Source organism: Acinetobacter sp. LUNF3 (assembly GCF_022699605.1).
GTDB classification, from domain to species: domain Bacteria; phylum Pseudomonadota; class Gammaproteobacteria; order Pseudomonadales; family Moraxellaceae; genus Acinetobacter; species Acinetobacter johnsonii.
In genome coordinates, this window is record NZ_CP093968.1 from 1 (window position 1) to 115,343 (window position 115,343).

Annotated in this window: 101 protein-coding genes, 2 tRNA genes, 3 rRNA genes and 2 pseudogenes (1 of these 108 running past the window's edge); 56 read left to right on the forward strand and 52 right to left on the reverse strand. The window is 41.0% G+C overall.

Annotation, left to right across the window (positions count from 1 at the left end):
- The 5 genes from dnaA (at window position 1) to MN200_RS00025 (ending at window position 6,799) form a co-directional block, all read left to right on the forward strand.
- A complete protein-coding gene (gene dnaA, locus MN200_RS00005) occupies window positions 1–1,380 on the forward strand; it encodes a chromosomal replication initiator protein DnaA (RefSeq protein ID WP_004697428.1) in 1,380 nt (459 codons plus the stop codon).
- A gap of 110 nt (window positions 1,381–1,490) precedes the next feature.
- Complete coding sequence (gene dnaN / locus MN200_RS00010; protein ID WP_242759853.1) at window positions 1,491–2,639, forward strand: DNA polymerase III subunit beta; 1,149 nt, start codon at window positions 1,491–1,493, stop codon at window positions 2,637–2,639.
- Window positions 2,640–2,654: 15 nt separating this feature from the next.
- Entirely contained in the window at window positions 2,655–3,737 is a 1,083-nt protein-coding gene (gene recF, locus MN200_RS00015) for a DNA replication/repair protein RecF (RefSeq protein WP_058870654.1), read from the forward strand.
- A gap of 52 nt (window positions 3,738–3,789) precedes the next feature.
- Window positions 3,790–6,261 carry a DNA topoisomerase (ATP-hydrolyzing) subunit B gene (gene gyrB, locus MN200_RS00020; protein ID WP_058870655.1) on the forward strand — a complete coding sequence of 824 codons (2,472 nt, stop codon included), beginning with the start codon at window positions 3,790–3,792 and terminating at the stop codon, window positions 6,259–6,261.
- Window positions 6,262–6,430: 169 nt separating this feature from the next.
- On the forward strand, window positions 6,431–6,799 hold the full coding sequence (locus MN200_RS00025; protein ID WP_005401770.1) for a hypothetical protein: 369 nt from the start codon (window positions 6,431–6,433) through the stop codon (window positions 6,797–6,799).
- Between the two features lie 666 nt (window positions 6,800–7,465).
- Here the strand turns inward: MN200_RS00025 and MN200_RS00030 are convergent.
- Complete coding sequence (locus tag MN200_RS00030) at window positions 7,466–9,406, reverse strand: ATP-binding cassette domain-containing protein (protein ID WP_058870656.1); 1,941 nt, start codon at window positions 9,404–9,406, stop codon at window positions 7,466–7,468.
- A gap of 288 nt (window positions 9,407–9,694) precedes the next feature.
- Between MN200_RS00030 and MN200_RS00035 the strand changes: the two are divergent.
- The 4 genes and pseudogenes from MN200_RS00035 to erpA all read left to right on the forward strand — a co-directional run bounded on the left by MN200_RS00035 (window position 9,695) and on the right by erpA (window position 13,600).
- Window positions 9,695–10,648: pseudogene (locus MN200_RS00035) on the forward strand (putative solute-binding protein).
- 254 nt (window positions 10,649–10,902) lie between these two features.
- Window positions 10,903–11,913, forward strand: coding sequence for a putative solute-binding protein (locus MN200_RS00040; RefSeq protein ID WP_058870657.1), 1,011 nt, complete (start codon window positions 10,903–10,905; stop codon window positions 11,911–11,913).
- A 219-nt stretch (window positions 11,914–12,132) separates the two neighbouring features.
- A complete protein-coding gene (locus MN200_RS00045; RefSeq protein WP_058870658.1) occupies window positions 12,133–13,146 on the forward strand; it encodes a putative solute-binding protein in 1,014 nt (337 codons plus the stop codon).
- Window positions 13,147–13,264: 118 nt separating this feature from the next.
- Window positions 13,265–13,600, forward strand: a complete 336-nt coding sequence (gene erpA / locus MN200_RS00050; RefSeq protein ID WP_004697409.1) for an iron-sulfur cluster insertion protein ErpA — start codon at window positions 13,265–13,267, stop codon at window positions 13,598–13,600.
- A 61-nt stretch (window positions 13,601–13,661) separates the two neighbouring features.
- On the opposite strand, the gene MN200_RS00055 is transcribed toward erpA, so the two are convergent.
- The 5 genes from MN200_RS00055 to grpE form a co-directional block, all read right to left on the reverse strand.
- Window positions 13,662–14,036 (reverse strand): hypothetical protein, encoded by a 375-nt coding sequence (locus MN200_RS00055; RefSeq protein WP_005401765.1) that lies wholly within the window; start codon window positions 14,034–14,036, stop codon window positions 13,662–13,664.
- Window positions 14,037–14,150: 114 nt separating this feature from the next.
- Window positions 14,151–15,062, reverse strand: a complete 912-nt coding sequence (locus tag MN200_RS00060) for a matrixin family metalloprotease (protein WP_058870659.1) — start codon at window positions 15,060–15,062, stop codon at window positions 14,151–14,153.
- Between the two features lie 83 nt (window positions 15,063–15,145).
- The gene (locus MN200_RS00065; RefSeq protein WP_058870660.1) at window positions 15,146–15,970 is read right to left on the reverse strand and encodes an OXA-211 family carbapenem-hydrolyzing class D beta-lactamase OXA-651; all 825 of its coding nucleotides are present in this window, start codon (window positions 15,968–15,970) and stop codon (window positions 15,146–15,148) included.
- Between the two features lie 113 nt (window positions 15,971–16,083).
- A complete protein-coding gene (gene dnaK / locus MN200_RS00070; protein ID WP_058870661.1) occupies window positions 16,084–18,024 on the reverse strand; it encodes a molecular chaperone DnaK in 1,941 nt (646 codons plus the stop codon).
- 119 nt (window positions 18,025–18,143) lie between these two features.
- Complete coding sequence (gene grpE / locus MN200_RS00075; RefSeq protein ID WP_058870662.1) at window positions 18,144–18,692, reverse strand: nucleotide exchange factor GrpE; 549 nt, start codon at window positions 18,690–18,692, stop codon at window positions 18,144–18,146.
- A gap of 924 nt (window positions 18,693–19,616) precedes the next feature.
- Here grpE and MN200_RS00080 point away from each other — a divergent pair.
- Window positions 19,617–19,844: a hypothetical protein gene (locus tag MN200_RS00080; protein ID WP_058870663.1), complete on the forward strand. Its 228-nt coding sequence runs from the start codon at window positions 19,617–19,619 to the stop codon at window positions 19,842–19,844.
- A 135-nt stretch (window positions 19,845–19,979) separates the two neighbouring features.
- Here the strand turns inward: MN200_RS00080 and MN200_RS00085 are convergent, their stop codons facing one another.
- A complete protein-coding gene (locus MN200_RS00085) occupies window positions 19,980–20,528 on the reverse strand; it encodes a hypothetical protein (protein WP_058870664.1) in 549 nt (182 codons plus the stop codon).
- Between the two features lie 199 nt (window positions 20,529–20,727).
- On the opposite strand from MN200_RS00085, the gene MN200_RS00090 reads away from it, so the two are divergent.
- Window positions 20,728–21,801, forward strand: coding sequence for an alpha/beta hydrolase (locus MN200_RS00090; RefSeq protein WP_242759855.1), 1,074 nt, complete (start codon window positions 20,728–20,730; stop codon window positions 21,799–21,801).
- A 47-nt stretch (window positions 21,802–21,848) separates the two neighbouring features.
- On the opposite strand, the gene MN200_RS00095 is transcribed toward MN200_RS00090, so the two are convergent.
- Window positions 21,849–22,517, reverse strand: a complete 669-nt coding sequence (locus tag MN200_RS00095; protein ID WP_058870666.1) for an acetoacetate decarboxylase family protein — start codon at window positions 22,515–22,517, stop codon at window positions 21,849–21,851.
- A gap of 96 nt (window positions 22,518–22,613) precedes the next feature.
- On the opposite strand from MN200_RS00095, the gene MN200_RS00100 reads away from it, so the two are divergent.
- The 7 genes from MN200_RS00100 to MN200_RS00130 all read left to right on the forward strand — a co-directional run bounded on the left by MN200_RS00100 (window position 22,614) and on the right by MN200_RS00130 (window position 30,814).
- Window positions 22,614–23,183, forward strand: coding sequence for a peptidylprolyl isomerase (locus tag MN200_RS00100; protein WP_058870667.1), 570 nt, complete (start codon window positions 22,614–22,616; stop codon window positions 23,181–23,183).
- Between the two features lie 427 nt (window positions 23,184–23,610).
- Window positions 23,611–25,148 (forward strand): 16S ribosomal RNA (locus tag MN200_RS00105).
- Window positions 25,149–25,209: 61 nt separating this feature from the next.
- Window positions 25,210–25,286: transfer RNA gene (locus MN200_RS00110), tRNA-Ile, on the forward strand.
- A gap of 68 nt (window positions 25,287–25,354) precedes the next feature.
- Window positions 25,355–25,430 (forward strand) — tRNA-Ala (locus tag MN200_RS00115).
- Window positions 25,431–25,877: 447 nt separating this feature from the next.
- A 23S ribosomal RNA gene (locus MN200_RS00120) occupies window positions 25,878–28,772 on the forward strand.
- A gap of 175 nt (window positions 28,773–28,947) precedes the next feature.
- Window positions 28,948–29,062 (forward strand): 5S ribosomal RNA (rrf, locus tag MN200_RS00125).
- Together the 16S, 23S and 5S rRNA genes with 2 tRNA genes alongside form the textbook arrangement of a ribosomal RNA operon.
- A gap of 594 nt (window positions 29,063–29,656) precedes the next feature.
- Window positions 29,657–30,814: a PQQ-dependent sugar dehydrogenase gene (locus MN200_RS00130; RefSeq protein WP_114392620.1), complete on the forward strand. Its 1,158-nt coding sequence runs from the start codon at window positions 29,657–29,659 to the stop codon at window positions 30,812–30,814.
- Window positions 30,815–30,848: 34 nt separating this feature from the next.
- Here MN200_RS00130 and MN200_RS16680 read toward each other — a convergent pair whose 3' ends face one another.
- From MN200_RS16680 to ribF, 9 genes and pseudogenes are all read right to left on the reverse strand, one after another.
- On the reverse strand, window positions 30,849–31,094 hold the full coding sequence (locus MN200_RS16680; protein WP_322887805.1) for a hypothetical protein: 246 nt from the start codon (window positions 31,092–31,094) through the stop codon (window positions 30,849–30,851).
- A 278-nt stretch (window positions 31,095–31,372) separates the two neighbouring features.
- On the reverse strand, window positions 31,373–31,882 hold the full coding sequence (locus tag MN200_RS00140) for a hypothetical protein (protein WP_227509180.1): 510 nt from the start codon (window positions 31,880–31,882) through the stop codon (window positions 31,373–31,375).
- Between the two features lie 176 nt (window positions 31,883–32,058).
- Window positions 32,059–32,532, reverse strand: a pseudogene (locus MN200_RS00145) (IS630 family transposase); the annotation flags it as partial.
- A gap of 17 nt (window positions 32,533–32,549) precedes the next feature.
- A complete protein-coding gene (locus tag MN200_RS00150; protein WP_039890557.1) occupies window positions 32,550–32,897 on the reverse strand; it encodes an IS630 transposase-related protein in 348 nt (115 codons plus the stop codon).
- A gap of 514 nt (window positions 32,898–33,411) precedes the next feature.
- Complete coding sequence (locus tag MN200_RS00155) at window positions 33,412–33,954, reverse strand: NAD(P)H-dependent oxidoreductase (RefSeq protein ID WP_058868583.1); 543 nt, start codon at window positions 33,952–33,954, stop codon at window positions 33,412–33,414.
- Window positions 33,955–34,109: 155 nt separating this feature from the next.
- Window positions 34,110–34,592: a peptidylprolyl isomerase gene (locus MN200_RS00160; protein WP_058868584.1), complete on the reverse strand. Its 483-nt coding sequence runs from the start codon at window positions 34,590–34,592 to the stop codon at window positions 34,110–34,112.
- Window positions 34,585–35,124 (reverse strand): signal peptidase II, encoded by a 540-nt coding sequence (gene lspA, locus MN200_RS00165; protein WP_005401585.1) that lies wholly within the window; start codon window positions 35,122–35,124, stop codon window positions 34,585–34,587. The genes MN200_RS00160 and lspA overlap by 8 nt, the downstream gene beginning before the upstream one ends.
- The gene (ileS, locus tag MN200_RS00170) at window positions 35,117–37,960 is read right to left on the reverse strand and encodes an isoleucine--tRNA ligase (protein ID WP_242759859.1); all 2,844 of its coding nucleotides are present in this window, start codon (window positions 37,958–37,960) and stop codon (window positions 35,117–35,119) included. Before ileS ends, lspA begins: the two co-directional genes overlap by 8 nt.
- Before the next feature lie 64 nt (window positions 37,961–38,024).
- Window positions 38,025–39,026: a bifunctional riboflavin kinase/FAD synthetase gene (gene ribF / locus MN200_RS00175; RefSeq protein WP_183176262.1), complete on the reverse strand. Its 1,002-nt coding sequence runs from the start codon at window positions 39,024–39,026 to the stop codon at window positions 38,025–38,027.
- Between the two features lie 206 nt (window positions 39,027–39,232).
- On the opposite strand from ribF, the gene MN200_RS00180 reads away from it, so the two are divergent.
- A complete protein-coding gene (locus MN200_RS00180) occupies window positions 39,233–40,369 on the forward strand; it encodes a TDT family transporter (RefSeq protein WP_242759861.1) in 1,137 nt (378 codons plus the stop codon).
- A gap of 132 nt (window positions 40,370–40,501) precedes the next feature.
- The gene (locus MN200_RS00185; RefSeq protein ID WP_005401589.1) at window positions 40,502–41,062 is read left to right on the forward strand and encodes a 5'-nucleosidase; all 561 of its coding nucleotides are present in this window, start codon (window positions 40,502–40,504) and stop codon (window positions 41,060–41,062) included.
- Between the two features lie 60 nt (window positions 41,063–41,122).
- Here the strand turns inward: MN200_RS00185 and MN200_RS00190 are convergent, their stop codons facing one another.
- The 14 genes from MN200_RS00190 to ubiG all read right to left on the reverse strand — a co-directional run bounded on the left by MN200_RS00190 (window position 41,123) and on the right by ubiG (window position 53,084).
- The gene (locus MN200_RS00190) at window positions 41,123–41,761 is read right to left on the reverse strand and encodes a TetR/AcrR family transcriptional regulator (RefSeq protein WP_242759863.1); all 639 of its coding nucleotides are present in this window, start codon (window positions 41,759–41,761) and stop codon (window positions 41,123–41,125) included.
- A gap of 360 nt (window positions 41,762–42,121) precedes the next feature.
- The gene (locus MN200_RS00195) at window positions 42,122–42,922 is read right to left on the reverse strand and encodes an ABC transporter ATP-binding protein (RefSeq protein WP_004684173.1); all 801 of its coding nucleotides are present in this window, start codon (window positions 42,920–42,922) and stop codon (window positions 42,122–42,124) included.
- Between the two features lie 10 nt (window positions 42,923–42,932).
- Window positions 42,933–43,748: an aliphatic sulfonate ABC transporter permease SsuC gene (gene ssuC, locus MN200_RS00200; RefSeq protein ID WP_058868591.1), complete on the reverse strand. Its 816-nt coding sequence runs from the start codon at window positions 43,746–43,748 to the stop codon at window positions 42,933–42,935.
- Window positions 43,748–44,923, reverse strand: coding sequence for an FMNH2-dependent alkanesulfonate monooxygenase (gene ssuD / locus MN200_RS00205; RefSeq protein WP_058868592.1), 1,176 nt, complete (start codon window positions 44,921–44,923; stop codon window positions 43,748–43,750). Before ssuD ends, ssuC begins: the two co-directional genes overlap by 1 nt.
- Before the next feature lie 26 nt (window positions 44,924–44,949).
- Complete coding sequence (locus MN200_RS00210) at window positions 44,950–45,945, reverse strand: aliphatic sulfonate ABC transporter substrate-binding protein (protein WP_058868593.1); 996 nt, start codon at window positions 45,943–45,945, stop codon at window positions 44,950–44,952.
- 16 nt (window positions 45,946–45,961) lie between these two features.
- Window positions 45,962–46,921 carry a sulfonate ABC transporter substrate-binding protein gene (locus tag MN200_RS00215; protein WP_058868594.1) on the reverse strand — a complete coding sequence of 320 codons (960 nt, stop codon included), beginning with the start codon at window positions 46,919–46,921 and terminating at the stop codon, window positions 45,962–45,964.
- 331 nt (window positions 46,922–47,252) lie between these two features.
- Window positions 47,253–48,605 carry an amino-acid N-acetyltransferase gene (gene argA / locus MN200_RS00220; RefSeq protein WP_058868595.1) on the reverse strand — a complete coding sequence of 451 codons (1,353 nt, stop codon included), beginning with the start codon at window positions 48,603–48,605 and terminating at the stop codon, window positions 47,253–47,255.
- A 124-nt stretch (window positions 48,606–48,729) separates the two neighbouring features.
- A complete protein-coding gene (locus MN200_RS00225) occupies window positions 48,730–49,086 on the reverse strand; it encodes an RcnB family protein (protein WP_004684182.1) in 357 nt (118 codons plus the stop codon).
- A 299-nt stretch (window positions 49,087–49,385) separates the two neighbouring features.
- Window positions 49,386–49,769 carry an RcnB family protein gene (locus MN200_RS00230; protein ID WP_058868596.1) on the reverse strand — a complete coding sequence of 128 codons (384 nt, stop codon included), beginning with the start codon at window positions 49,767–49,769 and terminating at the stop codon, window positions 49,386–49,388.
- Between the two features lie 246 nt (window positions 49,770–50,015).
- Window positions 50,016–50,171: a hypothetical protein gene (locus tag MN200_RS00235; RefSeq protein WP_165801770.1), complete on the reverse strand. Its 156-nt coding sequence runs from the start codon at window positions 50,169–50,171 to the stop codon at window positions 50,016–50,018.
- Window positions 50,172–50,321: 150 nt separating this feature from the next.
- Window positions 50,322–50,741, reverse strand: coding sequence for a hypothetical protein (locus tag MN200_RS00240; RefSeq protein WP_058868692.1), 420 nt, complete (start codon window positions 50,739–50,741; stop codon window positions 50,322–50,324).
- Window positions 50,742–50,892: 151 nt separating this feature from the next.
- Complete coding sequence (locus MN200_RS00245; RefSeq protein WP_005401600.1) at window positions 50,893–51,639, reverse strand: YciK family oxidoreductase; 747 nt, start codon at window positions 51,637–51,639, stop codon at window positions 50,893–50,895.
- A gap of 36 nt (window positions 51,640–51,675) precedes the next feature.
- Window positions 51,676–52,371 carry an HAD-IA family hydrolase gene (locus MN200_RS00250; RefSeq protein ID WP_058868597.1) on the reverse strand — a complete coding sequence of 232 codons (696 nt, stop codon included), beginning with the start codon at window positions 52,369–52,371 and terminating at the stop codon, window positions 51,676–51,678.
- Window positions 52,368–53,084, reverse strand: coding sequence for a bifunctional 2-polyprenyl-6-hydroxyphenol methylase/3-demethylubiquinol 3-O-methyltransferase UbiG (gene ubiG / locus MN200_RS00255; RefSeq protein ID WP_058868598.1), 717 nt, complete (start codon window positions 53,082–53,084; stop codon window positions 52,368–52,370). Before ubiG ends, MN200_RS00250 begins: the two co-directional genes overlap by 4 nt.
- 180 nt (window positions 53,085–53,264) lie before the next feature.
- Here ubiG and MN200_RS00260 point away from each other — a divergent pair, with 180 nt between their 5' ends.
- Window positions 53,265–53,882, forward strand: a complete 618-nt coding sequence (locus MN200_RS00260; RefSeq protein WP_058868599.1) for a thiol:disulfide interchange protein DsbA/DsbL — start codon at window positions 53,265–53,267, stop codon at window positions 53,880–53,882.
- Between the two features lie 72 nt (window positions 53,883–53,954).
- Here the strand turns inward: MN200_RS00260 and MN200_RS00265 are convergent, their stop codons facing one another.
- Window positions 53,955–55,589, reverse strand: a complete 1,635-nt coding sequence (locus MN200_RS00265) for an O-antigen ligase family protein (RefSeq protein WP_242759865.1) — start codon at window positions 55,587–55,589, stop codon at window positions 53,955–53,957.
- A gap of 109 nt (window positions 55,590–55,698) precedes the next feature.
- Entirely contained in the window at window positions 55,699–56,376 is a 678-nt protein-coding gene (locus MN200_RS00270) for a TetR family transcriptional regulator (protein WP_058868601.1), read from the reverse strand.
- A gap of 161 nt (window positions 56,377–56,537) precedes the next feature.
- Here MN200_RS00270 and rph point away from each other — a divergent pair, with 161 nt between their 5' ends.
- A complete protein-coding gene (gene rph / locus MN200_RS00275) occupies window positions 56,538–57,254 on the forward strand; it encodes a ribonuclease PH (protein WP_004684198.1) in 717 nt (238 codons plus the stop codon).
- Window positions 57,255–57,327: 73 nt separating this feature from the next.
- Here the strand turns inward: rph and nadC are convergent, their stop codons facing one another.
- Complete coding sequence (gene nadC / locus MN200_RS00280) at window positions 57,328–58,173, reverse strand: carboxylating nicotinate-nucleotide diphosphorylase (RefSeq protein ID WP_114392618.1); 846 nt, start codon at window positions 58,171–58,173, stop codon at window positions 57,328–57,330.
- A 184-nt stretch (window positions 58,174–58,357) separates the two neighbouring features.
- On the opposite strand from nadC, the gene ampD reads away from it, so the two are divergent.
- Both ampD and murJ read left to right on the forward strand, forming a co-directional pair.
- On the forward strand, window positions 58,358–58,930 hold the full coding sequence (ampD, locus tag MN200_RS00285) for a 1,6-anhydro-N-acetylmuramyl-L-alanine amidase AmpD (protein WP_058868603.1): 573 nt from the start codon (window positions 58,358–58,360) through the stop codon (window positions 58,928–58,930).
- 77 nt (window positions 58,931–59,007) lie between these two features.
- Entirely contained in the window at window positions 59,008–60,564 is a 1,557-nt protein-coding gene (murJ, locus tag MN200_RS00290) for a murein biosynthesis integral membrane protein MurJ (RefSeq protein WP_171253414.1), read from the forward strand.
- 151 nt (window positions 60,565–60,715) lie between these two features.
- Here the strand turns inward: murJ and MN200_RS00295 are convergent, their stop codons facing one another.
- The 5 genes from MN200_RS00295 to MN200_RS00315 form a co-directional block, all read right to left on the reverse strand.
- The gene (locus MN200_RS00295) at window positions 60,716–61,408 is read right to left on the reverse strand and encodes an FKBP-type peptidyl-prolyl cis-trans isomerase (protein WP_058868605.1); all 693 of its coding nucleotides are present in this window, start codon (window positions 61,406–61,408) and stop codon (window positions 60,716–60,718) included.
- Between the two features lie 54 nt (window positions 61,409–61,462).
- Window positions 61,463–62,167, reverse strand: coding sequence for an FKBP-type peptidyl-prolyl cis-trans isomerase (locus MN200_RS00300; RefSeq protein WP_058868606.1), 705 nt, complete (start codon window positions 62,165–62,167; stop codon window positions 61,463–61,465).
- A gap of 213 nt (window positions 62,168–62,380) precedes the next feature.
- Complete coding sequence (locus MN200_RS00305) at window positions 62,381–64,576, reverse strand: polysaccharide biosynthesis tyrosine autokinase (RefSeq protein ID WP_058868607.1); 2,196 nt, start codon at window positions 64,574–64,576, stop codon at window positions 62,381–62,383.
- A gap of 31 nt (window positions 64,577–64,607) precedes the next feature.
- A complete protein-coding gene (locus tag MN200_RS00310; RefSeq protein ID WP_017396973.1) occupies window positions 64,608–65,036 on the reverse strand; it encodes a low molecular weight protein-tyrosine-phosphatase in 429 nt (142 codons plus the stop codon).
- 2 nt (window positions 65,037–65,038) lie between these two features.
- Entirely contained in the window at window positions 65,039–66,109 is a 1,071-nt protein-coding gene (locus MN200_RS00315; RefSeq protein WP_045015057.1) for a polysaccharide biosynthesis/export family protein, read from the reverse strand.
- 385 nt (window positions 66,110–66,494) lie between these two features.
- Here MN200_RS00315 and tviB point away from each other — a divergent pair, with 385 nt between their 5' ends.
- The 20 genes from tviB (at window position 66,495) to MN200_RS00415 (ending at window position 86,488) form a co-directional block, all read left to right on the forward strand.
- On the forward strand, window positions 66,495–67,772 hold the full coding sequence (gene tviB, locus MN200_RS00320; protein WP_058868608.1) for a Vi polysaccharide biosynthesis UDP-N-acetylglucosamine C-6 dehydrogenase TviB: 1,278 nt from the start codon (window positions 66,495–66,497) through the stop codon (window positions 67,770–67,772).
- A gap of 14 nt (window positions 67,773–67,786) precedes the next feature.
- Window positions 67,787–68,812 (forward strand): NAD-dependent epimerase/dehydratase family protein, encoded by a 1,026-nt coding sequence (locus tag MN200_RS00325; RefSeq protein ID WP_058868609.1) that lies wholly within the window; start codon window positions 67,787–67,789, stop codon window positions 68,810–68,812.
- 10 nt (window positions 68,813–68,822) lie between these two features.
- Window positions 68,823–69,995: an oligosaccharide flippase family protein gene (locus MN200_RS00330; protein WP_242759868.1), complete on the forward strand. Its 1,173-nt coding sequence runs from the start codon at window positions 68,823–68,825 to the stop codon at window positions 69,993–69,995.
- Window positions 69,995–70,588, forward strand: a complete 594-nt coding sequence (locus MN200_RS00335) for an acyltransferase (RefSeq protein ID WP_242759870.1) — start codon at window positions 69,995–69,997, stop codon at window positions 70,586–70,588. Before MN200_RS00330 ends, MN200_RS00335 begins: the two co-directional genes overlap by 1 nt.
- Window positions 70,589–70,682: 94 nt before the next feature.
- Window positions 70,683–71,231, forward strand: a complete 549-nt coding sequence (locus MN200_RS00340) for an acyltransferase (RefSeq protein ID WP_058868693.1) — start codon at window positions 70,683–70,685, stop codon at window positions 71,229–71,231.
- 31 nt (window positions 71,232–71,262) lie between these two features.
- Window positions 71,263–72,381: a glycosyltransferase gene (locus MN200_RS00345; RefSeq protein WP_058868612.1), complete on the forward strand. Its 1,119-nt coding sequence runs from the start codon at window positions 71,263–71,265 to the stop codon at window positions 72,379–72,381.
- Window positions 72,378–73,472, forward strand: coding sequence for a glycosyltransferase (locus MN200_RS00350; RefSeq protein ID WP_242759873.1), 1,095 nt, complete (start codon window positions 72,378–72,380; stop codon window positions 73,470–73,472). The genes MN200_RS00345 and MN200_RS00350 overlap by 4 nt, the downstream gene beginning before the upstream one ends.
- Complete coding sequence (locus MN200_RS00355; RefSeq protein ID WP_242759875.1) at window positions 73,469–74,608, forward strand: glycosyltransferase family 4 protein; 1,140 nt, start codon at window positions 73,469–73,471, stop codon at window positions 74,606–74,608. The genes MN200_RS00350 and MN200_RS00355 overlap by 4 nt, the downstream gene beginning before the upstream one ends.
- A 32-nt stretch (window positions 74,609–74,640) precedes the next feature.
- Entirely contained in the window at window positions 74,641–75,180 is a 540-nt protein-coding gene (locus tag MN200_RS00360) for a DapH/DapD/GlmU-related protein (RefSeq protein WP_242759877.1), read from the forward strand.
- 154 nt (window positions 75,181–75,334) lie between these two features.
- Window positions 75,335–75,943 (forward strand): sugar transferase, encoded by a 609-nt coding sequence (locus MN200_RS00365; RefSeq protein ID WP_242759880.1) that lies wholly within the window; start codon window positions 75,335–75,337, stop codon window positions 75,941–75,943.
- Complete coding sequence (locus MN200_RS00370) at window positions 75,936–76,592, forward strand: acetyltransferase (protein ID WP_242759883.1); 657 nt, start codon at window positions 75,936–75,938, stop codon at window positions 76,590–76,592. The genes MN200_RS00365 and MN200_RS00370 overlap by 8 nt, the downstream gene beginning before the upstream one ends.
- An 18-nt stretch (window positions 76,593–76,610) precedes the next feature.
- Complete coding sequence (locus MN200_RS00375; RefSeq protein WP_242759884.1) at window positions 76,611–77,786, forward strand: DegT/DnrJ/EryC1/StrS aminotransferase family protein; 1,176 nt, start codon at window positions 76,611–76,613, stop codon at window positions 77,784–77,786.
- A gap of 57 nt (window positions 77,787–77,843) precedes the next feature.
- Entirely contained in the window at window positions 77,844–79,709 is a 1,866-nt protein-coding gene (locus MN200_RS00380) for a nucleoside-diphosphate sugar epimerase/dehydratase (RefSeq protein ID WP_242759885.1), read from the forward strand.
- Between the two features lie 182 nt (window positions 79,710–79,891).
- On the forward strand, window positions 79,892–80,974 hold the full coding sequence (gene rfbB, locus MN200_RS00385; protein ID WP_151836891.1) for a dTDP-glucose 4,6-dehydratase: 1,083 nt from the start codon (window positions 79,892–79,894) through the stop codon (window positions 80,972–80,974).
- A 13-nt stretch (window positions 80,975–80,987) separates the two neighbouring features.
- On the forward strand, window positions 80,988–81,896 hold the full coding sequence (rfbD, locus tag MN200_RS00390; protein WP_242759886.1) for a dTDP-4-dehydrorhamnose reductase: 909 nt from the start codon (window positions 80,988–80,990) through the stop codon (window positions 81,894–81,896).
- The gene (gene rfbA / locus MN200_RS00395) at window positions 81,893–82,780 is read left to right on the forward strand and encodes a glucose-1-phosphate thymidylyltransferase RfbA (protein WP_108675671.1); all 888 of its coding nucleotides are present in this window, start codon (window positions 81,893–81,895) and stop codon (window positions 82,778–82,780) included. The genes rfbD and rfbA overlap by 4 nt, the downstream gene beginning before the upstream one ends.
- Before the next feature lie 67 nt (window positions 82,781–82,847).
- Complete coding sequence (gene rfbC / locus MN200_RS00400) at window positions 82,848–83,414, forward strand: dTDP-4-dehydrorhamnose 3,5-epimerase (RefSeq protein WP_242759887.1); 567 nt, start codon at window positions 82,848–82,850, stop codon at window positions 83,412–83,414.
- A 3-nt stretch (window positions 83,415–83,417) separates the two neighbouring features.
- A complete protein-coding gene (locus MN200_RS00405) occupies window positions 83,418–84,710 on the forward strand; it encodes an oligosaccharide flippase family protein (RefSeq protein WP_242759889.1) in 1,293 nt (430 codons plus the stop codon).
- Window positions 84,707–85,543 carry a glycosyltransferase family 2 protein gene (locus MN200_RS00410; protein WP_242759891.1) on the forward strand — a complete coding sequence of 279 codons (837 nt, stop codon included), beginning with the start codon at window positions 84,707–84,709 and terminating at the stop codon, window positions 85,541–85,543. The genes MN200_RS00405 and MN200_RS00410 overlap by 4 nt, the downstream gene beginning before the upstream one ends.
- Window positions 85,544–85,561: 18 nt before the next feature.
- Window positions 85,562–86,488 carry a glycosyltransferase family 2 protein gene (locus MN200_RS00415; protein ID WP_242759893.1) on the forward strand — a complete coding sequence of 309 codons (927 nt, stop codon included), beginning with the start codon at window positions 85,562–85,564 and terminating at the stop codon, window positions 86,486–86,488.
- Between the two features lie 51 nt (window positions 86,489–86,539).
- Here the strand turns inward: MN200_RS00415 and MN200_RS00420 are convergent, their stop codons facing one another.
- The 3 genes from MN200_RS00420 to MN200_RS00430 all read right to left on the reverse strand — a co-directional run bounded on the left by MN200_RS00420 (window position 86,540) and on the right by MN200_RS00430 (window position 90,593).
- Window positions 86,540–87,517, reverse strand: coding sequence for an acyltransferase (locus MN200_RS00420; protein ID WP_242759895.1), 978 nt, complete (start codon window positions 87,515–87,517; stop codon window positions 86,540–86,542).
- Window positions 87,518–88,430: 913 nt separating this feature from the next.
- Window positions 88,431–89,585, reverse strand: a complete 1,155-nt coding sequence (locus tag MN200_RS00425) for a hypothetical protein (RefSeq protein WP_242759897.1) — start codon at window positions 89,583–89,585, stop codon at window positions 88,431–88,433.
- A 12-nt stretch (window positions 89,586–89,597) separates the two neighbouring features.
- Window positions 89,598–90,593: a glycosyltransferase family 1 protein gene (locus MN200_RS00430; RefSeq protein ID WP_242759898.1), complete on the reverse strand. Its 996-nt coding sequence runs from the start codon at window positions 90,591–90,593 to the stop codon at window positions 89,598–89,600.
- Window positions 90,594–90,723: 130 nt separating this feature from the next.
- Here MN200_RS00430 and MN200_RS00435 point away from each other — a divergent pair, with 130 nt between their 5' ends.
- Window positions 90,724–91,875 carry a glycosyltransferase family 4 protein gene (locus MN200_RS00435; protein WP_004684251.1) on the forward strand — a complete coding sequence of 384 codons (1,152 nt, stop codon included), beginning with the start codon at window positions 90,724–90,726 and terminating at the stop codon, window positions 91,873–91,875.
- 33 nt (window positions 91,876–91,908) lie between these two features.
- Here MN200_RS00435 and MN200_RS00440 read toward each other — a convergent pair whose 3' ends face one another.
- The gene (locus MN200_RS00440) at window positions 91,909–93,336 is read right to left on the reverse strand and encodes a mannose-1-phosphate guanylyltransferase/mannose-6-phosphate isomerase (protein ID WP_004684252.1); all 1,428 of its coding nucleotides are present in this window, start codon (window positions 93,334–93,336) and stop codon (window positions 91,909–91,911) included.
- Window positions 93,337–93,638: 302 nt separating this feature from the next.
- Between MN200_RS00440 and MN200_RS00445 the strand changes: the two genes are divergently transcribed.
- From MN200_RS00445 to MN200_RS00470, 6 genes are all read left to right on the forward strand, one after another.
- Complete coding sequence (locus tag MN200_RS00445) at window positions 93,639–94,976, forward strand: undecaprenyl-phosphate glucose phosphotransferase (RefSeq protein ID WP_278189336.1); 1,338 nt, start codon at window positions 93,639–93,641, stop codon at window positions 94,974–94,976.
- Between the two features lie 128 nt (window positions 94,977–95,104).
- Window positions 95,105–95,980, forward strand: coding sequence for a UTP--glucose-1-phosphate uridylyltransferase GalU (gene galU / locus MN200_RS00450; RefSeq protein ID WP_242759902.1), 876 nt, complete (start codon window positions 95,105–95,107; stop codon window positions 95,978–95,980).
- Window positions 95,981–95,998: 18 nt separating this feature from the next.
- Window positions 95,999–97,252 carry a UDP-glucose/GDP-mannose dehydrogenase family protein gene (locus MN200_RS00455; protein WP_179997123.1) on the forward strand — a complete coding sequence of 418 codons (1,254 nt, stop codon included), beginning with the start codon at window positions 95,999–96,001 and terminating at the stop codon, window positions 97,250–97,252.
- Window positions 97,252–98,913, forward strand: a complete 1,662-nt coding sequence (gene pgi / locus MN200_RS00460) for a glucose-6-phosphate isomerase (protein ID WP_242759904.1) — start codon at window positions 97,252–97,254, stop codon at window positions 98,911–98,913. Before MN200_RS00455 ends, pgi begins: the two co-directional genes overlap by 1 nt.
- A gap of 1 nt (window position 98,914) precedes the next feature.
- Window positions 98,915–99,937 (forward strand): UDP-glucose 4-epimerase GalE, encoded by a 1,023-nt coding sequence (gene galE / locus MN200_RS00465; RefSeq protein ID WP_242759906.1) that lies wholly within the window; start codon window positions 98,915–98,917, stop codon window positions 99,935–99,937.
- A gap of 112 nt (window positions 99,938–100,049) precedes the next feature.
- Window positions 100,050–101,513: a capsule assembly Wzi family protein gene (locus MN200_RS00470; protein ID WP_242760501.1), complete on the forward strand. Its 1,464-nt coding sequence runs from the start codon at window positions 100,050–100,052 to the stop codon at window positions 101,511–101,513.
- 104 nt (window positions 101,514–101,617) lie between these two features.
- Here MN200_RS00470 and MN200_RS00475 read toward each other — a convergent pair whose 3' ends face one another.
- From MN200_RS00475 to ribBA, 8 genes are read right to left on the reverse strand one after another with little or no spacing between them, the layout of a single operon-like run.
- On the reverse strand, window positions 101,618–102,985 hold the full coding sequence (locus MN200_RS00475; RefSeq protein WP_242759908.1) for a phosphomannomutase CpsG: 1,368 nt from the start codon (window positions 102,983–102,985) through the stop codon (window positions 101,618–101,620).
- Window positions 102,986–103,038: 53 nt separating this feature from the next.
- Window positions 103,039–104,877, reverse strand: coding sequence for a glutamine--fructose-6-phosphate transaminase (isomerizing) (glmS, locus tag MN200_RS00480; protein ID WP_242759910.1), 1,839 nt, complete (start codon window positions 104,875–104,877; stop codon window positions 103,039–103,041).
- 12 nt (window positions 104,878–104,889) lie between these two features.
- The gene (glmU, locus tag MN200_RS00485) at window positions 104,890–106,254 is read right to left on the reverse strand and encodes a bifunctional UDP-N-acetylglucosamine diphosphorylase/glucosamine-1-phosphate N-acetyltransferase GlmU (protein ID WP_242759912.1); all 1,365 of its coding nucleotides are present in this window, start codon (window positions 106,252–106,254) and stop codon (window positions 104,890–104,892) included.
- A gap of 20 nt (window positions 106,255–106,274) precedes the next feature.
- The gene (locus tag MN200_RS00490) at window positions 106,275–106,796 is read right to left on the reverse strand and encodes a phosphatidylglycerophosphatase A (protein WP_058868639.1); all 522 of its coding nucleotides are present in this window, start codon (window positions 106,794–106,796) and stop codon (window positions 106,275–106,277) included.
- Complete coding sequence (gene thiL / locus MN200_RS00495) at window positions 106,774–107,691, reverse strand: thiamine-phosphate kinase (protein ID WP_242759914.1); 918 nt, start codon at window positions 107,689–107,691, stop codon at window positions 106,774–106,776. The genes MN200_RS00490 and thiL overlap by 23 nt, the downstream gene beginning before the upstream one ends.
- A gap of 12 nt (window positions 107,692–107,703) precedes the next feature.
- Window positions 107,704–108,159: a transcription antitermination factor NusB gene (gene nusB / locus MN200_RS00500; RefSeq protein ID WP_004983920.1), complete on the reverse strand. Its 456-nt coding sequence runs from the start codon at window positions 108,157–108,159 to the stop codon at window positions 107,704–107,706.
- 4 nt (window positions 108,160–108,163) lie between these two features.
- On the reverse strand, window positions 108,164–108,634 hold the full coding sequence (ribE, locus tag MN200_RS00505; protein ID WP_004684294.1) for a 6,7-dimethyl-8-ribityllumazine synthase: 471 nt from the start codon (window positions 108,632–108,634) through the stop codon (window positions 108,164–108,166).
- An 18-nt stretch (window positions 108,635–108,652) separates the two neighbouring features.
- The gene (ribBA, locus tag MN200_RS00510; protein ID WP_058868641.1) at window positions 108,653–109,768 is read right to left on the reverse strand and encodes a bifunctional 3,4-dihydroxy-2-butanone-4-phosphate synthase/GTP cyclohydrolase II; all 1,116 of its coding nucleotides are present in this window, start codon (window positions 109,766–109,768) and stop codon (window positions 108,653–108,655) included.
- Between the two features lie 518 nt (window positions 109,769–110,286).
- On the opposite strand from ribBA, the gene MN200_RS00515 reads away from it, so the two are divergent.
- Window positions 110,287–111,681, forward strand: a complete 1,395-nt coding sequence (locus MN200_RS00515; protein ID WP_058868642.1) for a methylenetetrahydrofolate reductase C-terminal domain-containing protein — start codon at window positions 110,287–110,289, stop codon at window positions 111,679–111,681.
- Between the two features lie 2 nt (window positions 111,682–111,683).
- On the opposite strand, the gene MN200_RS00520 is transcribed toward MN200_RS00515, so the two are convergent.
- The gene (locus tag MN200_RS00520; RefSeq protein ID WP_058868643.1) at window positions 111,684–112,349 is read right to left on the reverse strand and encodes an epoxyqueuosine reductase QueH; all 666 of its coding nucleotides are present in this window, start codon (window positions 112,347–112,349) and stop codon (window positions 111,684–111,686) included.
- Window positions 112,350–112,725: 376 nt separating this feature from the next.
- On the opposite strand from MN200_RS00520, the gene MN200_RS16645 reads away from it, so the two are divergent.
- From MN200_RS16645 to MN200_RS00535, 4 genes are all read left to right on the forward strand, one after another.
- On the forward strand, window positions 112,726–112,848 hold the full coding sequence (locus MN200_RS16645; protein WP_004684300.1) for a hypothetical protein: 123 nt from the start codon (window positions 112,726–112,728) through the stop codon (window positions 112,846–112,848).
- Between the two features lie 695 nt (window positions 112,849–113,543).
- Window positions 113,544–114,461, forward strand: coding sequence for a LysR family transcriptional regulator (locus tag MN200_RS00525; RefSeq protein ID WP_004684302.1), 918 nt, complete (start codon window positions 113,544–113,546; stop codon window positions 114,459–114,461).
- 144 nt (window positions 114,462–114,605) lie between these two features.
- Window positions 114,606–115,226, forward strand: a complete 621-nt coding sequence (locus MN200_RS00530; RefSeq protein WP_058868696.1) for a beta-ketoacyl synthase chain length factor — start codon at window positions 114,606–114,608, stop codon at window positions 115,224–115,226.
- A protein-coding gene (locus tag MN200_RS00535) for a lysophospholipid acyltransferase family protein (RefSeq protein WP_058868644.1) crosses the window boundary here: on the forward strand, window positions 115,220–115,343 show its 5' portion. 689 nt of this gene lie beyond the right edge of the window; only the first 124 of its 813 coding nucleotides appear in the window; its start codon is at window positions 115,220–115,222; its stop codon lies beyond the right edge, outside the window. The genes MN200_RS00530 and MN200_RS00535 overlap by 7 nt, the downstream gene beginning before the upstream one ends.

Genomic DNA, 115,343 nt, shown 5'->3' on the forward strand with positions numbered 1-115,343 from the left:
ATGCTTTGGACGGACTGCTTAACTCGCTTGCGACAAGAGCTCTCTGGGAATGTCTTTACAATGTGGATACGCCCTTTAGTTGCAGAAGAGTTAAATGACACACTACGTCTTTATGCTCCCAATCCCTATTGGACACGTTACATTCAAGAACATCACCTAGAATTGATTACAATTTTAGTGGAGCAGCTCTCTGAAGGGCGTGTACGTAAAGTTGAAATTTTAGTCGATTCACGCCCGGGTGCAATTTTATCTGCGAGTGAGCAACCTGCAACGACGACTGCAGCTTTAGAGTCTGCTCCAGCACCTGTTGTGCGTCCGAAAAAAGAAAAAGAAGAAGGGAATTCTAAAAACAGCCGTAAACGCCAGTTAAATCCTTTATTTTCCTTCTCACTTTTTGTGGAAGGTCGTTCAAACCAAATGGCTGCTGAAACGTGTCGTAAGGTTTTAACCCAGTTAGGTGCTTCTCAGCACAATCCCTTATTTTTATATGGCCCGACTGGTTTAGGTAAAACACACTTAATGCAAGCAGTGGGCAATGCCTTGTTGCAAGCCAAACCGAATGCACGTGTCATGTATATGACGGCAGAAAGCTTTGTTCAAGATTTTGTTAGTTCTTTACAACAAGGCAAAGTGGAAGAATTTAAAAAAAATTGCCGATCTTTAGATCTATTGTTGGTCGATGATATTCATTTGTTGGCGGGTAAAGAGGCGAGTTTAGTAGAGTTTTTCTATACTTTTAACGCACTTTTGGATGAATCTAAGCAAATTATTCTGACTTCAGATCGCTATCCAAAAGAATTAACGGAATTAGATCCACGTTTGGTTTCACGTTTTTCGTGGGGCTTGTCGGTTGGGGTTGAGCCACCTGATATTGAAACCCGTATTGAAATTTTGCTGAAAAAAGCAGAAAGCAATGATGTGGAATTACCGAGAAACTGTGCGTTATTTATTGCGCAACAAGTGGTTGCAAACGTACGTGAATTGGAAGGTGCACTGAATAAAGTGGTGGCCATTTCACGTTTTAAGGGTACAGCTATTGATTTGGATGTTGTGCGTGAGTCATTAAAAGACGTCTTGGCCATTCGTGCACGAACCATCAGTACTGAAAATATTCAACGTGTGGTGAGTGAGTACTTTAGAATCCCACTCAAAGAGTTGGTTGGGCCTAAACGTACCCGTATTTATGCTCGTCCGCGCCAATTGGCAATGGGTTTGGCACGTGAGCTAACGGGAGATAGTTTCCCTGAAATTGGTATGGCTTTTGGCGGCCGAGATCACAGTACCGTCATGCATGCTTGTGAAAAAGTTTTAAGTCTGCGCGATGAAGATCCGATCTTCAATGAGGACTATAAAAACTTGCAACGCTTGCTGCAAAGTTAAGCAAAATTGCTCAAATTCTATTCTTGCAATGCGGCATGTTCTGCCGCATAGTACACTGCTAAAAACACATTTATTTATTATTTTATCTTCAGTTTTTCGAGGAATGTATCGTGCGTTTAAAAATCGCGAAAGAAAGCTTACTTAATGTTCTATCACATGTCGTAGGAGCGGTTGAACGTCGCCATACTTTAAACATTCTTTCAAATGTTAAAGTGCAAGTGAGCCAAGCATCGTTGACGATCACAGGTTCAGACTTAGAAGTTGAATTGGTTGCAAGTACCACGCTTGCGGAAGGGGCATGTTTACAAGCGGGTGAAACGACCGTTCCTGCACGTAAGCTGATGGATATTTGCAAATCTTTACCGACTGCAGCACTGATAGACTTACAAATTACTGAAGATCAACGTTGTATTTTAAAGTCTGGTAATAGCCGTTTTGTGTTGGGGACTTTACCGGCTGAAGATTACCCGTTATTGACCACAGAGAACACGCAAGGCACGCAAGTTGCAGTGACACAGCGCGAATTAAAGCGCCTATTTGAAAAAACTGCATTTGCTATGGCGGTGCAGGATGTGCGTTTTTATCTCACGGGAACCTTACTTGAAATTGATAATAATCAACTGCGTACAGTGACCACAGACGGCCACCGTTTAGCTCTGTGTGAAACTGTTGCTAGCTCAAATGCGACTCAATTGATTCAAGCGATTGTTCCACGTAAAGCAGTGGGCGAATTACAACGTTTATTGAGCATTGAAGATGAACAATTGGCGTTGTTAATCGGTCGTGAACTATTGAATGTGACCATTTCTATTGCCAGTCGTGACAAAGAACAAGGGAATACCACGGTTCGTTTCACCACAAAACTGATTGACGGTAAGTTCCCTGATTATCGCCGTGTGATTCCACGTGGTGGGGATAAAAATGTGTTAATTGCACATGATGTCTTTAAGCAATCTTTACAACGTGTTTCGATTTTAAGTAATGAAAAACTACGTGGTGTGTTCTTAAACTTTGCCGCAGACACTTTGCAGCTGCGTGCCAATAATCCAGAGCAAGACGAAGCCGTAGAAGATTTGGCGATTCAATACAATAATGCGCCAATGGAAATGTCTTTTAATGCCCAATATATCTTGGAAGTCTTAGGTGCATTGGATGGTGATGATGTGTCAATGACGATGACTGAAGCAAATCAATCGGTTCTATTGCAAGACCCAGCCCACCAAGATCAGACCTATGTGGTCATGCCAATGCGTGTTTAAGCCCTAGGTTCAGGCATGCAAATCACGCGTTTAAACATCGAACGTGTTCGAAATCTCAGAACGGTTGCTCTCCATGGATTGCAACCGTTTAATGTTTTTTATGGACAAAATGGTTCAGGTAAAACCTCTATTTTAGAAGCCATTCATCTGCTGGCGACTGGGCGTTCCTTTCGGACCCATATTCCGAAACACTATATTCAAACCGACACCCAAGACGCGATTGTCTTTGCCCAATCCAGTTCTGAAAAAATAGGGATGCAAAAGCTGTTGTCTGGTGAACAGCTCATCAAGGTCAATGGCGACAACATTGCCACTCAAGGTCAATTGGCTAAAATTCTTCCTTTGCAACTGATTGATCCGCAAAGTACCGATATTATTGATCATGGTGCCAAGCCTAGACGGCAACTATTAGATTGGCTGATGTTCCACGTGGAACCTGAGTTTTATCATGCATGGCAATATTATTCACGGGCATTAAAACAGCGTAATAGTTTACTTAAAACACGACGGAATCTAAGTCTGGCAGATTTGGAGCCGTGGAACAAAATGCTCAGTGATTATGGGGAAATGTTGCATTCGCAGCGCGTCAGCATTGTAGAGCAGTGGAAGGGCTTTTTTGAGCAAGATTTAAAACACCTGCTACCAGATATCGAGGTTCAGTTAGAATATAGCCCTGGCTTTCATACCGAGTTAGGGTTACTGAATGACCTGCAAAGTCACCATCAAAAAGACCTTGAACGGCGCTATACCGAGTATGGTCCACACAAGGCAGATTTACGTTTAAAAACAAGCCTTGGCGATGCCGATGTAGTGCTGTCACGAGGACAAAAAAAGCTGTTAATCATAGCCTTAAAACTGTCACAGATTGCAATGCTACATGCTTGTAATAAGGAAACTGTGGTATTATTAGATGATCTGACAGCAGAATTAGATTTAACAGCACAACAACGTTTAATTGAGCGATTGAGCCAACTGGGTAGTCAAGTTTTTATTACCACTTTAGAGTATGAATCAGTCAAAAATCACTTACATGATTTATCTATTTCTTATCAATTATTCTGTGTTGAAAACGGTCAAGTTCAAGTTGTCGCACAATGATTTTAGATTTTACCCATCACGGGATAGACCTATTTTTCGCTAGGGAGAAACCATGAGTTCAGAAGATCAACAAGCTGCTTCTCAAACGGAACAAACCACAGAAAAAGCTTATGATTCCTCTAGTATCAAAGTATTACGTGGATTGGACGCAGTACGTAAACGTCCGGGTATGTATATTGGTGATACGGATGATGGTTCAGGCTTACACCATATGGTGTTTGAGGTGGTGGATAATGCGATCGATGAGGCGCTTGCAGGTCACTGTGATGAAATTTTGGTGACGATTCACGAAGATGAATCTGTAAGTGTATCGGACAATGGGCGCGGTATTCCGACCGATATTCACCCTGAAGAAGGGGTTTCTGCCGCAGAAGTGATTTTGACCATTCTGCACGCGGGTGGTAAGTTTGATGACAATAGCTACAAGGTTTCAGGTGGTCTACATGGTGTAGGCGTATCAGTTGTGAATGCCTTGTCACGTAAGTTGGAATTGACCATTCATCGTGCAGGTCATATTCATCAACAAGAATATAAACACGGTGATCCTGTTTACCCACTGACTGTTGTGGGAGATACGGATACGACAGGAACAACTGTCCGTTTTTGGCCAAGTGCTGAAACTTTTAGCCAAACCATTTTCAATGTTGATATTTTGGCGCGTCGTTTACGTGAATTGTCTTTCTTAAACGCGGGCGTGCGCATTGTTTTGCGTGACGAGCGTATTCATGCAGAACATGTGTTTGACTACGAAGGCGGTCTGTCTGAGTTTGTGAAATATATTAACCAAGGCAAAACCCATCTGAACCACATTTTCCATTTCACCGTACAGGCTGAAAATGGCATTGGTGTTGAAGTGGCGTTGCAGTGGAATGATACCTATCAAGAAAATGTACGTTGCTTTACCAACAACATTCCACAAAAAGATGGTGGAACGCATTTAGCGGGTTTCCGTGCGGCATTAACGCGTGGTCTAAACAGCTACATGGAAAACGAAAACTTACTCAAAAAAGAGAAAGTAGCCGTTTCTGGTGATGATGCCCGTGAAGGTTTAACCGCGATTGTTTCAGTGAAAGTGCCTGATCCAAAATTCTCTTCACAAACCAAAGAAAAGTTGGTTTCAAGTGAGGTGAAACCTGCGGTTGAACAGGCAATGAATAAATCATTCTCTGAATATTTGCTTGAAAACCCGCAAGCTGCAAAATCAATTGCAGGCAAAATCATTGATGCGGCACGTGCCCGCGATGCGGCACGTAAAGCGCGTGAAATGACGCGTCGTAAAAGTGCGTTAGATATTGCAGGCTTACCAGGTAAGCTGGCGGATTGCCAAGAAAAAGATCCAGCATTGTCTGAATTGTATCTGGTCGAGGGTGATTCTGCGGGCGGTTCAGCTAAACAAGGCCGTAACCGTAAGATGCAAGCGATTTTACCGTTGAAAGGTAAAATCCTAAACGTGGAACGTGCGCGTTTTGACAAGATGATTTCATCTCAAGAAGTCGGCACCCTGATCACGGCATTGGGTTGTGGTATTGGTCGTGAAGAGTACAATCCGGACAAATTACGTTATCACAAAATCATCATCATGACCGATGCTGACGTGGATGGTTCGCACATTCGTACCCTATTGTTGACCTTCTTCTTCCGTCAAATGCCTGAACTGGTGGAACGTGGTTATATCTATATCGCTCAGCCACCACTGTATAAGCTGAAAAAAGGCAAGCAAGAGCAGTATCTTAAAGATAATGATGCGCTTGAAACCTATTTAATTTCAAACGCGATTGATGAGCTTGAATTGCATATCAGTGACGCTGCACCAGCAATCCGTGGTGAAGCTTTAGCGAATGTGATTGCAGACTATCAAACATCTCAGAAGAGCCTACAGCGTTTAACTGTACGTTATCCTGCCAGTGTCTTAGATGCGTTGATTTCGGTTGAAGGCTTTAAGCTTGATCAAAACCATGACCGAGCTTATGTTGAGCAGTGGGCTGAACAAGTGCGCAGTGCTGTGGCAGAGATTCAACCGAGCTTGCGTCCTGAGTTAAGCTTAGAAACGTTTGAAAAAGAACTGGCAGAGGGTCAAAAGATCGAGACTTACTTACCTCGTATCACCATCTATGTACACAATCTGCCGCACAGCTACTTATTAGATGCAGGCTTATTGGGTTCTGGTGAATATGCCCGTTTGTTGAAAAACTCCAAGAGTTGGTTCACGTTGTTGGAAGATGGCGCATACCTACAAAAAGGTGATCGCAAGATTGCAGTTACTAACTTCCATCAGGTATGGCAGCATATTTTATCTGATTCCCGTCGTGGCATGATGATTCAACGCTATAAAGGCTTGGGTGAGATGAATGCGGACCAGCTTTGGGAAACGACTATGGATCCTGAAAACCGCAACATGTTGCAAGTTACCATTCAGGATGCGATTGAAGCCGATCGTATGTTCTCTTGTTTGATGGGTGACGATGTGGAACCACGTCGTGCATTCATTGAAGAAAATGCATTGAATGCGGATATTGATGCCTAAGCGCTTTACAAAATAAGCCAAAAAAGCACCCTACGGGGTGCTTTTTTTTACAGCATTTCTTATGATTTTGAATAAAATATAAGCAATGCACACTGTTATTAAACTGACTTATAGCGATGTCATGATGTGAGTATCAAGTCTTTTGCACAGTGCAAAATGTGAGGTCATTATGATGGATAATCAACTAGAACAAGTACGCGACATTTGGGTGAATGCATTTTTTACGGGCAATTATGAAGTTTTAGCTCAATATGAAGATGAGCATTTTAAGGTGGTCTATGAGCAAGCTGATCGTGTGGAGAGTAACTATACGCGCTATGAAAAGATCGCACATGCTGTGAAAAATGGGGTTTGGAAACCTCAAAAACCCGATGTCGAATTTGAAGAATTTGAGTTTAACCGTGACCAAACACGCTGTCAGGTCTTGATCGGTTTGGTTGAAAATCGCCAACAAATCCAAGAAACATGGGTCTTCGATCAGGGATGGAAAATACAAGAATTACGGTTTTTAAAGGCGCAAAGAGCCGTATTAAATTAAGGAAAAAGAGCGCAAAAAAGAGGATGGATTTGCCTAAAACAACTGAATAAATAAACAACATTAGCCTGTGGATAAATAAAAATAGCACTTTATATCAGTTGCTAAAATACGTATAATTTTATCCACAGTTGCTTTAAGTATGGTTTTTAAATTTAAAACCATACGTTATTTTTTAAATTTAAAACCATACGTTATTTTTTAAATTTAAATCGGATCTTTTAAATTTATTCCCTCTTTTTAAATTCAAAACTTATTGTGTTGAAAGGTGCATGTCTGAACATGATGGATATTCGCTGTCTGTTGTGAAGGTTGTATTTGGCTTTAAGCTGTGAAATGCATGGAAATAGGACTGTATATAATTGAATATTCAATTAATTAAGCTAAATTAAACAATCAAATTTTTTGCTTTTTAAGAATATCTAAACAATAAAAATCAATCAATTTATCGCTTTATTTATTAAGAAATAATTTTAATTTCAATCACTTATGATTTCTTAAAATGCTCAGACTATTTGGGTGCATTTCCTATTGAGTTATATGCATAGACCGAAAAGGCACGTTTTTCGAGATCGATTGGTGTTGCAGCAAAGTAAATCAATCAAAATGGTTAAGACATAAAAATGCCCGCCATGCATAAACAGAGCGGGCAGGGTGTATGAGGAAAGATTATTCGTTTTCGAATGAGCTTTCGAGCTCCTCAAGCTCCATCATCAGCTCTAGCATTTGTTCTTCAGCTTCACTGACTTGGTTTTTAAGTTCGGTTTGCTCATTCATCAGTTTCATGAGTTCATCTTTGCGTGCAGCGTCATATAGGCCAGCATCACCGAGTAAACTTTCAATGTCGAGTAAACGTGGCTGGTGTTTTGCCAGCAGGCTTTCACATTTTTCGATATTTTTACGAATCGGGCGCGTTTGTTCACGGCGCTGTGCAGCTAATTTACGCTGCGCTTCTTTATCAACTTTAGAAACGATGGTTTTTTGAGTGCTGACTTTAGACACGATCGGCGCTACGATTCCACCTTGTTTAATCATTTCTAGGCGCGCTTGGCGTAACCAGTTGGCATAATCGTGTAGATCACCTTCAAATTCGGTCGATTTTCCAGCATGGACTAAAATGAGGTCATCACACACGCTGGCAATCAGTTGGCGTTCATGCGAAACCAAGACCACAGCACCTTCATAGTCTTGTAAAGCCATGGTCAGGGCATGGCGCATATCTAAGTCTAAATGGTTGGTCGGTTCATCTAGAATCAAGACATTGGGACGTAACCACACGATTAAAGCCAGTGCCAAACGTGCACGTTCGCCACCAGAGAAACTCTCGCAAGGGGTATCCATCCGTTCGCCACTAAAGCCGAAACTGCCTAAAAAGGCACGTAAGGTCGCTTCACTGATTTTTTTATCCGCAATGCGTGCCAATTGCAGCATTGGGCTGGCCGACTCATCCAGTGAATCCATTTGATGCTGCGCAAAATAGCCAATATTTAGCAGTTCTGAGGCTTTACGTTGTCCTGCCAATAAAGGTAAATCACCGACCAAAGATTTGATTAAAGTCGATTTACCTGCACCATTCATCCCCAATAAGCCAATCCGGCTCGTCGGGGTGATTTGTATGTTGATATTGGTGGCAATCAGTTTTTCACCATAACCAATATCAGCCTGTTCTAGAGTCAGCAGTGGTGAACTCATTTTAGTGGGTTCACGGAAGCTAAAGGTAAAAGGGGTATCGACATGTGCAGGCGCAAGCAGCTGCATCCGTTCCAATTGTTTAATTCGGCTTTGTGCCTGACGTGCTTTAGTGGCTTGGGCTTTAAAACGGTCAATATATTTTTGAATATGTGCCCGTGTTTCGAGCTGCTTTTCATAGGCTTGTTGTTGTTGTGCTAAGCGTTCTGCACGAGTGGTTTCAAAGGTAGAATAGTTACCGCTATAGAGGGTGAGTTCTTGATTTTCGATATGCAAAATACGGTTGGTAATCGCATCTAAGAAATCGCGGTCATGCGAAATTAAAATTAGGGTGCCCGTATAGGCATTTAACCAATCTTCTAACCATAAAATAGCATCGAGATCTAAGTGGTTGGTTGGTTCATCCAGTAATAATAGATCCGAACGGCTCATCAAAGTACGCGCTAAGTTTAAACGCATTCGCCATCCACCAGAGAAACTCGAAACTAAGAGTTGGTTTTGATGTTCCATAAAACCCAGACCCGCCATAAGCTGAGCGGCTTTAGCGGGTGCGGAATAACCGTTAATTTCGTCGAATCGGCCATGTAAATCAGCCAGTTCAGTGTCAGTTAACTGTTCAGGATGGTTGAGCTGTTGTTGAATGTTCCAATATTCTTCATCACCGGTCAGGACGAAATCAATTGCAGCCATATCTAAGGCTTTTACTTCCTGTGCCATGTGCGCCACCGTCCATACGGCAGGGCGGCTTAGGGTGCCATCATCAGGACCGATTGAGCCTAAGAGCGCAGCAAACAGGGTTGATTTTCCAGCACCGTTGACACCGGTGAGACCAACTTTCCAACCCGGATGGATTTGCATGGAGGCTTTTTGAAATAACACTCGTCCACCACGGCGCAATGAAACTTGATCAAGCTGAATCATGGAACTATCAAATATCAGAAAAAGGTGCGCCTATTCTAATGGATGCGTCAGCAAAAGACTAAACATTCAAAATTTATCTGAACTGAAATCTCTAAGCGTTTCTTTATAAGGGGAGGATGAAACCATTTGACCTTTGGTCGGAAAGCCAAAAGTTGACCTTTTTTGACCTATATTGAGGAATAGCACACAGATATATTTCCCCAGTAAAACAAAAAATATGAAGGGATAATAATGAAAAGAAAAGGATTTTTTATTTTATCGACGCTAGCACTGTGCGCTTTCTAAAGTATGGTGCAAGCGAAGCGGCAGGTGTGTGTCTTCGACGTACTGGGTAAAGCAGGGGAGTTTAATAAATTTTTAGAAGAATGGGCTTTGGTCAGTAAAAAATGGGGCGCACAGGTACAGTTGATTTCGTTTCAGGACGAAGACTTGGCCGATAAAGCCTTTCAAAATGATAAATGCGATGCGGTGTATATGACCTCGATGCGCGCGCGTACGTATAACAAGTTCGCTGGTTCGATTGATGCCTTAGGCGGAGTGCCAAGCAATAAAATTGCACAAAAGGCCGTGGAATATGTACTCGATCCTCGTAATACCAAGCGCATGACCACCACATTACAAGGTGAAAACTATGAAGTTGCAGGCATTGGCTTAATTGGTTCAGCTTATATTTTTGTCAAAGACCGAAATTTGAATACTATTGAGAAAGCACAAGGTAAAAAATTTGCCATCCTGCATTAGGACCGGGCCCAACGGGTGATGGTAGAGCGAGTGGGCGCTGTACCTGTGATGTCGGATATTTCCAATTTTATAAAAAAGTTTAATACAGGCGAAGTCGATGTGGTTGCTGCACCTGCATATGCCTATAAACCCTTAGAAATTGAAAAAGGTCTAGGCTCTAAAGGGGCTATGCTTAACTTTCCCGTAGTCAATGTCACTGCAGATTTAATTGTCAGACCCGAGCGTTTTCCTGCTCAATTTGGCGTGCAATCGCGACAATGGTTTTTACAAAAAATCCCGCAATCCTTTGCCATGGTGCATCGACTAGAAGCGGCCATTCAAAGCAAAATCAAAATGCAACTGAGTAAAGAAGATAAAGAAAAATATCAGCGTATGCTACGCGAAGGGCGCATTGATTTAACCAAACAAGGAGTCTATGACTCAGGCATGATGCGCGTGTTGAAAAAAGCCCGTTGTACGGTTGAACGCACCAATTTTGAATGTTCATTAGGCGGTGAATAAGGCGAAAATCTGTATTTCTTTGTAATATTAAGCATCATTCATGTAAAACGGATGATGCAGGCTTTTTATTTTAATAGGATGAATTTCAAATACTTTTACTAATCCTGTGAAAATAAAAATGAGAGAAAAGAAAAAAATTTGCCCAATTGACAGTGATTTTTGAGTAAATGCTCTATTTTTTTAATTTTAACTTGCTTAATATTTTGCATGTGTATGGACACCTGTCAAACAACAAAACGAACAAGGACACAAGAATGAAAAAATTAACCCTCGCACTCGCTGCTTTTTCTGCTTTTGGTATGGCGTCAACAGCACAAGCGGCTAAAGTGGACATCTGTGTATTTGACTTGCTTGGCAAATCCGGTGAGTCGTATCAAATGGCGCAAGAATGGGCTTTGGCGGCAAAAGGCTGGGGGGCTGAAATTAATTTGATCCCTCGTCAAGATGAAGCAGTTGCCGACAATGACTTTAAAGCAGGCAAGTGTGATGGCGTGTTTATGACCGCTATGCGTGCGCGCCAGTACAATAAATTTGTCGGTTCTATTGATGCATTGGGTGGTGCTCCAAGCAATGCCATTGCACAACGTGCGATTACTTTTGCATTGGATCAGCGTAATGCTGCCAAAATGGTGACCAATCTTAGCGGTAAAAAATATGAAGTGGCAGGGATTGCACCTTTAGGTTCAGCTTTTATTTTTGTACGAGATAAAAGTATTAATTCCATTGAAAAAGCGGCAGGTAAAAAGTTTGCAGTCTTGGGCTATGACGATGCCCAAAAAATCATGGTACAACGCGTCGGTGCGCAAGCGGTGATTTCCGATGTGTCTAACTTTGTGGCGAAGTTTAATAATGGTCAAGTTGATATGGTCGGCGCACCGGCTTATGCTTATAAACCTTTAGAAATTTATAAAGGTTTAGGCACGAACGGCGCTATGTTTAACTTTCCTGTACTACAAGTGACAGCTGACTTTGTGATTCGCCCAGATCAATTTCCAGCAGGCTTTGGACAAAAATCGCGAGATTGGTTTGTGAAAAACCTACCGAAAAGCATCGCGATGATTGGTCGTTTAGAAGCAGGCATTCCTGCAAAATACAAAATGAATCTTACAGCAGAAGACAAAACCAAATATCAAAAAATGCTGCGCGATGGCCGGATGGATATGACCAAACGAGGCATCTATGATCCAGCAATGATGTCGGTCTTGAAAAAAGCCCGTTGCTCGGTGGATAAAGCCAACTTTGAATGCTCACTGGGCGGTGAGTAATTTGCCGAGTGTAATCAAAGAAAGCTCAGTTTAAATTGAGCTTTCTTTTTTGCTTTTAATCGACCGATTTAAATGGCCTTGAAGCGGCCAATTTGTATAGCGCGTAGGAAATGAGTGGTTTTGAACCGAATGAAGTGTCATTCGGGGCATTAAAAAATAACAAAGAGCACAAGTGAATGGCTCATCACAATAAACAACAATAAGTCAAAAGGAAGATGTATGAAACAGTGGATGAAAAGCCTCAGTGTCGGGACATTAGTCATTTCTGCAACAGCGATGGCGCAAGCCAAACAAGTGGTTTGTGTATTCGACTTGGTCGGTAAAAATGGTGATGTGTATAGCCTGATGAAAGATTATCAGTTGGCGGCTAAAAACTGGGGTGCGGATATTGAACTGCGGGTCGGACAAAACGAAGCGGTGATTGCTGAGGATTTTAAAGCAGGAAAATGCGATGCCATTAGTGTTACAGGCATGCGCGGGCGTCAATTTAATTCGTTTACAGGCTCACTCGACGCAATTGGTGCGATTCCCGATCTCAATTTAGCGGTTAAAGTGATGCAAGGCTTGGCCAGCCCAACTTTTGCTAAACATATGGTCAATGGTAAGTACGAGGTCGCAGGTGTGATTCCTGTGGGGGATGCCTTTTTATTGGTGAATGACCGTAGCATTAATACCGTGGCGAAAGCCGCAGGCAAGAAAATTGCGGTTTTAGACTATGACCAAGCGCAAAAAGTCATGGTTCAACAAATTGGTGCACAAGCTGTGAGTGCTGATGTCACGAACTTTGGTGCAAAGTTCAATAACGGTCAAGTCGATATTATTGGTGCACCTGCAGCGGTTTTTAAGCCCTTAGAGTTACATAAAGGCTTGGGGACGAAAGGGGCGATTGTAAATTATCCGATTTTACAGGTCACAGGCAATATCATTATTCGTCCAGATAAATTTCCTGCAGGTTATGGACAAAAATCACGAGAATGGGTCAAAGGCCAGCTGCCGCGTGCATTCGGTATCTTAGGTAAAATGAAAGCTGAAATTCCGCAAAAATATTGGATGCAGGTGCCTGCTGCAGATCAACCCGGTTATCAAAAGATGATGCGGGAAGCACGAATTGATCTCACCAACCGCGGTATTTACGATAAGCGAATGATGAAACTGTTATGGCAATTCCGTTGTAAGCAAGCGGCGAAAAACTTTGAATGTGGACTACAGGATGAAAATTACAAACAATCTTGAGAAAATTAGTCTGATTTGACTTTAAATATTCAAATAGGGACCATATATTGAGTATGCTATACTTGAAATATGGTCTTTTTGATTTGAAAGACAGCTGAACCGAACTGAGGAATCTAAGATGAATGCCCAAGCACTTGAACTAAGCGACAATGCCGCAAATAAAGTACGTCAATTACGTGACAGTGAAGGTAATCAAGATTTAATGCTTCGTGTATATGTCACGGGCGGCGGTTGTTCAGGTTTTTCTTATGGTTTTAACTTTGCTGAAAACCAAAATGAAGACGACGCAGAATTTATCAATGGTGATGTGAAAATGTTGGTTGACTCATTGAGTTATCAATATTTGGTCGGTTCAGTGGTGGATTATATTGAAGGTTTAGAAGGTTCACGTTTCATCGTGCAAAACCCAAATGCAACAACGACCTGTGGTTGTGGTTCATCTTTCTCGATCTAAACCTGATCTGATTAAAAAAGCCCTCATGATGAGGGCTTTTTTTATGTGCAATCATTCGCTTTCAATCGAGTTTAATCGCATCGAGTAAGTCAAAAATAATCGTGGTGACATCTTGGCTTAAGTCACGGTTATTAAAAACTTCATAGGCAGTAATGGTGACATCAGTGTCACTCGGTAACAGTTTCTGTTCTTCTTCAATCAAGTCATTGATTGGTAAAAGCGTCTGTTTCACTTCCAGATGTAAAACATCCTTAAACTCTAAATTTTCATCTTCAAGTTCTAACAGTTGCTCATTGAAATAGGGCAATAGAATAGAATGGAGATAAGGTTGAATCTCAACAATATCAAAGATTTCGATATCACGAGTTTCTTCAATCGTACTGATGTGGTCATTTACTTCGATTAAGATATGGTAGTAACTCACATTCGTCTCCAAAGCTTCTAGTGGATATTCAATTATTTACAATAACACGAACCCGAGTCAAGATGTGCTGTGATTGTATTTCATACACATATTAAAATTAGGGGATTTTTTTAGCAATTCATCATTTCAACGGGCATTAAACAATGCAATATCGGCACTTTGTAAACTAAAATGCTGCATATCTTGCTCTTCTAGCATTGGGTACATCAGGGCTTTCGGATCATTATGATGTTTCATGCCGAGGGCATGGCCAAATTCATGCGCTAAAGTCAGACGTAAGTCTTCTTTGGACTCAAACTCATAAATATGAATTTCACGCCCATTGAACAGTCCTTTATCGAATAATCGAGGTTGAAAGCGTTGGTTGAACTGGTCGATGGCCAGATTATGGCCTTGATCTAAACGATTCAGTTCATCCACCTTTTGATTGTAGGCATTTACTTGCAGGTTAAAGCTGGCAATTTGTTGGTCTAAAACGTGTTGCTGTTGACGCAGCTGTACCAAACTCTGTTGTACGGCCGCTTGCTGCGAAGCAGGGACTCCGCCGTGCTGGTTATACTGACGGATCATGGCATTATAGTTTTGGCTAAGTTCCTGTAGACTCTGTTTTTGCACATCTAGGGCCCCTGAGTGACGTGCCAGATTTTGTTGCATGGCTTTGAGTTCAGTATTTTTTTGACTCAGCCCTTGTTCATTTTGTGTCAGTTTAGACAGTTGATCGCGGCGTTGTACCGACTCATCTTGACGTTGGTCATAAATGAGTCGAATACTGAGCCGAGCATTGGGGTCATATACAAAGTAATCTTGGCCCAAACCCTGTTTCCAAATATCCGTGGCTTGCTGGCTAATCTGCTTTAACTCATGTTCATTAAGACCAAAACGCGGATCGACTTCCGCAATGCGATAGCGAATACGCTGATCGAAAGGATGGGTGAGTCGATCCAGCAGGGGATTGAGACGCAGCTGAGGCTGTTGCATATTTTGATACAGAATCAAACCTAAAAAGCCCAGCAAAGCAAACAAAAGACTTTGACGCATATTTCATTCATATATCTTTATTTTTAGCTACTTTAGCGTAAAAAATACCTTTGCAACATAAAAAATACGTCTTCTCTATGGGCTTAAATTATTCCCAGTGCTGTCAGACTTTGTTTGACCAGTTGCTCACGCACGCTGGCTGAAATTCCTGTTTTCATATGCATATTCAAAGCAAAATACACTTTTTCACCTGTTGCTGTTTCGACCCAGCCTGTCCACCAGCCCACTTGCGGTTCTAGGTCCATGCCCCAACCAGATTTGGCGTAGAGTTTATAATTCGGTTTTTGTTCAATCAGCAGCATGTCTTGTACGGTATGTTGCACATCTGGCTTAAAAGCGAGTTGCGTATTGGCCAGCTTCTCTACAAAAAGGACTTCTTGCACAGGCGTAATTTGCAGTGGACCGACTAACCAAAAATTATCGACAACGGTGCCAATCTGTTGATTGCCATATCCAATGCGCTGTACTTCTTTTTGCATCAGGTCTAGACCAATGCGCCGTGCAAGCTCCTGATAAACGGGAACAGCAGATGCTTGCATGGCTTGCCCTAAAGTCATGTCTTTTTCCCAGGCAGGGAAACTACGCTTTTGACCATCCCATTTAAACACCTCAGTGCTGGTTGCTTTACCATGTTCTAGTCCGATTAAGGCATTCAGCATTTTAAAGGTAGAGGCGGGTACATAGGCTGTCTGAGCACGGCTCAAGTCATTGCCGTAGCTGCGTAAGCCATGCTTATCCTTAATGACAATCACCCCAGTGGTTTGGAGTTGATCGAAGGCCTGTTGGATCTGCTGCTGCGCGCTTTGTTGCTGGTGATTTTTAGCTGTTTCTACTGAGGGGCTTATTGTGGTACATGCAGAACCGAAGGTTGTAATGAGGGCGATGAGTCCAAATTGTAAAGTTTTCATGGTGGCTAAGATCTAAATTTTTTATCAGCCTAATCTAAAAGTAGAAAGTGAAACAACAATATTTAGGTAATAAAAAACCGCGCTTTCGCGCGGTTTTTTATTAAAGAGACAAATTATTTTTTGTCATCTTTTACTTCAGTGAACTCAGCATCTACAACGCCATCGTCCGCTTTCTGTTGTTGACCAGCGTCACCACCGAATGCATTCGGGTCGAAACCTTCAGCACCGCCTTGACCTTGCGTAGCTTCATAAGCACGTTGCGTGATCGGCATGATGATGTTTTGAAGTGCTTCAGTTTTCGCTTTGATATCTTCTACATCATTTTCTTTAGTCGAAGTTTCAAGCTCAGCAACAGCAGTTTCAATGGCAGTTTTTTCATCGCTTGTTACTTGCTCGCCTAGATCTTTTACTGCTTTTTGAGCAGAAGATACCAATGCATCCGCTTCGTTACGTGCTTTCGCAAGTTCTTCGAACTTACGGTCTTCTTCAGCATTCGCTTCAGCATCTTTGATCATTGCTTCGATTTCAGCATCAGACAAACCTGAGTTTGCTTTAATCTGGATGGATTGCTCTTTACCAGTGCTCTTATCTTTCGCCGATACTTTTAATATACCGTCAGCGTTAATGTCGAACGATACTTCAATTTGTGGCACACCACGCGGAGCAGGTGGAATGTCGCCCAATTGGAAGTTACCCAACAATTTGTTTTGCTGTGCCATTTTACGTTCACCTTGGAACACAGAAATGTCTACAGCAGGTTGGTTGTCCGCAGCAGTTGAGAACACTTGAGATTTCTTAGCAGGAATCGTGGTGTTTTTCTCAATAATTGCTGTTAACACGCCACCCATGGTTTCGATACCAAGTGTCAACGGAGTAACGTCAAGAAGAAGTACGTCAGTTTTGTCACCAGACAATACCGCACCTTGAATTGCAGCACCCATTGCTACCGCTTCGTCAGGGTTCACGTCTTTACGTGGTTCACGGCCGAAGAACTCTTGTACTTTTTGTTGTACAAGTGGCATACGAGATTGACCACCCACCAAGATTACGTCAGAGATGTCGCTTGTTGAAAGACCAGCATCTTTAAGCGCAATGCGGCAAGGTTCGATTGTACGTTCAACTAAATCAGCCACTAAACCTTCAAGTTTTGCACGTGTTACGTTAATCACTAAATGTTTAGGACCAGTCGCATCAGCCGTGATGTACGGAAGGTTAATTTCAGTTGCATTTGACGAAGAAAGCTCGATTTTTGCTTTTTCAGCTGCTTCTTTCAAACGTTGTAATGCAAGTGGATCTTGTTTCAAGTTGAAGTTTTGTTCTTTCTTGAACTCTTCAACCAAGAACTCGATTAAAGCGTTATCGAAGTCTTCACCGCCAAGGAAGGTATCACCGTTAGTTGATAACACTTCGATTTGTTGGTCGCCATCAAGATCAGCGATTTCAATGATAGATACGTCAAAAGTACCACCACCTAAGTCATAAACTGCAACTTTACGGTCGCCTTCTTTTTTGTCCATACCGAACGCAAGTGCAGCAGCCGTTGGTTCGTTGATGATACGTTTAACTTCTAAACCTGCGATTTTACCCGCATCTTTAGTTGCTTGACGCTGTGCATCGTTAAAGTAAGCAGGAACGGTAATCACCGCTTCAGTTACTGTCTCACCTAAGTAATCTTCTGCAGTTTTCTTCATCTTTTTCAAGATTTCAGCAGAGATTTGTTGTGGTGCAAGTTTCTTGTCGTTTACTTCAACCCAAGCATCACCATTGTCAGCTTTGATGATTTTGTAAGGGACAAGACCGATGTCCTTTTGAACCGCTTGGTCTTGATACTTACGACCGATCAAGCGTTTGATTGCGAATAATGTGTTTTTAGGGTTAGTCACTGCTTGACGTTTTGCAGACTGACCCACCAAGATTTCGCCATCTTTATACGCAATAATCGATGGTGTTGTACGTGCACCTTCAGCGTTGTCGATCACTTTAACTTTGTCGCCTTCAAGTACAGCGACGCAAGAGTTTGTTGTACCTAAGTCAATACCAATGATTTTAGCCATTTGGATGATTCCTCAAAAATTTTTGCAATGTTTTTGCTTGTTATTCGATATGAGAGCCGTTCAATTTTTTTCAAGTGATAATCAAGAAAAAATTTTACAAACTCTCGAATTTATAGAGTTTATGCGCCAACCATGACCATTGCTGGACGAAGCAAACGACCATTTAAGGTATAACCTTTTTGTAATACCGTTCCGATCTCGTTGGCTTTCGCATTTGGATCAATCCCGACTGCTTGATGCAAGTCCGCATTGAAACCATTTGCTGTATCAACTGCGACCACACCAAATTTTTCCAGTGCAGTCAGTAACGATTTCAACGTCAGTTCCACACCTTCAAACATTGGTGTTTTTTCCTCACCCGATGCGCTAAGGGCACGTTCTAAATTATCCACTGAGTCCAGTAACTCTTTTGCGAATTTTTCGAGAACGGTGTCTTTATGCTTCTCTGATTCACGTTGAATACGCTCTACACTTTTTTGTGCTTCGTATACAGCATTTGCAGTGCGGGCTTTTTCAAGCTTTAAGCTTTCTTCAAGATTGGTAATTTGAGCTTGTAAATCCTCAACTGAAACTTCAGCTTGCTCCGCTTCAGCTTGAGTTTGCGCTGTTTGTGAATCCGCTTGCTCTTGCCCTAGATCTTGAGCTTCTTGATTGTGCTCAGTCGCCATTGATTTACTCCGTTTAAATGGGTTTTTAAACATGTACAGTCCTTCAGGCATCAGTGTTAACTGGGTTAATCTGAACTGCCATGCGTTATTGAATTCAGGATTACTACAAAAGATCGGGGCAACAGCCAAAAATTCAAGCGGCTTCAGTGATTAATTCATGTATTTTTGGTAAAAAATTGCTGAAATCAGGCTTTCTAGGTGCTTATTCTATCCGAAGGTCCATTTCCAATTCTGCTTGAGTTTTTTTATGTTGAAAAAGGCTAATCGTTACATTGAATTATTTTAATTAAATTTATCTGTTTTACTAATTTTTCGCTTGACCACATAATGAGTTCATCAGCGGTGATCATACTTTGTGGAGAGAGCAAAGTATGGTGACTGCGACCTATTTGCATAGCTTGGGGAAACCCTCTTAATTTAGAGATTTAGGTTTTTGAATAGTACGTCTCCCAAAAGTACTCTATTCGGTGCAAAGGTATAATGCTGTCAGAGTGATTCGAGCTTTGCACTCAAAATTCGATTTTTAAGGCTGTGGTTTCTTTATTTTTGTATGCTTTCTCGAGCTTAATCCGCTTTGGGTTAAGCTTTTTTTTGCTTAAACTTTAAAAATAACATTATTTAATCGTGTATCAGCATACAAGAGTTCTGCAATACTGAAGAGTTGATGGTCTAAGCATAGAGTTCCTATTTATGCTGCTCACCGAAGAAAGAAATAATGCAGAATCAGCATATTAACTTGAGCTGCTGTGGAGATGTAGTGCTAAGGCGGTATTTGTACCCAATTAATAAAAAATTGCACAAGTTGTACTCGAGTCTGCAAAAACTACAACTCAGAACGTGTGTAAAAGTTTTCGGATTTGACAAAGATAGGCAGGGCAAAGTTTGGCTTTGCTATTTTTGTATGATGTAAAAGGAAATGAAAGAATGTTAAATAAGAAAACTGCATTAGTGTCTCTAGCGCTTTTAGGTTCAGCATTTGCCATCGTGGGCTGTAGCTCAAGTGAAACCAGTACTGCACCTGAGTCCGCTCAAGTGACCACTGCACCAGATGCAACTGCAACCGTTGAGGGAAGTGCTGGAGTCGAGGTTCAAGCAGATCCTGCGGCTCAGATTGAACCCATCCAATCTACACCTGCGACAACACAACAATAAAACTTAAAAGAGAACTTCTCTTACATTCGCTTTGTTAAAGACCTTCACAGGATGCCGTGAAGGTCTTTTTTAGGGAGTAAATAACTCAAGCTGTTCAGCCGTCTTATTTCATCAGTCTGATGTGCGATGACGATTTTATCGCTCTTGACGTGAGTTATCCCAACCTCTGTTTTGATTGTGGTGTTGATCATCGGGACGTTGCTTACGATCGTTATGGGATTGTTTGCGTCGATCTTCAGTTCGTTGACGCTCTTGCTCACGACGTTGGCGTTCGGCATTTTGTCGTTGCTGACGTTCAGTATCATAACGTTTGCGTTCTTGGTTTAATCGCTCTTGATCACGCTTTTTCTGTTGCCAGTCTTGATGACGTTGATTAGCGATCCGTTTGCGCTCAGCTTCAATACGTTGCCGTTCTTGTTCGCGGTTTTGGCGTTCCCATTCAGCATGTCTTTGGCGGTTTCGGTCTGCCTCGCGACGTTCGCGTTCAATGCGGTTTTGTCGTTGTTGGTATTCCCAGCGTTGGCGGTCTCGTTCACGTTCATAGCGATCATGCTGGTCGTAGCGTCGATCATCATAATCATAGCGGTGGTCGTAGCGTCCGTCATAATAGCCATCCTCAGGAAAAGCCACACAACCAACAAACAAGGTGCTGATGAGTGAGAGGAATATTATTTTTTTAGTCATGGCAGGTCTCCTTCATAAAAACGGAGTAGCAAAACACTCCTAAATCGGCATAAAAATTGTCAATGACAAGCTCTTAAAAGAAGATTAGCGTATAGGACGTATTGCTATGTATCTTGATGTGAAGACTTATATAAGAGAATGGTCACGTAAGTGCTGATCATGTAGAGAATATGAAGAACGATAAAAGGATATTATTGACATGGGCGTGTTGAATCAAACTTTACAACAATGGGTGGAACAAGGCCAAGGCAGTGCGGCACGAGTGATTGATCGCTTGCCGACAGTAGCACAAGAAGGCTTGGTTAAAGCGCTGGGTTATCCTCACCAGTTTGAACAATTAGATCCCTTTATCAAATGCTTAATGGCAGCTCAATATAAGCAAGGCAAATCGGGCTTTATTTTTGAAGACTATCATCGTTCTCGTAAATTGTTTGATCATCAAATTCAAATGTTGACCGCGAAACCCAGCGCGGTAAAACAAGTGGAAGATTTACGTCTACCTTTACAAAGTGGAACTGTATTTGCGCGGCATTATCATCCTGCACCGAATAAGAAACTTCCGATGTTGGTGTTTTATCATGGCGGCGGCTTTGTGGTTGGCAGTCTCGACAGTCATGATGAAGTCTGTCGCTTACTGGCGATCCATGCCAAAGTACAGGTGCTCAGTATTGATTATCCTTTGGCACCAGAAGTTGGCCCGCATTTATTGATTCAATCTTGTGAAGATGCTTTGGCTTGGGTCTATCAAAACCGTCGTCAGTTCAAAATTTTGAAAAACCGAATTGCGGTGGCAGGCGATAGTGCAGGTGGCAATATCAGTGCCGTGGTGGCGCAGCGAACTGCTGCAAAAGCTTATGCGCCAAGTGCACAATTGTTAATTTACCCCGTGGTCGATTTCAAAAGTCGCCATCCATCGTTCTTTGCTTATAAAGATGGACTGACCTTAACGGGGCAAGATGTCGATAGAGTGACCTCGTTGTATGCTGAACAACATCAGGTAGCTCTGGATGATCCTATTGTTTCGCCGACTTATGGCGTATTAAAAAGTGTCGCACCCGCTTTTGTCATCACCGCAGGTCATGATTTATTGCATGATGAAGGTGAAATTTATGCCATCAAATTAAAGCAGCAGGGCAATAAGGTTTATTATCAGAATTATCTAGATCAACCCCATGGCTTTGTGAACTTCACCATCATTTCTCGTCGGGCAAAAAAAATCACCATAGAAATGGCAAAGAATTTTAGAAAATTTTGGGATAAGAATGCCAAATAAAGATGCATGAATTTTCAAAAGAATGTTTCACGTGGAACATTCTTTTTTTATTTAGAGCGGATTTTGGCTTCTGGAAAAACAAGCTGAAAGCTTGGGACATAAAAACTTTGTAGAGCCTTGGCCTGTCCAAAGTCTGGAAAGAGGGTGGTATGGTTTTGCCATTCAAATTTTTTCAGTTTCATTAGCTTCGCGCGAAACTGTGGAGAAAACTCATAACGTTGACCTTGCCACGCTTGCTGTATTTTGAGCATGGAACGTGGAATGTGATGACTATTAATATAAAACGGACGTGCTTTTTTACATTGGGTGAGTGTTAAACACAAGGTTTGGTCTTGAGTGCTGACTTGACATTGTGTTGTTTCGTGCTGCGTATGCCAGTCAAACTGAGCGAACTCTTTCGGAATACCCCAAAGCTGTTGACCATGTTCAACTGAAATCTGTGTAGATACATAAATTTTAGGAATCGAGCTTAAACGCCGTTTGCTCAGTAAAGGATGGTCAAGCAAAAGCAGTTCATCATAAGGTCCAACAGGAGATTGATGATAACGCACCAACATGACTTGAACCACACGACCAATCGGGGAAGGAGCGATACGAAACGTTTTATATTGCCGGATAAATTGCGGACTGATCCAATAATTCAAAATAAAAGCTTCACCTTGTAAATGCCAAGGCGGAAATTGACTCAATTGAGACAGGGCTAAAGCTTCATTCATCGTTATTCTCGTTTTCTTAGAAGAAGTAGTGTTTTATTTATACTGAACGATTAATATACCGAAATCTAATAACATCTGAATGCTGTGAGTAACGAAATGTTAAAGAAGAGTTTAGTTGCAGTGGCGGTTACATGTATGAGTATGGCGGTCATGGCAAATAACACGATTGTTGAAATGAAAACATCAATGGGCAACATCGAAATTGAACTGTTTAATGATAAAGCACCAATCTCAGCAAAAAACTTTGAAGACTATACGAAAGCTAAGTTTTATAACGGCACGATCTTTCATCGCGTCATTCAGGGTTTCATGGTGCAAGGTGGGGGCATGACTGCTGACCTTGTGGAAAAGCCAACCCGACCAGCCATTCAAAATGAATCAAGTAATGGTTTATCGAATAAACGTGGCACTTTGGCGATGGCACGAACCAACCTACCGCATTCTGCAACCAGTCAGTTCTTTATTAATGTGGTGGATAATAACTTTCTAGATAGAAGTACCAATAACGCAGGTTATGCGGTTTTTGGTCAGGTCACTAAAGGTATGGATGTGGTAGATAAAATCACTAAAGTACCGACAGGACGTGCAGGGCCACATCAAGATGTACCGAAACAACCTGTTAAAATTCTCAGTGTGAATATTAAAGCAGCAGCAGTGCAAAAGTAATGAAAAAAGAGAGCAGAAATATTAAATCTATATTTCTGCTTTAAAATTATTGAGTTAGGCGTAAGGTTGTATGTTTTTGAACCTTTTTAGTGCATAAAAATACAACACCCGATAAAACAACCAGTTAAAAGCACTTGCAAAGCTTTAGAAATCCTCTAGAATGCACCCCATACCGACGAGATAGACGGAAACGAACGAAGCACGAAGTGCTGAGTTGTTAAGTATATTGAGTCCAGCTTCTAGCACTGACGAGGTGTTAGAAAGATCATTAAGAGATTATGAAGAACAACTTGTGTGGATTTTTACTGATTGATCGATCGAAAATATTTCATTGATTGAAGGTAAAAATTACTCGAAGTTTATTTGAGAAATATTTGTCAGAAAATTGATGAGCCAAGATTTGTAGCCATAAGCTACTAATGATTTTTAACTGAAGAGTTTGATCATGGCTCAGATTGAACGCTGGCGGCAGGCTTAACACATGCAAGTCGAGCGGGGAAGGGTAGCTTGCTACCTAACCTAGCGGCGGACGGGTGAGTAATGCTTAGGAATCTGCCTATTAGTGGGGGACAACATTCCGAAAGGAATGCTAATACCGCATACGCCCTACGGGGGAAAGCAGGGGATCTTCGGACCTTGCGCTAATAGATGAGCCTAAGTCAGATTAGCTAGTTGGTGGGGTAAAGGCCTACCAAGGCGACGATCTGTAGCGGGTCTGAGAGGATGATCCGCCACACTGGGACTGAGACACGGCCCAGACTCCTACGGGAGGCAGCAGTGGGGAATATTGGACAATGGGCGAAAGCCTGATCCAGCCATGCCGCGTGTGTGAAGAAGGCCTTTTGGTTGTAAAGCACTTTAAGCGAGGAGGAGGCTACTTGGATTAATACTCTAGGATAGTGGACGTTACTCGCAGAATAAGCACCGGCTAACTCTGTGCCAGCAGCCGCGGTAATACAGAGGGTGCGAGCGTTAATCGGATTTACTGGGCGTAAAGCGTGCGTAGGCGGCTTCTTAAGTCGGATGTGAAATCCCTGAGCTTAACTTAGGAATTGCATTCGATACTGGGAAGCTAGAGTATGGGAGAGGATGGTAGAATTCCAGGTGTAGCGGTGAAATGCGTAGAGATCTGGAGGAATACCGATGGCGAAGGCAGCCATCTGGCCTAATACTGACGCTGAGGTACGAAAGCATGGGGAGCAAACAGGATTAGATACCCTGGTAGTCCATGCCGTAAACGATGTCTACTAGCCGTTGGGGCCTTTGAGGCTTTAGTGGCGCAGCTAACGCGATAAGTAGACCGCCTGGGGAGTACGGTCGCAAGACTAAAACTCAAATGAATTGACGGGGGCCCGCACAAGCGGTGGAGCATGTGGTTTAATTCGATGCAACGCGAAGAACCTTACCTGGTCTTGACATAGTAAGAACTTTCCAGAGATGGATTGGTGCCTTCGGGAACTTACATACAGGTGCTGCATGGCTGTCGTCAGCTCGTGTCGTGAGATGTTGGGTTAAGTCCCGCAACGAGCGCAACCCTTTTCCTTATTTGCCAGCGAGTAATGTCGGGAACTTTAAGGATACTGCCAGTGACAAACTGGAGGAAGGCGGGGACGACGTCAAGTCATCATGGCCCTTACGACCAGGGCTACACACGTGCTACAATGGTCGGTACAAAGGGTTGCTACCTAGCGATAGGATGCTAATCTCAAAAAGCCGATCGTAGTCCGGATTGGAGTCTGCAACTCGACTCCATGAAGTCGGAATCGCTAGTAATCGCGGATCAGAATGCCGCGGTGAATACGTTCCCGGGCCTTGTACACACCGCCCGTCACACCATGGGAATTTGTTGCACCAGAAGTAGGTAGTCTAACCGCAAGGAGGACGCTTACCACGGTGTGGCCGATGACTGGGGTGAAGTCGTAACAAGGTAGCCGTAGGGGAACCTGCGGCTGGATCACCTCCTTAACGAAAGATTGACGATTGGTAAGAATCCACAACAAGTTGTTCTTCATGACGATGTATCTGAGGGTCTGTAGCTCAGTTGGTTAGAGCACACGCTTGATAAGCGTGGGGTCACAAGTTCAAGTCTTGTCAGACCCACCAAATCTGACTAACAAGCATTGTTAAATGCTGAATACAGAAAAACAGAGACATTGACTTATTGATAAGCTGGGGACTTAGCTTAGTTGGTAGAGCGCCTGCTTTGCACGCAGGAGGTCAGGAGTTCGACTCTCCTAGTCTCCACCAAATTCGAGGAAAAACAAAGCAGCGCTTTGTCCGAGAATTTAAGCAAACAGCTATGCTGTGCGCAGGCACACATAGAACGAAGCTTAATCTAAGAAGTTGGATTACAGAAATTAGTAAGTAGATAACTTATTAACTTCTGTGATTTATCGCAGTTTCCTGACCTGACGAAGGCTGGAAAAATCATTAACAGAATATATTTGAGTTGAAATAATTTGTTCATACTCGTTTTTAAGATCGACATTAACAGTGATTTATTACTGATTGATGAAGATTAAAGAAATGAGTTACTAGCGAAATTAACTGAATCAAGCGTTTTGGTATGTGAATTGAATTGAAGCTGTACAGTGTTTAAGTACACAGAACAACAAACTGTAAGGAAGTGATGAGAAATCATCATAGACTGTCTTAATCCTACTTGTAGGGATTAACGACTGTTTGGGGTTGTATAGTCAAGTAATTAAGTGCATGTGGTGGATGCCTTGGCAGTCAGAGGCGATGAAAGACGTAATAGCCTGCGATAAGCTCCGGGGAGGCGGCAAATATCCTGTGATCCGGAGATTTCTGAATGGGGAAACCCACCTGTCATAAGGCAGGTATCGTATGATGAATACATAGTCATACGAGGCGAACGAGGGGAAGTGAAACATCTCAGTACCCTTAGGAAAAGAAATCAATTGAGATTCCCTCAGTAGCGGCGAGCGAACGGGGAAAAGCCCATTAAGTCATATAAGTTTCTAGTGGAATGCTCTGGGAAGTGCAACCATAGTGGGTGATAGTCCTGTACACGAAAGGGCTTATATGATGATGTCGAGTAGGGCGGGGCACGTGAAACCTTGTCTGAATATGGGGGGACCATCCTCCAAGGCTAAATACTCCTGACTGACCGATAGTGAACCAGTACCGTGAGGGAAAGGCGAAAAGAACCCCTGTGAGGGGAGTGAAATAGATCCTGAAACCGCATGCATACAAGCAGTGGGAGCCGACTTGTTCGGTGACTGCGTACCTTTTGTATAATGGGTCAGCGACTTACATTCAGTAGCAAGGTTAACCGCATAGGGGAGCCGTAGAGAAATCGAGTCTTAATAGGGCGTTTAGTTGCTGGGTGTAGACCCGAAACCGGGTGATCTATCCATGAGCAGGTTGAAGGTTGGGTAACACTAACTGGAGGACCGAACCCACTGTCGTTGAAAAGCCAGGGGATGACTTGTGGATAGGGGTGAAAGGCTAATCAAACTCGGTGATAGCTGGTTCTCCCCGAAAGCTATTTAGGTAGCGCCTCGGACGAATACCATTGGGGGTAGAGCACTGTTTCGGCTAGGGGGTCATCCCGACTTACCAAACCGATGCAAACTCCGAATACCAATGAGTACTATCCGGGAGACAGACTGCGGGTGCTAACGTCCGTAGTCAAGAGGAAAACAATCCAGACCGCCAGCTAAGGCCCCAAAATTATAGTTAAGTGGGAAACGATGTGGGAAGGCATAGACAGCTAGGAGGTTGGCTTAGAAGCAGCCACCCTTTAAAGAAAGCGTAATAGCTCACTAGTCGAGTCGGCCTGCGCGGAAGATGTAACGGGGCTAAAACTATATGCCGAAGCTGCGGATTTGCAATTTATTGCAAGTGGTAGGGGAGCGTTCTGTAAGCCGATGAAGGTGTATTGAGAAGTATGCTGGAGGTATCAGAAGTGCGAATGCTGACGTGAGTAACGACAATGCGAGTGAAAAACTCGCACGCTGAAAGACCAAGGGTTCCAGTCCAACGTTAATCGGGGCTGGGTGAGTCGACCCCTAAGGCGAGGCCGAGAGGCGTAGTCGATGGGAAATTGGTTAATATTCCAATACTTCTATGTAATGCGATGAGAGGACGGAGAAGGTTAAGTCAGCCTGGCGTTGGTTGTCCAGGTGGAAGGTTGTAGGCATGTATCTTAGGCAAATCCGGGGTACTCTATGCTGAGAACTGATAGCAAGCTGTACTTGTACAGTGAAGTGGCTGATACCATGCTTCCAGGAAAAGTCTCTAAGCTTCAGTTACATAGGAATCGTACCCGAAACCGACACAGGTGGTCAGGTCGAGTAGACCAAAGCGCTTGAGAGAACTCTGCTGAAGGAACTAGGCAAAATGGTACCGTAACTTCGGGAGAAGGTACGCTGCCGACGGTGATAGGATTTACTCCTTGAGCTATTGGCAGCCACAGAAACCAGGCCCCTGCAACTGTTTATTAAAAACATAGCACTCTGCAAACACGAAAGTGGACGTATAGGGTGTGATGCCTGCCCGGTGCTGGAAGGTTAATTGATGGGGTTAGCGTAAGCGAAGCTCTTGATCGAAGCCCCAGTAAACGGCGGCCGTAACTATAACGGTCCTAAGGTAGCGAAATTCCTTGTCGGGTAAGTTCCGACCTGCACGAATGGCATAATGATGGGGGCGCTGTCTCCAGCAGAGACTCAGTGAAATCGAATTCGCCGTGAAGATGCGGTGTACCCGCGGCTAGACGGAAAGACCCCGTGAACCTTTACTGCAGCTTGACATTGAACTTTGATCTTACTTGTGTAGGATAGGTGGGAGGCTTTGAAACCGAGACGCTAGTTTCGGTGGAGCCAATCTTGAAATACCACCCTGGTAATATTGAGGTTCTAACTCTGTCCCGTTATCCGGGACGAGGACCATGTCTGGTGGGTAGTTTGACTGGGGCGGTCTCCTCCTAAAGAGTAACGGAGGAGTACGAAGGTGCGCTCAGCGTGGTCGGAAATCACGCGTAGAGTATAAAGGCAAAAGCGCGCTTAACTGCGAGACCCACAAGTCGAGCAGGTACGAAAGTAGGTCTTAGTGATCCGGTGGTTCTGTATGGAAGGGCCATCGCTCAACGGATAAAAGGTACTCTGGGGATAACAGGCTGATACCGCCCAAGAGTTCATATCGACGGCGGTGTTTGGCACCTCGATGTCGGCTCATCTCATCCTGGGGCTGAAGCAGGTCCCAAGGGTATGGCTGTTCGCCATTTAAAGAGGTACGCGAGCTGGGTTTAGAACGTCGTGAGACAGTTCGGTCCCTATCTACCGTGGGCGTTGGAAATTTGAGAGGATCTGCTCCTAGTACGAGAGGACCAGAGTGGACGAACCTCTGGTGTACCGGTTGTGACGCCAGTCGCATCGCCGGGTAGCTATGTTCGGAAGGGATAACCGCTGAAAGCATCTAAGCGGGAAGCCTACCTCAAGATAAGATTTCCCTAGGACTTTATGTCCTCTAAAGAGCCGTTGAAGACTACGACGTTGATAGGTTGGATGTGGAAGCATAGTGATATGTGAAGCTGACCAATACTAATTGCTCGTGAGGCTTGACTATACAACACCCAAACAGTTGGTGTTGTGGTTCAAATCACTGCAAACAACTTGATTTAGTTATAAAGCTAGATAAAATATCCAACTCAAATATACCTGTTAATAACTCATTTGATGAAAGTTAGGCACGAAGAGCACTGCTCTGAGGTTAGACCCAACGAATAGTCATAAACAGTTGTGCTGGCGACAATAGCAAGAGTGAACCACCTGATCCCTTCCCGAACTCAGAAGTGAAACCTCTTAGCGCTGATGGTAGTGTGGAGTTATCCATGTGAGAGTAAGTCATCGCCAGCTCATTAATTCTAAATCCCCCTCCGCTTAAGGCTGAGGGGGATTTTTTTATGATGAAAAGATTAAGTAATGTTAGATAATAAAAGATTGGCTAAAAAATGGTTTTTAAAATTTAATAGGCTTCGTTTTTCACTTAAATTTGATTATTTATCACTCACTAAAAGAGATCATAACTAAGTCTGCGAATATATTTTGAGTAATTCGAATAGCTATTCCATCAATATTCATTGGACAAAAGAATGACTATATTTAACTCGTGATTATACAAAATATGTCAAAACAGGTTCTAATATGTTCAATAAAAAAGAAACCCCGACATCCTGTCGAGGTTTCTTTGTATTTTAGTGCATAGATACAACTCCTGTCATATCTCACATCCTGATGCTCAAACTGATTATTGTTGTTTTAAGTTTGGGAAACGTCCTGTTTCCTGATTTGTTTAATATATGTCGTAAACTGTTTTAAGGCTAGTGGTCGCTTTCCTCAGTATTTGTAAGCTTTGACTTACACAGATTCATCTTGTTACCAAAGTGGATAACGTTGTACTTATGATTTCTCTACAATGATTGGTAATCGTGCGTTTGAATGGATAAGGCAATGCTGAGCAAAAAAGCGTTTTGTTTGTTGATGTCAGTGAGTGCAGTTTTTGGCTTAATAGCATGTCATGCACAAAGACCAGCGGAGTCAGCAGCACAGGAACAACAGGCCAGTTCTTCTTCTTTAGGCACATCTATACACCTCAAACGTATTGCTGAATTTAATGAGCCATGGGCATTAGCGGTATTGCCTGATGGGCGATTATTAATTACTGAAAGATCAGGACAGTTGATTTTATTTAGTCCTGTCGATCAGACAAAGACTCTCATTAGGAATACACCTAAAGTGGCTTATGGTGGCCAGGGTGGATTGGGCGATATTGTTTTACATCCTGAGTTTGCACAAAACCATCAAATTTATCTTAGCTATGCAGAGGCAGGGCAAGGAGGTTATGGTGCGGTTGTGATTCGTGCTGATTTGAATTTAGATCAGGCACAGCCACAATTAGACAATCTTAAAACAATATGGAAACAAGTACCGAAGGTGCGTGGGCAGGGACATTATGCACATCGGATGTTATTTGATGGCGCAGGAAAACTATGGATTAGTTCAGGAGAACGGCAAAAGTTTGAGCCTGCACAAGATTTAACATCGAACCTTGGAAAAATGATTCGCTTGAATGATGATGGTTCGGTTGCTTCAGATAATCCATTTCAGAAGCAGAGGGATATCGCAAAACAAATATGGAGTTTGGGGCATCGTAATCCTTTAGGAATGGCTTTGGATGCAAAAAAACAACTTTGGGTGGTTGAAATGGGCCCCAAAGGTGGGGATGAGCTCAATTTAATTCAAAAGGCTAAAAACTATGGTTATCCAATCGTTTCGAATGGTGATCATTATAGTGGTTTGAATATCCCTGATCACGCCACGCAGCCTGATTTTGAAGCGCCAAAATTAGACTGGACACCCGTAATTTCTCCATCGAGTTTGATTTTTTATACGGGAAAGATGTTTCCAAAGTGGCAGGATAAAGCCATCATTGGTGGGCTTTCATCTAAAGCATTAATTATTGTAGACACCACAGTACAGCCAGTAAAAGAACTCCAACGGATAGATATGAAAGAACGTATCCGTGGTTTACAACAAGCGAAAGATGGCAGTATTTGGGTAATTGAGGATGGGAAACATGCAGATTTAATTCAGCTGCTTTCACATTAATCACCTAAACAGAGTATTGCGAGGAAAGACAGTCTTAAAGCGCAGCATGTCGATCAGCATTGAAGACATTGGCTTGGATCTGCATCAGTTTTCGTTGTCCTTGTTTACCATTCATCCGCCAATGGGCAATTTTAATATTATCGATCAAGGCGACATCCCCTTTTTGCCACTGGAGCAAGAGTGCATCGTGATATAAGGCTTCAAAGAAGTGTTGTTTTTCCTGATCGGTCCATTCAATTTTTTCACCTTCATGGGTGAAAAGTTCCCATGACAGTTGCATGCAATTAGCCGTGGGGTCTAGTTGAAGCTTTCCTCGCTTCTTAAAGCTTTTTTGTGCAGCTTGGTGGGCAAAAGAATTGGTATTGTTTGCAAAAGCCCACGGCTGGATCATCAACTTTTGAGTGTTCGGGTGTATGGCAACGAAAGGTGAGTGTTTTAAAGTAAGTTTGGTTTCTTTATTTGGTTGTTTGTTGAAATGAAAGGGCCTTTTGTTTAATAGCAAGCGATCAAATAGATTGAGTTTACGTGTTGAAATATAAGAAAAATGATTCCATGCGCCTAAGTATTTTTGTTGTACGCTGACTGGAAAATGGGCCCAAATTTTTTCGAGGTTATTAAACCCTGTTTCGAGCACATGGTTCGCAGGTTCTTGGCAAAACAAGGCAATAAACGTGAGCGAGTCGAATGTAGGCCACCTTCGACATGTGGACCTTGAATTGAGTTTTCAACAGCGCCTAATTGTACCGTATTGTGGTTGAGATAAGGTCTATCATCACCTGCACGATTTTCGCTATATTTACGAATGAAAGAGGCAAACCAACCTGATTTTTTAGGCGTAAATGGATGCCAAGGTTCAAGCTGAAAATGATGTTCGATCAACTCATGAAATTCATAGTGACGTTGTAATTTAAAGCCACGAAATAATAAGATGCCGTACTGATGCAACTCTTGCATAAGTTCTGTGCGATGGACTCTAACATAGGCGGCTAGAACGTCTACATCTGTATATTCGGGGTCTGTGACATAAATTTTGCAATAATTATTTAAAAGTGTGGTGTTTAGTTGCATGGAATGGTCTCTATAGTTATTTTTTTAATTTATTGTATTGGACTGAAGCCTTTTGGCTGAATCAGCAAATGTTCAGTGGGGGAGAGTATAAGTGTAGTTCAGGCATAAGATGTAATATTTTGTGGTGCAGAAGAACATACCGACAAATGTTGAAAGCCTTAATATAGTCAAACCGCTTAATTACCCATACACTCGTTAAAGAAACGACTAAAAAGCTTATCTATTGAGTTAACCAACCATTTTTTCCTTTTTGCTTTCACCCATGCCCACATTTTTTCAATAGGATTAAGGTCAGGACTATAAGGTGGTAACCAAAGTATTTGATGCCCATGTTGGCTTAATAGATCTTGTATATCTGGTCGTTTATGGAAGGCTGCATTGTCCATGACAATTACACTATTCGAGGGTAGTTCTGGTAATAAAAACTGATCTACCCAAAAATAAAATACATCCGAATTTACTTTGCTATCAAATAAACCCACTGCAAATAACTTACCCTCATGGATTGCTCCTATTGCATTGGTTTGATTTTTTAATTGCCAATTATATGTTCCATAACAAGGAGTTCCCTGTTTTGAATAACCATGAGGTCTATGTTCATGAGATTTAAATCCACTTTCATCAAGATAGATGATCGGGTGTTGATACCTTAATCGGTTTAAATCTTTTAAATACTGCTCTCTGAGTTCTGTTTTTGCTTTCGGGTGCCGTAAGGTCTTTTTTTAACTGTAATATTTAGACGCTTGAGCGCATCTCCAATTGTAGAAGTAGCACAACCAAAACGAGCAGCGCGTTCATATTGATAATCATCGGGATATTGCTCAACATCTGCACGTAAGGCATCATCATCAACTTTAGATGGTTTTCTTGGTCGAGTTCTTTTTATTTCGATTCGCTTTTTCCATTCGACAATTGTATTTTTATTAATTTCGAAGTGCTGAGCAACCGCTCGGATAGATTGACCTTCTTCAAGCTTGGCTAATATTTTCTTTCTAAAATGTATTGGATAACTCATATCGGTATTGTATTGGTTTTTTGGCGTGCGGACTATATTTGATGGATTTACTTTATGAACTAGCGCTTAAATATGTACGTTGGACGCAAGTGATCATTTTTTAAATTTCACATGCATTTATATTTGTTTTATATGATTATTTTATGAATTTTTAATTGAGATAGACATCCAAGTAGACCAGTTTAGTTTGTATTCACGAGCTTCTTCTAAAGTATTGAAGCATATAAGAGGTTCGTTAATATCTGATAGTGATTTGGGCTGTTAGAGAAATATTGAGCTAATAATCACTACAATTGAAAAGCCCTCGACATCCTGTCGAGGGCTTTTTAAATTCTTTCAAGCGGTATAACTCCTGTCCTACCGATCAGCATCCTGCCGTGTATGTTGTTATTTTTGTTTTTCATCTGAGACATCCTGTCTCTGTGTGGTTTAACTATAGCGTTGATGTTTATTATTGAAAAGCCGACAAATACTTAAGTTACTGTAAGCAATAGCGTACAGAAAAATCTCATGCTTATGCGCTGACATATTTAATGAGTTTATCAATTCCTGCTTTTAGATTCTTCTCATCAAAAGGATTTGGTTCAAAGTCTTCGGTTTTATTGCGAGAAAAAATATCTCGAATTTCAACCACCGCATTGGTATCGACCAGACCGAGCTGAGTACCGACTTGGCGAATTTGGTCGATGGAGCGTGAGCCATTGGTACCACCATAACTGATATAGGCCGCAGGTTTACCTTGCCATTCTTTGCCTAAGTAATCCAAGGCATTTTTAAGTGCAGGGCTATAACCATGATTGTATTCGGGGCTAATGAAAATAAAGGCATCGCCTTGGGCAATGTGGTCAGCCCATGCTTGTTGTTTGGGTTGATCATAAATCCCTGTCATTGGGGGATTTGCACCTGAAAAAATCGGTAAATCCCACTCTTTTAAGTCGACTAATTCGAGTTGGACCGTATTGAGCCCAAGTTTTTCAAAGCTTTTTTGTACCCAACGTGCAACTTTAATGGCTGTCCGACCTTCGCGCACACTGCCTATAATGACCTGAATTTTCATCAAAAATCCTTGGGAAAATAAATGTGATTACGTTACGTTAGTATGAAAATTAGGCTTTGCATAGATTGAATATGTATCTGATCGACAAATGTTTGAGGCATTAAAAAAGCCCCCGAAGGGGCTTTGGCTGACACACAGACAGTCGATCTGTGTTTTTAAATAATTTTAATGCCTTGTTGGCCTGCAGGCGTCACTTTGAAAATTTCAACTTCAAAGGTAATATCTTTACCTGCCAATGGATGGTTAAAGTCGACTTCGGTGATGTCATCACCTACAGTTTTCACTACGCCATACAGGCTTTGTTTGGCTTTGTCTTCAAACTCGATCATGTGCCCTTCAATAGGACGCTGTTCAAATTTGACCGTATCAAAATGTTGTACGTTTTCAGGATTCCACGGGCCAAAAGCATCTTCTGGTGGTAGGCTCACTGTACGACGGTCGCCAGCACGTAAACCAAACAGTGCTTTTTCAAAACCAGGCAGTAAGCTGCCATCACCCATTACAAGGCTTACAGGCTCTTCACGGCTACGTGTGTTATCAATTTCTACGCCATTTTCAATGCACACAGAAAAATGTAACTCTACTTTTGAACCTTCGCTTACGCGAGTTTCTTCATTGGGATTAATAAAATCAGTCATGGTTTACTTCGGCACGTTGGATACGGTTTTTTTCGAGAAAAAAGGTATCGATCAACAAAAGGATCGTTCCTAGTGTAATCGCACTATCTGCAATATTAAACGCAGGGAAGTGGCTGTTTTGATAATACACATGAATAAAATCAACCACATAGCCTAATGTTACACGGTCAATTAAATTCCCTATAGCACCACCTAAAATAAGGGCAATCGCGATGGGCAGCACTTTCACGGTTTTGGGCATACGCATCAGCCAAAACAGGAAAATGACAGACACAATACCTGCAAGAGAGGTAAAAAAATAACGTTGCCAGCCGCCCGCATCGGATAAGAAACTAAAGGCTGCGCCATAGTTATGCAATAAAGTCCAATTTAAAAAGGGCAGGACTGGTACTGGATCTGCATAATTCAGATGGGTACTGGCAATCCATTTGGTCCATTGATCTAAGACAATGGCTAGAATAGCCAAACCTACCCACACCAAATTGTGCGGATAGAATTGGAATAAGCCCTTTTTCTGTTGAGGGTTAGGCATACTTTCTCTCTTCGCCTTGGCCTGTAGGAAGGTTGATAATACAACGACCACATAGACCTGGATGTGTAACATGTGTATTCACATCTGGCAGCACATGCCAGCAGCGTACACATTTTTCACCATCAGCCGCCGAGACTTGCACATTCAGACCTACCAGATCAGAGGCTTCACCTTGAGTTGCATCGAATGCATTGACCAAGACTTGTGAAGTGATCATAACAAAGCGAAGTTCATCATCTAAACGATCCAGTACGTCTTTGAGTTCTGCATCTGCCCACAGTTCAACTTTGGCAGAGAGATTTGAACCCACGATTTTCGCGGTACGTGCAGTTTCGATGAACTTGTTCACCGCAGACTTCACCGCAATCAGCGTTTGCCAATCGGCTTCAGACAACAAGTTTGCTTTTGAAGCCACAGGAATGTCATACCATTCCGCAGTGAACACGTATTTCTCAGTTTGCTCTGGAATGAGTGGCCATGCTTCTTGAGCAGTAAAGCTCAAAATTGGTGACATCCAACGTACAAAGGCTTGAACCAAATGATACAGTGCAGTTTGAGCCGAATGGCGCGCTTGTGAATCGGCTTTGGTGGTGTACTGACGGTCTTTGATGATGTCGAGGTAGAAACCACCCAAGTCATTGATACAGAAGTTGGTTAGTGCATTTGCCACGATATGGAAGTTCATATCTTCATAGGCTTGTTGAATGGTTTTCTGCACGTCCGCTGCACGTTGCAAGATGTATTGATCAAGTGCGATCAATTGATCTACAGGCAGTGCATCCGTCGATGGTTTGAAACCATTTAAGTTTGCCAATAAGAAACGCAAGGTATTACGAATACGGCGGTAGCCATCTGATGCACGGTTAAAGATTTCTTTACCAGCAGTCATTTCATAACGGTAATCGGCCGATGCAATCCAGAAACGTAAGCCGTCTGCACCCATGTCTTTAATGATGTCTTGCGGAGTGATGATGTTGCCCAAAGATTTTGACATCTTACGGCCTTTTTCATCCACCACGAAGCCATGAGTCAGTAAGCCTTTGTACGGCGCACGTTCATTGATCGCAATCGAGGTGAGCAATGAAGACTGGAACCAACCACGGTGTTGGTCTGAACCTTCAAGGTATAAATCAGCAGGATCGGTGAGTTCTTCGCGTTCACGCAGTACGGCATAGTGCGTTGTGCCTGAGTCGAACCACACGTCTAAAGTGTCACGAACACAGTTGTACTGTTCCGCTTCATCCCCGATAAAATCTTTCGCCTCACGGTTATACCAAGCGTCAATTCCTTCTTGTTCGATCAACTTCGCGACTTCTTCGATCAACTCTGCTGTGCGCGGATGGAGTTCGTTGGTGTCTTTATGCACGAAGAATGGGATTGGCACGCCCCACGTACGTTGACGTGAAATACACCAGTCTGGACGACCTTCGATCATGGCTTGAATACGATTTTTACCCCAATCAGGCACAAAGCTGATCTCGTTTTCAATCGCATTTAAAGCGTTTTGACGCAGACCTTGTGCATCCATGCTGATAAACCACTGTGGGGTCGCACGGAAGATAATCGGTGTTTTATGGCGCCAGCAGTGTGGGTAGCTATGTTTGATCGGTTGATGTGCCCATAAGCGACCGACGGCATCCAAAGCTTCAATGATTTTTGGATTGGCTTTGTAGATGTGCTCGCCTGCAAAAATCGGTGAAGTTGGTAAATACACACCATTACCACCCACTGGGTTTTCAACTTTTAAGTTGTACTGTAAGCCAACTTTATAGTCGTCTACACCATGGCCAGGTGCCGTATGTACAGCCCCTGTACCGCTGGTTGCAATGACATGTTCACCTAAAATCACAGGCACTTGGCGATCGGTCAGTAACGGGTGTTGTAATAATAGGTTTTCGATTACTGAGCCGTTAAAATCAGCGAGAACCACAGGGTTTTCAAGCTTATAACGCTCAACTGCCGACTCAACTAAGTCTTTAGCTAAAATAAAGTTTTGCACGCCACGGTCGGTGCTAACTTGAACTAGTTGATAGTCAATTTCAGCATGGACGGCAACTGCTTGGTTTGCAGGCAAAGTCCAAGGTGTGGTGGTCCAAATTACGATATCTGTTGCGGCTTCTACTTTGATATTTAAACGTGCGCTTAAGTCTTTTAAGTCGACAACCGTAAAACCAACGTCAATCGCGTCAGATTTTTTATCTTCATATTCCACTTCAGCTTCAGCCAAAGCTGAACCACAGTCTAAACACCAGTTCACAGGTTTAAGACCTGGTTCGATATGGCCTGCTTTCGCAATTGCGCCAACAGAGCGCACAATGTCTGCTTCCTGCTTAAAGTTCATGGTCAGGTAAGGATTATCCCAGTCACCAAACACGCCCATACGCACAAAGTCTTTCTTTTGCAGTTCAACTTGGGTGTAAGCATATTCACGGCAGGCTTTACGGAAAGTAGAAGCATCCACCTTCACGCCTACTTTACCGACTTTCTCTTCTACTTTCAGTTCAATCGGAAGGCCGTGACAGTCCCAACCTGGTACATAAGGGGCATCGAAGCCGTCGAGAATACGACTTTTAATAATGATATCTTTTAAAACTTTATTGACCGCATGACCCAAGTGAATTTGGCCATTTGCATACGGAGGGCCGTCATGCAGGACATATTTTTTCTTGCCAATACGCGACGCACGAATCTGCTGATAAATGTTGTCGGCATACCACTCTTCTAACCATTTTGCTTCACGTACCGCAAGGTTTGCTTTCATGGCAAATTCGGTACCTGGGAGGTTGAGTGTGGCTTTATAATCCACTGCATTTTCAGTAGTTTGCTTATCGCTCATGCAAGATGTCTTCCAATTTAATCAGCGGCTCGGCTGACGCGTTTTACATAAAATTGATTGGTATTTAAAAGGGAAATGTGGGGGTGTTTTGGCGGAACTCAAGCAGTTTCACCACATCATCATCAATTCCCGCTTTTAGTGCTTCCAGCGAAGGGTAGTTCTTTTCACCATGTAAGTAGTTCAAGAAAGTGACCCGCATTAACAAGCCATACAGATTAGCAGAAACATCAGGGAAATGTACTTCTAATCGCCATTCTGGCTGTGCTTGTTGAATGGCTGGACGTGTTCCGACATGACCCGCACCAAAAAGCGCTGAATGGTCATATCCTGCAACCCCTAATCGATCAGGATGGTCTGCTTTCACTTTGTCGCGTAAAGACGTGGTTTCACACATCACATCTACACCATAAATGCCGTTTAAACAGGGTTTATGTCGGTTTAAACGTACATTAATGGTTGGAAAATCAAGGGTTCGGCCAATTTGGTCGCCATATTGTACCCGACCCGTAATGCTATAAGGGCGCCCTAATAACTGAGCAGCCAGCGCCAAGTCCCCTGCAGCCAGTGTTTGGCGAATCCGAGTTGAACTGACGCGTTCACCTGCTGAGAGGATGGTTTCTAGATTGTGTACTTGAAAACCATAGTTTTCTAGAAATTCGCTGTTGCCTTGGCGGTTTTTACCAAAGTGAAAGTCATCGCCTAAAACCAAACTTTGGGCATTGAGTTTTTCTTTTAAAATATCGGCAAATTGTTCTGCACTTAAACTGCGGAAGCTGTTGTCAAATTTCGCGACCGCAATATAGTCCACACCCAGCTCAGTTAAATATTCGACTTTTTCACGCAATGATGAAATACGCGGTGGAGCATCATAACCTTTAAAAAATTCAAGTGGTTGAGGCTCAAAAATCATCACCACTGTTTTTAGATTTTGTTGTTTTGCAACGGCTTTGAGCTGATGAATCATGGCTTGATGACCCAAATGCACCCCGTCAAAATTACCGATAGTGACAGCGGTTTTTTCTAATTGGGTATGTGAAGGCAAAGCATTTAGACGGAGCAGCTTCATGGGCAAATCAAGTGCTTGGAATTAAGAACGGCTTATATATTGCCATATTCTTGGGCATTCGTCTTGTGGTTGTTTTTTGACAACGCAAAATTTAGTGCAAAGTATATTTATATTGGTTTTATTGATTTATTTAATATAAATTAATCAATTTTTCTTATTTATGAATTTAATTAGTATAAATGTAGATTTTAAATGAGGCCGAACTCATGCAAAAACCATTTACACAACTTGGACAGCGGCAAAATATCATTCGTCAGTTCACCCCTAACTGGTTCACTGTCAGTATGGGAACAGGTGTTGTGGCGTTAATTGTATCAGAGTTTCCGATGTTCAAGGCACTCACATGGCAAATCGGCACAGGGCTGTGGTATTTCAATATTTTATTGTTCGTACTTTTTAGTGCGCTATATGGCTTACGTTGGGCATTTTATCCGCACGAAGCCAAACAGATTTTTCAACATCCAAGCATGAGCCTATTTTTAGGTACGATTCCGATGGCGCTGGCCACCATCCTCAATGGCTTTTTAAAGTATGGTCAGCCTATTTATGGCGACACAGCTGTACAGATTGCGCAAACGCTCTGGTATGCCGATGTGGTCTTGGCGCTCTTGGTGGCGTGGGCAGTTCCTTTTGCCATGTATCGACATCAGGAGCATGCTTTACAGCAGATGACCGCGGTGTGGTTATTGCCAATCGTGGCTTGTGAAGTTGCAGCCTGCAGTGGTGGTTTATTACTGGGGCATTTGGCAGCTGATACTCATGCCGTTGCGATTTTATTGGGTAGTTATGTGTTGTGGGGTGTTTCAGTATTACCCGCCTTTGCTATTTTAACGATTTTAATGTTGCGATTGGTCTTACATAAACTGCCTGAAAAAGAGTTGGCGGTCAGCAGTTGGTTGGCTTTGGGACCAATAGGCACTGCTGCTTTGGCATTACTGGTTTTGGGGCATCAGGCACCGACGCTGATGGCGAGTTTGGGCTTAGCACAACTGGGTCAGTTATTTCAGCAGGCGGGGATTTTGGCCAGTTTAATTCTGCTGGGTTTTGGACTGTGGTGGTTGGGAATTGCGGTGCTGACGACTTTGCACCATGCCAAACAGGAATTACCGTTTAATTTGGGTTGGTGGGGACTGACTTTCCCATTGGGCGTATATACACTGGCAATCTTAACTCTAGCCCAACAACTCAATTTGGCTTTCCTGTATGCCGTTGGCTATGCTTTTGCAGCGATACTGATGTTGTTATGGAGTTTGGTCGCAACCAAAACGGCACACGGTTTTTATCAAGGTCATTTGTTCTTTTCACCGTGCTTAAAAACCTATTTAGAACAGCAGTATAAATGAGGTCTACAATCCTTTCAGTTTAAAGCGTTATCTGATCTTATGTAGGTTGTTTGAGCCGAGACCAGAGGCACTTTTCTTTCGGATCGATTTGTTTTCTAATGGAACGTATGAAGTCTGTTAATTGAGTATTTTATGTCAGATGTTGCATTGATCATGGCTTTGCCGAATGAGTCTAAAGGATTGTTTGAGCAAGCAGGGATTGAAGTTCATTACAGCGGTATTGGTAAAGTCAACGCGGCCTATAAAGCATTTGAAGTGATTCAAAAAACAGGCTGTAAAACCCTGATTAATTTAGGTACAGCAGGCAGTACTTATTTTGATAAGCACGAATTGGTTGAAGTCTCTCAATTTGTACAACGCGACATGGATGTCTCTCCACTGGGTTTCGCTGTCGGTTTTACCCCATTTGACACCATGCATCCTGCGGAAATTCATTTAGAACCGTTTTTCCAACACCTCCGCACCGGCATCTGTGGAACAGGGGATAGCTTTGAAACGGGTGAACCCAAAGTACCGTGTCATTTGGTTGATATGGAAGGATATGCGCTGGCAAAGGTCTGTAAAAAACAGGGTGTCCGTCTGATTTCGGTCAAATATATTTCAGATGGTGCCAACGACACCGCGCATTTGGACTGGGAAGACAATTTGTTATTGGGAGCTCAGAAATTATTAGCATTATTTGAAAGTATCTGAGGCTTTGATTCTGTCTTTTTCAATTCGGCGACCATAGAGTGCTATGGTCGTATGCCAAAATTACTCAGCTTTGAATAATTCAGACGGTGTTCGCGGGATCACGCCATACAGCATCATATGCACGGTATGTTGAATGACTCGTTGTTGCATACTGCGGTTACGTAGGGTTTTACCTGTTACCATTTCCATTTGCGTGGCAAAATCAGCATAGTTTTGTGTTAATGCCCAAATGTTGAGGATTAACAGCTCAGGGTCTATTTCAGTTGAAATTTTACCTTGCTCTTGCCAATTGCTAATGACTTTGGCTTTACGTTTGACCAACTTCTTTAACGGCCCTTTGAGGATTTCCAAAATATGCGGCGCCCCTTGGATCACTTCTAAAGCAAATAAGCGAGACGCTTTCGGTTGAGTCCGAGAAACATCAATCTTTTGCAATAAGTAGTTGGTGATCGCTTCTTCCGGCTCTAAGTCAGCTTCTAACATCTGTAATGGGGCTAACCATTTTTGTAGAACCGTCGTTAAAACTTCAACGTACAAAGCTTCTTTATTTTCATAGTAATAGAAAATATTCGATTTGTGCATTTCAGCAATCTGTGCGATTTCATCTAAGCTTGCTCCATTAAATCCATAGAGCGAGAAGACATCTAGTGCAGCATTCAGCAGCTGGTGGCGTTTTTGAGTACTCTTTTTCTGTTCCATTCTCTAATTTAAAAAACAATAAAAAGGGGGAAGGACAAATTGTACGGCAAATCATCAGATTTGTGCACAAAGTGGAAATTTAATTTTTTGAATAATGATCATTTATTCTGTAGATTGGCTCTTAAATTGCGATAAATTCTAAAAGTTGTCCAATAAAATATAATTATATAAAAACTATTTTGTCTAAACTATATGAAATGATTCAATGTGAAGTGGTATGTTTGGATAAAAATAACGTGAAATTTATTACATTATTTAAAATAAAGTATGCTTAAGTCATATGACAGTCTTCTGCTTTTTTTACTAAAATTTAGCATAAAAAATCCTTAGCCCCCCCAAGCTAAGGATTTTTTAGTCTACTTATGTGGCTAAAACTGCATTTAACACCTGCTGTTCAAGGGTATTGAACTGCATATCTTTGACGCGAGGGCGGGGCAGGTCGACTTGAAACTCTTTGGCAATATGGCCACGGTCTAGCAAAATAATCCGATCGGCCAGTTGAACAGCCTCACTAACATCATGGGTGACTAAAATGGCGGTAAAGCCTTGTTCCGTCCATAATTTTTCAATCAAATTCTGCATATCTAAGCGGGTTAAGGCATCGAGTGCTCCCAAAGGTTCATCGAGCAATAAAATCCGTGGTTTATGCGATAAAGCGCGTGCCAAAGCGGTCCGTTGACGCTGTCCCCCAGAGAGCTGCGAAGGCCAAAGACCCGCTTTTTCTTTGAGTCCGACTTTTTCTAGCAGACCCGAGGCAGTGGCATGTTGTTGTTTCGGCAACCCCAGTTGTACGTTTTGTTCAATGGAGCGCCATGGTAACAGTCGTGGATCTTGGAACATGACCCTTATATCGTCTGCGGTAATCCCTTCGCGGAGGTGTCGTGCGGACTTAAACTTAATTTCGCCGTAGCTTTGTTGTTCTAAGTTGGCAATCAGGCGCAGCAGGGTACTTTTACCACAACCACTGCGTCCGACAATGGCTAAAAACTCACCCGGTTGAATATGCAGATCTAAGTCTTCGAGGACTTTAACTGAGCCATAAAACTTATGTAGTTGTTCGATAATAATTTCGGCCCCAAGCACAGCTTGAGGGTTAATGTCTTGATTGTGATTTGGCGGCGACGGAATATTGGCATGGCGACCAAGGCTTAAATCAGTCATCTCAAACTCCTTATTTTTGGTATCCTGCATGCCAGCGCAGCAGGTATTTTTCTAATGTGACGGCCAGTACATCAGCCAATTTTCCAAGTAGGGCATACAGTAAAATCCCCACCAAGACGATGTCGGTCTGTAAAAATTCACGTGCATTCATGGTCATATAACCGATGCCCGCTTGGGCTGAAATGGTTTCGGCAACGATCAGCAGGACCCATACCAAACCCAGTGAAAAGCGTAGACCGACTAAAATAGAAGGCATCGCACCCGGTAAAATAATTTCTTTATACAGTTGCCAACGGGTCAAACCATAGCTTTTCCCCATTTCAATCAGTTGTGGATCTACCGAACGTATGCCGTGATAGGTGTTGATGTAAATGGGGAAAAACACCCCGACCGCAACCAAAAACAGCTTGGCGGTTTCATCAATCCCGAACCATAAGATCACCAACGGAATAAGTGCCAGTGCAGGAATATTTCGGATCATCTGTAGAGTGGTGTCGAGCAGGGTGGACACCGTTTTCGATGAACCATTTAACAAACCCAGAAATAGACCTAGACCCCCACCCACCAATAGGCCGAGTAAGGCACGGCCTGCACTGACTTGCACATGCTTCCATAGTTCCCCACTCAGTAGCAGGTTCCAGAAAGCAGTAACTACTGCCGTTGGTGCAGGTAAAATCCGACTTTCTAAAAGTCCCGTGCTGGAGGCAATTTGCCAAAGCACAATCAAGCCGATAGGAAAGAGCCAAGGCAGCAATAGCTGCCCCAACTGAGTTCCACGTGAAACCTTTTCTTGCTGGAGGGTTTGCACTGAAACGATTTTGGACATTAGGCAGGCTCCTGAATCACTTTTGTTTTTTTGTTTTCATCGGGTGTGTAGTTGTTTGCCACAATCTCACCAAAGGGGCCTGTTAAATTTGGTTGTGCTAACTTTGCTTGAGTTTCAAGCGGCAGGAGTGGGAACACCAACTCGGCAAAACGAATCGACTCTTCAAGATGTGGATAGCCTGAGAAAATAAAGGTGCTGATGCCCAAGTCGGCATATTCTTGAATACGGGCTGCAACCGTTTCAGGGTCACCGACCAATGCCGTACCTGCACCCCCACGAACCAGACCTACGCCTGCCCAAAGGTTCGGGGATACTTCAAGTTTGCTGCGGTCACCATTGTGTAGTTCAGCCATGCGACGTTGACCGACCGAGTCCATGCTCTTAAATTTGGCTTGTGCTGCAGCAATGGTGGCATCATCGACATATTGAATGAGCTCTTCCGCCGCTTGCCATGCTTTTTCATTGGTTTCACGCACAATCACATGCAGACGAATACCATAGTTGAGCGTACGACCTTTGGCTTCAGCTTTGGCACGGACAGTGTCAATTTTGTCTTTAACTGCAGCAGGGGGTTCGCCCCATGTCAGATAAGTATCGACCTGATCCGTCGCTAATTCGATGGCGTCATCCGATGAGCCGCCAAACCAAAGTGGAGGGTAGGGTTGTTGCACAGGTGGATATAGCAGTTTGGCATCATCTACGTTTAGACGTTCGCCGTGAAAGGTAAAGCTTTCACCTGTATGGGAGCGGGTTAAAATCTCACGCCAAATTTTGACGTATTCATTGGCAGTTTTATAGCGAGTGGAATGGTCTTCATAAAGTCCATCGCCTTGCAGTTCTTTTTCATCGCCACCTGTCACCAAGTTCAATAAAACCCGACCATTGGAGAGACGGTCAAAGGTGGCTGCCATCCGTGCAGCCAGTGCTGGAGTGGTCACGCCTGGACGCAGTGCAACTAGGAATTTTAATTTTTTTGTGGCATCAATCAGGCTGGCTGCGGTCAACCAAGGGTCTTCACATGAACGACCTGTTGGAATCAGCACACCTTCATAACCCAAATTATCCACGGCAACCGCAATCTGTTTCATATAGGCATGGTCCACTTGACGAGCACCTTTGCTGGTACCTAAGTAGCGACTGTCACCGTGAGTTGGGATAAACCAGAAAATTTTCATTTTAAAAAATCCTTAGATAGAGTCGTTTAAGGTTTGCTCGGTGCAACCCAAACGGTATTTTGAACTTGAATGTGTTTCGGAATGAGCTGGACTTGTTGGAACAAATCCGCAATTTGTTGTTGGGCTTGCACCACTTCAGGCTTCAGGGTTTGAATTGGTGAAGGCTTCAGACGTTTGTCGATGACGCGTTGGGCAATAGAGGGCTGTAAACCTGTACTTTGGGTATAGACGTAAAGTGCTTGCGGTTGGTTTTTTAGCACCCATTGATCGGCCTGATTCAGCCCGTGAATGAACTGAGCGGTGGCCTCAGGATAAGTCTGAATGAACTTGGGGTTGCCAATATAAAAAGAATAGGTTTGCGGAAATGCTGTGCCATCAATCAAGACTTTGGCATGTGCATCCTGCTCTGCTGCACTGAGGTAGGGTTCCCAAATGGCCCATGCATCTATGGATTGTTTATCAAACGCGGCACGCGCATCCGCAGGGGGCAGCCAAATTGGTTGAATGTCCTGCCAACTGAGTCCTGCTTTTTGTAAGACTTTCGCTAACAACTCATGCGCGCTTGAGCCACGCTGAACGGCAATGCGTTTGCCTTTTAGGGCTTGAATTGAACCAATGCTACTATTTTTAGGAATTAACAGGCCTTGAGAGTTAGCGGGTACTTGTTCATAGCCGACATAACTGAGTTCTTTGTCAGCAGCTTGGGCAAAGATCGGTGGGGTATTGCCCACTGCACCAAAATCGACAGCACCAACGGATAATGCTTCTAACATTTGTGGGCCAGCGGGGAACTCTTTCCATTCAATTTTGGCTTGAGGAAATTGTTGCTCAAATAATTTTTGCTCACGCGCGACCAATAGGTTCAAAGACGACTTTTGGTAGCCAATTGACAGGGTTTTAACTGGAGCTGTTGCCTGTTTTTCTGGCGTGTTCGGTGCTGCTGTGTCTTGCTTTTGGCATGCCCCGAGTCCAAGACTCAAGCTAACGATGCCAATACTGGAAACTGTTTTCAGTGTTTTCATAATGATCTCTATATTTTTATTTAATAATGGCAGCGTCAATATTCAGCTTGTTTGGAATGAGTTTTTGTTGATAGAAAGCATCGGCAACGTACTGCTGTTTTTTTGCGACTTCGGCTGAAATGGGTTGAACGCCAAAGCCCATACGACCAATCGAGCTTTGTAAAATGTCTAAAGACAAGCCTGTCGGTTTTTCTAACAATTTGGCTGCTTGTTGTTGATTTTGTTCGACCCACTGTGTGGTGGTGTTGAGTTCATTCACGACCGTTTTTAAAACTTCTGGATGGGTTTCGGCAAACTTACGATCTGCCAAATAAAACTGATGATTACTGACTAAGTTTTCTCCGGTAGCAATCACACGTGCTGAGATTTGGTGTTCAGCGGCAGCAAAGAAGGGATCCCAAATGACCCAAGCGTCGACTGCGCCACGTTCAAATGCGGCACGTGCATCCGATGGCGGAAGATACACCGCTTCAATATCAGAAAGTTTCAGGTTATTTGCTTCTAACACTTTGAGTAGCAGGTAATGCACATTTGAACCTTTGTTGAGTGCAATCCGTTTGCCTTTTAAATCTTGGATGCTTTGAATCTTTGAGTCTTTTTGTACGATCAGTGCTTCTGCTTTAGGTGCAGCAGGTTGGTTGGCAATGTAAACCAAGTTCGAATTTGCAGCTTGTGCGAAAATCGGAGGGGCTTCACCTGCTTCACCAAAGACCACACTGCCGACATTTAAGCCTTCGAGGAGCTGTGGACCTGCAGGAAACTCGACCCATTTCACTTGGACATTTTGTGCTTTAAGCGCCGTTTCTAAAGTGCCACGCTCTTTAACGATGGGCAAAATGCCATATTTTTGAAAGCCAATATTGAGTGTGACGGTTTCAGCTTCTTTTTTCCCACATCCAGATAACATCATGACACCCACGACTGCTGCAGAAAGAACGCTTGTTTTGATCCAGAACTGTGCTCGAGAAGTGCTCATGTGTTTCATAACTCCAAATAAATAAGGTGAGTGAGTTGGTGAACACATACGCTAATAGGCATTTCTTTTCAGAAAAAATAAGAAATCGGGCTTTAGACATGAAAAAAAAAGATAAAAACAAAAGTGCAAAACTTATGCAAAAAACAGCAATATAAAAAACATAAAATATAAAATTTATTGAGGTTAAATTATTGATATTTATTATTTAAAAGGTATTTTTGTTTTTGGAATAAGCTTAGTGTTTCACGCAATATAGATTTGAGCGATTTTTGCGGTGTTTTCTAGATAAAGATATGAGAAATAAAGATATCCATAATCCTGCAAAAGCCACTTAAAGTGGCTTTTTAAAGACGAGCGAGTTGCGCTGATAGTTGTATAAGGCTTGGCGTGCATTGGGAAGTTCATCGACATTGGCCGTTTCAAAGCCATGTTCTAAGAACCAATGTGCAGTACGTGTGGTCAGTACAAATAACTGTTGAATGCCCATACTGCGGGCTTTACCTTCGAGATAATGCAAAATTTGGCTGCCGCGATTAGATTTGCGATAGCTAGGATCGACTGCGACACAGGCAATTTCGGCACTGCGGATTTCACCCTCTGCCGCTGGCAGTGGGTAGAGGGCAGCACAGGCCAAGATCATGCCATCACGTTCAATCACCGCAAATTGGCCAATTTCATTTTCGAGACGTTCACGTGAGCGATAAACCAAAATGCCTTCTTCTTCAAGTGGACGTAATAGGTTAATCAGCCCGCCGACATCTTGAATGTTGGCCATACGGACTTCTTCATAATGGGCGTCGGTAATCATGGTGCCCGAACCATCACGAGTGAAGAGCTCCTCAACCAAGGCACCATCATAAGCATAGGAAATTAGATGTACGCGATGTACGCCGTGCGTCGAGGCTTTTTTGGCACCGCGTAAATGTACCGCAATGTCTGGATTCGAATCTTGGTACTTCTCAATTTGTGCATCGAGCTTGTGTGGTGAAATTTCGCGTTGCAACTGCCCATGTTCATTGAGCAGACCATGTTGTTTGCCCAAGAAAATCAGTTTGTCTGCTTTAAGATGAATCGCCGTGCGGGTCGCTACTTCTTCTGCCAGTAGGTTGAACACTTCGCCTGTGGTGGAATAGCCAGTTGGCCCGAGCAGCACAATATTGTGATTATCCAAATGGCGTTGAATGGCGTCGGTATCGACCGTACGAACTTCGCCGGTTAACTGAAAATCGACCCCATCGCGAATGCCATAGGGCTTGGCTGTAACAAAATTCCCTGAAACCACATCAATGCGTGCGCCATACATCGGTGAGTTGGCCAGCCCCATTGAGAGTAAGGCTTCAATTTGCAAACGAATTGACCCCACTGCATTCATCACACAGCCCAACGATTCTCGGGTGGTGACGCGACGATACTGATGAAATGGCGTTTGTAGTTGGCTTTGTTTTAAGTTGTGGTTGATTTGCGGACGCGCTCCATGCACCAAGATCAGGCGAATCCCGAGCGAATGCAGCAGGGCAATGTCGTGAATAATATGTTGAAAGTTATCATGCTGAACGGCTTCACCATCGAACATAATCACAAAAGTTTTATTACGGTGAGCATTGATATAAGGCGCAGAATGTCGAAACCAATGCACATATTGCAAAGTTGTACTGTGATGTGTTTCGATCGAATTCGTTTGCATGCCTGTCTCAAAATGAACTACTTAGCATGATTTTAATCAAAAAATGCAGAAGAGGAAGTCTTAAATAGAAAAACACCTGAAGCAACGTTCAGGTGTTTCATCGGTTTTGCGCCACCAGCCAGAATTAACCGATAATACGCAGGATACGGTTATTGCGTTCATTGACTAAAACATAGTCACCATTGACCTTATACCACTGTTGATAGCGTCCAGTGTTGGGTAGGCGACGTGCTTCTCGGTCACTGACATGATAACGCGATGAGTCATAGCCGCGTGGCAAAGTTTGACCTGAGCGCCAGTCTCGGCTTGGGTTAACACGTTTGTTTTGGTAGCGGTTGTCATTGTCCCAACGACGGTCATCGCGATGATCCCAGCGCGAGTCATGAGCATGCGCGCGGTCATAGTATTGTGGTGCTGCCATTGCAGATGTGGCCATGAGCGCGCCTAAAGAGAGAGTGATTGCAGTCAGAATTTTTTTCATTGCTTTCATCCAGTATGAGTCTTGTTTCGATCATTCAAAATTAGCGAATAACTCTAGAGAAAGCGTGAGGGCTATTTAGGTGAATTGTGAAATATATGAAGAGACTGAGGAGATTGTTGTTTTTCTGCAATGCTTGCAAACAAAAGCTTTGGCACATAAAAAACCTGAAACAACGCCTTCCATGCTGTGCCTGACTGTGGTCTCTTAAGAGGAGTATGCAGTCGTACTAAAGCGGGTGAAAGGGTGTTGATTCAGGTCTCAAGAATAATGTCGAGGAGTTGTACAAAATGAAGCGCAGATTAAAGCCCCATAATCCGCAGAATATTGTTGCTGTCTGCGTCGACTAAGATGTAGTCATTGTTGATTTTGTACCACTGCTGGTTTCTGTTTGGCTTTGGAAGATTATGGTCTTTATATTCGACTTTATAACCGTTACCACGGTAATGCTGTGGCATGACATAACCTTGTTGCCATTTATGCTGTTGTAAACGTTTGACACCGCGCTCTTCGCGTATACGTCGACGATCTTGCTGATCGTCATTACCTGAATCGCGAAAGTCACGTCCGCGTGGCTCATTGCCATAGCGTGGATGATCGTGGTCAAACTGAGGGGCAGCAGTACTGAGACTGCTTGCCATCAAAGCACTGAAAGAGATTGCCAATACTGTCAAAATCTTTTTCATGTTGAATCCTCATTAAGGTAATTTCATTCTTTCCTATAATGTACGAAAAAAATGCAGAGAAACTGTGAAGATGAATTGGGTATTTATTAACAAATGCAGAGATATTAAGAAGATTATGCCCAATTCTAAGCCTGAATTAAATCATCAATTGCGCCAAAGTCCAAAGCAAACAGTTTGTATCTTCTGATTTTTGACTCATTTTGAGGGCTCAGATCCCCCTTTGTCAAAGAATGCATAGTGCATTATTTAATTCCATTGCTGCGCCAGATGTTGCAATGAATGGATTGAATGAACCACTGCTTCAGCTTGGCTGGCATCTTCCAAAGCACAAATCAGGCTTTCGGGGAGTTGTAAATGATGGATATCACGAATGGTGTCATGTTTACGTTGTAAATCAGCCATGCTGCATCCTTATTTTCAATTCTTGATCAATCAGAATGATAAATAGGAAATCTTAAGCTGAAAAACCGAATATTTTTATTAAAGTAATTTAAAAATACGATTTAAAATATCTAGCTAGCCAAGCTGAGTTTTCAACTTGGCTGATTCGGCTTAATAAGCGTAGTTGAGGTCGGTATAATCACTCAATGATTTCTGTATATGCGCTTGGATAAATTCACGTACATCTGCTGCGGTCATCGGTTCACCATTTTTGCTGATGGCATGCTCAATGTCGGGCTGACCTTCAATTTTGATACGATAAACAAAGCTTTTCTTGGCTCTGTATTGTTCATCATTCTTAGCAATGACCGTGACGTAATGATAGCTATGTTCAAAGTTTAAGTCGGTATGGGCAAAAACAAACTGGTCGAAAAGTTTCAGTGTGGCGCCATTTTCCAATGCTTGAAGTTCCTCCACAATACTGGCTTCAAACTTCATCCCATATTTTTCTGAAATCGGCTGTTGGTCAATCAACAGGCTAACCATACCATCTTCAGTGGGTTGTACAGTGATGTTGCTCAAGTCCGTCATGGCATATGCTTCAAAAATGGAGTTGGGCATCAGTATCCGCAAAAATTGAAAAAAGACAACCTTTTCTGAACTTGAGATCATGTTGCAGATGACTAAGCTTCAGTTTGACACATAAAAAAGGAAGCCGAAGCTTCCTTTTGAGTGAATGCTTTTAGTCTTGTGCATCAATACTTTGACCATTCATATGTAAACTATCATCGCCCATCAAGTACAGATAGGCAGGCATGATATTTTCAGGCGTTGGCAATGTTTTTGGATCTTCATCGGGATAGGCTTTTGCACGCATTGCAGTGCGCGTAGCCCCTGGATTGATACAGTTAAAGCGGATATTCGGTGAGGTATTTTCTTTGGCAAATAGTTGGCTGACCGCTTCAATCGCGATCTTAGACACGGAATATGCGCCCCAACGTTCACGCGTTTCACGTCCGACACCTGAGCTGGCAAAAACCACGGAGGCATGCTCAGATTTTTTCAGGAGCGGCATTAACTCTTGAGTCATAACGAATGGCGCACGCAAGTTGACGGCCATGACATCATCCCAGACATCGACAGGATAATTTTCCAGTTCAGTGCGCTCACCTAAAATGCCCGCATTATGCAAAATGCCATCTAGGCGCCCAAATTGGCGTTCTAAGGTGTCGACCAGTAATTCATAATCACGAGGAGAGGCGCTCGACAGCTGCAAGGGTAAAATTGCAGGTTGCGGCGCACCTAAGCCTTCAATTTCATCATAAATGACTTCGAGCTTATTTAAGGTACGTCCATGCAGCACCACAGTTGCGCCGTGTAGGGCATAACTTAATGCAGCAGCACGACCAATACCATCGCCCGCACCTGTAATTAAGATGATGCGATCTTTGAGCAGATCGGGGCGAGGTTGATATTCTGAATATTTCATCATTACCTCCTCGTTATTTTGATTTTTTAATTGTGATCAAGTCAGTGAGTTGGACGGTGTAGTTTGACTCACAAGAGACTGAATAACATCGTCCAATTCAGCCACAGTCTTCACTATACAATCTGCTTGCCACGCTGTTAAGTCATCTTTGTGCGCGAATGGTAAATAACCATAAGCCGCCAAAATGGTATACATCTGCGCGTTACGACCCGCATCGATGTCACGTGGATGATCGCCGACATAGATACAGTCTTGAGGTGCAATCGCGATGTGCTTGGCAGCCAAATACATCGGCTCAGGATCAGGCTTGGTCTGTGAGACATCCTCTGGGCAGACTAAAACCGCACAGCGCTCTGTCAAATTCAGTGCATCTAATAATGCTTCACTGAGCCAGCGCGGTTTATTGGTGACGATACCCCAAGGAATCTCTTGGTTTTCAAGTTTTTCAAGTAGCGGATACATGCCCGAAAACAGGTCAGTATCTACTGCGATATCGGCACCGTAGATATCTAAAAAACGCTGACGATGTGCCAGAAAAACCGGGTCTTCGACTTCCAGTTCTGGATAAACCAATTTCACCATCGCCCGTGCACCTTCAGAGACTTGGCTACGGATCAGGTCTGCATCGACCACAGCGACGCCTTTTTCACGGCACATGTCTTGAATAATGCGAATAAAGTCGGCGGCAGTGTCGATCAGTGTGCCGTCAAGGTCGAATAAGACGGCTTTCATGCAGCACCTTCTTTGACGGTATAAACCATGTAATTGACATCGACATTTGGCGCTAACCAATAGCGTTTGGTCAAGGGATTGTAATGTAAACCCGTCATGTCTTTCAGTTTGAGCCCTGCGCCGCGAATATCATGTGCCAGTTCTGAGGGCTTAATGAATTTTTGATAATCGTGGGTGCCTTTGGCTAACATGCGCAGGACATATTCAGCGCCAATAATGGCAAACAGGTAGGCTTTGGGATTACGGTTAATGGTGGAGAAGAATACATGACCACCTGGTTTCACCAGTTTATGGCAGGCTTCAATGATTGAGGCTGGATTGGGCACGTGTTCCAACATTTCCATGCAGGTCACAATATCGTATTGTCCTGCTTGTTCTTCTGCGAGCTGCTCCACTGGAATTTGGCGATATTCGATATGCTCAACACCTTCTTGTTCTGCATGTAAACGTGCCACATTCAGGGGGGCTTCGCCCATATCAATGCCGAGCACATCTGCACCACGACGTGCCATACTTTCAGCTAAAATTCCGCCACCACAGCCGACATCAAGAACTTTTTTTCCACTGAGTCCACCTGCATGTTCATCAATCCAGTTTAAGCGCAGTGGGTTGATCATATGTAAAGGGCGGAACTCCGAGTGCTGATCCCACCATATGGCAGCAAATGCTTCAAATTTGGCAATTTCTTGTGGATCAACATTCAGTTGCGACATCGTCGGCACCTCAATTTAAGTCATGATATTTAAAACGTTCACTAGGGCTTAGTGTAGCGTTTATTCTAGAAAAAGCGATAAAAGCCTGAAAAAAGTTCACAGAATGAAAACGAATTTGGCATATTTGATTTATAGTATTTGCATAAACTTATCATAATGATTTTGAGGACAATAAGTTCAATGAAAAAACTCCTTTTGAGTGGCTTAGCAACCGCTGTTTTCGCAATTTCGGGCAGTGCAATGGCTGCAAATTTTGTGGCAGGTCAGGACTATATCGTCGTACCAACACCTGTACAGGTGGAAGTGCCAGGAAAAATTGAAGTCCGCGAATTCTTTTGGTATGGCTGTGGTCACTGTTTTAAACTTGAACCGCATATGCAGACTTGGTTGAAAAAATTACCGAAAGATGTGCGTTTCGTGCGTACCCCAGCAGCCATGAATCCAGTGTGGGAACAAGCGGCGCGAGCTTATTATGTGTCTGAGGCCTTGGGTGTACGTAAAAAGACCCACTTGACTTTATTCCATGCCATTCATGATCAAAATCAACCGATTCTAGAGCAACCTGCTTTAGCCAAGTTCTATACTCAGTTTGGTATTCCTGAAGCGAAATTTAACAGCACTTATAAATCATTTGCGATCACTTCAAAAATTGCACAAGCACAAGACTTAGCCAAGCGCTATCAACTCAGTGGTGTTCCTGCTGTGACGGTGAATGGTAAATATATTGTGCAAGGTGAAGATGCTAAAGTGACTCAAGTCGTGGATTACTTGATTGAAAAAGAACGTACTGCAAAATAAGCTGAATCTGTTTTAAGTCCTTAACCCATAAAAAAGCCTGCATCAGCAGGCTTTTTTATGGGTTAAGGATGTTTATTGCACGGCTGATGCTGGCTGCAATAAATCCTCATAACGTAGCTCAATTTTTCTTAAGGTTTTTAAGCGCCACAGTTGATGACGGGCTTCGGCTTCATAGCCGTTAAAGGCCAAGAGTTTGGCAAATTTAGTCGAATCATAGGGGATCGGGTAGTTCAGCACCATTTCCTCATAGTCACGAATTTGCTCAGGGCTGACTTTGCTGTATGGATTTAATTGAATCCATTCAATGCGACGGTTAAACTCCGACAGCAGTAAAATGTGATCTTGATTGGTGAACTTTTCAGGGGTGTGTTCATAACGAGAAGCTTGATTCAGCTTTGGTACCATCAACTCATAGTCACGAATAATCAGTGCGACCAAGACCACACAGACAGTAAATGTGATCGGCATGGCAAAGCTCGGTAAAGTCCATATTTTCACTTTTTGCTGAGATTGAATAATGCCTAGAATCAATCCGAGTGGCAGCAAGAAATAAGCGTAGAACAATGGAAATTCGAGCATACCGTGAATCAGTAAAGCGCCGACCATCAGAAGTCCAATCACAGATTCGAGCGATGTCGCATGCTTTTGCAGTTGATAGCCCCAATAGCTGAGATAGGCAAAAAATGGAATCGCAATCACCAATCCATTCCACACAATAAAGTCGAGAATGAAGTTGTGCGCACTTTTCACCCAAACGGGGCCTTGGAACTGATCACTGATTAGGGTGTAAGCCACACTGGTTTGATGCCAACCATAGCCAAACCAAGGTCGCTCAGCAATGGCATGCAGCATCTGTTGCCAAATGGCAAGACGTGACATATCACCCGTTGCTCGCGCAACCGCATCCCGAGTTTGGGTCACTTCGACATTAGACAGCTGAGCCAATAGATGATTGAGCTGCGGAATAAACGCAGTAAATGCAATGAACAACGCAAACCATGCGAGGGCACTATACCACTTCAGTTCAACCACACCTTTGTACTGTTGATAGAACAAATACAGCAGTACACAAATGCTTGCGACCCATGATGTGCGGGACTGGCTCAGTGCCACTGCAAATAGCATTAATGCGGCACTTACGCACAGCAGAATCGAGTTGAATTTTTTCTTTTCAAATAGGTACAGTGTGCCGAGTAAGGACAGAATCAGAAAGCTCGCCATATTGTTCGGCTGAGCAAAGTTGGCATAAGGACGATCGCCTTTTAAGGCAGTCATGCCGGGAATGTACTGTTCAATATTGAGCCATTGGCAAGTGGCGATGAGCGCTGTTACCAGACCGACCGACCAAAATACACTACACAGACCACTAAATAATTGCTCACGTTCCAAGGGTTTTTGGCTCAGGTTAAAACCTAAAACTATACTCAACCAGAATGCAAAGATATATAAGCCACACATCAGGGCTTTGCTGAAAAAGAACAGCTCGCCAAAACCATACTGAATGAAGGGCACGAGGCTCAACAGCAATAGCGGTAGACTCACTTTCGGGAGCAAGAGTTTTTCTTTTAAAAATAAGGCAGAGAGTGCAAATAGTGATAAAAATGCAAACAATTCACCTGTATAGGTGACCCAAGGTCGATAATGAATGGGCAATAGCCATGCCAAGGAAATACAGACACTCGCCGCTAAAAAAAGAAAAAAACGCATAGGAGCTACAGATGAAAAAACTGGCTCTATGATAGTGAAAAAGCATCCGAGTTTGAGCAAAGCACATTAAAAATTTTGTAATACAGCAAAAATTACGTCTGCGAGCGTCTTAATGCAAGGTCGGATTGGCTTGTTTAGTTTGAGCAGATGGTCGTTGCCAATTGGATATTCCGCGGAACATGAGTTGAATCTGCACGATGGTTTGCAGTTTAAATGCAGCCTGCTGCTGCCGTAGTTTCTCGGGAGCCACATCTCGACTCAAACCAATCCAGCGCATGGCCCAGTTAAAGGAGGCATCCATTAAAATATTGGCCAATACTTTGAGGTCTTCGCTGTCATGAATATGTTGCATGCTTTCAATATGGGTTAATTCATGGGCGAAGTCATCGATTAAAAAGGCAATTTCTCGCTCAACGGCAGCACGGATCAAGGCAGAACCACCCCAACGTTCTCCAATCAAGAAAATCCACTGTTCAGGATGTTGCTCTACAGCATGAAAAAATAGATCTAAACTGTGCTCAATCGTAGCATGTGGACCATAAACATAGCTTTGCCCCAATTGGGTTAACATGCTTTTGATGTGGAGCGCAGCTTGGTCAACCAGTTCAAGTCCTAACTCATCCAAGTCATCAAAGTGGCGATAAAAAGCGGTCGGCACTAAACCCACTTGGCGAGTGACTTCACGGAGACTAATGCGAGCAAAGGAACGTCCAGAGGTGCTGAGTTGTAATGCAGCATTCAACAAAGCTTGGCGGCTTTGTTGTTTACGTTCTTCTCGAATCGACATAGATGATTGCCTCAGCCTCTTTTAAGCTTCAGTTTAACAAAGAATATGGATGGGTAGGGAAGCAGGTGATCAATTACAAATGCAATGCAGTCAGACAAATGCTTTGGGTCTGCTTCTGCTATACTATGCGCCAACCTATTAAGTCAGATGAAGGGCGTATTATGCGTATCGACCAACGAACATTAGATCAATTACGTGATGTCACCATTACTCGTAACTACACACGTTATGCGGAAGGTTCGGTATTGGTTGAGTTTGGTCATACCAAAGTTCTTTGTACGGCAAGTATTGATAACTCAGTACCACGCTTTTTAAAAGGCAAGGGTCAGGGCTGGGTAACCGCTGAATATGGCATGTTGCCGCGTTCGACGCATACCCGTAGTGACCGTGAGGCTGCGCGTGGTAAGCAAAGTGGTCGTACTCAAGAAATCCAACGTTTGATTGGTCGTAGTCTACGCGCCATGGTGGATTTAAAAAAACTCGGTGAAAATACCATTACCATCGACTGTGATGTGATTCAGGCGGATGGTGGTACACGTACTGCTGCGATCACCGGTGCTGCGGTGGCCCTCATTGATGCGATGAACACATTGCTTGAGAAAAAGAAAATTAAGCAAGATCCATTAAAAGGCTTAGTGGCTGCAATTTCAGTCGGTATTTTCCAAGACGAAGTACTTTTAGACTTGTGCTATGAAGAAGACTCAAACTGCCAAACGGATTTAAACGTGGTCATGACCCAAGCTGGCGAGTTTATTGAAATTCAAGGCACGGCAGAAGATAAACCCTTTACCCGTGTACAGTGCAATGCCATGTTAGAAATGGCGGAAAAGGGCATTCAAGAATTGGTGAAAAAACAGCAGCAAGCACTGGGCTGGTAAGTTTTAACCCAATAAAAAACGCACTTGAGAGTGCGTTTTTTATTGGGTGTGGATTGAATGCGAACTACTAGAATTAAGCATTAAAACGCATAGAAAGGTCGACTGCTTTGACATCTTTGGTCAATACACCCATCGAAATATAATCCACGCCTGTGCTTGCGACTTCACGTAAATTGGCAATGGTGATATTCCCTGATGCTTCCAATTTACAACGTCCTGCAACATGCTTGACCGCATCAATCATTTGTTGCTGGCTAAAGTTGTCTAACATCACGATATCAGCTTGGGCTTCCAATGCTTGCTCTAATTCCGCCCAGGTTTCAACTTCGACTTCGACAGGTTTGCCTGGGGCAATTTGATGCGCTTTGGCAATGGCTTGGGCGATGCCGCCTGCCGCCATGATGTGATTTTCTTTAATTAAAAAAGCATCGAATAAGCCTAAGCGATGGTTTTGACCGCCGCCGACTGCGACAGCATATTTCTGGGCAATACGCAGACCCGGTAGGGTTTTACGGGTATCGAGCAACTTGGTGTTTAAGCCATCCAGTTGTTTGACATATTCCGCTGTTTTGCTGGCTACAGCAGATAGTGTTTGTACAAAGTTGAGTGCAGGGCGTTCAACCGTAAGTAAGCTGCGTGCTGAACCTGCCAGTTTAAAAATGGTTTCATTGGCAAAAACCAGATCGCCATCGTTTTTTAGCCAGATGATTTGTACACTTGGATCAAACGCTGCAATTAATGCATTGACCCAAGGTTGACCTGCAAGAATCATGTCTTCACGGCTAATAATGGTCGCAGTCGCTTGTTCATCTTCAGGTGTCAAAAGTGCCGTAATGTCACCATCACCGATGTCTTCTTGTAATGCCTGTTGAATATTCAGTTGAATAGATTGTTCAAGCAGTTGCTGCGATATGCTCATCCGATTGTCCGTATCTTTATAGAAGCCATGAAAATTGCGCAATATATTAGCATTTTTCCTGAAAAAGGCGTGAAAATTTAAGAATCAAACGCTGAGCAATTTGAGAAATAACGGGGAAAGATTTAGCATGAGAGACATTAAAAAAGATTGCCCGAAGGGCGCAATGGGTTTGAGGAATAAAAATATGCAGGTCATTCCGTCGTTTCAAGTGCAAGCAGGGCAACTGCTGGGAGCAAGACAAATTCCATCGCCTAATTTTAACGCACGTCCTGCTGATACTGAGATTCAACTGATTGTCATCCATAATATCAGCTTGCCTCCGTCACAGTTTGGCGGCGGCTATATTGAACAATTTTTTCAAAATCAATTGGATTGGTCAGTACATCCATATTTTCAAACTATTCAAGGCATGCAAGTCTCAGCGCATTTACTGATTTTAAGAAGTGGCGAAGTCTTACAATTTGTCAATTTTAACGACCGTGCATGGCATGCAGGACGCTCAAGCTATTTGGCCAAGAAAGAGTGCAATGATTATTCGATTGGCATTGAGCTTGAGGGCAGTGATGACTTGCCTTTTGAAGATGCCCAATATGAAACATTGGTACACGTGACGGCCTGTTTACAACAGACCTATCCTCAAATTCAACAGCATTTGGCAGGACATTCCGATATTGCGCCAGGACGTAAGACCGATCCAGGCGCATTTTTTGATTGGTTAGGCTATCGAAATCGTTTGCAGCAGTTAAAAAGTCAATGAATTGAGAGTCAACAACAACATTAAACAATCAAATATTCGCTGAAGTTTCATTACAATAGCGGCAAATGAAAAACTAGGTGGATACGATGGCGCTGTGGCGGTCAACCGTAATTGTAAGTGCAATGACCATGCTTTCTCGGGTCTTGGGTTTGGTACGAGACATTGTCTTACTAAATGTCTTTGGTGCAGGGAAAGATTTCGATACCTTTGTTGTGGCCTTTCGTATCCCGAACTTCTTCCGTCGGTTATTTGCTGAGGGAGCATTTTCACAGGCGTTTATTCCAGTACTGACCGAATATAAAACTGGGCGTACCCATGCGGAAGTTCAAATTCTGATTAGTCGAGTCTTTGGTTGTTTGATGACCGTTATGACGGCTTTAACCTTCATTGCTATGGTCGCAGCTCCAGCGGTGCTTTATATCTATGCACCAGGCTTCCATGCCGATCCAGAGAAGTTCGACCTCGCGGTTTCAATGTTCCGCCTCACCATTCCTTACTTATTGTTTATGTCGTTGACGGCATTTGCCAGCAGTATTTTAAACAGTTATGGTTCCTTTGCTTCGCCCGCCTTTTCACCAGTATTACTGAATGTTGCGATGATTGCGGGGGCATGGTGGCTGACGCCGTATATGGCAGAACCGATTATGGCACTGGGTTGGGCGGTGATTGCTGCGGGTGTATTGCAACTGGCGATCCAAATTCCTGAACTTTGGCATAAAAAGTTACTGATTCCACCGAAAGTCGATTTTAAACATGAAGGGGTGGATCGCATCATGAAATTGATGCTGCCAGCGCTATTTGGTGTTTCCGTCACGCAAATCAACTTACTCCTGAACACCATTTGGGCTTCGTTTATGCAAGACGGTTCAGTGTCATGGTTGTACAGTGCGGAACGTATGACTGAATTACCTTTGGGCTTGATTGGGGTAGCGATTGGTACGGTGATTTTACCCGCATTGTCGACCCGTCATGCAGAGCAAGATATGTCGAAGTTCCGTGGCATGATGGATTGGGCTGCGAAGGTCATTGTTTTAGTGGGGGTGCCAGCGAGTATCGCGCTGTTTATGTTATCGACCCCCATTATTCAGGCCCTGTTCCAACGCGGTCAATTCACCATTGAAGATACGCAAATGACGGCTTTGGCGCTGCAATGTATGAGTGCTGGGGTGATTTCATTTATGTTGATTAAGGTCTTTGCACCTGGGTTTTATGCGCAGCAAGACACCAAAACGCCAGTCCGTGTCGGTTTAATGGCCGTTGCCGCAAATGCGATTTTAAACGTGGTGTTTATTGGCTTCTTTAAACTGATTGACTGGCAGGCAGAGCATATGGCTTTAGCTTTAGCTTCTTCGGGCTCTGCACTCGTGAATGCGGGGATGTTGTATTTCTATCTACACAAGCGCGATATTTTCCGTTTTGGCGCACACTGGAAAAAACTATTTATCCAGTTTGGTATTGCTAACGCCATGATGATTGCGGCATTGTGGTATGCATTGACTTGGTATAATGGTGATGTTTCACAATGGATCCGTGTTGCAGAAGTGCTCGGATTGTGTGTGGTGGGTGTCGTGGCTTATGCGATTGGTTTGCTCTTTACTGGGTTTAGACCACGTCATCTCAAACATGAAGCATAAAACAAAGCAGTACTTTTTTTATATTGCAAGCAAAGTGCGTAGCTTAAAAAAAGCACGGCTTGATTGAAGAATAGATTGAAATTAATAAAAAGCCTGATCACGAAGATCAGGCTTTTTATTTTGTATATAGCATTGCCTTTGCATTGCTGCCTTATTTTGGCAACACTTCAATCAGTTCCACATCAAAAATCAAGGTGCTGTTCGGTTCAATCACATCGCCTGAACCAATTTGGCCATAGCCCAGTTTAGCGGGAATAAAGAAGCGATATTTTGCGCCTTCTTTCATTAGCTGTAAGCCTTCAGTCCAACCTTGAATCACTTGGCTGACTTGAAACTCCGCAGGCTGTTGACGTGCAATCGAGCTGTCAAAAACGGTCTGATCAATCAAACGCCCTTCATAATGGACTTTGACTTTACTGTTGGCCTTAGGTGACTTGCCTTGGCCTTGTTGTAAAACCATATATTGCAGGCCTGAAGCCGTGGTTTTTACCTCGGGTTTTTTCGCATTTTCAGCTAAAAAGGCTGCACCAATTTTGGCATTTTTATCAGCCAGTTGTTTAACTTCTAATAACTGTTTTGCCTCGGCTTGGCGTTTATATTGGGTGAGTACACGCGCCATTTCTTCATCGCTTAATGACGCAGCTTGGCCTTTAGATGCTTCACGTAACCCTTGTACAAAAGCATCGAGATCTAAATCTTGAATAGACTCGGCATTGCTCCGACCCATGATATAGCCAAAGCTATAACCGACTTGTTGATTGATGCTGCTTTTATTATTAATCGGTGCAGCAAAAACAGGTGTAGAAAGTAACAAGCCACAGAGTAATGTTGTTTGAATTTTCATATTGTATTCTCAATAAAAAGAGGAGAGCAAAAGCTCTCCTTTGATTGACTTGTCTTATTTTACTTTGATCAGTTCAACATCAAAAATAAGCGTGCTGTTGGCTGGGATCATACTGGGTACACCTTGTGGACCGTAGCCTAAGTTAGAAGGGATGTAAAGTGTCGCTTTCCCACCTTCTTTCATGAGTTGTAGACCTTCAGTCCAACCCGGAATCACTTGGTTTAAAGGAAACTCAATCGGTTCGCCACGTTCAAGCGAACTATCGAAGACTTTACCGTCGACCAGTTGGCCTTTGTAATGCACGGTCACGACAGAGCTGGCAGTGGGTTGCTTGCCTGTGCCTTCTTGCGTAATTTTGTACTGTAAGCCTGACGCTGTGGTTTTCACCCCAGGTTTTTTCGCATTTTCAGTTAAGAAGCTGTCACTGGTTGTTTGTGCTTGCTTCGCATCATTGGCCTGCTTTTGCTGCATTTCTTGTTGGAACTGCTCATAGGCTTGTTTTAATTCTTCTTCGCTATAGGCGGGTTGGCTACGGGCATGACCAGCACGGACACCGGTTACAAAACTGTTAATATCGAGTTCTGGTGGGGTTTGATGAGCAACCTCATAACCCAGTGCATAGCTAATTTTTTCTACGGCAGATGCATTTTTTGAAACTTGGGCTTCGGCTGAAGCTGGGTGTTGAGATGCATAATAAACGGGAACAAGTGCAGCACCGCCTAGAATAACAGCTACAGCAATGGGTAAGGCTTTACTCATGTGAAATTTTTCCTAATTCTATTACATTCAAAAAGTTTTTTAGCATCTTAGCAGACTTCATGAATGACGTGTTTTGTACCACCAGTACATTTTCAAATTAATATATGCCGAAGTCCTTAAAAAAACTATAAGGATTTGAATATATAAACGTTTGTCATACAAAATAAAAAGCCAGAAATCAAGTTCTGGCTTTTTATCGGCTAATAGCTGTCTTTAGTCTGATTCTTTATTGGCTTTATAAGCATAAGCATAATTGTAGCCATAACCTGAACCAGCTGTACGTTGAATGTCATTTAGAATGAAACCATTGACTTTAACACCTGCTTGTTCAAAGCGATTGATGGTTAACTCAAGCTCTTTCATTTGTGTTTTCGCATAACGCGCAATCACTAAATTAACGCCTGTATATTGAGAAATAATAATCCCATCGGTTACAGCTAGTACTGGTGGTGTGTCGATGATCACATGATCGAACTTCTCAGACAGTTGTTCCAAGACGTTCTTAAACTGAGCCGAGCTTAAGAGTTCAGATGGATTGGTTGGACTTTTACCTTTGGAGATGACGCTTAAGCCAGGTACTTCAGTATTTCGAATCACTGTCTCTAAGCTGTGTTGGCCATTGAGTAATTCAGTGAGACCTGGTTGAGTGTCGTAGTTAAAGTACTTATGTAAATATCCACGACGTAAGTCAGCATCTACAATCAAAACACGTTTATCGCTTTGCGCCAAAATTGTGGCTAAGTTGGTCGAAATAAAAGATTTCCCGACTTCTGGTGCTGGGCCTGAAATCATAATCAGGTTATTTTTTGCAGAACTTAAAGCAAAATGAATGGCGGTACGCATACTACGTAAGCTTTCAATCGCAATATCATCACTGTTTTTAACAGCCAAAATAGGAATATTCTTTTTCTTTTTCAGAATGTTAATACGGCTTTCTTGAACAGGAGAACGCGGCACCGTTGCATATACAGGTAGATCAAGGTTGTTTTCAATTTCAGTCGAATCTTTGATACCCGAACGCAGCATGTTACGAATAAGTGCAATTAATACACCAATAAAACCACCTACAAATAATGATAAAATCAAAATGATTAATTTTTTAGGCTTGATTGGTCGTTCAGGTTCAACAGCTGTGTCGATGATACGGACATTACCAATTTCCCCAGCATTTGCAATTTTGAGCTGTTGGTAGCTGTTAAGAAGTGATGTATAAAGCTCAGTATTTACTTTGACATCACGATAAAGTTGTAAGTACAGGCGCTGTGTTTCTGGAAGTTGTTTAATAGACTTGTTTAATTCTTGAGTCTTTTGATTTAAAGAATTTACCTGTGCATTAATTTCAGCCATCAACGGATGATCAAGTGTATATTTAGCAGACAATTCGGCTTGTTTCTGTTTTAACTCAATACGCATTTTCTCAAGTTCAATATTTTGCTTGAGCATGAGTTCAGCTTCTTGAGTGACATCTACCGTATTGTATTTTTCACGAAACTCATTAAATTTAATTTCAGATTGTTCAAGTTGTTGCTTTAATTCAGGTAATTGTTGATCTAAGAAATTGAGGGTTTGTTTTGATTCTAACGATTTACGCTCAATATTTTGTTGGTGATAAATTTCTAAAATATGATTCAGCACATTAGTAATATGCTGTTTATCTTCTCCAGCATAATTTAAACCAATGACACCTGTCATTTTCCCTTTTTCTGCTACACCATAATTTAATTTTAAGTTTTTGACAGCTGAAGGCAGTGAGAGTTTAGATAATATAAAAGCGTGTTCAAATGGCTGTGTACTTGAAATATTAATTTTCCAAGCTCCATAGCCGTCAACAAATTGATTGAGTTGATTTAAACGACCTTCAAAGATCACTTTATCTTTATGACTTAGGGTAAATTTAGAGTCTGCTTTGAAATCTAAAGTCAGTTTTTTATCTAAATAATAATTTGGGACATCGAACTCTTTAACTAAAAAACTATTTTGCTTGGTGCTATAACTAACGCCTTGGCCATCAAATTTCAATTGGCCTTTTTCTGAAGAGAGAAGTTTTTTAAAGAAGCTATTATTTTGATCTTGAATACTGATGTTCAGATTGAGGTCATCAATCACTTTGCCTAACACCATTCGAGAATTTAAGATCTCAATCTCTGCATCGGCAGGCGATTTTTGACCAAGACCACCAGAGACTTCTTTGAGTTCGCCTAATAATGCAGCAGACGCAGCACTTTTGCCATCTTCGACTTGAACTAAAGCATCCGTAGAATATATGGAAGGTGTGGTGCGAATATAGAGTAAGGCACAGATTAAACTTAATATGATGCAAAGAGCGATAGTTTTCCATTGAGCAACCAGAGAAAAAAAGAGCTCTTTTAAATCAATAGTATCATCTTCAGTTTTTGAGTTTTGAGTCATAATTTAACAACTGATTATTCAATAATTTATATTAAAAATGTGGCATCCAATCCTGAACATAATTGCTTATGTTTTTACAGGACTCATTAAAAAAGTCTTGATCGTGTTGATAAGGGTCAGGGACATTTTTTCCTTGCCAGTGGCCTAATCTAAAGACCTTACCTTTTGCAAACGGCCATTGTTTTTCTATATGCTGAGCCTGATTCGTACTCATTACTAGAATTAAGTCTGCTTGCTTAATTAAAGATGCATTGATCTGTTTTGCAATATGTGGACGCATATCAATATTAAATTGGTCCATACAATGAATTGCTTTTTCATCTGCATGATGTCCTACCATTGCGGACAATCCTGCAGATTCAATGTGTTGTTTTGGGCAATTCGTCTTTAGGAAATATTCTGCCATCGGGCTACGGCAAATATTTCCGACACAGACAACGAGTATATTTTTAAACGCCATAATTATTTCCCAAGCTGATCAAAACTATAAAGTGCGCTCGAGAATGGAATGATCTGATTGACTACACGCTGCCAACGAGTCAAACCAGTTGCATCAATGTATACAATGTCATTCTTTTTCATGGAAAATTGATTGGCTAATGCTAGATTACCAATACTACTCAAATTTAAGTGATAGATAGTTGACTGCTTCTGATCTAAATCTGTACGCATGACATAAATTCTAGCTGCACTAGCTGAGTAAGGGTTAATCCCTTCACTTTCACCCAATACATCACTTAAAGACATGCCTTGATCGCGTAAGTTAATCGCTTGGCTTTTACTTGATTCACCCATGACATAAAGTTTTTGATCTTGTTTTGTATTTACAAAAATTGTGTCATTCGGGCGAATTAATAAATTATGTAGTGATAAACCATTTTTTTCGAGTTGAATGGTATTTAAATTATACGTAGCGCCATTACGAATGAGTTGAATATTAGTGGTGTCGCCAGTTTTGGTATCAATACCACCGGCTTGACCTAGTGCGGTATAGAGGCTGATTGGTTGATCATTTAAAGTGTATTGTCCACTTTTAAGTACTTGACCATTTACGAAGTATCTTTTGCCTTCGTAAGATAACACTCTAACGACAACATCAGGGTGTTTTAAATATTTACTAAATTGACTACGCAAATATGTATTCGCTTGAGCAAGCGTTTTCCCAGCAATTTTAACTGACCCGACTAAAGGAAGCTGTACATTACCGTTAGGATCAATGGGATAACCAACAGCTTTTACATTAGTTGCATCTTGAATTGGTGGTGTAATTTCAGGATAAGCCCAAAGTTGGATCGATAAAACATCACCTGCACTTAATTTATATATGGATTGCTGATGCTGAAATAACGTTTGAATTTGAGCTAAATTTTGCGAATTCGCTTGAGAAATAGCAGGAATATTATTTTGTGTCAAAGGTACAACATTTAATTCAGCACCTTGATCTGTTTTATAGGAACCTTGTTGTGGTAAATCATATGTCTGAAGTCCAGGGGTCATTGCGCATCCTGTAATTCCTAAACTCAAAACCAGCATAACGCTATAACGATAGTAATTCACTCGAATATAAATCCTATTTATAAATTTGAATGTTTTTGAACGGGCCAATGAACCCTAATTGTACGTTTCAGACTGCAAAATTCTATACTATTCGTGCTATTTAATATAGTTATTGATGTTTTAAAACGTAATTCCATTAGGTTTTTTATAAAATATAAAAAATGTACCTGAGACTTTGATCCTAACAAAATAGCATATAGAAAAAAAAGACCATAGATATGATCTGTGTGAGTCGGAAAGTATGGCTTTTTATGTATGTTTAGAACATCATTACACAATCGAAATTTGATTTTCTGATATAATTTAACGCTATTTACAACATAACGATGATTGATGATTCATCGATGACATAGGCTTCAGTATGTTACAACTCTCCGAATTAAAAATTGCCATCATCGGATTAGGTTATGTCGGTTTACCGCTAGCTGTTGAGTTTGGAAAAAAAGTTCCTGTGGTGGGCTTTGATATTCACCAGAAGCGTATTGATGAGCTACAGAGCGGACAAGATCATACTTTAGAAGTTTCACCAGAAGAATTAAAGCAAGCAACGCATTTAAGCTACACCACAAACTTACAGCAGTTAGCAGACTGTAATTTCTTTATTGTGACAGTGCCAACCCCGATCGATGAATTTAAGCAACCCGACCTGACTCCCTTGGTTAAAGCATCCGAAAGTATTGCTAAAGTACTGAAAAAAGGCGATGTGGTTGTCTATGAATCAACGGTTTATCCAGGTGCAACTGAAGAAGTTTGTATTCCTGTTTTAGAAAAAAATTCAGGATTAAAATTCAATCAGGATTTTTATGCAGGTTATAGCCCAGAGCGTATTAATCCAGGCGATAAATTGCATCGTGTCACCAATATTCTAAAAATCACCTCAGGTTCTACACCCGAAGTCGCTGATTTTGTCGATGAAGTTTATAATCTTATTATTGAGGTAGGGACGCACAAAGCGCCAAGTATCAAAGTCGCAGAAGCAGCAAAAGTGATTGAAAACACGCAACGTGATGTGAATATTGCGTTAATTAATGAACTTGCTTTGATCTTCAATAAAATGGGTATTGATACAGAAGATGTACTCGCAGCTGCGGGGACAAAGTGGAACTTTTTACCGTTCCGCCCAGGTTTAGTGGGTGGGCACTGTATCGGGGTTGACCCGTATTACTTAACCCATAAAGCACAGTCGATGGGTTATCATCCTGAAATTATTTTGGCAGGCCGCCGTTTGAATGATGGTATGGGTGCTTATGTGGTGACTCAACTGGTTAAAGCCATGTTGAAAAAACGCATTCAAGTTGAAGATGCCAAGGTCCTCATTTTAGGCTTAAGCTTTAAAGAAAACTGCCCAGATATTCGTAATACACGCATCATTGATATCGTCAATGAACTCAAGGAATATCACACTCAAATTGATGTTTATGACCCTTGGGTAGATGCAGCTGAAGCTGAACATGAGTACGGCATTAGCCCAGTACAGGCGCTGGAAAATGGCAAATATGATGCTGTAATTTTGGCTGTTGCCCATCACCAGTTTAAAGATATGGGCGTGCAAGCCATCCGTGCCTTAGGTAAATCTGAGCATGTGTTATATGACTTGAAATATGTGTTATCTCAAGCCGAATCTGACCTTCGTCTATAAGAGGACATACCACTATGAATCAATATCAACAGGTATGTGCAAACCTACAAGCTACACCCAAAACTTGGTTGGTGACGGGTGTTGCGGGCTTTATAGGCTCGAATCTTTTAGAAACTTTACTCAAGCTCAATCAAACTGTGGTGGGTTTAGATAACTTCGCCACAGGGCATCAGCATAATTTGGACGAAGTACAAAGCTTAGTGACTGCGGAGCAATGGGCAAAATTCAGCTTTATTGAAGGTGACATACGTCAGTTTGCAGATTGCCAAAAAGCATGTGTAGGTGTGGATTATGTCTTGCATGAAGCAGCGCTCGGTTCTGTACCGCGTTCAATTGCTGACCCCATCACCACTAATGAAACCAATATCAGTGGTTTCTTAAATATGCTCACTGCAGCACGTGATGCAGGTGTTGCAAGCTTTACTTATGCAGCCAGCAGTTCGACTTATGGTGATCATCCCGCATTGCCAAAAGTAGAAGAAAATATTGGTAAACCACTTTCACCCTATGCAGTGACTAAGTACGTCAATGAGTTATATGCAGACGTATTTGCGAAAACTTATGGGTTTAAAACAATTGGCTTACGTTACTTTAACGTGTTTGGTCAACGCCAAGATCCGAAAGGCGCTTACGCAGCAGTGATCCCGAAATGGACATCATCAATGATTGCTGGTGAAGATGTGTTTATTAACGGTGATGGTGAAACCAGTCGAGATTTCTGTTTTATTCAAAATGTTGTGCAAGCGAATATTTTAGCTGCGACAACGCAAAGCGATGAAGCAAAAAATCAGGTCTATAATGTTGCACTAGGTGGCCGCACAACTTTGAATGAGTTATATCGTGCTATTCAAGTCGCGCTTGCGACAAATGATGTGAACTTTGAGCGTGATCCTGTTTACCGTGAGTTTCGTGCGGGTGATGTACGTCATTCACAAGCCAGCATTGCCAAGATTCAGCAACACTTGGGTTATGCGCCTGAGTTTAAAATTGCCGAGGGCATTCAACTGGCCATGCGTTGGTACGTAAACAACTTAAAATGATCTTGAATAGATGATTGCGAAACTGTTCGCAAAATATCAGTCGATTGGGCTGATTACCTTAAGTTTACTGGCAGGTGCGACAATGACATTTATCGCACTTCCTGTTTTAACACGCCTATATTCTGTTGCTGATTTTGGTGCTTACGGGATTGCATTGGCGATTGTCAGTATTTTATCCACGGTTGCTAATTTACGTCTTGATCAAGCATTGTTAGTCGCGGACGAGCAAGATAAAAAGAGTCTGATTTTTGAAGGGGCTGTATTCTCAACTGCGATTGCTGTCATTAGTGGCATCGTCATCAGTGCAATTTTAAATGTTGAAATGGCAGGTGCAGTTGCTACAGGTGTGCTTGCCAATACCCTGATTCAGAGTCTGTATAATTATCAATTTTCCGCACATAAAGAATATTTTTGTGCAGGTTTAAATATTTTCCGTAGTGCCATCGTGGTGGCGGTTCAACTGTCCTTACCGTTTGTTATGCAAATTAGCTTGGTGAACAGTTATAACATCAGCTCGATCATTATGATTGTGGCAGTATTACTTTATCTGCTGAAACACCAGCTCTATCAAGTCAGTTGGCAGGCATTTAAACATTACAAAGATTTTATTTATGCCAATACACCACATGCGTTGCTGAATAGTTTTTCGCATAATTTACCCTATTATGTGGTGTCGCATTTTGTTGGGGTGCAGGCAATGGGTTTTTATGCCATTGTCGAACGGACTTTGCGTGTTCCGATTAATCTTATTTCACAAACCCTACGTCAGTTTTTTATTCGCAAATTTAAAGATACAAATTCAAGCCAGAATGCATTAAAAGCCAGTGTGTTACTGAGTTTAGTTTCACTGCCGTTATTTGCCTTGATGTTTGTATTGCCTGAATCTTTATATTTATGGGTTTTTGGCAGTGAATGGGTGGGGATCTCGACCTATTTCCAAATTCTAGCTATGGGCTATTGGGCGATTTTCTGTAATCCACCAAGCTCAGCTTTTCTGATTGCTCAGCGCAACAGCCAAGTGTTGTTTAAGTTGCAAATCGTAGAACTCATGATTAAGTTCGCTTTATTTGTAGGCTTCTATGCTGTCTTTGCTGATAAAGTGTATATGTTACTTGCGGTGCCTGTGGCATTAATTTTCTATAACTTTGCCATTTTATATGGGGTGTGGAGAAACAAAAACTGATGTTTTTTAAATTCTTAAAATACATGAATTGGTTTGCTTCACAGTGCCGTAAAGTGATGTACAACATGGCATTTGGTACACAATTCCGTTACTTCGGCAAAGCGTGTACCCTAGAGATTAATGGCCAAGTCAAGATCGGTAAGAATGTCTATATTGGCGATCATGTCAGTTTAATTGTCGAGCAAGGTGCGATTTTAGAAATTGCAGATAACAGCTTTATTGGGGAAAGCTGTTATATCAAATGCTTTGGTGGCAAGGTGTCGATTGGTCAAGACGTCAGCATTAACTCGAAGTCTTTTATCAATGGCTGTGGTGGTATCACGATTGGCGATAACACCCGTATTGGTACGCAAAGTATTTTGATTGCCAGCAACCATAAATTTGGTGAGCCTGATCTTTTGGTGAAAGATGCGATTACCAAGCAGGGCGTGAGTTTAGGGCAAAATATCTGGCTTGGTGCACGGGTTACGGTACTTGATGGTGTAACTATTGCCGATGACAGTGTAATTGGTGCCTGCAGTTTAGTGTCAAAACCTCTCTCTGAATCAGGGGTGTATGTCGGTATTCCGGCCAAAAAAATCAAATCTGTGTAAAGTGCTATGCATATCGTAAAACATATTTTCAGCGTAAAATATTCAGCTTAATTTTCTCCCTTTTGATTTTCTGATCCTGACATAGGTCATGCGTATGGCATTTATGGTTTCTGCTCTTCGACAGCTGTTTGATCTTGCTTATTTTATGGCGAAGGGCAGTGTGGCTTATGCACGTAAAAAAGGTGTGAAAGTTGGTGAAAACTGCCGAATTTATATTAAAAATTGGGGCTCAGAACCGTTTTTAATCTCAATTGGTGATCATGTCACGGTGACTTCAGGCGTGAAATTTATTACCCATGATGGCAGTACCTGCTTGGTCAAAGATGAGCAAGGGAAACGCTATCAACGCTTTGCCCCGATTCAAGTAGGTTCGCATGTGTTTATAGGTGTGAATAGCATTATTATGCCGGGCGTGAGCATTGGCTCAAATGTCGTGATTGGTGCAGGTTCGGTGGTGACCAAAGATATTCCTGACCATAGCGTGGCGATTGGTGTACCTGCCAAAGTGGTGAGCAGTTTTGATGACTTCCAAGCCAAAATTCAAAGCACCTGTGCCAGTGATACTGACTTAGCTGGTATTACGGATTATCGTGCGCGCGTGGAACGTGCCATGGCGACTCAAGCCTCAAAAAGCTCGCATTAATATTCTCCCATTTTAAAATTTAGGTCTGCATATGTTGAATAAAGTCATGTTCTTTTTGCCAAGCTTGGGCGGTGGCGGTGCAGAACGTACAGTCATTCAACTGGCGAATAGTTTGGTCGAACAAGGACTTAAGATTCATTTGGGTGTATGTGACCTAAATGGTGATAAAGCCAAGCTGTTACCCGAAGTGAGTTCAAAAATTGAATTGGTCAATTTTAATTGCGGTCGGGTGATGAATAGCATTACGCCCTTGAAAAAAAAAATGAAAGCTGAGCAATATGATTGCTTAGTGGCAACGCAAACCCATACCAATATTGTGGCAGGCATTGCGAAAAAGCTTGCAGGTGTTGCAACACGTTTGATCTTCCGTGAAGTATCTACGCCGTCAAAAAATATGAAGTTGCAAGGCATTGCTAAATTTGTGCTGAAAACTTTGGTGAATTGGACTTATCCTATGGCACAGCAAGTGGTCTGTGTTTCTAAAGGGGTTGAAGCCGATTTTCGTGAATATTATGCCTATAAAAATAATAATCTGAGTACCATTTATAACCCAGTATTGGACGATGCCTATTTTGAAAAACTCAAAGCGCCAGTCACACATCGCTTTTTTAATAATGACCATAAAGTGATTTTGGCAGTGGGGCGTCTCACTGAAGCAAAGAACTTTGGTTTTCTGATTCGTTCCTTTAAAGCCTTGCATAATCAGCATCCTGAAACCCGATTATTGATTTTAGGTGAGGGTGAACTGCGTACTGAGTTTGAGGCTCTAGTAGCCGAGTTGGGTTTAAACGATGTGGTGGATTTACCGGGCTTTGATGCTAATCCATACGCTTATTTTAAATATGCATCGCTGTTTGTTTTAAGTTCCAATTGGGAAGGTTTGCCTGGAGTACTCATTCAGGCGTTGGCTTCAAAAGTAAAAGTGGTCAGTACCAACTGCCCAAGCGGCCCGATGGAAATTCTAGAACATTCCAAGTTTGGTTTATTAGTCGAATGCAATGATCAGGCAGGTTTAACCCAAGCTATGCAACAGGCAATTTTTGCAGATTATGTGCAATATCAAGAAGCTGATTTTGAATCACATATTCAACAGTTTCATAAGCAAACCGTACTCAAGCAATATTTGCGAATGATGGAGTCTGCATCATGACTAAACCATTAATGGTGCATGTGATTACCAACTTTGCGGGCGTGGGAGGTGCTGAGATGATGTTGGCACGCCTGATCCAATGCACAGAGCAGCAGTATAAACATGTGATCATTGCATTGATGAAAACCTCTGAGGTTTATCAACGTACTTTAGATTGTTGTCAGTCATATTATGCACTGCAGTGGAATGGTTTAAATACGTTGGGTACGATTCAAAAACTGCGTGGTTTACTGAAACAACTACAACCCAAAACCGTGCAATGTTGGATGTATCATGCCAATGTGCTCACAAGTTTAAGTATGCTTGGTTTAGCTCAAAAACCGAATGTGGTGTGGGGCATTCATCATTCTCTTGCTTCTCCTAAAGATGAATCCATCAGCACGAAAATTGCCTTAGGCTTAAGCAAAATACTGTCCCAACAAGCCAGTGCCATTATTTATTGTGCGCATTCGTCTATGCAGCAGCATCAGGTCTTTGGCTTTAAAAATGCCAATAGTCAAGTGATTGCCAATGGCGTGTTTTTAGATAAATTTCAGCCCAATCCTCAATTGCATGAACCAACCGTGATTGGTTTTGCAGGGCGTTATCATACGGCCAAAGGTTATCCCTATTTGTTTGAAACCATGGGCTTGCTGAAAAATGAAAACATCATTTTTAAAATTGCAGGTGGTGGTGCAAGCCTAGAAAATCCTGAAGTGAAAGCTTTATTCGAGCAGTATCAGTTAGATGCCGAAAAAGTTCATTTGCTTGATCAAATCTCAGATATGCCTGCTTTTTATCAATCGATCGATGTATTTTTGATGACGTCAATTACCGAAGGTTTTCCGAATGTGTTGGTCGAAGCCATGGCATCAGGTTTGCCTTGTATCAGCACCGATGTGGGCGATGCCAAATATATTGTGCAGGATTTAGGAAATATCGTTCCACCACGTAATGCACAAGCTGTGGTAGATGCCATTTTAGCTTATACACAAAAATCAGAAGCAGAAAAGCAAAGCTTAAAACTAGCGACGCGTGAACGGGTTGAGCAGAATTTCAGTATTGAAACTGTCAGCCGTCAATATATGCAGGTGTGGAGCCAAAAGGCATGAAGTTTTTAATGATCAGCAGTTTTTTGCCATCTGTACTCAATTTTCGTGGCAAGTTATTAGAAGCGATTTCTGCGCACGGCTATGAAATTCACATCATGGCACCTGAATTCGCATCATTCCCCGAAGAACAGCAAAAACTGCAAGCCCTTGGCTATCATCTGCATGAAATTCCCATGCAGCGCACTGGCACCAATCCGCTGGCGGATTTAAAACTGTTAAAACATATCTATCGGCAAATTCGTCAAATTCAGCCTGAGTATGTGCTGTCCTATACTATTAAACCTGTGATTTATGGCACGCTCGCGTCATGGCTGGCGAAAGTACCGCATCGTTTTGCTTTAATTACTGGTCTAGGTTATGCCTTTCAAAATGTGGAATCTGGCAAGCGTAGTCTGTTTCAAAAGCTGGTGCATGGCTTATATGCGCAAGCGCTCAAACGTAGCGACAAAGTCTTTTTCCAAAACCCTGATGATTTAAAGCTTTTCCAAGACATGCATTTGCTTGATGCCAATAAACCAACTGTGGTGGTGAATGGTTCAGGGGTAAATGTACAAGACTTTGATGTCATGCCTTTACCGAAAGATGATGCAGGCGTGGTCAAAGCCTCATTCTTGCTCATTGCACGGCTTTTGGGTGATAAAGGTGTGCGTGAATATGCTGAATCGGCACGTATCATCAAAGAAAAGCATCCTGAAGCGGAATTTCATTTGGTCGGTTGGATTGATGATAATCCATCAGCCATTTCTCAAGCCGAACTCGATACATGGATTGCAGATGGTCGCCTCAAATATTGGGGCAAGCTCAGTGATGTCCGTCCTGCAATTGCGGAAAGTTCCGTGTATGTGTTGCCATCTTATCGTGAAGGCACGCCACGTACCGTATTAGAGGGAATGGCTATGGGACGGGCGATTATTACCACTGATGCACCAGGTTGTCGTGAAACGGTATCGCACGGTGTGAATGGTTATTTGGTTGCGGTGAAATCAGTCAATGATTTGGTGCAATGCATGCAATACTTTATTGAAGATCCAAAACTGATTGAGTATATGGGACAGCGTTCGCGAGAAATTGCGCTGAATAAATATGATGTGCATCAAGTGAATAAGCACATGATGGCTGAAATGGATATTCATTAAAGGCGATTTACCCAATTTAAGAGGCGATCCAGATGATCTTAAAATATATAAAAAGTGATTTATACCGTTATACCGGTCATGTCAGTTTTAAAACATTTTTTAAAACTTATTTTTTCAATCGCGGTTTTAATTTTTCATTTTGGCTGCGTTTAGCCAGTTCAAAAACTGTATGGGCAAAGTTGGCTTATCCTATTTATTATTATAAAAAAAAGCAGTACGGCATTGATATTCATACCACGACTCAAATTGGCTACGGCTTGTTTATTGGGCATGGCGGGCCGTTGGTCGTTAATCCGACAACTGTGATTGGCAATAATGTGAATTTATCGCAATTTACCACCATTGGTGCAAATGGCGGCCATCAAGCCGCAGAAATTGGCGATAATGTTTATATTGGGCCCAATGTCTGCATCATTGAGCATGTCAAAATTGGCAATAATGCCACTATAGGTGCAGGAAGCGTTGTGACCAAAGATATTCCTGAAAATGCAACTGCGGTGGGAAACTATGCGAAGGTGATCAGCATGAATAATCCGGGTCAGGCAGTTAATCGTCGTTGGACAGATCTCTAAACGGCTATATGGTTTGGCAGCTTTTAGAATGGGGAATACTTGAGTCCTTTTGACCGTTGAAATATTTTACAAATCTGATGGCTTTGGACAGGGTATAATCATTGCTAGAAATGAATATTGACTCCGCCATTTTATCTAACCTCAAGAGTGAACCATGTTAAAGCGCTTATTGGATATTGTGATTGCATCATCTGCGCTGGTGCTGCTGTCTCCTGTATATGCTTTTGTGGCATATAAGGTGCGAAAAAATTTGGGTTCACCCGTGTTGTTCCGTCAGGTGCGTCCGGGGCTCAATGGCAAACCTTTTGAAATGATCAAATTCCGCAGTATGAAAGATGCGGTTGATGCACAAGGTCATTCCTTGCCTGACAGTGAGCGTTTAACACCCTTTGGTCAAATGCTGCGTTCCAGCAGTTTGGATGAAATGCCTGAACTGTGGAATGTGCTTAAAGGCGAGATGAGTATTGTCGGACCACGACCACTGCTGATGGAATATTTACCCCTCTATAATGAGCATCAAGCCAAACGTCATAACGTGCGTCCAGGCATCACAGGGTATGCTCAAGTGAATGGCCGCAATGCCATTTCATGGGAAAAGAAATTTGAGCTAGACACATGGTATGTCGAAAACCGTTCATTATGGCTCGATTTTAAAATCATGCTGAAAACGGTAAAAAAAGTGCTCGCGAAAGATGATATTAGTGCCGAAGGTGAAGCGACCATGAGTAAATTTACGGGTACTTCGGAGCCTAAAGATGATTAAGCTCTATGCAATTTATGGTGCTTCAGGCTGTGGGCGCAGTTTAATGCCTGTTGCACGTCAGCAATTAGCACGTGAAAGCGATGCTTCAGAAATTGTATTTATTGACGATGCCTTGGAATCGGTTGCAGAAGTAAACGCTCATCGTGCCATGAATTACCTCGCATTTTTAAATGAAACGGCTTCAGAAAAATACGTACAAATTACGATTGCCAATAGTCATGTACGAGAAAAGATCGCTCAGCGTTTAAAGATGGATGGCATTCAGCTTTGGTCGATCATCGCGGACAATGTCGTTCTAATGGATCAGCTTGAGCTCGATGAAGGCTCTGCTTTAAGTCCATTTGTCACCATTGGCTCAAATGTCAGAATCGGTAAGTGTTTTCATGCCAATTTATACAGTTATGTTGAACATGATTGTGTGATTGGTGATTTCGTCACGTTTGCACCGGGCGTAAAATGCAACGGTAATATTCATATAGAAGACCATGTTTATATTGGTGCAGGTGCCGTGATTAAACAAGGCACACCTGCGCAACCTTTGGTGATTGGTCGTGGTGCTGTGGTGGGTATGGGCGCTGTGGTGACCAAAAGCGTGCCTGCGGGCGTAACAGTGGTGGGAAATCCTGCCCGTATACTGACCAGTAAATGATAAATTTAGGAAAAACTCATGTTAAACACTGCATTTGAACCGTGGCCAAGTTTCACCTCAGCTGAAGCAGATGCGGTGTCAAAGGTCCTTTTATCCAATAAAGTCAATTATTGGACAGGACAAGAGTGCCGTGAGTTTGAAAAAGAATTTGCACAGTTTGCAGGAACCAAGCATGCAGTTGCCGTGGCCAATGGCACAGTCGCACTGGATTTGGCCTTAAAAGCCCTTGGCATTGGCACAGGCGATGATGTGATCGTCACTTCACGGACATTTCTTGCATCTGCCAGTTCAATTGTGACGGCTGGTGCCAATCCTGTTTTTGCCGATGTAGAGCTGGATTCACAGAATATTTCTCGACGTACTATTGAAGCAGTGATTACGTCGAATACCAAAGCCATTATTTGTGTGCATTTGGCGGGTTGGATGTGTGATATGGATCCGATCATGCAGTTGGCTGAGGAAAAAGGGATTTGGGTCATAGAAGACTGTGCCCAAGCCCATGGTGCATTCTATAAAGGTCAATCCGCAGGTTCAATCGGGCATATTGGCGCATGGTCATTTTGCCAAGACAAGATCATGACCACAGGTGGTGAAGGCGGTATGGTTACCACCAATGATGAAAATTTATGGAAAAAAATGTGGTCATATAAAGACCACGGTAAAAACTTTGACAGCATTTATAACAAACAGCACCCGCCTGGCTTTCGTTGGTTACATGACAGCTTTGGCACCAACTGGCGCATGATGGAAATGCAGGCTGTTATCGGACGTTTACAACTCCAAAAAATGCCAGAATGGACGCAAGTGCGTAATGCGCATATGCGTCGCGTTTTAGCAAGTTTTGAAAATAACCCTTATTTTACTGTGGCAATGCCACCTGAGAATTATGTTCATGCGGCATATAAGGCTTATGTCCAAGTGAATACAGCACAATTGCCAGAAGGTTGGTCGCGTGATCGCATTATGGCGGAAATTAATGCACTGGGTGTGCCATGCTTTAGTGGTTCATGTTCAGAAGTGTATTTAGAAAAAGCCTTTGATGGAACACCATGGCGACCTGAGCAACGACTGGTTAATGCCAAAAGCTTGGGGGACAGCAGTTTAATGTTCTTGGTACATCCGACTTTGTCCGACAGCAACATGCAAAAAACGGTGGATAGTATCCAACAGGTGATCTCACAAATCTCCATGTGAAACAGCGTATAATTTGCCATGCAATTTTTTGCCTTCATCTAGCCCGTTGAGTCCATCGTGAAAGACATTATCCGAGTTATTGCATCATTACCGCGCCGCCAAAAACAAGTTGTTTTAGTGGTCATGGATATCTGTGTCCTGCCTTTGATGATGTGGCTGGTTTATGCCATTCGACTAGCCAAACCAAATGTTCCGGTGATGGAAGGTTTAGATTTTTGGTATCTGTATGTCGGTGTCATTGGTGTCGCAATTTTTGCCTTACTCGGTATTTATAGTGCGATTGTGCGCTCCTTCAATGAAGATTATTTGCTACGGATCTCGATCGCGACATTTATCCAAATTGTTGGTTTATATGCAGTTAAGAAGCTCGGTTTAGCTTTTATTCCCATGAGCATTCCACTCATGTACGGCTTTGTGCTGTTTTCTTGGATGTGGTGGAGCCGTGCTGTAATTCGCTATGCCACACTGCGTACTTTTGTGAAAAAGCAAAACCGTAAGCGTGTCGCGATTTATGGTGCAGGGCTTGCGGGGCAGCAAATTGCGGCCGCATTATATCGCTCTGATGACTATTTGCCCGTCTGTTTTATTGATGATAAAGCTTCGTTACAAGGGCAGTCTTTAAGCGGACTAAAAATCTTTTCACCGAAAAGGGCGCTTACCGCATTTCGTAAGTTTCACATCGAAGAAATATTACTGGCTATGCCATCTGTAAGTCGTGCACGTAAAAAAGCAATTATTGAGTCTTTTGAACCGTCTAATGTCAAAATTATGGAACTGCCAGGGGTCACCCAACTGGTGGGCGGGCGAGTTCAAGTCTCCGATATTCGAGAAGTCGATATTATTGACTTACTGGGGCGTGATCCAGTACCACCCAAGTTAGACCTTTTAGAAAAAAATATTAAAAATAAAGTGGTGATGGTAACTGGTGCAGGTGGATCAATTGGTTCAGAACTTTCCCGTCAGATCGTGAAGCATCAACCAAAATGCCTTGTTTTATTTGAAATGTCTGAATTTGCACTGTATTCCATTGATCGCGAATTACAAAACGCAGGTGTAGAAGTAGTGCCTATACTAGGTTCTGTAACTCACCAAATAAAGTTGGAACGTATATTGCAAAACCATGCTGTGCAAACGGTTTACCATGCAGCAGCTTATAAGCATGTTCCCTTGGTTGAGGCCAACCCCTTTGAAGGGATCTATAATACTTCAATTGGTACGGCCCGTAGTGTTGACGCTGCTGTGGCTCAAGGGGTTGAAACCTTTGTCCTGATTTCTACTGACAAAGCTGTACGCCCAACCAATGTCATGGGTGCATCGAAACGGATGGCAGAATTGTATTGCCAAGGTTTAGCTGCCACAAAACCGCAAACACAAATCAGTATAGTTCGTTTTGGTAATGTATTAGGTTCATCAGGTTCTGTCGTTCCTTTGTTCAAAAAACAGATTGAAAAAGGTGGACCTGTTACAGTAACTCACCCTGAGGTGACTCGTTATTTTATGACTATTCCTGAGGCTGCGCAGTTGGTGATTCAGGCGGGGGCAATGGGAACAGGCGGAGATGTTTTTCTACTGGATATGGGTGAACCCGTTAAAATTGTTGATTTGGCTAAACAGATGATTCGTCTAAGTGGGTTTAAACCTATGGATGAAAAAGGCTTAGGGGATATCGCAATTCAGTTTACTGGCCTACGTCCAGGTGAAAAACTATATGAAGAGCTACTCATCGAATCTGAAAATGTGACTAAAACCGACCATGAACGAATTTTAAAATCGTATGAGCATTTTTATCTTTTTGATCAAATTAACAGCGTATTTTTGCAGTTATCTGATTTATCTGAACAAGGAGAGAATCAGGTAAAAATTAAAAATATCCTACAAACCTATGTAGAGGGTTACAAAACCAAAGATTTGCACAAGAATTGATATATTTTATTGATGTTCATTTGATAAAGCCTAACGTGTTCAATTAAACTATTTATACAATTCATTCACATATTTTGAATAAAATACTGAAATAGTTTTAGAAAAAAAGAAACATCTTATTTATCTATAGATAACCTAAAATTATTTTGCTATCAATCAATTTAAATTAAGAGCAGGAAAATATGAAATTATTGGTAACAGGCGGTGCTGGTTTTATTGGTTCAGCCGTTGTTCGTCATGTTATTGAAAATACAGAAAACGAAGTATTAAATGTCGACAAACTCACCTATGCAGGAAATTTAGAATCTTTAGCACGTATTGCTAAAAATCCGCGATACACATTTTCTCAAACTGACATCTGTGATCGTGCTGCTTTAGATGAATTATTTGAAAATTTCCAACCCGATGCTGTGATGCATTTAGCTGCTGAATCGCATGTCGACCGTTCAATTACTGGCCCTGCGGCGTTTATTGAAACCAATATTATTGGTACCTACCAACTACTTGAGGCAGCACGCCATTACTGGAATCAACTAGATCAAAATAAAAAACAAGCATTTCGATTTCATCATATTTCAACAGATGAAGTGTATGGCGATTTAGAAGGTACAGAAGATCTGTTTTTAGAAACAACACCTTATGCTCCAAGTTCACCTTACTCTGCCAGCAAAGCCAGTTCGGATCACTTGGTTAGAGCATGGTACCGCACGTACGGCTTACCAGTTGTACTGACCAATTGTTCAAACAACTATGGGCCGTTCCATTTCCCTGAAAAACTCATTCCGCTGGTAATTTTAAATGCACTGGCGGGTAAGCCACTACCTGTATATGGAAACGGTACACAAATTCGTGACTGGTTGTATGTAGAAGATCATGCCCGCGCACTTTATAAAGTAGTCACAGAAGCAGCAGTGGGTGAAACTTACAACATTGGCGGTCACAACGAGCAAAAAAATATTGATGTGGTAAAAGCAATTTGCGAACTTTTAGAAGAGCTTGCTCCAAACAAACCTGAAGGTTTAGCACGTTATGAAGACCTCATCACTTATGTGACAGATCGTCCGGGACATGATTTGCGCTATGCGATTGATGCAAGTAAAATCCAAAAAGATTTAGGCTGGGTGCCGCAAGAAAGCTTTGAGACAGGCCTTAGAAAAACAGTGCAGTGGTACCTAAACAACCAAGCGTGGGTACAGCATATTCAAAGTGGTGAATACCAAAACTGGATTCAGCAACAGTACACAACCACCGAAAAAATGAATTAAGTTGCGTGAAACTATGAAAATACTGTTGCTTGGAAAAAATGGTCAAGTTGGGTGGGAGTTGCAACGCGCACTCCAACCGCTTGGTGAAGTGGTTACACTTGATCGTAATATGTCACCTGAGGGCTTCAGTGGCAATGTTGCAGACTTCGCTGCCATTTCTGATGTGTTTGATAAAATTAATCCAGATATCGTCGTGAATGCCACTGCATATACTGCGGTTGATAAAGCCGAATCTGATCAGCAACAGGCACAGCTTATCAATACGCAAGCAGTGAAGCATTTGGCTAGTGAGTGCAAAAAGCATCATGCACTGTTGATTCATTACTCGACTGACTATGTTTTTAGTGGAGATGGTATTACTCCATGGAATGAAGATGATCAAACCTCACCAGTGAATTACTATGGCCTCACCAAACGTGAAGGCGAGTTAGCACTTGAACAGAGCACTGTTCGGTTTTTAAACTTTCGTACCTGCTGGGTATATGCCGCACGAGGCAATAACTTTATAAAAACCATGCTCAAACTGGCTCAGGCCAAAGAAGAGCTGAGTATCATTCATGATCAGGTTGGGGTGCCTACAGGCGCAGCACTGATTGCTGATGTTACGGCTCAAGCGATTCGCTATTACACCTTACAATCTGAAACTGAAAAACAAAATCTGCATGGTCATTATCATTTGGCGCCAAAAGGTGAAACCACATGGCATGATTACGCTCAATTTGTTTTTGCACATGCACGACATACAGGGCAAGTTTTAGCTTTAAATAAAGTAAATCCAATTGAAACATCGGCATACCCAACACCGGCAAAACGCCCGCTTAATTCACGTTTAAACACCAACAAGCTAGAACAAAATTTTAAATTGCATCTTCCTCACTGGCAGCAAGGTGTAACACAAGTATTAGAGGAACTTCTTCCATGACTCAAAACCGTAAAGGGATTATTTTAGCGGGCGGCTCTGGCACACGCTTGTATCCAATTACCATGGGTACATCAAAACAGCTACTCCCAATTTATGACAAACCCATGATTTATTATCCACTGTCTGTACTTATGCTGGCAGGGATTAGTGAAATTTTAATTATATCTACCCCAGAAGACTTACCAAACTTTGAAAAACTTTTAGGAACAGGTGAGGCGCTTGGAATCAAACTCTCTTACAAAGTTCAACCATCTCCTGACGGGCTTGCTCAAGCATTTATTTTGGGCGAAGAGTTTATTGGTCAAGATAATGTCACCCTAATTTTGGGTGACAATATTTTTTACGGTCAAAGTTTTGGGCAGCAGCTCAAGCGTGCAGCCGAGCAACAGACGGGTGCAACAGTATTTGGCTACTATGTGAGTGATCCAGAGCGTTTTGGTGTGGTCGATTTTGATGCATCGGGTAAAGCTTTAAGTATTGAAGAAAAACCAGAGCAGCCAAAATCGAATTATGCAGTGACGGGTTTGTATTTTTACGACAATTCGGTGGTTGAGATTGCCAAAAATATTAAACCATCACATCGCGGGGAGCTTGAAATTACCGACGTAAATAATATTTATTTACAGCAACAAGCACTAAATGTAGAAGTACTTGGCCGAGGTTTTGCATGGCTAGATACAGGTACACATGATTCACTGATTGAAGCGAGTCAGTTTGTACAAACCATTGAGCATCGTCAGGGTTTAAAAGTTGCCAGTTTAGAAGAGATTTCTTTTAACAATGGCTGGATCGATTTAAACCAACTTAAAGCACGTGGTGAATTTTTTAAGAAAACTGGATATGGTCAGTACTTGTTAAAATTGCATCAAGAACATTCAAAATAAATGTAATCAAGTCATTATCTAAATCAACATGATGCCTTGCATATAGACTACACTGGATATTGTCGTAATGAATATTATTGAAACTAAAATCAATGGTTTACTCATTTTAGAGCCGCGTGTATTTGGTGATGACCGTGGCTGGTTTATGGAAAGTTTTAACCAAAAAAACTTTGAGCAGGCGCTTACCGAGCGTGATTTAGATGTGCCACAATTTGTACAAGATAATCACTCGTTTTCACAAAAAGGCGTATTGCGCGGTTTGCATTATCAGCTTAATCCGCATGCGCAAGGGAAGCTAGTGCGTGTAGTACAGGGCCGAGCGTGGGATGTAGCAGTAGATATCCGTGAAAACTCCCCAACATTTGGTGAATGGGTAGGGCTTGAGCTTACAGGCGATAATCACAAACAGTTTTGGATTCCTGCTGGTTTTGCACATGGCTTTATTGCACTCGAAGATAATACTCAGTTTTTATATAAAACCACAGATTATTACTCTAAAGAGTGTGAAAGAAGTATTGTATGGAATGATCCAGATCTTGCGATTGATTGGCCTATTGAAGAAGGAGTGAATATAAAGCTAACTGAGAAAGATGAAAAAGCTAATTTCTTTCATGAGTTAAAAAATGACGAATAAGTTATGAAACTAAATAAGATAACAGAAAATGCTATATCATTAACATTGGTACAATTAATCAATTTAGTACTACCGTTATTGGCTTTACCTTACTTAGCAAGAGTTTTAGGTGCAGATAGTTTAGGAAAAGTAGTATTTGCAATGGCTATTTCACAAATACTTCTGATTTTAAGTGATTTTGGATTTAATTTGAGTGCTGCTAAAGATGTAGCAGTTTATAGAAATGACAATAATAAACTTTTTGAAATCTGGGGCACTGTAACAATTATAAAAATTATTCTCTCAAGCGTTTTAGTTTTTATATTATATTTGTCAGGATTATTTTTTGAACGTATTGGAAATGATTTAATCTTATATTTGTTAGCATGCACGGCTGTAATAGGAAATATCATTTATCCACAATGGTTGTTTCAGGGTTTAGAGCAATTAAAATATGTAAGTTTTATTCAGATTTTATCTAGAATATTGTTATTTATTATGTTGTTACTGTGTGTTAAAAATGAAACTGATATATATTGGGCAGTTTTTCTTCAATCAGCAGGTGGTTTATTAGCTGGATTTATATTAATACCTAAATTACTAAAAATATTTAAATTTTCTGAAAAAAAAATATCTGAAAAAGATTTTTTTATAAAACAGCTGAAATATAGTTGGATTATTTTTATTCCAAATATTTTTGGAAATCTATATTTAAGTTGTAATACTTTTTTTCTTGGTTTAATGCTACCTCCTTCTTTGGTCGCAAATTATTATATAGCTGAAAAGCTTATAAGAGCTTCAATTAGTCTATGTTCTCCGATTAGTAATGCTTTTTTTCCAAATCAAGTTAGGATGTTTCATGAAGATAAAGCTAATGCATTAGCTTCAACAATGAAAATAATATACATACTACTAGCCTTATTTTTTACAGGAAGTTTTATTATTTTTGTTTTATCCGATTTTATTGTAAATTTATTATTTGGTTATGAATTTAAAGAAGCTGGGTATTTGCTAAAGTTATTTTCTCCATTACCAATATTAGTAATGTTGGCTATAATATTTGCAAATTTAATTATGATTCCTGCTGGTCTAGAAAAAGCATTCAGTAAGATTATTATGTATTCATCTGTAGTCAATGTTTTTATTTTTGTTTTTTTTGTAAAATTTCTATCTAATTATGGTGCTGTTTTGGCAAATATTCTGGTAGAGCTAATAATCTGTTTCTCAATGTTCTGTATTATATTGAAAACAGGAAATAGTCCATTTAAGTACTGGCGCGAAGCATTTACTGAGTTAAAATTGAAGGTTATAAAATGAAAATTTCAGCATTAATAAATACACTCAATGAGGAAAAAAACATTGAAAAATGTCTTCAATCACTTAGTTGGGTAGATGAAATCATTTTAGTAGATATGTATAGTGATGATAAAACTGTAGAAATAGCAAAAAAATATACAGATAAAATTTTTTATTTTGAGCGAGTTGGATATTCTGAACCAGCACGCGCATTCGCTTTAAGCCAAGTATCGAATGAATGGGTTGTGGTTTTAGATGCAGACGAAGTAATTCCAAAGTCTTTGTCAGACGAGTTGATAGCGATAGCAAAGGAAGATAAAGCTGATGCTATTTGGATTCCTAGAAAAAATTTTATGTTTGGTCATGAGATTAAACATACGGGCTGGAATATGCACGATGATATTCAAATGAGATTTTTCAAAAAAATTATGATGACATATGGAAGTACTATACATAATTTTGTAAATATTTCTGATCAAGCAAGAATAATAACTTTAAAAAATAATGAAACATGTATATGGCATTTTAATTATATTGATATTGAACATTTTTTAGAAAAATTAAATAAATATACAACAGTTGAGGCTAAACAATTATTTGATAAAAGAAAACAGTCATCATTTTTAATAGTAATATATACTTGTATTAGAGAGTTTGTTTATAGATTTATTTTAAAAAGTGGATATAAAGATGGTTTCTATGGTTTAGTCTTATCTTTATTAATGTGCGTTTATCGTTTTACAACACTAGCAAAACTAAAGATTATGATTGAGCAGAATAATGCAACTCCTAGAGATAGCATTGTTACAACTTATGATGATTTATCAAGTAAAGTTATTGATTCATATAAATAAATTAATTGAGTGTTGGTAATGATATATATTGTTGTATTGAATTGGAATTCTGCTAAAGAAACTATAGCTTGTTTAAAAAGTTTAGTTAATTTAGATGACTTTAATAATATCAGAATTATTGTTTGTGATAATGACTCTGATGTGGATTCTATTAAACAAATAGAGAGTTATTTAAGTGATTTTTATGGTAATGATTATATTTCATTAAATGAAGATGAAACTTTAACATATAAGATTGATAAGAAATTTTACTTTATTAAAAATTTTAAAAATTATGGTTATGCTGGTGGAAATAATATCGGTATTAATTTTGCTTTGAAGTTTGAGAGAATGTCATATGTTTGGATTTTAAACAATGATACCGTTGTTCAAAGTGATAGTTTGAAATTTATGCTTCATAAGTTTTTAGAAAATAATAATTATGGAGTTGTAGGTTCAAGATTAGTAGAGTTGGAAAATAAAAGTAATGTACAGGGTGTAGGTGGTATAATTAATCCCTGGCTTTGTACAACGAAAGAAATTGGTAGTGATCTTAAGATTAATGATGCTATTAATGAAAAAGAATTTGAAGAAAAAATTGACTACGTAATTGGTGCATCATTGCTTATATCTCGTGATTGTTTAGAAAATGTTGGTCTATTATGTGAAGATTATTTTTTATATTACGAGGAAATTGATTATTGTAATAGAGCTAGAGAAAATAATTTTTCAATTGGTATAGCATCTCAGAGTATAGTTTTTCATGCCCATGGTGCTTCAACAAATAAAGGTAAAAGTCAGATTGCAGATTATTGCTCTGTAAGAAACAGAATTTTAATAACAAGAAAGTTTTATCCTAATAAACTAATTTTTGTGAAATTATCTATTTTTTTAGTATCTCTTAATAGAGCTCGAAGATTTCAATTTTCAAGAGCAATAAGATATTTAAAGTTTTTATTTATCTAAACTTTTTATAAAAAATAATGCTTGACTAGTCAAGCATTATTTTTTCTGAATTTATTTTACTATTTTATTAGATAAACTTATTAATTTTTTCTCAATAATTAAGTATGATAGATAACCTATAATTATTGAAAACAAGACCATTATAATAAAAACAAGAATTCCATGAGTGTTTGCTGCATATTTTGCTAAGACCTTACCTACCAAAGGTAAGGTGAAAACTTGAATAAGATATATCGAATATGAAGCATTGCCTAATTCAAGAAATATTTTATTATTAATTTCTTTTATATGTAGGGTTGAGTAAAATATTATTAATGCTGGTATACCCCAAAATATCAATCTGAAATTTTCAAACTCTTTGTTTAAAAGACTAACAAATATAATTGAAAATATTATCGGAATCCAGAAAAAATTATTATTTCTAATTTTGAAGTTTGATAGAAATAAATATATAAATCCACCAAAAATAAATTCAAAGATAATCGGATTTGTGTTTTGATAAAATGATAAAGATATAAATACTAAGAGCATAATAAGTATCTTAATTTTTGCATCTATTCTTTTTAAAAAAAGTAGTATGAAAAAAATAAAATAAAACAACATCTCTAATTCTAAAGTCCATCCTACATATATTACAGGATAGCTATAATTAAAATAATGACTTATAAAAAAGAGCGAAGTAAGTAGATATTCTGGTGTTATATTTAAGGCTCGAAATAAGTCGGGGAAAATATAAAACAATAAGGATATTGTAAGTAAATATAACCAATATAATGGAACTATTCTTTTAATGCGATCAATTGCAAATTCAAAAGGAGATTTATTTTTCTTATCTTGAATCATAAACATGATATAGCCAGAGATAATAAAAAATATATCTACACCAAAAGACCCCCAGTAACCTACGTTAAAAGTTAAAAATTTATAGCTTGAGTAAGAGAACCCGTAGTCTTCTACTAAACCTACAGCATGATACATTACTACAACTATGGCAGCAAAAGCCCTTAAGACTTGAATATTCTTGATCATATTGAATCGCTTTTCAGAATTTAATTCTAAGATAATTTATTTTGAATTATACGTTACTTAAAATATAAAGCAATATTATATATTTAATACTAATTTTTTAAGTGACTTACTAAATATTGTGAAAATTCGCTTATTATTTGTTTGAAGTAATGGATAAGCATAATAATATAAGCTAGTAAAGTATATCTTGCTATCATAATGCCATTTTGAGTTATTTTTGATATAATGAATATATATCTTTGTATTAAATCTTTCAAATAATTTATGTATTATCTCAATATCTAATAAATAATGATGTGGTATAGTTTATTCAAACATTTTCATAGCTAATAGAACTTTACAATTATTAAAACTATTCCATCGAGCTTTATCCTTATTTGGCTATCCCTTGTGAAGCTTTATTACTTTTGATACGTTTTTTCAAAACAGTTGAAATAATTAAAATGATCCATAAATTTGAGCTAAATTTTGATTTTATCAATATTTTATGTAAAGAATGATGTACTATTTGATGCATGTTTATTTAGTGAAAGAGACGTTGATAATTAGTAAAAATCTGAACTAATAAAATGAATAATGAACAATACAAGACTTTAAAATCGCTGAATTTAGCGTATTTGCCGGAGATAGGAACGAAGATAATCTGAGAAAAAGTATTTTGGTGAGCAAAATGCCTTTGATTAATTGAGTATATTTAAGATATTTACTTTAAATAGTCTGAGATTTGGATGAGTTATTAATCAGATATAATAGAGCTATAAAATCTAATATAAGGACTAGAATTGTAAATTTAGTATGTTAACTTAACTTGCGATAATAGACCTTGTTTATTTCATCTCAATTGCTAATTAAAGCTTCCAGTTAATTAATAAAATATAATAACTGTATTGAATATAATTTGAAAAGGAAGAGTTTAACTTATTTTACTTTCATTCTTTAAAGATAAAAAAGTGACAAATATAAATACAATAAATACAGGAATATAAATTATCGCACCATCTGATAAGCAAGCCAAAAAGTATATTACACTACCCAATGTTGCTGATTTTCTGAATGAATTTTTTGAAGTAATTATATATTTAAAGTTTATTAGGATATTTGAGAAATAAAGTAGAAAGAATGGTAAAGATATTAATCCTAAACTATAGATCAAAGAGACATATGGGATTTCTGAAATAATATCAAATGCATTGCTTGAATATAAGTCAAAACTAATTTTACTGAAGGCTTCACTTCTTCCACCTAAAGATGAGTCAAAGATAAAATTTAGATTAAATCCTAAGAAAGATAAAACTATGTTTATGATTAGTATAAATAAAGAAACTAATATTACACCAAAAACTATTTTTATTGGATTGAATTTTGAATTTGTTATGGCTGTATATAGCAAATATAAAAATAAAAGAACCCATATTGTTCTAGAAAAAGTTAAAATCAAACTTAATGAAACAATTAAAACAAATAACTTATTTTTTTCTAGAAAAGTGTAAAGAGGAAAAAGCATAAGTATAGATAAGCCATATAAGTTTCCATTATTAAAAGTTGAAAATAATTTAAATATTCCGCCTCTGTCGTTCATTCTGTCTTCAAGTTCAATAGCTGCACCATAAGTTGTTGTTAGTCCAGGAACTTCAAAAAAACTACCAGTTAAAACTTTGTATATGAATAAAAGTATTCCATATATTGCAACAAATCTAACGCAATTTATAAAAAAATTATCATATTCTCTAATATTTTGATAACTTATAAATCTAAAGAGCATTAGAAAAAAGAGTGGGGTAATTATTACAGAAAATATGAATCCAAAATAAGATGATAAATTTTCTATTCCATTGAATATATTAAATATAAATAATAAAAAGTAAAATGGAAGTATTAGTAAAAAATATATTTCTGGGAGGTTAGATGATTTCGTTTTTCCTATATTAACTACATACTTTAATAATAAAATAGGAAATAAAGATATAATTAGTATAGTTATAGAGTTTAATGGAATTTTTCCAATAGCTATCCCTGATTTCGGGAAAGCTATCATAGATATTAACAAAATCGGATAAATATATTTCATAAAGTAAAATTTCTAAGATCTTTGATTTAATTCTGAACTAAGTTTTTTCTTTGAAGTTGACCAGTCATATTTAAGTACAATCTTAAGTCCATTACTTATCAATTCTTCTCTAAGTAATTTATTGACAATAATTTTTTCAAGATTTGTTGAAATGTCTTTAATATTTTCGGGATTAACTTGGAGTGTCTCATTATTTCCTATTTCAAATAATGCTGTTGTATTCGATGTAATTACAGGTGTCCCACATGCCATTGCTTCAATTGCAGGAAGTCCAAAACCTTCATAAAGTGATGGAAAAAGTAGGCAAAGCGCACCTTTGTAGGTTGATGCTAGTTCATCTTCACTTAATCGTCCGAGAAACTTAACTCGATCTTCAATTTGAAGCTCTTTCGCTGTATTTGCTAATTGATCAGAAGGTTTACCCGAAAATAAAACATAGATATTTTTATCTATATTTGCCTGTGCAAAAGCTCTTAAAGCTCGGTCTTCATTTTTATGTAGCTTTCGATTACCCACTATGAAAATATACGGAAAACCCGGTAGGTAGGGCTGCACATCTTGATGAAAAGCACTCGATACACCGTTATACACTACTTTCACCTTATCTGGATTGATACCCGACCAGTCTACAATTCTGCCTTTTGAAAACTCAGAGACGGTAAATATCAGTGCAGCTTTTCTACATGCCCTCTTAAGAACAATGTTGTAATAGAGTTTCTTTAAAAAGGATGTATTGGCATCTACATCTATATGGTTGAGATCATGGATAGTAATTGCTGTTCGATGTAAAAAGAAAAAAGGTGCATTAAAACCAGGTGAAAAAAAGAAGTTTTTGTTAAAAAACAAATATATAGTAAGCTTAATAACATCAAAAATTGATACAGGGTTGCCTTTTAATTTTATTGGCTGAAAGAAATCTTCGTCATAAACTTCTGTCGCAAAACGCCCGATACCATGCTCTCCAAACCAACGTGTATCGAAAATTACTTTATTTTGTTGATTTAACATACAATTTTATTAAACGAGATTTTAATTACCTCGAATTATAATGAAATCCTATCGGAATATAAATGGTATATACTTGCTAACTTCAAAAATTCAATTTTTTTACAAAATTATGGATGAGTAAGAGCTTCCTATGATAACAGAACCAAAAACAGCTTTAGTTGCAGATTGGCTTGTCACCTATGCGGGTGCTGAGCGCGTAATGACTGAAATATTAAAAGTTTTCCCAAAATCAGATCTATTTGCTGTGATTGATTTTTTAAGCGATGAAAGTCGACAGCATTTTTTAGGTAAACACGCCCAAACAACATTTATTCAAAAATTTCCTAAAGCTGAAACAAAATACCGCAATTATCTTCCATTTATGCCTTTAGCCATTGAGCAGTTAGATGTCTCTGCCTACGATGTGATTTTATCGAGTAGCCATGCAGTAGCCAAAGGTGTGCTTACGGGGCCCGACCAACTGCACATTAGCTATGTTCACTCGCCTATACGCTATGCATGGGACTTACAGCATCAGTATTTACGTGAGTTGGGGCTCACCAAGGGCATAAAAGCCATTATTGTACGTTGGTTATTACACAAAATTCGGATGTGGGACTACCGCACCGCCAATGGGGTAGATCACTTTGTTGCAAACTCTAAATTTATTGCGCGTCGTATTCATAAGGTATATGGCCGCGATGCAGATGTGATTTATCCACCTGTAGATACAGATCGTTTTACACTACGTGAAAACAAAGATGATTTTTACTTTACCGCTTCACGTATGGTGCCTTATAAGAAAATTGATCTAATTGTTGAAGCTTTTTCTCATATGCCCAATAAAAAATTGGTCGTGATTGGGGATGGCCCAGATATGCAAAAAATCAAGTCTAAAGCGACATCTAATATCGAAATTTTAGGGTATCAACCGAACAGCGTGATGCAAGATCATATGCAGCGCGCTAAAGCCTTTGTATTTGCAGCGGAAGAAGATTTTGGTATTACACCTGTTGAGTCTCAAGCATGCGGCACACCCGTGATTGCTTTTGGTAAAGGTGGGGCACTTGAAACAGTGAATTGTGAGGTTGGATTGCATCCGACAGGAACTTTTTTTCAAAAGCAAGATGTCCCTAGCGTAATTACTGCGGTTGAGTATTTTGAAAAAAATGAGAATTTGTATTTACCAGAAAATTGTCGTACTAATGCTTTGAAATTTTCAAATCAGCGATTTGAGCAAGAGCTAGAAATTTATGTACATAGTAAATGGCAAATGAAGCAAGAGGAAATGAGCACTTTATAAAAATACGCCTAGCAGTTGCTAGGCGTATAAAATTTAACATCTACCATATAAGTCTTCGAATCGGACAATATCATCTTCTCCAAGATATGAACCAGATTGTACTTCAATTAGTTCGAGAGGAATTTTTCCTGGGTTTTCCAGTGCATGAATTTCTCCCAAAGGAATATATACAGATTCATTTTCTGTAAGAAGGAATGATTCCTTGCCTTTATGAATTTTTGCAGTCCCATTGACAACAATCCAATGTTCTGCACGATGATGATGCTGTTGTAGTGAAAGTTTCTGCCCTGGGTTAACAACAATACATTTGACTTGATAACGGTCACCACTGTCTATGGAATCGTAATTACCCCATGGTCGATATACTTTTCTATGTAAGTCGACCTCAGTCCTTTGCTGTGCTTTTAATATTTCTACAATTTTCTTAATATCTTGAACTTTATTTTTATGTGCGACAAGTACGGCATCAGATGTTTCAATGACGACAATATCTTCTAGACCTAAAACACCCACTAAACGACTTTCAGCGTATACCAGTGAATTTTGAGTATCGTGGATGATGGTATCGCCGCGTAATGCATTGCCTAAAGCATCTTTTTTGCTGACCTCCCATACGCTTTTCCAAGCTCCAACATCATTCCAATTGGCATTTAAAGGAATGACAACAGCTTTATCTGTTTTTTCCATAACAGCGTAATCTATGGAGTCTTCAGGGCATTGTTCAAAACTTGTTTGACCTAAACGGACAAAATCGAGGTCAATTTTGCTTTCATTCACTGATTTTTTCGCATTGCTAGCAATAGCTGGATTGAACTTTTCTAATTCTTTTAGATAAACAGATGCTTTAAACATAAACATGCCACTATTCCAGAGAAAAGAGCCATCAGCTAGATACTGTTGTGCAGTCACTAAATTCGGTTTTTCGACGAAACCTTCTATGTTGAAAGCTTGAGGTTTCCCCGCCGTGTGAATAGAATCTGCTACTTTAATATAACCATAACCTGTTTCTGGTGAATTGGGCACGATACCAAAAGTAACCATTTTTCCAGCTTCGGCAGTTGCTAAGCCAACTTTAATGGCCTGATTAAATGCCTCTTGATCTTGAATAACATGGTCGGCGGCAAGAATGAGGAGAATGGGGTCTTCACCATAAGACAGCGCAAATTCTGCAGCGGCTGCAATTGCGGGAGCTGTGTTCCTTGCAACAGGCTCTAACACAATTTTAGCTGTCATTTTTTGTTGGCGAAGTTGTTCAGCAACAATAAAGCGATGATTTTCATTGGTTACAATGATAGGATTTTGAAAGTTAATTAAAGATGCATTTAGGTTTGAAATACGATCTAGAGTAAGTTCGAATAATGTTCTTTCGTTTGTGATTGGTAAAAATTGTTTTGGATAGCTTGAGCGAGACAACGGCCAAAGTCGTGAACCAGAACCACCAGATAAAATTACAGGTATCATTGAAAATCTCTTATTTGTGTTTCATGTGCTATTTATATGGTTTTTCTAAGAAAAATCGAATATTGTTTTGTAAAAACAACAAAATAGTGATGAATTTTTACTTAGATTAAACAATTATAGATAAAACTTGAATTATTGCTACAATAATAATATATTTTATTCCATTTTAATTATAGGGTTAGGATATTTTTATTGATGAAGAATATCCAAAAAAGTTATTCTTTATAAAGATTTAGCTTTTAATAAGTCTGATAACAATTCTTAATAGGCAAAAAATGGCTTCAAGGTTACACGCATCATATGTGTCAATATTACAACGTTTTTGTGATGTTGTAGCAATTTATTTGGGCTTTTATTTTATTTCTAAAATAAATAATATGCCTATAGATAATAGAACGCTTTTAATGTTTTTGAGTGTAGTTAGTTTATTTCAGCTCATTGGTGGCTTAACCGATTTTTATCGCTCATGGCGTGGCGTTAGTCTATTTAATGAACTTATTTTTTGTTTGAAAAATGTTTTTTTTAGTGTCGCTTTAATTGGTCCTATTTTACTCTTTTTAGGCAAGATGAATGCACAAGTGATATTCACCTACTTTTTGAGTGTGGTTTTCATCATGTCTGTGCTGCGTATTGCTATACGTTTATCTTATGCATTGTTTTTTAAGTATTTTATTCGCGCTAATGATGTGCTTATCCTCGGTGATTCTGATAAAGCACTTAAGCTTTTTCAAGATTTAAAAGACTCCGAATGGACAGGTTTTAACCCAATAGGTGTGTTCTCATTTAGACAGGACTATGACCGCTTTGTTTATTCTGGTGGACTTGATGATGCGATGGAGATTGTTGACAAACAAAAAATTAATAAGGTTTATGTTGTGATCAATCAAGATAATATTGAACAAGCGGATCAAGTTATCAAGTCTTTAGCAGATACTACATGTTCAACAGTTATTATTCCTGAGTTGTTCTCGCATGACTTTTTATACTCGCGTGTTGAGGATATTAATGGTACGCCGATTATTCCAATTATAGATACTCGTTTAACAGGTATTAATACTTTATTGAAGCGCATTGAAGATATTTGTTTTTCACTGGTTATTTTATTGTTGATTTCTCCAATTTTAATTGGCATTTCAATTGCTATTAAATTAACATCTAAAGGTCCAGTTTTCTTTAAGCAGACGCGTTATGGTTTAAATGGAAAGCCGATTTTAGTTTACAAATTTAGAAGTATGAATGTCATGGAAAATGGAACTAAAGTAACTCAGGCCATTAAAAATGACCCTCGGTTGACCCCAATAGGTGGTTTTTTAAGACGGACATCTTTAGATGAACTACCGCAATTTTTTAACGTTTTATTAGGCAGTATGTCTGTTGTAGGTCCGCGTCCACATGCAGCAGCGCACAATGAAGAATATCGCAAACTAATCACGGGCTACATGCTTAGACATAAAGTGAAACCTGGTATTACGGGCTTAGCACAGATTCGTGGGTGGCGTGGGGAAACAGATACTCTGGATAAGATGGAAAAGCGTGTTGAATGTGACTTGGAATACATCCGAACTTGGAGTCTTCTATTGGATATTAAAATTATATTTTTAACGGTGTTTAAGGGTTTCATTAATAAAGCTGCATATTAAATATTTGTGTTTTCAATATTTGATACGTTTATAGAAACTTTGGGTTGTTTGCACTATTTTTAAACATTTTGAAATAAAAAATAGTGTAGTGTTAATAAATAATTTTTTGATAAAAAAGTGTATCTTCGATGATTAAAAAAGCGATTCTTCCTGTGGCTGGACTAGGTACCCGATTCTTGCCTGCAAGTAAAGCGATTCCTAAAGAAATGGTTACGGTGGTAGACCGCCCGGCAATTGAGTATGTTATCAAAGAAGCAGTAGCTGCTGGGATTGAGCAAATCATTTTAGTCACACATTCATCGAAAGCATCTATAGAAAACTATTTTGATCGTAACTTTGAATTAGAAACGACATTAGAACAAAAAAAGAAGTTTGATTTACTTAAAGAAATTACCGAAATTTTACCTGAAAATATCAGTGTTGTTAGTGTACGCCAACCACAACCTTTAGGGCTTGGCCATGCTGTTTTATGTGCGAAGTCTATTGTTGGTGATGATGACTTTGCTGTGCTCTTGCCTGATGTTCTGGTTAAAGAGACTGATGAGCGTAATGATTTGAACATAATGATTGAGCGCTACAATGTTTCAAAAGCGGCACAGATTATGGTTGAATCCGTTCCAGAGAGTATGGTTGATCAATATGGTATAGTCGATGTTGCTGAAACTCCTGCAGAGGGTGAAAGCATCATTATGCAGGGGATTGTAGAAAAACCAGCTATTGGGACTGCACCATCAAATTTATCTGTTGTTGGGCGTTATGTATTGCCTGCACAGATTATGACTTTATTAGAACAAACACCGAAAGGTGCTGGGAATGAAATTCAATTGACAGATGCGATTGCAATGCTACAGCAATCAAAGCCTGTTGAAGCATATCGCATGAAAGGACGAACGTTCGACTGTGGTAGCAAAATTGGCTATTTGAAAGCAGTTTTACATTATGGTGTTGACCATCCCAAGTTAGGTGATGAGTTTAAAGCACTGATTAAAGAGTTAGAGTTATAAAAAAAAGAGGGATGGGCCATGAAAATCGCAATGTTTGGTACAACACTGTATGCGGGTGTTATCTCATCATTACTTGCAGAGAGTGGACATCAGGTCTTTATTTGTAATGATTTACAAGACCATACAGCGCTATTCAATCTTAGAGATCAAGATGTTGTTCGTGCTTTAGAAAAACAATATCAAAGTGGTTTTCTAAGTTATTGTAATTTTGCAGCTCTTCCCTTGGACATTGATGCGTATTTTTTTAGTTTCAATCCAACTCAAGAGGCTGAGGCACTTGATGTTGTACAGAAATTAAAAATGCGAACGATTATTCATCCTAAATTGATGATTAATGCCTCTACTTTTGGTCTTAATGGTACAGAAAAATTAAAAGCCGTATTAACAAAAGATCATTGGGTTTATTTCCCTGATATTATTCAGGAAGGTCAAGCTTTTAAAAGTGTGACGAGTGCCTCTAAAGTGATTATTGGCTGTGCTGACCAACAAGCACAGGGTGACTTAGAGGAAATGTTGCGACCTTTATTTCCACGCCAGCAACAATATTTATTTATGCCTGTTTTAGATGCTGAATTTACCAAACTCAGTATTTCAGGCATGTTGGCGACTCGTATCAGTTATATGAATGATTTGGCAGATGTTGCTGAAAAGTTGGGTATTGATATTGCCCATGTTCGAGATGGAATGGCAGCAGACAGTCGGATAGGTGAATCGTATTTATATTCAGGTGCAGGTTTTGGTGGTGAAAACTTTTCACATGATATTTTGACTCTATCAAATACCATCAGTAATACTGGAACAAAAAGTCAGCTGTTGGGACAAGTTTGGGATATCAATGAGCAACAAAAAGAGTTTCTTTTTCGCAAGTTGTGGAATTATTTTCATGGAAATTTAGCTGGAAAAACGATTGCGATTTGGGGGGCTGCTTTTAAGCAACATACCTCAAGTACCAGTTTTTCACCTATTCATCCGATGCTGGCTGCACTGTGGGCACAAGGTGTGACGGTTCGTTTGCATGATCCACAGGCCTTAGAAGAAATACACACAATTTATGGTGAACGTGATAATTTAATTTTATGTGAAGATCAGTATGACGCGGTGAATCAGGCACACGGTTTATGTGTTCTAACTGCATGGAAGCAATATTGGTCACTTGATTATACGCAATTAAAACTTAAATTAGCCCATCCTTTGATTTTGGATGGACGTAATATTTATCAACCTGATTATGTTAAAAGTCAGGGTTTTGCATATATGGGAGTAGGAAGATAATGATAAATTTAACTATTTTTCCTAAAAAAACGCTAGCAACAACACTTGAACATTTACAACACTTAAGTAAAACCATTGGCCAGAAGCACTTAAATACTTTTTTTGCCGAAGATGACCAAAGATTTAAGCATTTTTCTGTTCAATATGATGAAATCACTTTTGATTTTAGTAAGCATCGTGTTGATGAGTCTGTAATCAGTGCATTGATTGATTTTTTACAAGTTCGGGATCTTCCCACTTGGACGAAACGTTTATTTTCAGAAGAAGAAATTAACTATACAGAACAGCGTGCAGCTATGCATTGGGCGCTTCGTTTACCGAAACATGATGAGCAGCATCCTAAATTAGCAGGCAAAGTACATGAGCAATTAGAGCGAATGTATGCATTGGTTGAGAAAATTCATGCGGGTCAGTACCGTGGTGCAACGGGTGAAGTTATACAAGATGTGGTCAATATTGGTGTGGGTGGGTCTGATCTAGGGCCATTAATGGTGAGTCACGCTCTGTCTGATTTTAAAGTCAATACAGTCAAACCACTGAAAATGCATTTCGTATCTACCATGGATGGTAGCCAACTTTCAGATTTATTGCATCAATTACGCCCAGAAACGACATTATTTATTATTTCATCAAAGTCTTTTGGAACGATTGATACACTTTATAATGCGCAAACTGCACGCCAATGGCTTGAAAAGCAATTGGGCCAATCAGAAGCGGTAGATCAGCATCATTTTATTGGCGTATCAACTAAGCCAGAGAAAATGACGGAATGGGGTATAGCCAGCCATAATCAGTTTTTGCTCTGGGATTGGGTCGGCGGTCGTTACTCTTTGTGGTCGTGTATTGGTTTGCCGATTGCATTAAATATCGGTGTACATGGTTTTAAGCGCTTACTTGCAGGTGCTCATGCAATTGATGAGCATTTCCAAAATGCCCCTTTACGCCAGAATATTCCTGTTCTTATGGGGATTTTAGGGATATGGAATCATAACTTCTTAGGCATTCAGACGCAGGCTATTTTACCTTATGATGGTCGTTTAAAGTATTTTTCGGCATATCTACAACAGCTTGAGATGGAGTCAAATGGTAAGTCGATTCAGCGTAATGGTCAAAAAGTTGAATTAGAGACGTGTCCTATCGTTTGGGGTGAAGTGGGTCCAAATGCACAGCATGCTTTTTATCAATTGTTACACCAAGGTGCGCATAAAGTGAGCTGTGAGTTTATTGCACCCGTTAATCGCTATGCTGCGAACCAATTTACCTATGTAAAAAATGCCAATGCATTGATTGATCAACACCATTTAGCGCTATCAAACTGTTTGGCTCAGTCTCGACTATTGGCCTTTGGTAATCAGGCACTTGATGCTGAAGAGGTGGCGGGTCTAGAGAATTATCAAAAATATGAGGGTAATCAGCCAAGTACAACTATTTTGCTTAAAGAACTGAATCCTTATACCTTAGGTATGTTGGTTGCGTTGTATGAACATAAAGTATTTGTGCAATCTGTTTTGTGGAATATCAATGCTTTTGACCAATGGGGTGTTGAAAAAGGTAAACAAATTGCGAATCAAGTACTTCCAATTTTGACTGGTACAGAAAAAGATTATGTTGATTTTGATAGCTCTACCCGTGGTCTATTAGATATTTTACTTGGAAAATAAAATGGCAAAAATATTAGTCACTGGTGGGGCTGGTTATATTGGTTCACATACTTGTTTGGAATTATTGAATGCTCAACATGAAGTTGTTGTATTGGATAATTTATCAAACAGCTCGGAAGTGTCATTATCGAGAGTTCAAGTTTTAGCAAATAAAAGTTTAACTTTTATCCAAGGTGATATTCGCGATGCGCAGATTTTAGATCAGATCTTTGCACAGCATCAGATTGATGCGGTCATCCATTTTGCTGGTTTAAAAGCAGTTGGCGAAAGTCAGGTCATTCCACATGCTTACTTTGATCATAATGTTGCAGGTTCGATTAATCTTGTTCAAGCGATGATTCGTGCCAAAGTGTTTAAATTGGTCTTTAGTTCATCAGCAACAGTTTATGATGAAAAAAATATATCACCGTTAAGTGAAGATATGCCAACAGGAATGCCAAGCAATAATTATGGCTATACCAAGTTGATCGTTGAGCAAATGTTACAAAAGCTTGCCGAGTCAAACGCTACTTGGTCCATTGCCTTGCTGCGTTATTTTAATCCTGTTGGCGCCCATAAAAGTGGCCAAATTGGAGAGGATCCACATGGAATTCCAAATAATTTAATGCCATTTGTGACTCAGGTTGCCGTAGGGCGACGTGAGAAGTTGTCAATATTTGGTCATGATTACGATACCCCAGATGGTACAGGGGTGCGGGATTATATTCATGTTGTTGATTTGGCTTGTGCACATGTGTTGGCGATTCAGAACAGACTGAATCATACAGGCTGCCGTGTTTGGAATATTGGTACAGGCAATGGAATTTCTGTACAGCAAATCAAGGATACCTTTGAGAAAGTCAATAATGTGCATATTCCTTTTGAGTATGCGCCACGTCGGGCAGGGGATGTTGCAACAACGTTTGCTGATAATGCTCGGGCGGTTGCTGAATTAGGTTGGCAGCCAAAATTTGGGTTAGAAGATATGCTGGTTGATAGCTGGAACTGGCAAAAGCAAAATCCAAATGGTTTTATGCAGGACTGATACAATATTTTAAAACTCTGTCATGTATTGATTATGCAAACAATCATGTATTTATTCCCTTATTTTAAAAAACATCGCTATGATGTTTTTTAAAAATGAACTTAGATGAAGAATATTTATGAGATATCAAAGTATTAGATTTTTGTCACTTGCGGTTTTATCTGCACTTTCTTTGCCAGCAATTGCACAAGGAATTGTTTTAAATAATGAAGACTTACGAACTGATTTAAATTGGTTAAATCAACAAGGTGTGATTCAAATTAGCACGTCTACATGGCCTTTAAGTGGTGATGAAATACAACGTGCTTTATCTAATGCAAAGATTGATAATCAAGTTCAGCAGCAAGTCTTGGACTCCGTGCAAGCTGCTTTAAGTGCGGAAAATACAACGGCCAAAGCCAGTTTATATGCTGAATCTGATCCCCAAAATGTACCGCAACATTTTGCAGATGAACAAAAATCACAATATCAAGCGGCTGTTGAGTTCAGTGCTGGTGGGGCGCAATGGGATGCAAGACTGCGTATTAATGCTGAAAAAGACCCTATTATTGATAATGGGCATGATGTGAATGTTGAAGGGTCATATTTAGCTGGAAAGTTGTGGAATCAATGGTTGATTGCAGGGCAGATTCCGACCTATTGGGGGCCTGGACATGATGGTAGTCTAATTCGAGGGGATGCAAGTCGTCCAGTATACGGTTTTACAATGCAACGCGCTGAGCAAAAGGCATTTGAAACGAAATGGTTGTCTTGGATTGGCCCTTGGCAGTATCAAGTTTTTGCTGGCCGCTTAGATGATTATGAGGCCGTGCCAAATACAAATCTCTTGGGAATGCGTTTAACAGCCCAACCTTTACCTTATCTTGAATTGGGTGCATCACGTACATTCCAAATAGATGGTCAAGGTCAACCTGATAGTTTCAAAGCCTATTGGAATGCTTTTATTGGTAAAGATAACGAATGTGATGATAGTGGGTGTACTGGAGAGGGGAATGCCTCAAACCAAATTGCAGGCCTAGATGCGCGTTTAAATCTACAACAATGGTTTAAAGTTCCATTGAGTTTGTATGGGCAGTTTGTCGGTGAAGATGAATCAGGTTTATTGCCATCTCGGAAAATGTATTTGGCAGGACTCGATTATTCCTCACAAGTGAAGAATATGCCGTTCCAGCTTTATACTGAATGGGCAGATACACGTACCAATGGTGATGTTTGGGGTTATTCATATAATCATCATAATTATACAGATGGTTACTACCAACATGGATTCCCTTTAGGTCACGCTCTGGGCGGTGATGGTCAGATGTATAGTTTAGGTGGGGATATTCGTTTCGATAAAATGAATCGTTTAAATGGTCGCATCTTGTTGGCAAAAGTGAATCAGTCAGGACTTGAAATCAATCATGCTTTTCCACAAAAAGATGAAATCAAAGCTCTGGATTTAACGTGGACACATTATCTTCGTCCGAATACGCCGTTGAAATTAAGTGGTTGGGTCAGTGACTCTGACGTGTATGGTGGAGATAGTGGCGTGTCTTTAGGGGTTGAAATTCCATTGGATCGCTCATTATTTTAATAAGCTGTCCGTTTTTAGAGAACCCATCGGGAATTCAGCTAAAAATAAAAACCATTCAACCTATATGATAAGTTGAATGGTTTTTTATTAGCATGCAGAACAATTTAACCTTGAATCAACTGCGTTAATTCATCCACATAGTCTTGTATTGGTTGTGGATTTTGGTCTTTACGGCTTTCAATGTTTAAGCGTAATAGTGGTTCAGTATTTGAAGCCCGTACATTTAGACGCCAAATACCGAAATCTAAACTCACGCCATCAGTTTGATCAATCACTGGATTTTGGTCAGCAAAATGATCAAAGATCTTTTGAATGGTGACTTGTGTATCGGCAACTTTGAAGTTAATTTCACCTGAGCACGGGAATTTTGCAATCATATCCTCAACCAATGAAGATAAAGATTGACCTGTTTCAGAGAGTACAGAAACAGCCAATAACCACGGGATCATACCACTATCACAGTAAGCAAAATCACGGAAGTAATGGTGGGCACTCATTTCACCACCATATACAGCATTGTGCTCACGCATTACATCTTTAATGAATGCATGGCCTGATTTAGATTGGACGGCGATCCCTTGATGTTTCTCAACAATATCTAATGTATTCCAGGTTAAACGAGGGTCATGCACAATCTTTTCACCTGCTTGTTTGAGTAGAAAGGCTTGTGCTAAGAGACCAACAATATAATAACCTTCAATGAATTGACCTTTTTCATCAAACAAGAAACAACGGTCAAAGTCCCCATCCCAAGCAATCCCCATATCTGCACCATGTTCAAGTACTGCTTGGCTGGTGCTATCACGGTTTTCAATTAAAATAGGGTTAGGGATTCCATTTGGGAAATTGCCATCAGCTTCATGGTGGATTTTGATGAACTCGACTGGGATATTTAATGCTTTAAATTTTTCTTCTATCGCATCAATCACATGCCCTGCTGCACCATTACCTGCATTGGTGACAAGTTTCATTGGGCGAATCTTAGTCGGGTCAATGTAGGTCATGAGGTGATCTACAAATTCAGGTAGGATATTGTATTTTTCTACAAGCCCCTTTTGAGTAGCGTCGATAAAGTTGCCTGATTCAGCAAGGGCTTGAATCTCTTTTAAACCTGTATCCGCACTAATTGGTCGTGAGTTCTCGCGAACCAGTTTCATCCCATTGTAATCCATAGGGTTATGGCTGGCCGTTACTTCAATACCACCTTGGACATCTAAATGGAATGCGCCAAAGTAAACTTCTTCTGTACCTGTCATACCCAGATCAAGAACATTTACGCCTGCATCATTTAAACCCTGAATGGTTGCTTGTTTAAGGCTTTCACTGGTTAGACGAACATCGGCACCAATCACAACTGTTTTTGGTTGATAAATTTGCCCATAAGCACGACCAATTTTATATGCAATATCTTCATTGAGTTCTGTGCCAAGCTTTCCACGGATGTCGTAGGCTTTGAAGCAGGTTAAAGTCATTTTATTACCCTATTTAAAAATGAAAGGGCTGGAAGTCAGCCCTTTAAACGTTATTATTCAACAGTTACAGATTTAGCTAAGTTTCGAGGCTGATCGACATCGGTTCCTCGAAGTACAGCAACATGATAGGACAAGAGCTGTACGGGAACGCTATAAACAATAGGCGCCAGTATTGGGCTAATGCTTGGTACATAAACCACATGCTGACGGTCTTTGGCTTTAATGCCGCTATTTTCATCGGCAAAGACAAAGAGTTCACCACCACGGGCTTGGACTTCTTCCATATTCGATTTGAGTTTATCGAGCATGTCATCTTTCGGTGCGAGAATGACCACAGGCATGTCATTGTCGACTAAAGCGAGCGGACCATGTTTAAGTTCACCTGCGGCATAGCCTTCTGCATGAATATAAGAAATTTCTTTTAGTTTCAATGCACCTTCGAGTGCGATTGGGAAGTGAGTTCCACGACCAAGGAACAAGCAATGCTGTTTCTCTACAAATAGTTCAGAGAGGCGGAGAATTTCAGCGTCGTTCCGTAAAGTATCTAAAATGACTTTAGGTAAGTGCCAAAGTCCGGCGGTAATCTCAGCCACATGCTGTACAGAAATGCTCTTCTTGATCGTACCAATTTTTAGGACCAATAACATGAGTGCTGCAAGCTGTGTGGTAAATGCCTTGGTTGATGCTACACCAATCTCAGGACCTGCTAGTGTAAGCAAGCTATGATTGGTCTCACGCACCATAGATGATGTTGCCACATTACAAATGGTCATGGTGGTAATGTCAGCAGCTTTTGCTGCAGCACGCTTTTGGGTATCACGCAGTGCGGCTAAAGTATCAGCGGTTTCACCAGACTGTGAAATGCAGACATAAAGCGTATGATTGACAATGACAGGACTGCGATAGCGGAATTCGCTCGCAATTTCTACTTGGCACGGTAGATCAATCAGTTGTTCAAACCAATATTTGGCAATCATCCCTGCATGGTAGCTGGTCCCGCAGGCAATGATTTGGATTTGCTGAATTTTTTGGAAATCAGCAACTGCATTGGCAAGAAAGTCTTCACGCAGTGCATTGCCATCTAGGGCTTGAGAAATGGTTTGTTGAATTGCTTCAGGTTGCTCATAAATTTCTTTGAGCATGTAGTGCTTATATTCACCTTTAGATGCATTGCTGACAGCAGCATCTAATTCTTTGATTGGACGCTCGACCCGTTGACCAGCGACAAAAACTTCAATGCTATTGCGGGTTAAACGAGCAATATCACCTTCTTCAAGGTAAATAAAACGATTGGTAATAGGCAATAAAGCCAATTGATCTGAACTGATAAAGTTTTCACCAATACCGACCCCAATCACCAAAGGTGAACCTTCACGCACGGTAATCAGTTCATCCGGATGGTCGGTATGTACGATACCCAGTGCGTAAGCCCCTTTAAGCTGAGGCACAACTTGTTGCACAGCTTCCAGCAAGCTTGGGGTAGACTTTAAGGCATCCTTAATCAAGTGAGCGACCACTTCGGTATCGGTCTGTGAGGTAAATACATAGCCTAAAGCTTCAAGATCATCTTTAAGTTCTTGATAGTTTTCAATAATACCGTTATGGACTACAGCAACATCGCCAGAAATGTGCGGATGTGCATTATCTTCAGTGGGTTTACCATGGGTTGCCCAGCGGGTATGCGCAATACCCAGAGAACCGAGAATACCCGATTGATTAACGGCTTCTTCTAAATTGGAAACTTTACCGACACGTCTTTCACGTAAAACTTGGCCTTGATTGACCAGCGCTAAACCCGCAGAGTCATAGCCGCGATATTCAAGGCGCTTTAAACCTTCAATTAAAATATTGGTAATACTACGTTCTGCAACGCCACCGACAATACCGCACATAATCTAATCCTCTTATTTCTTCATCTTTTGTGGACGTTGATAGTTTTCTTTTTCAACTTGCTTAGAGCGTTCTACCGCTAAACTATTCTCTGCAACATCACGGGTAATGGTTGAACCTGCACCGACGGTTGCGCCGTTGCCAATGGTGACAGGTGCAACCAATGAGCTGTTGGAACCAATAAATGCAGCATCACCAATGATGGTTTTAAATTTATTTGCACCATCATAATTACAGGTAATAGTCCCAGCACCAATGTTCGAGCCTGTACCAATTTCAGCATCACCTAAATAGGTAAAGTGGTTGGCTTTTGAACCGAAGCCAATACTGGTGTTTTTGACTTCAACGAAGTTACCAATATGCACTTCAGCAGCCAGTTTGGCACCTGGGCGTAAACGGGCAAAAGGACCAATCTGCGCATCTTCACCGACCATAGCATTATCAAAGATGCTATACGGCTGAACTTTTGTACCTGCTGCGATCTTGGTGTTTTTGATGATACAACCTGCACCAATTTCTACATGGTCGCCGAATTCACATTCGCCTTCAACAATCACATTGATATCGATGCGGACGTCTTGCCCCACTTTTAAATTGCCACGTAGGTCAAAGCGACTAGGATCAATTAAATGCACACCTTGCTGCATCAGCTTTTTGGCTTGATCTATTTGGAATTGACGCTCTAATGCGGCGAGCTGAACACGATCATTCACTCCTTCAACTTCGAAGGCTTGTTCAGGCTCAACTGATGCGACTTGCATCCCATCGGCTAAGGCCATTGCTACAATATCAGTCAGGTAATATTCACCTTGCGCATTATTATTGCTGAGTTTAGGTAACCACTCATGCAATTTGGCATTGCTGACACAGTAAATACCTGTATTAATTTCTTTAATCTGGTGCTGCTCTGTGGTCGCATCCTTATGTTCAACAATCGCCTGAATCTGACCATTCTCACGCACTATACGCCCATAACCTGTTGCATCGGCTAAAGTTAAAGTCACTAGACCAATGCCTGTCTCGGCAGTTGCATTGAGTAATTTTTGTAGCGTGTTTTGAGAGATGCAAGGTACATCACCTGATAAAATCAGTGAGCTGCCTTCCTGCGGAAGGACTGGGAGTGTCATTTGCACTGCATGACCTGTTCCGAGTTGCTCAGCTTGTTCCACCCATTCAATCTTTTCATGAGTAAACGTTTCTTGAACTCGTGCACCGCCGTGCCCATAAATGGTAATAATATTGGCTGCATTTAATTTTTTTGCAGTGTCGATGACATGACCAAGTAAAGGACGTCCTGCAAGTGGTTGTAGTACTTTGGGTAAAGAAGAACGCATACGTGTTCCTTTACCTGCAGCAAGAATAATAACAGTCGTTGACATGTTCTAATCCTAAAAATGGCCTAAGCCACAGTGAAATAAAAATAAATCCAAATACAAAGTGCAGCCCATAGTCCTGCAATTAGGTCGTCGAGCATAATGCCAAAACCACCTTCGACTTTTTGGTCAATGACACGAATTGGCCACGGTTTCCACACATCAAAAAGACGAAATAAAATAAAACCCAGCAACAGCCACAGCCAATTCATTTGCCCTAAATACAGGACAGGCAAAAAGGTGATGGACTGGCCAGCAAACTCATCCCATACGATACGTCCATCATCATGTACGCCCATGACTTTGGCGGTATGCCCACAGATATAAATGCCGATCAGAGACATGAAGATGATGGCAATAATGGTGTTCGATAAGCCAATTGCAAGCCAGATTGGGACGAACAGCAGTGCAAAGGCTGAACCAAATGTTCCTGGTGCTTTGGGTGCTAGTCCTGAGCCAAAACCTACACCGCAAAACACGATGAAACGGTCATACCCAGACATCTGACGAAAGAGGATAGGAGGCTTATGCAAAGTGTTGATATCCAGTAAATTGCAATGAATGGTCTAAGCCATTTTGTTGAAAACGTAGACCGCTTTGAGCGTCAACTTTTCCAATCACGTTGATCTTAGTATGGTTTTGTTGTTGCAAAAGTTTTTCATAATTCTGCGGACTTATTGTAAAGCATAATTCATAATCATCGCCACCCGCCAAAGCATATTGCCATTGTTGTTCTCGTGTTAAATCTTGTAGAGCGGTGTTGATGGGCAGTTGATCAAGTTGTAGGGTCGCGCCCACATGGGATGCTTTTAAGATATGACTTAAGTCTTGTGCTAAGCCATCGGACACATCAATCATACTATGTGCCAAGCCTTTGAGTACTTGGCCCAGTTCACAGCGTGGGGTAGGGTAGTCCAAACGTTTTTGCAGAGGGTGGCCCAAGTGTTGCAGTGCGAAGGCGGCATCACCAACCGTACCACTAACACAAATTAAATCACCCACTTGAGCGGCGGAGCGGGTGACGGCTTGACCGATATCGACCCAGCCCAGTGCAGTCACGGAAATAGTGAGATGTGGGCTTTGGGTGGTGTCTCCACCAATTAAACTGACGCCAAATTGATCGCAACAATCATATAAACCCTGACTAAAACCTTTAAGCCAGTCATGATCAATTTGGGGTAAGCTCAAGGCCAGTAAAATACTCTGAGGTTTCGCGCCCATTGCGGCGATATCAGATAAATTGACAGCGACAGATTTCCAGCCAATCGCATGGGGACTGGTGTCAAGCGGGAAGTGACGTCCAGCAACGAGAGTATCGGCACAAATGACCAATTGTTGCTGTGGAGGAGGGGTGAGCAAGGCTGAGTCGTCACCGACGCCTAAATCGACAGAATGAGGACTTTGACGATTAAAATAGCTATCAATGATCGAAAACTCAGCCATACAACAAATCTACTACTGTGAGTTCGCTTGTTGCTTTTCTGCTGCACGTAAAGTTGTTGCTAAACGATCTAATACACCATTGATGTATTTATGGCTGTCTGCACCGCCAAAATGTTTAGCAAGCTCGATCGCTTCATCTAAAACCACACGATATGGAATTTCAAGGTGTTCCTTGAGTTCATATGCGCCTAAACGAAGGGTCGCAAGTTCAACGCCATCAAGCGCAGAAACTTCGCGATCAAGCACAGGGATTAAGAGCGCATCCAATGCTTCATGATTGGCAACCACTTGGGTTAACAATTCATGATAATAGCTCAGATCCACTTTGTGCATGGCATTTTCCACACGCGTACGTGCTTCAATCTCATGGACTGGATTGTGGCTCATTTGCCATTCGTAAATTCCTTGTACAGCAAAGCGACGTGCTTTACGTTTTGCTGCATAAGTTGCTTGCAATGTTTGCGACATAGCGTTAAATAGCCTTTAACAAGTTAACCATTTCAATTGCAGTAAGAGCAGCTTCGCCGCCTTTATTACCTGCTTTTGTACCCGAGCGTTCAATCGCTTGTTCAATACTATCCGTAGTCAATACACCATTAATCACTGGAAGACCAGATTCTAGGCCAACCACGCCTAAGCCTTTGGCACATTCACCTGCAACAAAGTCGAAGTGCGGTGTGCTACCACGAATCACAGCACCCAGTGCAATGATGGCATCGAAGCGTTCAGACGCCACTAATTTTTTAGCCACGACAGGAAGTTCCCACGCGCCTGGTGCATGAACAACAGTGATATTATCCTCTGATACACCATGACGTTTCAATGTATCAATTGCACCTTCTAATAGATGTTCGACAACAAAACTATTAAAACGACCCACTAAAATCGCATAACGGCCTTCGCTAGCGAGATGTAACATACCTTCAATACGGCGAATTGCCATAGCAACCTCGATGATTTTTTAAGTTGTTTGATGTGCGGTGATATATTCCACCACTTCTAAATTAAACCCAGAGAGTGCATTAAAGCGTAAAGGTGAGCTCAAAAGCTTCATCTTTTCTACGCCCAAATCACGTAAAATTTGTGCGCCCACCCCAATGGTTTGGTACTGCTGAGATAAAGCAGCATTGGATTTGGTTGGTTTTGGTGCTGTAAGGCTGTCTAGGGCTGGACCTAAGTCTTGTAAATGACGTTGACCAATCCAAACCAAAACACCACGATCGCTACTTGCGATTTCTTGCAGCGCTTTGTCGAGATTCCATGCTGGCTCGCCGTCCTTTTTATTGAACTTAAGCAAGTCACGAACAGGGTTGAAACCATGAACACGAACGGTGGTTACCCCTTCTTTTGGTTCACCTTTCACCAAAGCCAAGTGAATATCTGGGTTGCCCAATTCGCGGTAACGATATAAGTCAAAAGTCCCATATTCGGTATCAATGCTTTGCTGATCAATTCGTTCAACCGTTTGCTCATTGGTCATACGGTAGTGAATCAGATCCGCGATAGTGCCAATTTTTAAACCATGCTTTTCAGCAAAAATTTCAAGATCGGCACGGCGCGCCATCGTGCCATCTTCATTGATGATTTCACAGATGACCGATGCAGGCTCTAGACCCGCTAGGCGAGATAAATCACAACCTGCTTCGGTATGACCTGCGCGGTGTAGAACGCCGCCAGGCTGTGCCATCAATGGGAAAATATGTCCGGGTTGAACGATATCTGATGGTTTGGCATGTGCCGCTACTGCCGTTTGAATGGTATGCGCACGTTCTGCAGGTGAAATCCCTGTAGAAATCCCTTCTGCCGCTTCAATGGAGAGCGTGAAGTTGGTGCCATGTTGTGCGCCATTGGCATCGACCATCAATGGAAGATTCAATTGTTTACAGCGATCACGGCTGAGCGTTAAACACACCAAACCACGTGCGTGGGTGATCATAAAGTTGATGTCTTCTGCGCGAACATGGGTCGCTGCGATAACTAAATCACCTTCATTTTCACGATCTTCGTCATCCATCAGGATGACCATTTTACCTGCACGGATATCTGCAACTAGCTCTTCAACGGTATTGAGCGGCATCAACCTTCACCTTCATCGTTGTCGCCATGGACGACATATCATTTGTTTTCATTGGCACATAGTTTAAGCTTTTTTCAGGCTTTTGCCTATGTGCGAATCATTTCCTTGAGTCATCCATTGTTATACACAGTCAGCCCCAGCTTGAAAAGATGCCTTTATTTTAAAAAGCTGAAATGTACTTAGTCTTTAAGCGATTGAAAAGCATGAAAAAGAACAATCTTATCGAAAATAGATCAATCGGCTTAGTGAATAGGTGGTCTAGACAAATGTTGTGCTATGGGCGGCGTGTGGTTGAGCGTTGGAGTACCTTCTTTTTTGAATTTGACCATCAGGTTCAGTTTTAGCAGGGTACTGCAACTAATGAATCAGACCGGGGTGGATATTTGCGTTCACTCATCGGGTGGAGGATGAGTCAAAAAATATTGAATATGCCGTAGTGAATAATCAGACGATTCGTCATCTATTTTTGATTTGTACTATAATTCTTTTTTTTAATCCTCTGGATTATTTCTCCTGTGATGTCCTTACTTGCTCAATATTTTGCACAGCAACAATTTTGCGTATTGGTTGAATACTTAAGCGCACACCAAGCCCAGTGGTCTGTCAAAACTGAATTTGCAGGCTTTCCTGCGGCTATGACGCTGGCCGATCGGGTACATGCGGATGACGATGAAGCGCCTTTGCAAGTCGCCAAACAGTATCCACAAGAGATTGAAAAAGTCATTCACTTTTCGGGGAAGGCTCGCGATATACAAGACTTTGAGCAGTTTTTGCAAGATGCAAAAACACAGGGTCAAAAGAACTTGTTGCTCTTAACGGGTGATAAATTAAAACAGCACTGCTATAGCCATGACCTAGAACCCCGAACACGTTATTTGGAGTCGGTGAATGCTGTCATGGAAGCCAAACGCCAAGGCGGTTTTCATATCGGTGTAGCGTTTAATCCATTTAAATATGCGGAAGCGGAAAAAGAGGCGCAATATTTAAAACTGCATAAAAAAATGAAAGCAGGGGCCGATTATGTGATTACCCAATTGGGCTATGACATGGCTGCTTTACAGGATGCGCATGCATTTTTAGCGCGGCATCAGTATGCTCAGAAAATTTTAGCCTGTGTCATGCCACTGACCTTGGCACGGGCTAAGTTTATGCTGAAACATAAAGTGGCTGGTATAGTGATCACCCCACATATGTTGCAGGTGTTGCAACAGGAAAAAGAACAAGGTTTAAGTGATCGTGTTTATGTGCGCTGCGCATTACAGATTCTAATGTGTCGACATTTGGGTTTTGCGGGGGTGCATTTATCGGCTTGCCATCAGCCTGGAGAGCAACTGTTGTTGGAAAGCTATATTGAAGAATATCGGCACTTGAGTTTTGCTGAGTGTGAACAACTTTGGAATACGCTTTGGCAGGTGCAAACTGGTACAGAGTTTCATCCAAAGCTGGCTTATTATTCACGGCCTGCGACATCGAGTCAGATTATTAAGTACCAACATCTGCATTTGATGCATGATGCTTTATTTGAATCTAAACTGGCCAAAGGGGTGGGGCGGTTTATTTTTAATTTCAATGTATGGGATCGCTCGCGTGCCAAACAAGCATTACTGAAAACAGAACATTTGAGTAAGCATGCGGTGGTGGGCTGTGAGAGTTGTGGTCAATGCCGTTTAGGCGAGACCTTGTATATTTGCCCTGAAACTTGCCCCAAAGGCTTGGCCAATGGGCCCTGTGGTGGAACCAGCTTAGACCGCTGTGAATTTGGTGACCGTGAATGTATTCACTCCATCAAAGCACGCTTAGCCAAAGCCGTTGGACAAACCAAGATATTAAAAGAAAAACTGATTCCGACCGTGTCGATTGCGGTGCGAGGAACCAGCTCTTGGAAAAATTGGTATGTGGAGGCTGCTGGCTAAAATCAGCAGTCCTGATCCATGGCATTGGAATAGAACTTTTGTCCGAGTTTGATCCGTTCACGGCCTTGGCTCATGCGCCAGCGGTTGCTATCCCGCAGTGAATACACACAGCCGCAATACTCTTGTTGATAAAACTCTTCACGTTTGCTGATGTCCAGCATGCGTACCGCACCGCCATGTTTGCGCCAGTTGTAGTCCCAGTAGTGAATGCCTGCATAATGTGAAGCAGAACGGTGGCCACACTCATTGATCTGCTGCATATTCTTCCAACGGGAAATACCGAGAGAGCTGCTGATCAGGCTAAAGCCATGTTCTGCCGCATATAAGGCTGTCCGTTCAAACCGCATATCAAAACACATGGTGCAACGGATCCCTTTCTCTGGCTCATTTTCCATACCTTTAGCACGTGCAAACCAGTTGTCTGTGTCGTAATCACAGTCAATAAATGGAATATGATGTTTTTCTGCGAAGCGAATATTTTCTTCTTTACGAATCAAGTACTCCTTTACAGGATGAATATTGGGGTTGTAGAAAAAGATAGAAAAATCGATACCCGATTCAATCAGGGTTTCCATGACTTCACCTGAGCAAGGCGCACAGCAGGAATGCAAGAGCAGTTTGTCATGACCTGTGGGGAGGCTAAGTTTCTGACGTTCGAGCTTCGACATATTGAATGATTTTTATCTATTTAAACCAGACAGTTTAAAACGTCTAACGAGCGGATCAACGACGATTGGATGAAGAATTCTCAGGATGAGCTGATGAATTTTCATGATTAAAATCGACTTTGGGCGATGAATAAGACCTGTATTGAGCGCTGTAGATGAGTAGAGAGAGAACATTTGAGAGGCCCAAACTTGCATAATGGAGCGAGATTCGTCATCATTTACACAAAGGGTGTTTAACAGTTGTGTTAGATAGGTATTCGTTGAAGGCGGGCCACTTCAACAGCATGAAAGAGAGTATCTAGCTGTGCTTCATTTTTTTACTACGCCTTCCAATAAGGAATTGGAGTGTCGTCATAATTTTCAGTATGAGACCGATATGCGTTTGATCCAACGCTGTAAATTTCTTGAAGATCAAGATGAGAAAAAAGCCATTCAACATCTTTTAAAAGAACGGGGTTATACCAAAGCTGAGATTTTAAAGCTCACGATTGATGGTTAAATCTAAGATTTAAAAAAAGCTTCCTAGTCGGAAGCTTTTTTGTTTTTACATGTTCTATTTGGCTTCTGACCAGTTTGAGAGACAAGTGACTTTGACTCGATATTTACATAATGCTTCACGTGGAACATAAAAAAGCCCGAAGATTAGGGTGGTGAGAAGTTCTGCTGTCAGCACGGTATGCTTTTTCAGCGCTTTAGCCTGCTCAATTTGGATAGAAGATCAGAATCATCAGTTCTCAATATTTGAGCTGAATTTAACTCAGGTAAAAGAGCATGCTGCTTGCTTTCACATGATTTCGCTATATCAAAGTAGAGATATCACAAGAGTTCGATGCATAGCCACGATTAAGTAGTACGGTTGGTGGGCTGGATTCGGTCGTTATGCATCTCAAAAACTGAAGGAATTATGCTTCAATCTAGGCATGACCAAGAGATAGCTTTGAAAGGCACCTATAGTTATAAAACAAAGCCTTACTTCGATTAGTACTGATGCATGGATCATGAAGATTATGAATTTGAATGCTTAAATTTTTTCATTCTCTGTAAATGGGGCGAATATTTTCGTTGTAGATCATAGATATTGAAATGAAATAAACTAATTAATTTTAAATTAAGATGAGAAAAAATAATTAAATGTGGCTTTTATAGGTTAAGCTATACCGTATTCATCAAGATTAAAAAATTGGGCTGTGCCAGATGTTAGAACTCCGCCATTTAAAAACCTTAACCGCTTTAAGAGAGCATGGCTCATTGGTGGCTGCTGCGGGAGACCTATGCTTAACGCCTTCAGCTTTATCACACCAGTTGCGTGAATTAGACCAATGGTTTGGGGTAGAGGTGGTGAACCGTCGTAGCCGTCCCGTTAGCTTTTCTAATGTTGGCCAGCGTTTGTTAAAACTGGCCGATGAAGTATTGCCGCAGGTACAAATTGCGCAAAGCGACATCACCCGTATTGTGCATGGTCAAACTGGACGCATTACTTTTTCCTCAGAGTGTCATAGCTGTTTCGATTGGTTAATGCCGTTGTTAAATCAATATCGCCAACAGTATCCCGATGTTGATCTGGACTTCGCTTCAGGTTTTGAGGCCAATCCGCATGAGTTATTGCAGACAGGTGAATTTGATTTATTGATTACGGCCGACCCGATTGCGTTAAAAGGGGTGGAGTATTTCCCGATTTTTGAGTATGAATCGCGTTTGGTTCTATCCAATACCCACCCTTTGGTTCGTGCCAAAGACATTACCGTGCAAGAACTTGCAGAAGAAACCTTGGTGACCTATCCAGTGGATAAGCACCGTTTAGACATTATGTCGCGTCTGTTTATTCCAGCCAATATTCTGCCGAAGCAGATCCGTACCACAGATTTAACCCAAATGTTGATTCAACTGGTGGCAAGTGGGCGTGGTATTGGGGCATTACCCGATTGGGTGGTGAACGAATATGAACAAAAGGGTTGGGTGACTTCGCGTCGTTTGGACTGCGTAGCGCCTGAAGGTTTGCGTCGTACTCTTTATGCAGGCTATCGTACTGAGGAAAAAGAGAAGGATTATTTCGAAGGCTTTTTAAAACAACTGGATAAATTTGCCAAGAAAAGAACGCAATATTATATCTAGTTGCTCTTGTTTTAAGGAGGAGGATCAGTGTTGCTGCATCCTCCTTTTTTGAACCCGTCAGCGCTTGTTATTTTTTGTGAAAAATGTGGCTCAGTGCTATAATTGCGCGCCTGATAATTTATCAACTTTTAAACACTGATCATGATGATGCAACTCCACGTATCCCGCTTGAATATGAGCTTGGTTGATCAAGAATTATCAGCTATAGAGCACATTCCTGCGATGCAACGCCGACGCTTATCGCGTCTTGCAAAGCTGGCTTTGAATAGCGCAATGCAGACTTTAGCCACCCGCAAGGTCGATTATATTGTTTGGGTGTCGCAATATGGCGATGAAGCAAAAACACTGAATATTTTAGAAGATGTGTTACGCGAGCAAACCCCTTCACCGACTCAATTTTCAACCTCGGTACATAATGCAATTTCGGGCTTATATTCTATTTTATGTCAGGATGCGACACCTGCGACCAGTTTGGCGGGTTCGTGGAATGATGGGCTGATTGAAGCCTATGCGTGGCTAAAAACAAGGCCAGAAGCTCGTCAGGTTTTGCTGGTGTATTATGATGAAGCCTTGCCTGAAATGTATATCGAGCATCAGCCATTTTCTGCTTTTGCGATGGCAGCGATGATTTCATTAGCGCCTGCAAATTTGATGTTGACGCCAAAGCATACGGATGCAACGCCAGCGTATCAGCAGGCTTTAGCATTTAATACGTTTTGGAATAATCCTGAGCAAACTGAATCTGAAGCGTGGACGAAATGCTGAACTTAAACCGAATCAAGCAAAAAGCCAACTATGTCTGGCGCGTTGGAGCGACAGGATTTAGCTTTGCGAGCTTTGGCTTAGGCGGTGTGGCGATTGGTAGTTTGATTGCACCTCTGG

Coding starts and splice junctions, on each gene's coding strand:
- ubiG (WP_058868598.1), bottom strand. CDS start 53,084: ATGTCGCAACTGAATGTTGATCCACAAGAAATTGCCAAATTTGAAGCA.
- MN200_RS00090 (WP_242759855.1), top strand. CDS start 20,728: ATGGGCGTGTTGAATCAAACTTTACAACAATGGGTGGAACAAGGCCAA.
- MN200_RS00350 (WP_242759873.1), top strand. CDS start 72,378: ATGACTAAACCATTAATGGTGCATGTGATTACCAACTTTGCGGGCGTG.
- MN200_RS00195 (WP_004684173.1), bottom strand. CDS start 42,922: ATGACTGATTTAAGCCTTGGTCGCCATGCCAATATTCCGTCGCCGCCA.
- ampD (WP_058868603.1), top strand. CDS start 58,358: ATGCAGGTCATTCCGTCGTTTCAAGTGCAAGCAGGGCAACTGCTGGGA.
- MN200_RS00475 (WP_242759908.1), bottom strand. CDS start 102,985: ATGACTTTAACCTGCTTCAAAGCCTACGACATCCGTGGAAAGCTTGGC.
- MN200_RS00425 (WP_242759897.1), bottom strand. CDS start 89,585: ATGAAATATATTTATCCGATTTTGTTAATATCTATGATAGCTTTCCCG.
- nusB (WP_004983920.1), bottom strand. CDS start 108,159: ATGTCGCAAACATTGCAAGCAACTTATGCAGCAAAACGTAAAGCACGT.
- MN200_RS00270 (WP_058868601.1), bottom strand. CDS start 56,376: ATGTCGATTCGAGAAGAACGTAAACAACAAAGCCGCCAAGCTTTGTTG.
- MN200_RS00065 (WP_058870660.1), bottom strand. CDS start 15,970: ATGAAAACTTTACAATTTGGACTCATCGCCCTCATTACAACCTTCGGT.
- gyrB (WP_058870655.1), top strand. CDS start 3,790: ATGAGTTCAGAAGATCAACAAGCTGCTTCTCAAACGGAACAAACCACA.
- MN200_RS00315 (WP_045015057.1), bottom strand. CDS start 66,109: ATGCTGGTTTTGAGTTTAGGAATTACAGGATGCGCAATGACCCCTGGA.
- MN200_RS00045 (WP_058870658.1), top strand. CDS start 12,133: ATGAAACAGTGGATGAAAAGCCTCAGTGTCGGGACATTAGTCATTTCT.
- MN200_RS00410 (WP_242759891.1), top strand. CDS start 84,707: ATGAAAATTTCAGCATTAATAAATACACTCAATGAGGAAAAAAACATT.
- MN200_RS00160 (WP_058868584.1), bottom strand. CDS start 34,592: ATGACTGATTTTATTAATCCCAATGAAGAAACTCGCGTAAGCGAAGGT.
- MN200_RS00040 (WP_058870657.1), top strand. CDS start 10,903: ATGAAAAAATTAACCCTCGCACTCGCTGCTTTTTCTGCTTTTGGTATG.
- pgi (WP_242759904.1), top strand. CDS start 97,252: ATGATAAATTTAACTATTTTTCCTAAAAAAACGCTAGCAACAACACTT.
- MN200_RS00300 (WP_058868606.1), bottom strand. CDS start 62,167: ATGAGTAAAGCCTTACCCATTGCTGTAGCTGTTATTCTAGGCGGTGCT.
- ssuD (WP_058868592.1), bottom strand. CDS start 44,923: ATGAAAATTTTCTGGTTTATCCCAACTCACGGTGACAGTCGCTACTTA.
- MN200_RS00420 (WP_242759895.1), bottom strand. CDS start 87,517: ATGATCAAGAATATTCAAGTCTTAAGGGCTTTTGCTGCCATAGTTGTA.
- rfbB (WP_151836891.1), top strand. CDS start 79,892: ATGAAATTATTGGTAACAGGCGGTGCTGGTTTTATTGGTTCAGCCGTT.
- MN200_RS00360 (WP_242759877.1), top strand. CDS start 74,641: ATGATCTTAAAATATATAAAAAGTGATTTATACCGTTATACCGGTCAT.
- MN200_RS00430 (WP_242759898.1), bottom strand. CDS start 90,593: ATGTTAAATCAACAAAATAAAGTAATTTTCGATACACGTTGGTTTGGA.
- MN200_RS00330 (WP_242759868.1), top strand. CDS start 68,823: ATGATTGCGAAACTGTTCGCAAAATATCAGTCGATTGGGCTGATTACC.
- ribF (WP_183176262.1), bottom strand. CDS start 39,026: ATGAAGCTGCTCCGTCTAAATGCTTTGCCTTCACATACCCAATTAGAA.
- thiL (WP_242759914.1), bottom strand. CDS start 107,691: ATGGCTGAGTTTTCGATCATTGATAGCTATTTTAATCGTCAAAGTCCT.
- MN200_RS00240 (WP_058868692.1), bottom strand. CDS start 50,741: ATGACGGACTTGAGCAACATCACTGTACAACCCACTGAAGATGGTATG.
- MN200_RS00525 (WP_004684302.1), top strand. CDS start 113,544: ATGTTAGAACTCCGCCATTTAAAAACCTTAACCGCTTTAAGAGAGCAT.
- MN200_RS00185 (WP_005401589.1), top strand. CDS start 40,502: ATGTCAGATGTTGCATTGATCATGGCTTTGCCGAATGAGTCTAAAGGA.
- MN200_RS00190 (WP_242759863.1), bottom strand. CDS start 41,761: ATGGAACAGAAAAAGAGTACTCAAAAACGCCACCAGCTGCTGAATGCT.
- MN200_RS00370 (WP_242759883.1), top strand. CDS start 75,936: ATGATTAAGCTCTATGCAATTTATGGTGCTTCAGGCTGTGGGCGCAGT.
- ileS (WP_242759859.1), bottom strand. CDS start 37,960: ATGAGCGATAAGCAAACTACTGAAAATGCAGTGGATTATAAAGCCACA.
- MN200_RS00455 (WP_179997123.1), top strand. CDS start 95,999: ATGAAAATCGCAATGTTTGGTACAACACTGTATGCGGGTGTTATCTCA.
- rfbA (WP_108675671.1), top strand. CDS start 81,893: ATGACTCAAAACCGTAAAGGGATTATTTTAGCGGGCGGCTCTGGCACA.
- tviB (WP_058868608.1), top strand. CDS start 66,495: ATGTTACAACTCTCCGAATTAAAAATTGCCATCATCGGATTAGGTTAT.
- MN200_RS00325 (WP_058868609.1), top strand. CDS start 67,787: ATGAATCAATATCAACAGGTATGTGCAAACCTACAAGCTACACCCAAA.
- MN200_RS00060 (WP_058870659.1), bottom strand. CDS start 15,062: ATGCGTCAAAGTCTTTTGTTTGCTTTGCTGGGCTTTTTAGGTTTGATT.
- MN200_RS00245 (WP_005401600.1), bottom strand. CDS start 51,639: ATGAAATATTCAGAATATCAACCTCGCCCCGATCTGCTCAAAGATCGC.
- galE (WP_242759906.1), top strand. CDS start 98,915: ATGGCAAAAATATTAGTCACTGGTGGGGCTGGTTATATTGGTTCACAT.
- MN200_RS00080 (WP_058870663.1), top strand. CDS start 19,617: ATGTTAAATAAGAAAACTGCATTAGTGTCTCTAGCGCTTTTAGGTTCA.
- rfbC (WP_242759887.1), top strand. CDS start 82,848: ATGAATATTATTGAAACTAAAATCAATGGTTTACTCATTTTAGAGCCG.
- MN200_RS00345 (WP_058868612.1), top strand. CDS start 71,263: ATGTTGAATAAAGTCATGTTCTTTTTGCCAAGCTTGGGCGGTGGCGGT.
- MN200_RS00155 (WP_058868583.1), bottom strand. CDS start 33,954: ATGAAAATTCAGGTCATTATAGGCAGTGTGCGCGAAGGTCGGACAGCC.
- MN200_RS00130 (WP_114392620.1), top strand. CDS start 29,657: ATGCTGAGCAAAAAAGCGTTTTGTTTGTTGATGTCAGTGAGTGCAGTT.
- dnaA (WP_004697428.1), top strand. CDS start 1: ATGCTTTGGACGGACTGCTTAACTCGCTTGCGACAAGAGCTCTCTGGG.
- galU (WP_242759902.1), top strand. CDS start 95,105: ATGATTAAAAAAGCGATTCTTCCTGTGGCTGGACTAGGTACCCGATTC.
- recF (WP_058870654.1), top strand. CDS start 2,655: ATGCAAATCACGCGTTTAAACATCGAACGTGTTCGAAATCTCAGAACG.
- MN200_RS00095 (WP_058870666.1), bottom strand. CDS start 22,517: ATGAATGAAGCTTTAGCCCTGTCTCAATTGAGTCAATTTCCGCCTTGG.
- glmS (WP_242759910.1), bottom strand. CDS start 104,877: ATGTGCGGTATTGTCGGTGGCGTTGCAGAACGTAGTATTACCAATATT.
- rph (WP_004684198.1), top strand. CDS start 56,538: ATGCGTATCGACCAACGAACATTAGATCAATTACGTGATGTCACCATT.
- MN200_RS00305 (WP_058868607.1), bottom strand. CDS start 64,576: ATGACTCAAAACTCAAAAACTGAAGATGATACTATTGATTTAAAAGAG.
- MN200_RS00250 (WP_058868597.1), bottom strand. CDS start 52,371: ATGAAAGCCGTCTTATTCGACCTTGACGGCACACTGATCGACACTGCC.
- MN200_RS00365 (WP_242759880.1), top strand. CDS start 75,335: ATGTTAAAGCGCTTATTGGATATTGTGATTGCATCATCTGCGCTGGTG.
- MN200_RS16680 (WP_322887805.1), bottom strand. CDS start 31,094: ATGCAACTGTCATGGGAACTTTTCACCCATGAAGGTGAAAAAATTGAA.
- MN200_RS00235 (WP_165801770.1), bottom strand. CDS start 50,171: ATGGCTGATTTACAACGTAAACATGACACCATTCGTGATATCCATCAT.
- MN200_RS00180 (WP_242759861.1), top strand. CDS start 39,233: ATGCAAAAACCATTTACACAACTTGGACAGCGGCAAAATATCATTCGT.
- glmU (WP_242759912.1), bottom strand. CDS start 106,254: ATGTCAACGACTGTTATTATTCTTGCTGCAGGTAAAGGAACACGTATG.
- MN200_RS00355 (WP_242759875.1), top strand. CDS start 73,469: ATGAAGTTTTTAATGATCAGCAGTTTTTTGCCATCTGTACTCAATTTT.
- MN200_RS00225 (WP_004684182.1), bottom strand. CDS start 49,086: ATGAAAAAAATTCTGACTGCAATCACTCTCTCTTTAGGCGCGCTCATG.
- argA (WP_058868595.1), bottom strand. CDS start 48,605: ATGCAAACGAATTCGATCGAAACACATCACAGTACAACTTTGCAATAT.
- MN200_RS00215 (WP_058868594.1), bottom strand. CDS start 46,921: ATGAGCACTTCTCGAGCACAGTTCTGGATCAAAACAAGCGTTCTTTCT.
- MN200_RS00230 (WP_058868596.1), bottom strand. CDS start 49,769: ATGAAAAAGATTTTGACAGTATTGGCAATCTCTTTCAGTGCTTTGATG.
- MN200_RS00530 (WP_058868696.1), top strand. CDS start 114,606: ATGATGCAACTCCACGTATCCCGCTTGAATATGAGCTTGGTTGATCAA.
- MN200_RS16645 (WP_004684300.1), top strand. CDS start 112,726: ATGCGTTTGATCCAACGCTGTAAATTTCTTGAAGATCAAGATGAGAAA.
- MN200_RS00295 (WP_058868605.1), bottom strand. CDS start 61,408: ATGAAAATTCAAACAACATTACTCTGTGGCTTGTTACTTTCTACACCT.
- MN200_RS00405 (WP_242759889.1), top strand. CDS start 83,418: ATGAAACTAAATAAGATAACAGAAAATGCTATATCATTAACATTGGTA.
- MN200_RS00310 (WP_017396973.1), bottom strand. CDS start 65,036: ATGGCGTTTAAAAATATACTCGTTGTCTGTGTCGGAAATATTTGCCGT.
- nadC (WP_114392618.1), bottom strand. CDS start 58,173: ATGAGCATATCGCAGCAACTGCTTGAACAATCTATTCAACTGAATATT.
- MN200_RS00375 (WP_242759884.1), top strand. CDS start 76,611: ATGTTAAACACTGCATTTGAACCGTGGCCAAGTTTCACCTCAGCTGAA.
- MN200_RS00100 (WP_058870667.1), top strand. CDS start 22,614: ATGTTAAAGAAGAGTTTAGTTGCAGTGGCGGTTACATGTATGAGTATG.
- MN200_RS00030 (WP_058870656.1), bottom strand. CDS start 9,406: ATGATTCAGCTTGATCAAGTTTCATTGCGCCGTGGTGGACGAGTGTTA.
- ribBA (WP_058868641.1), bottom strand. CDS start 109,768: ATGCCGCTCAATACCGTTGAAGAGCTAGTTGCAGATATCCGTGCAGGT.
- ribE (WP_004684294.1), bottom strand. CDS start 108,634: ATGGCAATTCGCCGTATTGAAGGTATGTTACATCTCGCTAGCGAAGGC.
- MN200_RS00140 (WP_227509180.1), bottom strand. CDS start 31,882: ATGCAACTAAACACCACACTTTTAAATAATTATTGCAAAATTTATGTC.
- MN200_RS00025 (WP_005401770.1), top strand. CDS start 6,431: ATGATGGATAATCAACTAGAACAAGTACGCGACATTTGGGTGAATGCA.
- MN200_RS00210 (WP_058868593.1), bottom strand. CDS start 45,945: ATGAAAACACTGAAAACAGTTTCCAGTATTGGCATCGTTAGCTTGAGT.
- lspA (WP_005401585.1), bottom strand. CDS start 35,124: ATGCCTAACCCTCAACAGAAAAAGGGCTTATTCCAATTCTATCCGCAC.
- MN200_RS00085 (WP_058870664.1), bottom strand. CDS start 20,528: ATGACTAAAAAAATAATATTCCTCTCACTCATCAGCACCTTGTTTGTT.
- MN200_RS00520 (WP_058868643.1), bottom strand. CDS start 112,349: ATGTCGAAGCTCGAACGTCAGAAACTTAGCCTCCCCACAGGTCATGAC.
- MN200_RS00340 (WP_058868693.1), top strand. CDS start 70,683: ATGGCATTTATGGTTTCTGCTCTTCGACAGCTGTTTGATCTTGCTTAT.
- MN200_RS00415 (WP_242759893.1), top strand. CDS start 85,562: ATGATATATATTGTTGTATTGAATTGGAATTCTGCTAAAGAAACTATA.
- ssuC (WP_058868591.1), bottom strand. CDS start 43,748: ATGTCCAAAATCGTTTCAGTGCAAACCCTCCAGCAAGAAAAGGTTTCA.
- MN200_RS00260 (WP_058868599.1), top strand. CDS start 53,265: ATGAAAAAACTCCTTTTGAGTGGCTTAGCAACCGCTGTTTTCGCAATT.
- rfbD (WP_242759886.1), top strand. CDS start 80,988: ATGAAAATACTGTTGCTTGGAAAAAATGGTCAAGTTGGGTGGGAGTTG.
- MN200_RS00435 (WP_004684251.1), top strand. CDS start 90,724: ATGATAACAGAACCAAAAACAGCTTTAGTTGCAGATTGGCTTGTCACC.
- MN200_RS00265 (WP_242759865.1), bottom strand. CDS start 55,589: ATGCGTTTTTTTCTTTTTTTAGCGGCGAGTGTCTGTATTTCCTTGGCA.
- erpA (WP_004697409.1), top strand. CDS start 13,265: ATGAATGCCCAAGCACTTGAACTAAGCGACAATGCCGCAAATAAAGTA.
- MN200_RS00150 (WP_039890557.1), bottom strand. CDS start 32,897: ATGAGTTATCCAATACATTTTAGAAAGAAAATATTAGCCAAGCTTGAA.
- MN200_RS00515 (WP_058868642.1), top strand. CDS start 110,287: ATGTCCTTACTTGCTCAATATTTTGCACAGCAACAATTTTGCGTATTG.
- MN200_RS00335 (WP_242759870.1), top strand. CDS start 69,995: ATGTTTTTTAAATTCTTAAAATACATGAATTGGTTTGCTTCACAGTGC.
- MN200_RS00440 (WP_004684252.1), bottom strand. CDS start 93,336: ATGATACCTGTAATTTTATCTGGTGGTTCTGGTTCACGACTTTGGCCG.
- grpE (WP_058870662.1), bottom strand. CDS start 18,692: ATGGCGACTGAGCACAATCAAGAAGCTCAAGATCTAGGGCAAGAGCAA.
- dnaK (WP_058870661.1), bottom strand. CDS start 18,024: ATGGCTAAAATCATTGGTATTGACTTAGGTACAACAAACTCTTGCGTC.